Source organism: Staphylococcus sp. ACRSN (assembly GCF_022346615.1).
Classification (GTDB): domain Bacteria; phylum Bacillota; class Bacilli; order Staphylococcales; family Staphylococcaceae; genus Staphylococcus.
The window spans coordinates 1-115,343 of the sequence record NZ_JAKRNS010000008.1 but is presented as its reverse complement, the minus strand read 5'-3'; the positions used below and the strand labels follow the sequence as shown (position 1 = coordinate 115,343).

The window sequence follows — 115,343 nt, the reverse complement described above, 5'->3', positions numbered from 1 at the left end:
TGATGAAGGGATTATTGATTCGTTTCAAACTGTTGGATTGTTATTAGAAATACAAAATAAATTGGATATAGAAGTATCAATCATGGATTTTGATAGGGATGAATGGGCAACACCTAATAAGATTGTAACGGTACTAGAAACATTAAGATGAAATTAAAAGCATTTATACCTATTATAGTAAGTGTCATTATATTTGGTGTTTTCTTATTGTTACCTGCAAGTTGGTTTGAGGGTTTAATAAATAATAAAACACTAGAAGAACAACGTATTAATATATCAGATCAAGTATTAAAAGGCACAGAAATACAAGATAAAATGTTTGAATCTGATAAATATTATCCAATTTATGGTTCAAGTGAACTTGGTAAAGATGACCCATTTAATCCTGGTTTATTATTAAATAATAAACAAAGAGCACCTAAAGCACCTTTCTTAATTGGTACAGGTGGCTCTACGGATTTAGTGAACGCTGTAGAGGCTGCATCACAATATCATAATTTAAAAGGAAAGAAAATGGCGTTTATTATTTCGCCACAATGGTTTACAAATAACGGTTTAACCAATGTGAATTTTAAAGCACGTGTTTCAGATGCACAAATAAATCAATTATTTATGCAATCTGGTATGAGTAATGAATTAAAACAAAGATACGCTACGCGATTATCACAATTTAAAGATGTAAAAGATAGATATTATTTAAAAGAAATGAAGAAACATCCTAATAAAGTAAAAGGAAGTTATTTATCCTCATTTAAAGCACAACAGTTGAAAAAAATTGAAGCGATCAAATCTATTTTGCCTGTTAAGCCTTCACCTTTAGCACAAGTAGATCCAATTAATGATAAAGGTAAATCATGGAAAGGTTTAACGGATTTAGCTGAAAAACACGGTCAATCCCAAACGAAATCTAACAACTATGGAATTCGAGATGAATATTGGAAATTGATTAATAGTCACAAAAGAAAAATAAATCGAGATTATGAATTTAATGTTAATTCACCAGAATTTCAAGATTTAGCATTGTTTATTGATACTATGAATGAGGCGGGTGCGGATGTGGAATATATTATTTTACCGTCTAATGGAAAATGGTATGACCACATAGGTATTAAACAAGAACGACGTCAAAAAGTTTATAACAAGATAAATCACACAATCACACAACGTGGTGGAAAAGTATATAATATGACGGATAAAGATTATGAACCATATGTGATTAGTGATGCTGTACATGTTGGTTGGAAAGGTTGGGTCTATATTAGTGAAAATATAGCACATCATATGAACGGTAATGACAATCACAAAAATCATAAACCTTCCAAATTAGAAAAGCATACTCAACAAAAATAAAAAGAGAACTGTATAGTAATTAAACAATTGCTTTGTAAAGCAGTAATTATGTAAAGTTGCTAGGTTGTCATTCTAAAGAGTCTCTTGAATATTACGTATGAATCAATTCAATATACAAATAAAAACGGTAAATGCTATCTTCAATAAGATAGCATTTACCGTTTTTCTTAAGTTAGAATATACTATATTCTAATAACACTTGTTTATTGTGTCTATAATTGATGGTGTGTGATTATCATGAATTGTAATTGCAACAATTTGCTGTTTATTAGAATACTTGTTCTACTTCAATGACACCAGGTACTTCTTCATGTAAAGCACGTTCAATCCCTGCTTTTAACGTGATTGTTGAGCTAGGGCATGTACCACAAGCACCATGTAATTGTAATTTAACAATACCATCTTCTACATCTACAAGTGAACAGTCACCACCATCACGTAGTAAGAATGGACGCAATCTTTCAATAACCTCAGCTACTTGATCAAACATCGTTGCGTTTTCAGTTGGCATGGAAATGCCTCCCTTCCAAGTAAATAATTTCATGTTATACTTATCTTTTTATTATAATAGATATATGTTGAAAAATCTATAAATGAAAACAAAAGGGGATAGATAAACGATGAATAAAGCGAGTGTTGTTGTTTATGGTGCAGATATTGTATGTGCGAGTTGTGTTAATGCTCCAACTTCACAGAATACGTTTGAATGGTTACAGCCGTTATTAAAGAGAAAATATCCAGATACTTCATTTGAATTTACTTATATTGACATTGAAAAAGATACTGAAAACCTGACAGATCACGATCAGCAATTTATTGAACGTATTCAACAAGATGAATTGTTTTATCCATTAATTACAATCAACGATGAATATGTAGCTGACGGATACATTCAATTAAATCAATTAACGAAATTTATGGAACAAAGATAGCTATTCAAATATTTTATCAGCGGGTTAATTAAATAGTAGAAATAAAAAACAGTGAAGTATTCTAGTCATAACTAGTACGCCTCACTGTTTTGATTTATTGATATTTTCATTTGTAAAATATAGATTAAGCTACTTTATCCGTTATGGTATTTGTACAACCATAGTACACCAGATTTTAAGATTGAAGCTAAACGGCCAGTTACAGTTCTATCCATAATGTAAGCAAAACCTTTTTTATCTCCTAAAGAACCTAAGAAACCTTGGATTTTGATTTCTGGCATTTTTTCAGGTAGAGGTTTGTCTTGCCATTGTAACTTCATAACATCAGCGATTTGATCACCTTGTGCTTCTGCTAATTGTGCACTTGGTGCGTGAGGTAATTCTGCACAGTCACCAACAACATAAACATTTGGATAAGTTGGAACTTGGTGATATTGATTTAAAATTACTCGACCACTCTTACTAATGTCAATTGGTAAGTTTCTTACTAATTCTACTGGTTGAATACCTGCAGTCCAAACAATTAAATCTAATTCTTCAGGAACATCATTATTGTAAATACGCCCTGGTTCTACACGATTGATGTCAGAATTAGGTATAACTTTAACATTGTTTTTTCTAAACCATTTTTCTATATAAGTACTTAATTTTTCAGGGAAGCGACTTAAAATACGCTCTCCTCTATCATAAAGATAAATATCCAAATCTTCACGACTTTCTCTTAATTCACTTGCAAGTTCAATCCCACTTAATCCAGCACCTACGATACCTACTTTTGCACCATTAGGCAATTCACTTATATGGTGGAAAGTTTCACGTGATTTAGATAATGTTTGGATACTGTGTGTGTATTCTTCAGCACCCGGGACGTTATGGTATTTATCTTCACAACCAAGACCGATAACTAATTCATCATAATCTACTTTAGTATTTCCCACTGAAACAATTTGATCATCCAAATTAATATCGTTAATTTCTCCATAAACATTATTTAATCGATCAGAATTAGGGAAACTCATACGAATATCTTTATCAGATTTCGTACCTGCAGCTAATTCATAGAATTCTGGCTTTAGCCCATGATAAGGCATGCGATCGATAAGTGTAATGTTATAATTTTCTGGAAGCGCATTTGGTAAAATATGTGACATTATACGCATATTTCCGTAACCGCCACCTAAAAGAACTAAATTTTTCATTATTAATATACCCCTCTAGTAAAAATTGTATTGAACATTTGATAAAAGCATTGCGAGTTGAGCTGTGAAAAGCATAGTGTCTTATCAATTATGCATCAATGTAAGTTATTAAATATAATGTGGTTAAATCATATTTGTCTTATATTGATATACCAATTTTTTATAAACAGCTTACTTAAATACATTATATGCTTTTTTGTATGGTTCTACAAATAAGTTATAGTAATAAAGGGCTATCATGAAAACGATTTAACTAGTATATGAAGTAGTGAGTAAACCTAACTATTGGCGATATAGCGCGTATTACATAATTAGTTGTATATGATGTCATATTACACAAAAAAATATTGTTAAAAAATGATATTATTTATAAAAATAGTTATAGCTTACAAGCAAGCATGTGTCGTAAATTGAATGAATTTGTTATAATTGTATAACTGATAATTAATGAGAGGGTGTATTATGAATCCAATAGTAGAGTTCTGCATTTCGAACTTAGCGAAAGGTGGAGACTATGTATACAATCAACTGGAAAATGATCCAGGTGTAGATGTTTTAGAATATGGTTGCTTACAAAATTGTGGCATATGTTCTAGTAGCTTGTATGCATTAGTGAATGGTGATATGGTTGAGGGTGAATCGCCAGATGACTTATTACAAAATATTTATGCGCATATAGAAGAAACATGGATTTTTTAGGGAGGTAATAATTATGGCAGTAATTGACGTAACAGAAGCTGCAGCATATGAAGTTAAAGATATGTTAGAACAAAATGAGATGGCAGACGGTTACTTAAAGGTTAAAGTAAATGGTGGTGGATGTACGGGCCTTACTTATGGCATGTCTGCTGAACCAGAGCCAGGTGAAAATGATGAAGTATATGAATTTCATGGCTTAAAAGTATTGATAGACAAAATGGATGCACCAGTCTTACAAGGTACAACTATAGATTTCAAACAGTCATTGATGGGTGGCGGTTTCCAAATTGATAACCCAAATGCAATTGCTTCTTGCGGTTGTGGAAGCTCATTTAGAACTGCTAAAGTTGCAGGAACACCTGAAGACTGTTAATTAATTAACAGGTTATCGTTTCGTTAAGTAACGTTAACCTGTATCTTTTAATTGTTTATGTGAAAAAATAAACAATATATGCGTTAGCGCTTGAAAATCAAGTATAAAAACTATAAAATTAGTATTGGATGAAAAATGTCTTTTTTGTGACTTACATAAATACAATTAGGGTATAGAAAAAGACTTATGCAACAAATAATATATGAAAGCTTAGGTGAATGAAATGGCTCAAGATCGTAAAAAAGTTTTAGTTTTAGGCGCTGGTTATGCAGGTTTACAAACTATCACAAAATTACAAAAGCAAATTTCAGCAGATGAAGCTGAAATTACGTTAATTAATAAAAATGATTACCACTACGAAGCAACATGGTTACATGAAGCTTCTGCAGGTACAATTAGCTATGAAGATTTACTATATCCAGTTGAAAGTGTTTTAAATAAAGACAAAGTTAACTTTGTTAAAGCTGAAGTTACTAAAATTGACCGTAACGCTAAAAAAGTTGAAACAGATGCTGGTATCTTTGATTTTGATATTTTAGTTGTAGCATTAGGATTTGAAAGTGAAACATTTGGTATTAAAGGAATGAAAGAACATGCATTCCAAATTGAAAATGTTTTAACTGCTCGTAAATTATCTCGTCACATCGAAGACAAATTTGCTAATTATGCATCTTCAAAAGAAAAAGATGATAATGACTTAGCTATTTTAGTTGGTGGCGCTGGTTTCACTGGTGTTGAATTCTTGGGTGAATTAGCTGATCGTATCCCAGAATTATGTAACAAATATGGTGTAGAACAAAGTAAAGTTAAAGTAACTTGTGTTGAAGCTGCTCCAAAAATGTTACCTCAATTCTCTGATGAATTAGTTAACCATGCTGTAAGTTACTTAGAAAGTAAAGGCGTTGAATTCAAAATTGCTACACCAATCGTTGCGGCTAACGAAAAAGGATTTGTAGTTAAAGTTAACGATGAAGAACAACAATTAGAAGCAAACACTGCTGTTTGGGCAGCTGGTGTGCGCGGTAGCCAATTAATGGAAGCTTCATTCGAAGGCGTTAAACGTGGCCGTATCGTAACTAAACAAGATTTAACTATCGAAGGTTACGATAACATTTTTGTAATCGGTGATGTATCAGCATTTATTCCTGCAGGTGAAGAGCGCCCATTACCAACAACTGCTCAAATCGCTATGCAAGAAGGTGAACACACAGCTAAAAATATTAAAAATATCTTAGAAGGTCAACCAACTCAAGAGTTCACATATGTTGACCGTGGTACTGTATGTTCATTAGGTTCTGGAGACGGTGTTGGTGTTGTTTACGGTAAAGATATCCAAGGTAAAAAAGCTGCCTTCATGAAGAAAGTAATCGATACGCGTGCCGTGTTTAAACTTGGCGGTATTGGTTTAGCATTCAAAAAAGGTAAATTTTAATATCTGAATTTAATAAGTCACATAGGCTTAAAGTATGTGAGTCATTAGTAAAAAGACCTGTCTTTCAATAAGATGGGTCTTTTTGTTAAATTGAAAAATAAAAACTTTTAAAAACATGAAAAGTGAGGGAATATGATGAAATCAACTATTCAAACTAATGCAAAAACACATCATTCAACGTTAATCATCGGAGTACCTGAACATATTAATCAACTAGAAGACATAAAGTTAAATGATGAAATTATAAACGATAAAATAGAACAATTAAAACGTACGCATATTGTAAGTAGTAATATCGGCAAGGTTAGCTCAACACATTTTAATTTAAGTGGTAATGATTATAAAGTGATTGCTGTAGGTTTAGGAAATTTAAAAGAGGCAACAAGTAATCAATATTTAAATATATTTGGCGAGTTATTTCAATTTTTAAAAAGTGAGCGAATTACTGAAGCTGACATTTTATTTGATACTTTTAGATCAAAAATATTTGAAGATGTACAATTAGCTGCTTTGTTAGGGCAACAAAGTGAAGCTGCTATTTATCAATTTGACGGTTATAAAACAAATAAATCTGCACCTTATGAACTTGAATTGGATATTCATAGCAGTACTGCTTCAACTGAAGCACTGCAAATAGCACTTGATAGAGGTTCTATATTGGCAAATGCAATAAATCTTTCTAGAGACTATAGTAATATACCACCCAATATATTGACGCCATCTTATTATGCACAGTTAATAGAGAATCATTTTAAAGATAGCGATGTAACAGTTGATGTCAAAGATGGCGATACATTACAACGTGAGGGCTTTGGATTGATTCATGCAGTTGGTAAAGGCTCAAAACATAGTCCGAGACTGATTACATTAACATATAATGGAACTTCAGAGGATCAATCACCTGTAGCACTCGTTGGAAAGGGTATTACTTATGATTCGGGTGGTTATTCAATCAAATCTAAAACAGGTATGCAAACAATGAAGTTTGATATGTGTGGTTCAGCAAATGTTGTAGCAATGATTGATGCAGTAAGTAAACTTAATCTGAAGATTAACATTGTTGGTGTTATTGCGGCAGCTGAAAATATGATTAATGAGATTGCGATGAAACCAGATGATGTTTATACAGCTTTAAGTGGAGAAACGGTAGAGGTACTAAACACAGATGCAGAAGGAAGACTTGTCTTAGGTGATGCAGTTTTTTATGCAACTCAATTTCAACCTGAAGTTATTTTAGACTTTGCAACATTGACTGGAGCAGCTATTGTAGCATTAGGAGAAGATAAAGCGGCAGTGTTTAATAACAATGCTAGTTCTGAGTTGTCGGAGATATTATCACTGGCCTCACAACGTGATGAATATGTATTTGAATTACCAATGACAGATACAGAAAGAAAATTAATTAAAAAGAGTGATGTCGCAGATTTAGTAAACCATACCAATGGACAGGGAAAAGCATTATTTGCAGCTACATTTATTAATCATTTTGCTGGAAATGTACCACACATGCATTTTGATATTGCAGGGCCCGCGACGACGAATAAAAATAGCTATAAAGGACCAAAAGGACCTACAGCATTCCTTGTAACAACGATTGTGGATTGGTTATCAAATCAAAGATAAAATAAACTATTGGCTATAATGGGGTGAGGTATTCAACGCAATAAATAGTAATATTTGGTTATACCGATATTCTTCTAGTGGTATAAATGATGTGTACACTATAATAGATTAAAACATAGGATTGACAATTTTAATTGAAATTGGTACTATTATCTTCGTGATACTTTAGTTCGATAACGTGATAAAGGAGTTATGTTTTGTGATCAATGCAGTTGTTATAGCAGTTGTACTGATGATTATACTTTGCTTATGTAGGCTTAACGTGGTAATCAGTTTATTTGTCAGTGCATTAGTAGGTGGATTAGTTGCAGGTATGAGTGTATCTGACATCGTTTCCGTATTTGGTAAAAATATCGTTGATGGTGCCGAAGTTGCATTAAGTTACGCTTTATTAGGTGGCTTTGCGGCACTGATTTCATATAGTGGTATTACTGATTATTTAGTAAATAAAATTATTAATAGTATACACGCTGAAAATAGTAAAATGTCTCGAGTAAAAGTAAAGGTTATCATTATTATTGCCTTATTGGTACTTAGTATAATGAGTCAAAACTTAATTCCAGTACATATTGCATTTATTCCTATCGTTATACCGCCGTTAATCAGCTTGTTTAACGATTTGAAAATTGATCGAAGACAAATCGGTATTATTATAGGATTTGGTTTATGTTGGCCATATGTACTTTTACCATTTGGATTTGGTCAAATATTCCATCAAATTATAGACAATGGTTTTACAAAAGCACATCATCCAATTGAAATGAGCATGATTTGGAAGGCGATGATTATACCTTCATTAGGGTATATTGTCGGTTTGATTTTAGGTGTGTTTTATTATAGAAAACCAAGAGAATATAATGATCGTAATGAAGAAAGAAACAATGATGATATTGTTATTAGACCTTATGTGCTTGTCGTTACTATCGTTTCTATCATTGCAACTTTTGTTGTCCAAACTTTAACAGATTCTATGATATTTGGCGCATTAGCCGGTGTTTTAATATTCTTTATATCACGTGCATTTAAATGGACAGAATTGGACAAAAATTTTGTTGAAGGTATAAAGATTATGTCATTTATTGGTGTTGTTATTTTATCTGCGAATGGTTTTGCAGGTGTAATGAATGAAACGGGTGATATTACGAAACTTGTGCATAGTTTAAGTGGTATAACTGGTGATAATAAATTGATTAGCATTATTGTGATGTATATAATTGGTTTAATTGTTACGCTTGGTATCGGCTCATCATTTGCGACAATTCCAATTATAGCTACTTTATTTATTCCATTGGGAGAATCATTAGGATTAGATACAATGGCGTTGATTGCATTGATTGGTACAGCAAGTGCATTAGGGGATTCAGGTTCACCTGCCAGTGATTCAACTTTAGGACCAACAGCAGGACTTGATGTTGATGGTCAACATGATCACATTCGAGATACATGTATACCGAACTTTATATTTTATAATATACCGTTAATAATTTTTGGTACTATTGCTGCTATGGTATTATAGGTAGTATTAAGTATTGAATGAGGTGTCAATTATGACAAATATGATAGATACGTTAGAAATGAAAGTTGTAAAAGAAGGTCATGGTGAAATTATAATGTCTATGCCAGTAACTGATAAAGTGAAACAACCTTTTGGTTACTTACACGGTGGTGCGAATTTAGCATTAGGCGAAACGGCTTGTTCAATTGGAGCTGCACATATTATTGATACTGAAAAATTTATACCTTTAGGTTTAGAAATGAATGCCAACCATATTAGCTCAACTATGGAAGGTACCGTTTTTGCAACTGCAACAATCTTACACGAAGGCAAAACAACACAAGTATGGAATATTGAAATTAAAGATGATTTTGACAGGCTAATTAGTGTTATGAGAGGCACAATTGCCATCAAGCCACGGAAGTAAACTATATAAAATACGCTTAATACTTAAAATGTGTGATTCGAGACACTTATAATAAGTATTAAGCGTATTTTTAATTTTATTAATATAAAATTTGTAAAAGAGTCTATGATACAGTCGTTTTATGAGTTTTATCTATAAATGCACGGGTAATTCTTATTGCTGATTCTCTACCACCCATTATATTTCTGGCAAAAGGACCTAACTCTAAATCAGCTAATCCACCAGAAACATATAAATTTGGTAGCCACTCAAGTTGAGAAGAGATATTTGGTAAACCGCAACTCCGAAGCGGTGCTTTGTGTATTTTAATTAATTGTTGAATGATCGGTTGTTGCATAATTGTCTCTTCAAAGCCTGTAGCAAAAATTATATAATCGTATAATAATTGTTGATGTTCAGTAATGATTTTATGATTTTTTATTTTTTTTAGTTCATTCACGTGTATGACAAGACGCCCTTGCATCACATATTTCTTTAGCCTCAATTCTAATTCTTTAGGCATTGAGCCTTTGTGCCTTTCAGCTAAAATTACGCTTTTCTTTTCAGTTGAATTTTCAAGTTGACTAAATTTTTTCATATTTCTTGGACCAAGCCATCCAGAATCAGCATCGAAATCGTGTACTGCTAATGGCTTGTTTGTCCATAAATGAATTTGACTTTGATTTTGTTTTAATAATTTTAAAGTTAAATGTGCTGCAGTAATCCCACTACCAATCACATGAGAGGTATGAGCATAATCTTTATATGTATTATCAAAAATATGAGAAACATCTGACGCGTCTTTATAACTCTGCGGTGTTTTTATTTGATGATTACAACCAAAAGCAATAATAACATTTTCCGAAATGATGCATTGTTTATTGTCACAATGTAAATGCCAAAATTCTGCATCCTTATCTACAGCAGTAACAGTAGTTTGTTTGTGGCTTTTATTTAAATCAAATTTATGGATTAAATCATGTGTATGATACATAAACATTTCTCTGTTAGGTCTTTGATATTTCCCATAAGATGGATTAGTAAATTGTTTGATTTTAGCAAATTGCTTTAAATGAAAAGGGTTCGGATGTACATGATGAACACAAGGTGAACGCAAATAAGGCATCTCAATTCTTGATGTGAATGTATTAAATTGTTCACAGAGGTTGGAATGTGGATCTATAATACATAAATCTTTTGTATCTAAACCTTGTTCTCTAAGTTTCAGTGCAATTGTTACAGCTTGTATGCCACCACCTATAATAGTCCATTTAAACATAAAATATAACCTCCTTGTAAAACGTAACTATTACGATTTAATATATCATTATATATATTTGAAGGCAAACTATAAATAAAAAGGTTATTTTGTGAAAGTTTAAGAAAAAAACCCATCAAAGTTGATGGGTTTTTTTATATTCCAAGTATATTATAATTTTGTATCTTTTAAATCTTGTTTGATTTCATCTAATTTAGTTCTTTTAGAAGGAGGGGTATTTAAATTATAAGCTGCTTTGATAATTAAATGGCTGGCAAGTGGACCTGTTATTAAAATGAACAATATACCTATGATAAGTTGCATGTTTACATATCCATCTCTACCAATAAAGAATAGGAATACACCACTTATAAGTAGCATTGCACCAAGTGTAGCTGCCTTACCAGCTGCATGTGAACGAGAATATACATCGTCTAAACGAATCAATCCAATCGCTGCGAGTGCGCTTATGATAGATCCTAACACAACGAGTATTAATGCAATACTAATGATTATCGTCCCTGTCATGGTCAATCACCTTACCTTTATCCATATATTTTGCAAAGACTGCAGTACCTAAAAAAGCTAATATACCAATCATTAAAATGGCTACAATTAAGTATTTTGTACCTAAAAAGATACTAAATAGTGCGATGATAGCCATTAATTGAATCCCCATTGCATCTAAAGCAACGACACGATCAGCTAATGAAGGTCCGATTATTACTCTAACCAACATTGCTAGCATAGATAAAGCTACGATAATCAATGCGATAATAAGAATAATATTATAGTTAAACATTATTCGCCCACCTCTCTTACTACTTTTTCTAGAGATGACTTAATACCTTCTGTTTCTTCTTCTTTCGTACTGAAATCTATCGCATGTATGTAGATTTTAGTACGATCGTCACTAATACCAAGTACAATAGTTCCAGGTGTTAAAGTGATCAGGTTAGATAATAGTACAATTTGCCAATCTTTTTTTAAATCTGTTTGATAAGTGAAAAAAGCGGGTTCATTTTTAATTGTCGGTTTAATAATAATACGAATTACATCAATATTTGCTTTGATGAGTTCTATGATAAATACAATGAATAATTTAATGATTTTATAGACTGTAATAATATAAAATCTACCTGGCAATACGCCGCGCATTAAATAAACTAATAGTAATGCAAATAAATAGCCGAGTATAAAATTATTAAATGTATAATTTCCTGTGATAAACAACCAAAATACAGAAAGCATTAGGTTCACAAGTATTTGAACTGCCATATTATTGTCCCCCCAATACACTTTCGATATAAACATTAGGATTATAGAAAGGTTCTGCAGCATCTTTGATAATAGGGTGTAATACATCAGCTGATAATCCAAAAATGACCGAAAGTAATACAGCAATAATTGCTACAGCTAACAGGCCTTTATATCTAAGTTGATGATTTACAACATAACCTTTAGGTTTTCCGAAAAATCCAAGTAAAAAGATTTTTATTACTGAATAAAGTACGACCAAACTAGATAGTAATACGACTATGCCACTAATATAGAAACCTTTTTCAAATGTAGCTTGAACGATATAAAATTTACCGTAGAAACCACTGAGTGGTGGAATGCCAGCAAGACTAAGTGCAGCGATAAAAAAAGTCCATCCTAATACAGGATAATCTTTTATTAATCCACCATAATTTCGTAAATCATGCGTTTTCGTTATCTTATACATCACACCAATTAAGAAGAATAAAGCGGCCTTAATTAACATGTCATGTAATGTGTAATAAATTGCCCCCATCATACCACTCTGATTCATCATTGAAACGCCAACTAAAATAACACCAATAGCAATCATTATGTTATAAATGATAATTTTTTTCGTATCATAATAACTAACTGCACCAACACATCCAAATATAATCGTCATTAATGCTAAAAATAAGATTGTATAATATGAAAAATTGGATGTATCTCTGAAGAATAGACTGGCTGTTCTCGCAATTGCATAAACACCTACTTTAGTTAATAGTGCCCCGAAAAATGCAATAATGGCAACTGGAGGTGCATAATATGCGCCGGGTAACCATATATACATAGGGAATACGCCAGCTTTTGTCGCAAAAACAAAGATAAACATTATAAATACAATACTAACTATACCTTTGTCTTGCGCAGAAATTTCGCTTAATTTCTGACTGATATCTGCTAAATTAAGTGTGCCAACTACTGAATACAACATTGCGACCGCAATTACAAAAAATGCAGATGAAGTTACATTAACTAATACATATTTTATTGTTTCACTCAGTTGTACTTTTGTACCACCAATTACTAAAAGGATATAAGATGACATCAAGAATACTTCAAAAAATACGAATAAGTTAAAGATATCACCAGTTATAAACGAACCGATTACACCAGTTAACATGAACATAATAGAGAAATAGTAGTAATACGTTTCACGTTCTAAACCTACAGATTGATAGGAGTATAGAATAACCAACATTGTAACAATTAAAGTCGTTATGACTAGAAGTGCACTGAATATATCAAGTACAAAAACGATACTATATGGTGCTGACCAGGAACCAAGTTCAAGTTTAATCGGTCCGTCTTTCAAGACATTATTTAAATTGATAAATGCAAATATCAATGTGATTGCAGTACCACCTAAAGCCACATAACGTTTTATAGTAGGGCGCTTACCTATAAATATTAATAGGATTACTGTAATCATAGGAATGATTAGTAAAGAAACGATAAGATTACTCTCTATCATCTTCGATCACTCCTTTCATACTTTCTACGTTGTCAGTTCCCAATTCTTTATAACTTCTAAATGCAAGTACAAGAAAGAAGGCAGTAACTGAAAATGATATTACGATTGCAGTTAATATTAATGCTTGTGGTATAGGGTCTACATATGAGGAAATACCCTTTTCATAAATTGGCACTTCTCCTTTTTTGAGTCCACCCATTGTAATTAAAAATAAATTTGCTGTATGTGTTTGTAGTGTTGTTCCAATAATGATGCGTATCAGACTCTTTGAAAGAATGAGATAGACGCTCATTGCAGTGAGAATACCACAAACAAAAATCATCACTATTTCCATTACTCATTCTCTCCAATCGATAAGATTATAGTCATTACAGTACCAACTACGGCAAATAATACACCTAAATCAAAAAATGTCGCTGTGTGTAATTCCATAGGTTTTAAAAAGAATAATGGTATTTCGAAAGGTTTATGTGTAAAGAAATTTTTATCATAAAACCAACTGGCCATCGGTGTCGCTAAACAAAATGTTAATCCAATACCGATTAACATTTTAAAATCCCAAGGGAAAATTTTACGCATTGTTTTAATATCAAAAGCAACGGCGATAATTACAAGTGCACTAGACAGTAGAAGACCACCTACGAACCCACCACCAGGTGTATAATGTCCTGCTAAAAATAGTGATAAGCCAAACATCACGATAAGAAAGAAAATGACGACAGCTGAATATTGAAAGATTAAGTTATTTTTCTGTCTCTTCAATATCATGACCTCCCTTATCTTTAGCTTTATTGTTATAGCGTAATTTAATCATTGTATATACGCCAAGACCTGCAATACCTAATACGGAAGATTCAAATAACGTATCTGTACCACGGAAATCAACGAGTATAACATTAACCATATTCGTGCCGTGAGCTAAGTCATAAACATGTTCTTTGTAAAATGATCCAATAGATGAAAAATGCCTATTACCATAAGCAATCAAACCAAGAACAGTAACTACAGCACCTGCGCCGACAGAAACAAGAACATTTATCCATTTGAAAGGCTGTGTTTCTTGGTGTCTGTTTAAATTAGGTAAATGATAGAAACAAAGTAAAAATAACGCTGTTGAAATAGATTCAACTACAAATTGTGTTAGCGCTAAATCTGGTGCACCAAAGAATATAAAGAATATGGCAACACAATAGCCAACGGCACTTGCCATGATAATACTGAATAATCTAGAATGTGCAAAAATTATCATAGATGCAGCTGTGATAATAAGTACAACGATGATTAATTCAAATGGTCTGATTTCACTTACATTTTTTAAATTAATACTAAATGGTGTCACGATAAGGGTCACAATAGTAATAATGATTAATGAAATAAAAATTATTACCAAGTTATTACGAGTAAAACCAGTAACATATGAGTTTGTAATCTGTTTAGATATGTTTGGTGTTACAGAACCGAATTTATCGTACCAATAGTTAATAGTTAGTTTTGTAGGTTGTGATTTAAGCAATTTTATCCAATAACTAAAAGTTAAAATCAAAAGACAACCAATAATATAAATCAATAAAGTAGATAAAAATGCTTGTGTGAAACCATGGAACATATGAAACTCAACAGGTGATGTCTGTTTCATACTTATTGCGTTAGTTGCTGGTGCTATTATGGATTCTGAAAGTATAGAAGGGAATAACCCAAATGTAATTACTAAAATAGCCAATGTAATAGGTGCAATTAGCATTAATATAGGTGCTTCATGCGGTTTGTTTGGTAAATCTTTTGGTTTATAAGTACCTAAAAAGACTTGTCCAATCAAACGTACTGCATAAACAAATGTAAAGATGCTACCTAAAATAGCAATAATCGGAATGAGTATACCAATTGAGTTCAAGCTAAATAAGTTAGCATGAGTTACTTCAATCATACTTTCTAAGAACTTTTCTTTTGATAAGAAACCATTAAATGGTGGGATACCTGCCATACTTAATGAACTAATGATTGTAATTGTAAATGAAATTGGCATAATAGTTAATAAACCACCTAATTTATTTACATTACGTGTACCTGTAGCATGATCAACCGCACCTGTAATCATAAAGAGAGCGGCTTTAAATGTTGCGTGATTGATTAAGTGAAAGACTGCAGCAGTATATGCAGCGATATAGAGTTGGCTATCAGAACCTTCAAAATGATAGCTTACTGCACCAATACCGAGCATCGCCATAATCATTCCTAGTTGAGAGACTGTAGAAAATGCGAGAATACCTTTCAAATCTTGTTGCTTTGTAGCATTTAATGATGCCCAAAACAAAGTGATTAATCCAATTCCAGTAACAGTCCATATCCATCCTTCAGAAATAGCAAAAATTGGTGTCATACGAGCGACTAAATAAAGACCAGCTTTTACCATAGTTGCCGAATGAAGATAAGCACTAACAGGCGTTGGTGCTTCCATTGCATCTGGTAGCCAAACATAAAATGGAAACTGTGCAGATTTAGTCATTGCGCCAATAAGTACAAGTATCATAGCAAATATGAAGAATGGACTTGCTTGTATATCTGCAATATGTTTAATCAATTGTTGAATGCTTGTTGATCCTCCAGCCAAAATCAATAAGATTAAACCACCGAGTAACGACAATCCACCGAACACAGTGACTAACATTGATTTTTGAGCACCATACAGGGAAGCTGGTTTTTCTCTCCAAAATGATATAAGTAAGAAACTTGAAAACGAAGTTAACTCCCAAAATAAATACAAGATAATAACGTTATCTGATAATACAACCCCTAACATTGCACCCATAAAGAGCAGTAAATAACAATAAAAATTTCCCAACTGCTCCTGTCGACTTAAGTAACTTATAGAATACAGTACTATTAGACTTCCAATTCCAGTTATCAGTATGCTAAATAGAAGGCCTAAGCCATCAAGATATAAATTGAAATTCATACCGAAATGCGGCATCCATTTCAACGATTGCATTACAGATTCACCTGACATGGTTGTCGGTATATATGATAAAAAATATATAAATAAGACGACGGGGATGGGTAATACAAACCATCCTATATGTATACGTTTATGAATACGGTATACAAATGGAATAATGAGTGCAAATATTAACGGTAGGAGTACCGCTAAATGTAACCAGCTCATTATCTTATCCTCCTTTTACATTTAAGTATAAGATTATTATACATGAATTAAACTATTCTGAAAAACGTCCCAGACCTTGAAATTGCTATGTTGAATGCGCTTATTAAATAAGAAGAAACAAGGTATTTTTATTCAAAATTTTGTTTATATTGAAGTCTATAATCTTCTTTTAAACGTTGTAGATTATCTAGAGATTTGTGAGCATGAGGTGTATTTTGTTCCTTTAACTTTTCTTCTAATGATGTTATTGCCTGTTGGAGTGAAGTAGTATAATCAAGTTGTTCAACATTAAATGTTCTGAGTTGAGATTTTGCTGCATAACGCTTTTCAAATTGACTTAATGCTTTTCTTTCATGAAAAAATACATTTTCAGTTGAAGTGGGATTATGTAAATCGCCTTGTTTTGGATGTTTTATCACTTGTTCAATTTGTACTAAGACTTGATTCTCATCTTCCTCAACTACTGATACACCATAACTTCCAGTTTTATGTGCAAATCGATATAACATAATTCATTTCATCCTTTCATATATGTTAGAATACATATATCATCTTAACATGAAATGGAGAATTTAAATGACGAACTATCCTCAATTAAACACAGAAATCAATGGTAATGAGATTAAATTAGTTATGCACACAAACAAAGGTGATATGACTTTCAAACTATTTCCAGACATCGCACCAAAAACAGTAGAAAATTTTGTTACACATGCTAAAAATGGTTACTATAATGGTGTCACTTTCCATCGTGTCATCAATGACTTTATGGTACAAGGTGGCGATCCTACTGCAAGTGGTATGGGTGGCGAAAGTATTTATGGAGGACCATTTGAAGATGAATTTTCATTAGAAGCATTTAATTTATATGGTGCACTTTCAATGGCGAATTCAGGTCCAAATACAAACGGTTCACAATTCTTTGTGGTTCAAATGAAAGAAATTCCAGAATCTATGCTAGGTCAACTTGCCGATGGTGGATGGCCAGAACCAATTGTAAAAGCATATGGTGAAAAAGGTGGTACACCTTGGTTAGACCAAAAACATACCGTATTTGGTCAATTAATCGAAGGTGAAAGTACATTAGAAGATATTGCAGCGACAAAAGTTGGCGCGCAAGATAAGCCTGTACATGATATCACAATTGATTCTATTGATATTGAAGAAAAATAATCAAATAATAGACTAGATAATTTGTAATAATAATTTAAGTATTCAGTTATGCAAAGTGTGTTTTACTTGAGAAACTGCGCTATATAAAGATGCAACAATTAATAGGTCAGTATGTCTAACAAGTGTAAATGATGAAGTATAACTGAAAATTGATCGTAAATTATAACGAGACAATAATAGGGTGGTGTAGCATGTTAAATCATTGCTACATCACTTTTTTATTTAATGAATTGAATTTTAATAATAGATAATAATAAATAAATCCAAATTCAATCTATTAAATGGACTTTTATACACTAAAATTAACAAATCGTGAAATTTTTCTATATTAATGTTAGTGCCTGCTTCTAATTTATGCTATTATAATAGTGTTAAGTAAAACGAAATAAGGGGTTATCACGTTGAATAATCACTATAAAGTAGGTCAACATGTAAAAGTTCGTGTGACTGGTATTCAACCGTATGGCGCTTTTGTAGAAACCCCTGACAATACTGAAGGTTTAATCCACATTTCTGAAATCATGGATGATTACGTCCATAATTTAAAGAAATTTTTATCAGAAGGTCAAATTGTAAGAGCGAAAGTTATTTCAATTGACGAAGAGGGTAAGATTAACTTTTCTTTAAAAGATAATGATTATTTTAAAAATTATGAACGTAAAAAGGAAAAACAATCAGTATTAGATGAAATTAAAGAAACCGAAAAATATGGGTTTCAAACAATTAAAGAACGCTTACCGGTTTGGATTAAGCAGTCCAAAAACGCGATTAAAGATGAATAATCATCTTCAAAACGCTAAGCATTTCTCGAAATTTTATACTTTTGAGAAGTGCTTAGCGTTTTTAATTCTAATTCAGTAGTCTCCTTATTTTTCCGTAAAATTAATCAGGATTGGTTTTGTATAAAATAGAAAATATACATGCGTAAGCATATTGTTTTTGTTTATAGTTAAAAGTGGTTAGAATTAAGAAGTATTAAATTTGATTTATAAGTATGTATTTAAATTAGGAGGATTTTTTATAATGGAACAAAAATTTCAACCTTTATTTGAAAAATTAACATTACCAAATAAAGTAGAATTAAAAAATAGATTTGTATTAGCACCATTAACACATGTTTCTTCAAATGATGATGGTACAATTTCTGAAGAAGAATTAAAATATATGGAACAACGTTCTAAAGATGTAGGTTTAGCGATTTCTGCAGCTAGTAACGTAACTGATATAGGTAAAGCATTTCCTGGACAACCATCTGTTGCACATGATACAGATTTAGATGGTTTGAAACGTCTTGCAAAAGTTATGAAAAAAAATGGTGCGCAAGCAGTTGTACAAATTCACCATGGTGGTGCACAAGCATTACCTAACTTAACACCAAATGGTGATGTTGCAGCGCCAAGTCCTATTTCAATGAAAAGTTTTGGAGAACAAGAAGCTCATGACGCGAGAGAAATAACAGTCGAAGAAATTCATGAGACAATTAAAGCATTTGGAGAAGCAACACGAAGAGTGATTGAAGCAGGATTTGATGGTGTTGAAATTCACGGTGCAAATCACTATTTGATTCATCAATTCGTTTCACCTTATTATAATCGTCGTGATGATGAATGGGGAGAAAATCGTCTTAAATTTGCATTAGATGTAGTAGACGAAGTTACAAATACAGTTAAGGCTCATGCTGATGAATCGTTTATTGTTGGTTATCGTTTTTCACCTGAAGAAGCGGAAACACCAGGAATAAGTATGGAAATTACAGAATCACTAATTAAGGCATTAGTTGAAAAACCGTTAGATTATTTACATGTATCATTAATGGATATTTATTCAACAACACGTGAAGGTAAGTATAAAGATCAACAACGCGTTAAGTTATTACATGAATGGATTGGTGGACGTATGCCACTAATTGGTATCGGTTCAATTTTCACTGCACAACAAGCGTTAGATGCAATAGAGAATACAGATGCTGATTTGATAGCATTAGGTAGAGAAATTTTATTAGACCATAACTTTGTTAGTAAAATTGAAGATGGCAAAGAGGATGAAATTATCTCTGAATTTGACGCTTCAAGATTAGATAAACATGAATTACCTAGTAAGTTATGGACGCAGTTTAAAAATGCATTCTATCCTTTACCTAGAAATGATGGTAAATAATTAAATAGATGAGATGAGTTAAAAGTCAGATATGTCATCGATAACATCATGTCTTTTCTTTATATGCGATATAGCATTTAATAGGACATGATTTATTGTGGGACATATCTGTTTTTTTAATTTTTAGGGCAAAATGATGTAGAGGATAATCAATCTATAGTTTGATGACATGCAAAATTAAATCTTTATAATCAAATTATGATATTAAAATGATTAGGATGATTTAACATGAATAAGTTAATGTATAGCAATCGACAATTGATAAACAGAATGAGTAGTAAAAGTAAGCCGTTATATCAATACATAAAAATTGATAATGTATATCAGAAACTTTTACAAGAATGGAAACCTATTTTTGACTAAAAGTAAGCTTTACTATAAAGAAAAATACAAATTTAAAATGATTAATAATGCATTATTTTGTAGAAAATATTAATATGAAATTTATTTAAAAAAATAATATTATAGGCTTGTATATAGCAAGGAAGTTATGTCATTATATATGTAAGGGCTTACATAATGTTGGACAAAATTAAACAGTACTTTTCAAGGCTTTTCCTAAATATTCATCTAGTAAATCTTGAATTCATAACTCTTTTTGAAAATAGTTTCAGTTTACGTTTAAATACGTTATGCTAGGAGTAAGTATTGTTAAAGAGTCTAAATGGCTCTTAAATTTAAACTAAGGGGAGATATCATGTCAAGATCAGAAGAAATCATTGAGTTAACAAACCATTATGGAGCATCAAACTATGTGCCACTTCCAATCGTTATATCGGAAGCTGATGGCGTATGGGTTAAAGATCCTGAAGGTAACAAGTATATGGATATGTTATCAGCATATTCAGCTGTAAACCAAGGTCATAGACACCCAAAGATTATTCAAGCATTAAAAGATCAAGCGGATAAAGTTACTTTAGTTTCTCGTGCATTTCATAGTGAAAATTTAGGTGAATGGTACGAAAAAATTTGTAAGCTTTCTGGTAAAGAAAAAGCTTTACCAATGAACACGGGTGCTGAAGCAGTTGAAACTGCATTGAAAGCAGCACGACGTTGGGCTTACGATGTAAAAAACATTGAACCTAATAAGGCAGAAATCATTGCATTCAATGGTAACTTCCATGGTCGAACTATGGCGCCGGTTTCATTGTCATCTGAAGCTGAATATCAACGTGGTTATGGTCCATTATTAGATGGATTTAGAAAAGTTGATTTCGGAGATATCGATGCAATCAAAGGTGCTATTACCGAAAATACTGCTGCTATTTTAATAGAACCAATACAAGGGGAAGCAGGTATTAATGTACCACCTGAAGGATACTTAAAAGCAATTAGAGCATTATGTGATGAACATAATATTTTATTTATAGCAGACGAAATTCAAGCAGGATTAGGTCGTTCAGGAAAATTATTTGCAACTGACTGGGATAACGTAAAACCAGATGTATATATCTTAGGTAAAGCCTTAGGTGGTGGCGTGTTGCCAATTTCAGTTGTCTTAGCAGATGAAGAAGTGTTAGGTGTGTTTACACCTGGGTCACATGGATCAACGTTCGGTGGTAATCCATTAGCGTGTGCTGTTTCTAATGCTGCATTAGATGTCATTGTAGACGAAGATTTACCTGGTCGTTCATTAGAATTAGGTGAATACTTTAAATCAGAATTACAAAAGATTAATCATCCTTCTATAAAAGAAGTTAGAGGTAAAGGATTATTTATCGGTATTGAATTAACTGAAAACGCAAGACCTTATTGTGAAGCATTAAAAGAAAAAGGTTTATTGTGTAAAGAAACGCATGATACAGTAATCCGATTTGCACCACCACTTATTATTTCTAAAGAAGAATTAGACTTTGCATTAGAAAAAGTTAGAAGTGTTTTTGAATAATTTTTAGTTAAGTAATATAAGTATTTAAAAGACTTTAAAAAGAAAAATCTTATGTTACAATTATCATGAAAGCGAAATCATTAGTAACGAAAAAGAGGCGAAATGGATCATGACTGAGAATAATAATTTAGTTACTTCTACGCAACAAATTATTAAAGAAGCATTGCATAAATTGGGTTTTGACGATGGCATGTATGATTTAGTAAAAGAACCATTAAGATTTTTACAAGTTAGAATTCCTGTACGTATGGATGATGGTACAGTTAAAACATTTACTGGTTATCGTGCGCAACACAACGATGCTGTAGGACCAACAAAAGGTGGCGTTAGATTCCATCCTGATGTTGATGAAGAGGAAGTTAAAGCATTATCAATGTGGATGACATTGAAATGTGGCATTGTGGACTTACCATATGGTGGTGGTAAAGGTGGTATTATTTGTGACCCACGACAAATGAGTATTCACGAAGTAGAACGTCTTTCTAGAGGTTACGTTCGTGCTATTTCACAATTTGTTGGACCAACAAAAGATATTCCTGCACCTGATGTTTTCACAAACTCTCAAATTATGGCATGGATGATGGACGAATATAGTTCATTAGATAAATTTAACTCACCAGGTTTCATCACTGGTAAACCAATTGTATTAGGTGGCTCACAAGGGCGTGACCGTTCTACTGCATTAGGTGTTGTTATCGCTATAGAGCAAGCTGCTAAAAGAAGAGGCTTACAAATCGAAGGTGCACGTATCGTTATCCAAGGTTTCGGTAATGCTGGAAGTTTCTTAGCCAAATTCTTATACGATATGGGTGCAAAAATTGTAGGTATTTCAGATGCTTATGGTGCATTGCACGATCCAGAAGGTTTAGATATCGATTACTTGTTAGATAGAAGAGATAGCTTTGGTACTGTAACGAATTTATTTGAAGAGACAATATCTAATAAAGAGTTATTCGAAATTGATTGTGATGTACTTGTACCGGCTGCAATTGCAAATCAAATTACTGCGGATAATGCACATGATATTAAGGCAGATGTAGTAGTGGAAGCAGCTAATGGACCAACTACGCCAGAAGGTACTCGTATTTTAACAGAACGCGGCATTTTGTTAGTACCTGATGTTCTAGCAAGTGCTGGTGGTGTAACTGTATCTTACTTCGAATGGGTACAAAATAACCAAGGTTATTATTGGACAGAAGAAGAAGTAAATACAAAACTTCGTGAAAAGTTAATTACTGCTTTTAACACAATATATGAATTATCTCAAAATCGTAAAATTGACATGCGTCTTGCAGCATATATTGTTGGTATCAAACGTACTGCAGAAGCTGCGCGCTATCGTGGTTGGGCTTAATCATCATCTCGGTATGATTAGAGCTTAATTATATAAATTAAATCGGTTAGAGCATACAACTTTCTAACCAAATTTAAAAGGCAATTTCTATTGAAGTAAAATAGAAATTGCCTTTTTTTATTTATGAAAGTTCAAAATAAATATATACATATAGAATGACTTATGACAAAGGTGACGAAAGGTAATATGAAGATCCAAAGAAATGGTAATAAATATATAAAATAGCAAACAGAGACATTATTAATGTCTCTGTTTGCATACTTGTTTGAGCGTTTTTAAGTGATTATGATTTATTTTCTTCTATAACTTGTTTATACACGTCTGAATAATTAGTAAATACACCATCGACACCATAACTATTTAATCGTTCCATGTCTGCTTTTTTATTTACTGTAAAAGGATGGACTAAGAAGCCCATTGATTTTAAATGCTGTACATTGTCTTTAGTTAAATCAGTGTATTCAGGACCTACACCAATTGCAACATTTTTAATAGATTCTAAATCTTTATCGGTAAGATTTGGTAGTTCACCTTTATCTAATAATCTAACGAGCGGTACATCTGAGTTAAGATTGTGCACCTTTTCTAGACTTGCTTGTGAGAATGATTGAATCATAACATGGCCATTTTTTAATGATTGATTTGTTAACATATGGTGTTTATCTAAAGTATCAAGTAATTTTTCCTCCATACCAGGATAAACATTTGGCGATTTAGTTTCAATGTAATAATTTGCATCGGTACCATAGCGTTCTAATATTTCATCTAAAGTAGGCACTTCGGCACCTTTGTATTGATCATCAGCATATTCAGGGTGTTGTGAATTAAATTTACTTCCTGCATCTAATTTTTTTAATTCATCTAAATTATATGAATCAACACGACCTGTACCGTTTGTAGTTCTATCTACTGTTTCATCATGCATTGCAACAAGATGCCCATCTTTAGTCATTTGAAGGTCAATTTCGATATATGATGCTCCAATATCATTGTGACTTTTGTCATACGAATACAATGTGTGTTCAGGGGCATATCCACTTGCACCTCTATGTGCAATCGTTGCATATTTTTCTCCAGTTAAATTATGTATCTCCTTGTTTTTAGCACTTTTTTCTGTAGCTTCAGAAAGTGGTCTTGCAGAAGATGCACTATTTTCGTTTTTATTTATTATGTTTGTATTTTGATTTGGATTTTTTTCAGTTTCTGATTGATTTGTAGTATCTTGTTCTTTTGTACTCACTTTTGATTGTTCTTGGGAAGTTTGTTGTTGAGGGGATTGTGTCTGATTTTGTTTTTGTTGTGTGTTAGTAGTTTGATTTGTTGATTCGTTGGTAGCACTTTGTGATTGTTCTTGAGTGTTGTTTTGCTTTTGTTGGTTAGTATCATTTTGTGTCTGCTCTGGTGTGTTAGTTGTTGAGGTTGACGCATTGTTTTCATCTGCTTTAGCCATTGATGTTGAAGCTAATAATGTTAATGATAAAGCGGTCATACTTGATACCATAATTCTTTTCGCATTTTTCATAAGTGCTTCACTCCTTAAAATGAACTGTACACTGTCATTACCTTTGAATTTAATTGTTTAAACACAATTTACGTTTTCTTTATTTTAACTTCAAAAAATTAATTATTTTTTAACGCATTAAAAATTTATTTATAAAAGTAATATACAAGGTCATTATTAAGTTGATTAGTAAAGCATTGAACCGATTTATATATTGAATTATGGTAGCCTAGTATAAAATTAGACAAAAAAAGATACCTCGTTTAATTTAATAAGTATTACAATACTAAATTAACAAGGTATCATCTGAATACAAGCCATAACATGTCTTGTAAAATTTACCAATAGAACTTTCTATTCTTATACTCTATTTATATAAGTAAAAAAGTTAATTATTTTTAATCACATTGAGTTGTTCTTTTACGGAAGTTTGTCCAGTTGAACCATAACTAATACGACGACTGACACAATTCTCAGGTTTTAGATAATCATAAATATCTGATTCAATACTTTCATGGGCTTTTTGGTATTCGGCTAACGGTACATCTAATAAATAGACATTGTTTTGAATTGACCAAAGTACAATTTTACCAACAATTTCATGCGCATTTCTAAACGGAACACCTTTATTAACTAAATAATCTGCAAGTTCAGTAGCATTAGAAAAATCATTATAAACAGTAGAGTGTAATTGTTCTACGTTAATCGTCATTGTATCAACCATGCCTTCAAAAATTCTTAAAGAACCTTTAAGTGTATGAACTGCATCAAATAACCCTTCTTTATCTTCTTGCATATCTTTATTGTAAGCTAATGGTAATCCTTTTAAAGTCATGAGCATACTCATTAAATGACCAGTCGTTCTGCCAACTTTACCTCTAATCAGTTCTGCCATATCTGGGTTTTTCTTTTGTGGCATTATAGATGATCCAGTTGAAAATGCATCAGATAAAGTGATGAAATTTGCTTCTGCAGAGGACCAGAAAATAATTTCTTCTGCAAAACGTGATAAGTGAACCATTGTTAATGAAATATTATGCAATGTTTCAACGATATAGTCTCTATCGCTTACAGCATCCATACTATTTTCATATAATGAGCCAAAGTTTAATAAAGATTGTGTTTCGTGACGGTCGATAGGATATGTTGTACCACTTAATGCGGCTGCACCAAGGGGAGAAATATCGATTCTTTTCAAGCTATCTTGGAAACGAGATTTGTCACGTTCTAACATCCAATAATAAGTCAATATGTGATGCGCAAATGATATAGGTTGAGCTCTTTGTAAATGTGTATAACCTGGCATAATCGTATCTATATTTGCTTCAGCAACAGAAACGATAGTCTCTTGAAATGATATTATCAATTCAATCAGTTCTGTTACTTCAGCTTTTGTATATAGATGCATATCAGTTGCTACTTGATCATTTCTACTACGACCTGTATGCAGTCTGCCTCCTGCATCACCAATTCTCTTAATTAATTCATGTTCAATATTCAAATGAATATCTTCTAAAGATACATCTAAATCTAGCTTTCCTTGTTTAAAATCAGCGAGTATATCATTTAATCCTTGTTTTATTTGCTCACAATCTGAATCAGATATAATACCTTGATTTGCTAACATAGTAGCGTGAGCAATACTTCCTTGCACATCGTATTCGATTAAGGTTTTATCGAAGTGAATGGAAGCATTGAATTCATCAACCCATGCTTCCGGTTGTTCACTAAATCTACCACCCCAAGCTTTAGTGCTCATCGTGGTAACCACCATGTAACATTGAATTTACTTGTGTAGGTAGACCAAAGATATCAATGAAACCTACTGCTGATTCTTGATTAAATGCATCTTCCTTAGTATACGTCGCTAATTTTTCATTGTATAAAGTATGTGGTGACTTTCTACCATTCACAATTGCATTACCTTTGTATAATTTGACACGCACTTCACCAGAAACAAATTTTTGAGTACTATCTACAAATAGTTTTAAACTATCAGTTAAAGGTGAGAACCATAAACCGTTGTATATTTGCTCAGAAAATTGTTTTTCAATAATTGGTTTGAAATGAGCCACATCTTTAGTTAATGTAATAGTTTCTAATGATTTATGTGCATTAACTATAACTTCTGCAGCTGGTGTTTCATATACTTCTCTTGATTTAATACCTACTAATCTATTTTCAACATGGTCAATTCTTCCAATACCATGTTTTCCAGCTAATTTATTTAAGTATAAAATTAATTCACTTAATTTATAAGGTTTACCGTCTAATGCAGTAGGGATACCTTGTTCAAATGTTAGTACAATTTCTTCTGCTTCATCTGGCGCATCTTCTAATTCTTGTGTTAAATCATACGCATCTTTAGGTGGTGCAGCATATGGATCTTCTAAAATGCCACATTCGTTACTTCTACCCCATAAGTTTTGGTCAATTGAATATGGTGAGTCATGTTGAATAGGTACTGGGATATTATGTTTGATTGCATAATCAATTTCTTCTTCACGGCTCCATGCCCATTCTCTAACTGGAGCAAATACCTTTAATTCAGGGTCTAATGCTTTGATTGCTACTTCAAAACGAACTTGGTCATTACCTTTACCAGTACAACCATGTGCAATACCGACAGCATTTGTTTCATCTGCTATTTCAACTAATTTTTTTGAAATTAAGGGTCTTGATAATGCTGATACAAGAGGGTAAGTGCCTTCATACATTAAGTTACCTTTGATTGCATATGAAACGAAATCTTCACTAAATTCTTCAGTTGCATCAATGATGTGACATTCAATAGCACCCATGTCTAATGCTTTTTGATGTACAAGCTCTAAATCTTTGCCTTCACCTACATCTAAACAACATGCTACAACATCATAGCCTTTATCGAGTAACCATTTTACTGCAACACTTGTATCTAATCCACCTGAATATGCTAATACTATTTTTTCCTTCATTGTTTTCCACCTCGGTTTAAATTTTCATTTATTGATTTTATTTGTTTATTTGATATAAATCAGTATAACAGAAAGATTATGAAAATAAAACCATTTTTATACATAAATATACATTTTTAAGAAAATTAGAAATGGCTATATTTATATAACAGTACTGTATTGCTAGATTTTAAGGCTGTTCGGGATATGAAAGTAAATGTATATAAATATGAATATAATCACATAGAATTAATTTTATTTGGGTGGTAATTGTCACAATTATCACAATAAATAGGCTAGTTGTTTGAATAGTAAAAATAAACTTAGTAAAATGATTTTGAAATCAAAAACACTGGAGGCAAAATAAATGACTCATATTCAATTAGATTATGGCAAGACTTTAGAATTTTTTGGCGAACATGAATTAGAACAACAAAAAGATATTGTTAAAACAATTCATAAAACAATACATGAAGGTACAGGTGCTGGCAGTGATTTCTTAGGTTGGATTGACCTACCTGTCAATTATGATAAAGAAGAATTTTCACGTATTTTAGAAGCTTCAAAACGTGTTAAAGCAAACTCTGATGTGTTAGTAGTAATTGGTATCGGTGGTTCATATTTAGGTGCTCGTGCTGCAATTGAAATGCTAACATCTTCATTTAGAAATAATAATGATTATCCTGAAATTGTTTTTGTAGGTAACCACTTATCATCATCTTATACACAAGAATTAATTAATTATTTAGATGGTAAAGATTACTCTGTTAACGTAATATCTAAGTCTGGTACTACTACTGAACCAGCAGTAGCATTTAGATTGTTTAAACAGTTGTTAGAAGATAAATATGGTAAAGAAGAAGCTAAAGAGCGTATCTTTGCAACTACAGATAAAGAAAAAGGTGCACTTAAACAGCTTGCTACAAACGAAGGTTATGAAACTTTTGTAGTGCCAGATGATGTAGGTGGACGTTATTCTGTATTAACTGCAGTAGGCTTATTACCAATTGCAGCAGCTGGTATTGATATTGAAGCAATGATGAATGGTGCGGCAAAAGCTAGAGAAGAATTATCTTCAGATAAATTAGAAGATAATATTGCTTATCAATATGCAACAATCAGAAATATTTTATATGCAAAAGGTTATGATACTGAGATGTTGATTAACTATGAACCATCAATGCAATATTTCAATGAGTGGTGGAAACAATTATTCGGCGAATCTGAAGGTAAAGATTTTAAAGGTATTTATCCATCAAGTGCAAATTATACAACGGACTTACACTCATTAGGTCAGTATGTTCAAGAAGGGCGCCGTTTCTTATTTGAAACTGTTGTGAAGGTTAATAATCCTAAACACAATATTACTATTGATACAGATCCAGATGATTTAGACGGTTTAAACTACTTAGCTGGTAAAACAATCGATGAAGTAAATACAAAAGCGTTTGAAGGTACTCTATTAGCACATACTGATGGTGGTGTTCCAAACGTGGTCGTTAATATTCCACGTTTAGATGAAGAAACATTTGGTTATGTTGTTTACTTCTTTGAATTAGCTTGTGCTATGAGTGGTTATCAACTAGGTGTGAACCCATTTAATCAACCAGGTGTAGAAGCATATAAACAAAACATGTTTGCATTGTTAGGTAAACCTGGATTTGAAGATAAGAAAAAAGAATTAGAAGCACGTTTATAATAGTTACGTATAATTTTGATTGGTATAAAAGTTAACACTCATTTATGAATCATTTAAGTGTTTGTACAATCACACTATGATTAGAAAAAAGTCGAAACTGAGACACCAAGATTTCTTTATAGTAAAAGGGCAATTTCTATTGAATATATAGAAATTGTCTTTTTCTATTTGTAGAACTTTAAAGAAATAGTGCGTGTATACGTAATTATTAGATAAATCTAATAAAGTAAAAGATAAAGATGAAGGATACTAAATTGAAGTTGTAAGTTAGTGAAACAAAATACTATAAGGTGACATAAATAGAATGAGAGTTTAAATCAATTGAATTAGATGCTTTATCGTACTTGAGACTGATTTATGGATATACCTATACATAATTGTTTTAAATTAGCTAAGATAAATTTATAATTGAAAAGTACAGTAAACTATAGGGAATGATTTCATGACGCAAGAACAAGTCCAACATTGGTTCGATTTATTCGGCGATTTAGGATATATTGTCGGATTTTTATTACCATTTATTGAGGCCTTTTTACCTATTTTACCAATTATTGTATTTGTTATAGTAAATGTTAATGCATATGGTTTATGGATAGGAACACTTTTAGCTTGGTTAGGTACTGTTTTGGGTAGCTATATTGTATTTTTAATATTTAGAAGGTTAACTCATACGAAATATATGCAACGTATTCAACATCAGAAATCTGTACAACGATTAATTCATTTTATAGATAGACACGGTGTGATTCCGATATTTATATTGTTATGTTTTCCTTTTACACCTAGCGCACTTGTAAATATTGTTGCAAGTCTATCCCATATTAAAGCACATGTATATCTATATGTATTATTAGCATCTAAGTTGATTATGATTGGATTGATAGGATGGTTAGGTAGTGATATTACCACTTTATTTACGAATCCATTGAGACTAATTATTGTTTTTATTGTAATTGTATTGATGTGGTTTGTTGGACATCGAATAGAAAAACATTTAATGCATTCGTCAGAGGAGTGACAACATGCAACGTATACTAAAACATTTGATTTTAATTATTATTGCGATTATGATTGTACTATTGATTCAAGCGTTGCTCATTACAGGTGTTGTTGTTAAAAATAATCAGATGGCACCGAACTTGGATAAGAATGATAGAGTTATTGTAAATAAAATTAAAGGAACTTTTAATTTATTAGATAATAATGATATTATTATGTATCGTAATGGAAAAAATATAGAAATAAGTCGGATTATTGGTAAGCCTGGTCAATCCATAAACTATAAAAATGGAACTTTATATAGAGATGATAGAAAAGTAAATGAATCTTACATTAATAAAAATCATATTCAATCTTTATCGTTAAGAAATATTAAAAAATCAGAAGGGGACATTGTTCCTCCAAATGCATATTTTGTATTAAATGACCAAAGATCGAATAAAAAAGATTCACGCACATATGGATTCATACAGAATAAGGACATTATTGGAAATGTGAGTTTAAGATTTTATCCTTTCAATAAATTCGCTGTTGATTTTAACTAAATGGATGAGGTGTAAAAATTGAGAAAAGAGATAATGGAGTGGTTCGTATCAATCGTCGTTGCAGTAGCATTGGTGTTATTGATAGTGAACTTTGTAGCGAAACCCTATACGGTTAAAGGGGATTCTATGGATCCAACACTGAAAGACGGTGAACGTGTAGTTGTTAATTTATTTGGTTACAAATTTGGAGATATTAAAAAAGGTAATGTTGTTGTCTTCCATGCTACCAAAGAAAGTGACTATGTGAAGCGTGTCATTGGTACAGAAGGAGATAATGTAGAATACAAAAAGGATAAACTGTATGTTAATGGTAAAAAAGTTGACGAACCTTATCTAGATTATAACGAGAAGCATAAACAATATAATTATATTACTGGCTCATTTAAGACGAAAGATTTGAATCAAGTTAATCAGAAAAATACGATACCAAAAGATAAATTGCTTGTTTTAGGTGATAATCGAGAAGTGAGTAAAGATAGTCGTTCATTTGGTTTAATCGATAAAGATCAAGTTGTAGGAAAGGTATCATTTAGTTTTTGGCCATTGAATGAAATGAAATTTGGTTTTGATCCAGATACAAACTATGATAAGTAATCGATTTATATATTCGAATGAGGTAGAATGAATTTAAAAAACAGATGTATTTCAATTAATTATTGAAATACATCTGTTTTTTTGCGATAAAATATCATGTGATTATTCAGCTATTATTTCATCAGTATTTATAGAGGGATTAACCCTTAATAATTAACAAAAAGATAACCGATACGCAATTTAATATATGTTAAAATATGAACAAAGGAGTGGGATATGTTATGGAATTAAATGCCTATATAGGTAGAGCTGGGACAGGTAAATCATTTGAAATGTTAGCTGAAATTCGAAAAGAAATGAAAGCACGTCCACTAGGAGATCCAATTGTTCTAATTGCTCCTACACAAAATACCTTTCAATTTGAACAAGCATTTGTGAATGATCCAGATTTAAATGGTAGTTTGAGAACTGAAGTATTACACTTCGAAAGATTGAGTTATCGTGTGTTCCAAGAAGTTGGGGGACTAATGGAACAACAACTATCGAAAACGGCAACTGAAATGATGATATATGATATTATTCAACAACATCAGGCCGAATTAAAGTTATATCAATCTCAAGTGAAGTATTATGGTTTTAGCGAAAAATTGTATGAACAAATACAAGATTTTAAAAAATATGAAGTGTCACCAGTGCATTTGGAAAACTATATTGCTGAAAACACATTACAAACAAGAACAAAACATAAATTAGAAGATATCGCATTAATTTATAAACATTTAGAAGAAAGAATTAATGGCGAGTTTGTATCTACAGAGGATTGTTTAAATCGTTTTATTACTGTAATGGATCAATCTGAAAGATTAAAGCGCACAGAAATTTACATAGATGGATTCCATAACTTTTCAACATTAGAATATCAAATGATAAAAGGTTTAGTTAAAAATGCAAAAAAAGTTACCGTATTGTTAACAACGGATGGCGATAAAGATCCGTTTAGTTTATTTAGAAAACCTTCTGAATCATTAACACATATTGAAACTATAGCAAATGAATTAAGCATTCCTTTAAATGTGAAACGTTTTACGAAACAACATCGTTTTCAGAATGAAGATTTGAGTCACTTGGAACATAATTTTAATGCATTTCAATTAGAGCCTAAAAATGTAAAAGATAATGTTGAAATACTTGAAGCTTCTGTTATGAGAGAAGAAGTTAATGAAATTGCGCGACGTATATTAAAGGAAACTAGAGAAGAAGGTAGACGTTTTCAAGATATTGCAATACTTTATAGAGATGAAAGTTACGCTTATTTATTGGAATCGATTTTACCTCAATTTGATATACCATTTAACATTGATATAAAGCCATCAATGACACATCATCCTATTATGGAAATGGTAAGATCATTAATTGAAGTCATTCAAACCAATTGGAATTTTGAACCAATTATGCGTTTGTTAAAAACAAATGTTTTAACTAAACAGTTTAAAGATAGTAATTATTTAATTGATATATTGGAAAATTTCGTACTTGAGCGTGGAATTTATGGTAAACGCTGGCTAGATGAAAGTTACTTCCATGTTGATCAATTTAGGAAAATGGGATTGAAGCGACAACCATTGACAGATGAAGAAAAGGAAACATTCGAACGTGTTATCCATTTAAAATCGTATGTAATGGATAAAATTATGTTATTTGAACAACGTATGAGCAATGCAGATACAGCTATAGAGTTTGCGACAGCCTTTTATGAAGCGATGGAAGCATTTGATTTACCAAGTGATTTGATGACTGAGCGAGATCAGTATGATGCTGATGGTGAACATAAAAAAGCTGAAGAAATTGATCAGTTATGGAATGGTTTAATTCAAACATTAGATGATTTAGTAACGGTCTTTGGTGACCGAAGTTTGACACAATCTCGATTTTTAGAGTTATTAGATGTCGGTTTAGACCAATTGGAATTTATAATGATACCTCAAACAATTGACCAAGTTAGTATAGGAACGATGGATTTAGCAAAAGTAGATAATAAAGCACATGTTTATTTGGTTGGCGTAAATGATGGTGTGATGCCACAGACGGTTTCATCATCAGGTTTAATTACAGATGATGAGAAAAAGTATTTTCAAGCGCAATCCAATTTAGAATTAAGTCCTACTGCAGATATATTACAAATGGATGAAGCATTTGTTTGCTACATAGCAATGACTAGAAGTAGTGAAAAAGTGACATTTTCTTATGCTTTAATGGGAACAAGTGGAGATCAAAAAGAGCGTAGTCCTTTTATAGATCAAATACAACAATTATATAGTAATTTGGAAATTACAAATGTACATCATCAACATCAAGCGAACCCTTTAACATTAATGGAACATCCACATCAGACTAAAATTGCATTATTCGAATCACTTAAAGCTTGGTTAGATGAAGAGATAGTTGCAGATACATGGTTAGATACGTATCAAGTTATGAGAGATGATACGCGATTAAATGAAGGATTGGATTATCTTGTTTCGGCACTAACTTTTGATAACGAAACTGTGCAATTAAATCGACAGCAAGCAAAGGCATTGTATGGTAAGCAAATTAATGCGAGTGTATCTAGGTTTGAAGGTTACCAAGCATGCCCGTTTAAACATTTTACATCACACGGTTTAAGATTAAATGAGCGAACGAAATATAAACTAGAAAACTTTGATCTCGGTGATATTTTCCATCAAGTGCTTAAACTTATATCTGAAAAAATTAATGGAGATTTTAAAAATTTAAATGTAAATCAAATTAGAACGCTAACACACGATGCGCTTTCAGAAATTTTACCAGAAGTTCAATTTAATTTATTAAATTCGACAGCTTACTATCGTTATTTATCACAACGTATTGGTGCAATCGTTGAAACAACATTAACTGCATTAAAATATCAAGGCAGCTACAGTCAATTTAAACCACAACGTTTTGAGGCAAGTTTTAGAAAGAAACCGCTCAAACCTGAAGATTTAAAAGCAGAACCATTAATCACACAACAAGGAATACCTATTAATATTAGAGGACAAATAGATCGTATAGATACGTATAATCAGGGTGATGAAAGTTATGTGAATATCATTGACTATAAATCATCTAAATATAGCGGTACCTTAGATTTAACAAAGGTTTATTATGGCATGCAAATGCAGATGATGACATATATGGATATTGTATTACAAAACAAACAACGTTTAGGATTGAATCAAACGACGCAGCCAGGTGGTCTTTTATACTTTCATGTACACGAGCCAAGATTACAACTTGCGTGGAACGAATTAGATGAGGAAAAGAGAAACGAAAAATTTATTAATTCATTTAAATTGAGTGGTTTAGTTAATAATGATACTTCTGTAATAGAGGCTTTTGATAATAGAATAGAACCAAACTATACTTCAGATATTATACCAGTGGCTATGAAAAAAGATGGTGGTTTTAAAAGTAATAGTAAAGTTGCAGATTCGGAAACTATTTATAAATTAATTAAGCATAATAAAGAGAATTTTATAAAGACTGCAACTGATATTATGGATGGTCACACAGAAGTTGCACCATTAAAATATAATCAAACATTGCCTTGTGAATTTTGTAATTATAAGTCTGTTTGTCATGTTGATGGCATGATTGACAGTAAACGTTATAGAACAGTTGATGAAACGATTAATCCACTAGAAGCAGTGCAAAATGTTGAAATAGAAGAAGGTGAGTTTGAATGAATTCAATACCAATAAAACCAGACGGTACGCGTTGGACTGATAATCAATGGAAAAGTATATATGCTAAAGGTCAAGATATACTAGTTGCTGCAGCTGCTGGTTCGGGAAAGACAGCAGTATTAGTAGAACGGATCATTCAACGTATTTTGAATGATGAAATTGACGTTGATAAACTACTTGTAGTGACATTTACAAATGCCAGTGCTAGAGAAATGAAACAACGTGTAGATCAACGTATTCAAGAGGCATCAACAGACGACCCGAACAATGCGCATTTAAAAAATCAAAGAATTAAAATACATCAAGCTCAAATTTCAACTTTACATAGTTTTTGTCTAAAGTTAATACAAAATCATTATGATGTGTTAGATATTGATCCGAATTTTAGAACGAGTAATGAAGCGGAAAATATTTTATTGCTTGAACAAACTATTGATGAAGTATTAGAACAACATTATGACATTTTGAATCCTCATTTTGTTGATTTAACTGAACAACTATCTTCAGATAGAAATGATGATCAACTTCGTTCAACGATTAAAGATATGTATTTTTTCAGTGTGGCAAATCCAAATCCATTTGAATGGTTACAAAATATATCTATACCATATGATAATGAATCAGAACAAAAAGGATTGTTAGAACTGTTAAACGACATAGCTATGATTTTTATGAAATCAGCATTAGAGGCCTTAAATAAAAGCTATGATTTATTTGCAATGTTAGATGAAGTGGAGAAGCAAATAGATATTATTGAAAGAGAACGTAAGTTCATGGCTACAGCAATGGAAGGCGGAGTGTTAAACACAGAAGTAATCAGTAATCATCAATTTGAAGCACGCTTTCCTGCAAAAAACAAAAAAATTAAAGAAGCTAATGAAATGATGATTGAAGCTTATGATGACGGTAAAAGACATTATGATCAATATAAGTCATTAGTTTCAAAAGTGAAATTGGACTATTTTACAAGAACAGCAGATGATTTAATGCATGATATGCAACAATTAGCACCGAGAGTAGCATATTTGGCTGAAATTACGGCAGATGTGATAGAACAATTTAATGCTAAAAAGCGAAGTAGAAATTTACTTGATTTTTCAGATTATGAACATTTCGCACTAAAAATACTAACAAATGAGGATGGAGAGCCATCAGAAATTGCACTTATGTATCGTGAGCAGTTTGAAGAAATTCTTGTGGACGAATATCAAGATACTAACAGGGTACAGGAAAAAATTATTTCTTGTATTAAACGTGGCAGCGAATCAGACGGAAATTTATTTATGGTTGGAGATGTTAAACAATCAATATATAAATTTAGACAGGCGGATCCTAGTCTATTTATTAGTAAATATAATCGATTTACAGTAGACGGATCAGAATTGGGATTACGTATTGATTTATCTCAAAATTTTCGTTCACGAAAAGAAATATTATCGACGACGAATTATTTATTTAAACATATGATGGATGAAGAAGTTGGGGAAATTATTTATGATGAGGCAGCACAACTATACTATGGTGCGCCGTATGATGAAACATTGAAACAAATTCAATTAAATATGTTAGTAGAAGATAAAAATTCAGAATTAAATAGTTCAGAACAAGAAGCAGAATATATTGTACAACAAGTACAACATATTATGGAAAAAGAAGAAATATATGATATGAAAACGGAACGTTATAGAAAACCAAACTATAAAGATATAGTGATATTAGAGCGTTCTTATGGTCAAGCACGAAAGATACAACAAGCTTTTAAAGATCATAATATACCATTTCATGTGAATAGCAAGGAAGGTTATTTCGAACAATCAGAAGTACAGCTTATATTATCTTTTTTAAGAACTGTAGATAATCCTTTGCAAGATATTTACTTAGTTGGATTAATGCGATCAGTAATTTATCAATTTACAGAAGATGAGTTAGCACAAATTCGAATTGAACGTCCAAATGACGATTACTTTTATCAATCAATTCAACATTATTTATTAAGTGATAACGTGGATGATATATTAGCTAGTAAATTAAATACATTTTTAAACGATTTAAAAATGTATCAAGTATATAGTCAGCATCAACCTGTATATCAACTTATTGATAAATTTTATAATGACCATTACGTTATCCAATATTTTAGTGGCATGATAGGCGGTAAAGGTCGAAGAGCAAACCTACATGGCTTATTCAATAAAGCGGTAGAATTTGAAAATTCAAGTTTCCGTGGTTTGTATCAATTTATACGATTTATTGATGAACTTATAGACAGAGGCAAAGATTTTGGTGAGGAAAATGTAATAGGACCAAATGATGATGTAGTAAGAATGATGACAATTCACAGTAGTAAAGGTTTGGAGTTTCCATTTGTTATATATTCTGGTCTTTCACGAAGGTTTACACGTAAAGACTTACAAAAATCTACAATATTAAACCAATCCTATGGTTTGGGAATGAATTACTATGATGTAAAAGAACATATTGCTTATCCATCACTATCATCTGTAACATTTAAAGCGATTGCTGAAAAGGAAATGATTTCAGAAGAAATGCGTTTAATATATGTCGCTCTAACTCGTGCAAAAGAACAATTATATTTAATCGGGCGAGTGAAAGATGAAAAAGAAATCAAACAGTTTGAGCAAGTATCTGTTTCTGGTTCACATTTACCGGTGAGTTATCGTATTACGGCACAACGACCAATCGATCTCATTTATCCGATATTGTCAAAATATCAATCATCTTCTTTGCCTAAAGATTTACGTTTTGAAGCAAATATTGATGAAGTAGATGAAGCAATGAAGCCTCATGTGCAATTGAATATAGCATTTTACGAAGATGTAGCATCTGAAACTATAAAAGATGAAAGTGAAGAAAGAACTGTAACTGATATATATCAAATGCAAGCGGATTTTACTGGTCTACAAAACCAAATTAAAAAACAATTAACGCATGAATATGCTCATCCAAACGCGATTCATAAACCATCAAAGCAGTCTGTATCAGAATTAAAGCGTCAGTTAGAAACAGAACAAACTGATACAAATTATGATAGGGTCAGACAGTATAAAATAGGCTCATTATCATACGAAAGGCCAGCATTTTTAAGTCAAAAGAAAAACAGAAAAGCTAATGAGATTGGTACATTGATGCATACTGTTATGCAACATCTACCTTTTAAACAAAATCGCTTAGATGAAACAGAATTAAATGACTATATTGATCGTTTAATTGAAAAAAATATTATTCAAGAAGATGCGAAACAAGATATTAGAATTGATGATATCATGCAATTTATAAATAGTGATTTATATGAAATGATTACTAACAGTGATGTTATTTATAGAGAATTGCCATTTGTTGTTAATCAACGTGAAGTAGACCACGAGCAAAAAACGGATGAAGACGCGTCAATTATTCAAGGTATGATTGATTTGATTTTTGAAAAAGATGGTCAGTATTATTTTGTTGACTATAAGACGGATGCTTTTAACAGACGTCGTAATATGTCTGATGAAGAAATTGGAGAACAATTAAAAACACGGTATAAAATACAAATGGCGTATTATCGAAATACATTAGAAACAATTTTGAATACTAACGTAAAAGGCTATTTATATTTCTTTAAATTTGGTCAACTTTCAATTGATTAATGATAATAAATCAAAGGAGCATCAGTCATTGACACCAAGTAAAAGATTGTTTGAATTAGACGCATTAAGAGGATTTAGTTTATTTGGAATTATATTGATGAATATATTAAGTTTCAGTATGCCATATGATCAAGCTTTTTTACCAGATATTATTCATAACAGTATTGATGAATGGATTTTACGTTTCGTTACACTTTTGATTATTAGTTCATTTTACCCTATATTTACTTTTTTATTTGGATATGGATTAGCGATAATGTATGAAAATAGCCAAATAAAAGGAATGAATTACTATTCATTTATTTACCGAAGATTAGTATTTCTCATGTTTTTGGGATTGATACATGGAATATTTATATTTTCAGGGGATATCTTGTTTGGTTATGCATTTACTGGCATGCTTGCTGTATTATTTATAAAATGGCAGCCAAGAAAATTAGTTACATTTGCGATTATAATGTTCGTTTTAAAACTCATTTTAATAGTAATTCCTTTTTCGTTATTAGCTTGGTTTACTCATAGGTATGGGGGTAATAATTTTACAGGTTTACCTTTGGATAAGTTGATTAGAATTAATCAAGAGGGAGACTATGCTTCCTTTTTAAATATAAATTTAATTGATGAAACATATCGTATCTTAGATGTGGTTACTACTTCTGCTTATTTTGAATTTTTACCATATGTCTTACTTGGCATAGCGGCACAAAAAATTGATTTAATAAGATTTGTTCAACGAAATAAACAACGTGCAATTAAATTTTCAGTACTATTCATGGGATTCGGCTATATCGTGAAACTACCACATGTCATTGATTATGGTAATAATGCTTATAGTAATGTAAGTTCGATGGTTGGTGGACCACTAGTTGCTACTGGCTATATCATATTGTTTATTGTCTTATGTCAATATCGAAAAATCAGTAGATTGTTAAAAATATTTAAATATCCAGGTAGAGTGAGTCTATCAGTGTATTTAGGTCAAAGTATCATATTTACGTTGATATACATGGGTTTTGGTCTCGGTTTATATTATAAATTATATCTATATCAGTCCTATATTCTTGTTATAGTTGTATATGCTATACAGTTAATTATTTCTTATATATATTTAAAACGCTTTAACCAGGGACCAATAGAATGGCTATGGAGAAAGGTGACATACTTAAATTAAAAATAATTAAGTGTTACTTTGTGGATTTTTTTTATTAATACTGGGTATTTATTTGTTATTAAGACGTAAATATAGTTATAATATGTAATAAGATAAAGATGAGGAGCTGATATTGAATGAAATTCCTATCATTCAGACATGAAGAACAGACATCTTATGGTGTGAAAGTAAAGCGTGAAGAGGCGGCATGGGATTTAAAGAAAGTCTTTGCTGATTTTGCTGAAGGAGAGTTTCATCCCAAAACATTATTAAACGGCTTACAACAAAATCAAGTCGTAGATTTCCAAGAACAAGTACGTAAAGCCGTAGTGGCAGCGGAAGATAGTGGAAATGCTGATTCATATAAAGTTAAATTTTCTGATATAGAATTTTTACCTCCAGTTACACCAACAAATAATGTTATTGCATTTGGACGTAATTATCAGGAACATGCAAATGAGTTAAATCATGAAGTTCAACGCTTGTATGTGTTTACTAAAGCGGCGTCTTCATTAACTGGTGATAATAGTACAATACCAAATCATCAAGATATTACAGATCAATTAGATTATGAAGGCGAACTAGGTATAGTAATTGGTAAATCTGGTGAGAAAATACCTAAAGGTTTAGCATTAGATTATGTATATGGCTATACAATTATCAATGATATTACAGACCGTAAAGCACAAAATGCTCAAGACCAAGCGTTTTTATCTAAGAGTTTAACAGGTGGATGCCCGATTGGTCCATACATCGTAACGAAAGATGAGTTACCAACTCCAGAAGATGTAAACATCGTGACTAAAGTTAACAATGAAATACGTCAAGACGGTAACACTGGACAAATGATTTTAAAAATTGATGAATTAATTGAAGAGATTTCTAAATTTGTAGCGCTACATCCTGGTGATATCATTGCTACAGGTACGCCAGCTGGTGTTGGTGCAGGTTTGAATCCACCGAAGTTTTTACAACCAGGTGATGAAATCAAAGTGACAATTGATAATATTGGTACACTGACAAACTTTATATCAAAATAAATATATTAGCCGGACTGTTAATTTATCAGTCCGGTTTAGTTATGTTGCTTGTGGTCTTTAGTGGATAGTTACTAAAATAAAAATGGTAAAAATAACTTTTGAAATATAAAAGCGTATTGCGTATTATATAGATAGTATATTTTTAAATATACTGCACATTTTATGCAATATGTTAAATACAAAAAATTCATTATTGAATTATATGAATTAATTTAAATCACAAGTGGGGGGATTTTTATGTTACATATTCATATTACGTCGTGGGTACTTGCAATCATTTTATTTCTTGCGGCATATTTTAATTTTTCTGAGAAGCAAGGACCAACGCCTTATTTTAAATCTATTCATATGTTTTTAAGATTAATAATGATTTTCGTCTTAATTTCAGGATTTTGGATTTGGATACAAGCATTTGGTTCAAATAATGCAGGTGGGCATATGCTACTTACATTGAAAATGCTATGTGGCGTAGCTGTTGTAGCTTTAATGGAAGTAACGATTGCTAAACGAAAAAAAGGGCAACCAAGTCATGGTATGATGTGGACGACAATTGTGTTAATTATCATAACAATGGTTATCGGTGTTATATTACCACAAGGTCCAATTACTAAAATGTTTGGATTGTAAGTTTGAAAGTGTTAATTATGCATTGTAATAGCATAATTAATTAAAACAATAAAATTAAAAAAGTACGCATTCGTTTAAATTTCAGTCGAACGAATGCGTACTTTTTTATTATTTACGGTATATTTTTAAAATTAGCATAAGATATCAAATTTTGTTTCTTCAAGCAATGGTATAAGTCTATATTTACAAGTACTTTTATATCAATAGAATTAATGCCAATTTTTAATTATTTTTTCTTCGAGCTTTATCAATCATAAATGTTTTACAAATAACTGTTATATTATTGATTACTGTATAACGGCAAATATAAAGATTATAGATTACGTGCTTTATATCCAATCATATTGATTATATCTTTGGGTCTACTATATGGTGGGGCATATGCAACTTCAAAATCAGTAAGATCATCAATTGTTGAGTGATGCATCATTGCCATTGATAAAATATCTATACGTTTATCAACACCGCTTTTTCCTACAGCTGCAGCTCTAATTATACGTCTATTACTTACATCGAAATAAACACGTAAATGTATTTTGTTTTTATTAGGATAATAACCGGCATGGTCATATTGATTGAGTTCAACCGATTTATAATCAAAATGTTCTAATTCTTTAGGAGAAACACCGACACTAGCAAATGTATAATCAAAAAATTTAACAATATTTGAACCTAAATACCCTTTAAATCGAATATTAGGATTCCCAGCAATTTGTTCTGCAATGATACTAGCACCTCTATGTGCACCCCAAGCTAAAGGTACGTGTGCAGGTAAATCGACATGACGGTAGTGAGAAGTAATAATATCTCCTAAGGCATAAATATTAGGAATATTTGTTTCAAACTTATCATTAACTGGAATATAACCATGTTCATCTAAGTTTAGTTGTGATGATTTCATGAATGATGAATTTGGTTTTACGCCAACACCTTCAATGATTAAATCGAATTGTTCTATTCTTCCGGATTTAAAATATACTTCATTGCCAATTACTTTTGTAACTGATTCATTTAAATGATAAGTAATATTGCGTTTATCCATTTCATCTAGTATAGGTTGATTCATATCGGCATCCATTAATTTATTGATGTGTTCAGAACGATGTATAAGTGTCGTATCAATATTACGTTCATATAGATTATCTACTACTTCTAAACTGATATAACCAGCGCCTATAACTAAAGCTTTTTGAACATGATTTTGTTCAATAAATTGATAAATAGCATCTGTGTCTTCCATATTTCTTAGAGTAAACGAAATTGGACTGTTTAAATTAAGATTGTTAGCACTGCAACCAGGACTTAATATAAGTTTGTCATAATCAACAGTGTATGATTGTTCAGCTTTTTTGTCATAGACAATCACTTTACTATTAGCATCATCTATAGCCGTTACTTCATGATAGGTTTTAACTGTTATATGTTTCTTGCTGTAAAATTGCTCTGGTGTTGCTTCTAATACATGGTCTCTTGAATTAACAACATTGCCGATATAATATGGTAATGCACAATTTGCAAAACTCATATCTCGATCCTTTTCAAATACAACAATTTCACTATCTTGATCTAATCTTCTAATTTGGCTAGCGACAGTCGCTCCACCTGCTACAGCACCTACGACTACTATTTTAGTCACATTAATCTACCTCCTATTAAAGCTTATAATGTTTATATTTTAGATTTAATAGACGTTTCATAAGGTATGTTTAATTCGAAAAATTGGTTTAGATATCTACCGATACCATCTTCGTTATTAGAATATGTGATGTCATTGGCCACATGTTTTAATTCATCTAAGCCATTTTCCATTGCAATACCATGTTTGGCATATTTTATCATTTCTAAATCATTGTCTTCATCACCAAAAGCAATAATTTGATTACGTTCAATACCTAAGTGAGTCTTAACGTAATCGATACCTCTAGCTTTACTAATACCTTGCTTAACAATTTCGATGACTGGGAATGGCGATCCCCAACGACGATGTTCAATATTTTCAGCATAAAAGCGTGTTAGCATTTGTTTTACACGTGGTATCATCACTTCTTCTGCTTCTACAAGGATTGAAGTAGGAGACTCAGTTAATGATGCTAACAAGTCACCAGTTTCCACTTTAGGCGTCCCCATAGAAAATCCATCAAATAATTTTTGATCAAAATTATTTATAAAAACATAGTCTTTAATTTCAGCTATTATATTTGAAACGCCATAATCATTAAGTGACTTGATTATATTTTTTGATAATTCTAAATCTAATACCTCATGAATCGTTTTAAATTGGTTGTCTTTTGGATGATGTACAAATGCACCATTAAAATTAACAACAGGTGTATCCAGATTAAGTTCGTGGTAGTAAATTTGACTAGCTCTATATGGACGACCAGTTGCAATCATAAGTTTGTGACCTTGAGCTTGTAATGTATTTAAAACTTCTTTTGTATAGGATGATATTTCTTTATCATCGTTTAACAGTGTGCCGTCTAAGTCTAAACATATTAAAAAAGGTTTCATTAAAATCTCCTTAAGTTATAATTATTAGTGTATGAATATCATAGCATTTTATTGGCGTTTTGTAAGATATTTGATATATTGTTAATATCATTATTAATGAAGAGGTGAGTCGAATGGATGAAGGATTAAAAGATAGCATATTAAATGCACTAGAAATGGTAATTGACCCTGAGTTAGGAATTGATATTGTAAACTTAGGTTTAGTATATAATGTAGACGTTGATGACGAAGGTTTATGTACAGTTGAAATGACTTTAACCTCAATGGGTTGTCCGCTTGGACCGCAAATTATGAACCAAGTAAAAATGGTATTAGCAGAAATACCTGAGATTTCAGATACTGAAGTTAATATCGTTTGGAGTCCACCATGGGATAAAGATATGATGTCTCGTTATGCCAAGATTGCTTTAGGAATTGGCTAAATCGAATATGAATAAATGAAGACTAGTTAACACACCTTAGACTTTTTAAAGTTGTGTTAACTAGTCTTTTTTAATATAAATTGGTAATGCTTCTATGAATAATCTTCTTTATTTAAAATCATTAAAAGGTAATTTTAAGGGAAAATATGTGGAATGAATTGTTAATTTAGGTAATAAAATACAAATCATAGCTACAATAATATTTATTATTATTATCGTGCAAAATTATTAAAATAATTGCAGTTGTATTACAAAAGTATTACAATAACTTAGTAAAATGGATGAAATATGCATGAATAACTTTAAAATTTAGTATGAAGGTTTGATTTAAAATGAATAGAGATTCAAATTTGGAAACGACAAAGTACCGTCATACACGCTATATGCCAGGTCTAGATGGTTTGAGGGCAATTGCGGTAATAGCAATAATTATTTATCACTTAAATAAACAATGGCTAACTGGTGGTTTTTTAGGTGTTGATACTTTCTTTGTTATATCTGGTTATTTAATAACAAGTCTTTTATTAAAAGAGTTTGAAGAAACTGGACGTATTGATTTAAAGCAGTTTTGGTTACGTAGATTGAAAAGGTTAGTGCCTGCTATGCTTGTTCTTGTTGGTGTTGTATCAATGATGACACTCATATTAAAACCTGATCAGATTGTTAATATAAAACACGATGCATTTGCGGCTATCTTTTACGTGTCAAATTGGTGGTATATCATCACAGATGTTAACTATTTTGAACAGTTTGCCTTTATGCCTTTAAAACATCTTTGGTCTTTAGCAATAGAAGAACAGTTTTACATAGTGTTTCCAGTTATATTATCAATCTTATTATTCACTGTAAAAAAATATAGAAATGTGTCGCTTATCTTTTTAGTTGTTTCATTAATTTCATTATTATGTATGGTTCTTATTTCACAACCACATATGGAACATTCAAGAGTGTATTTTGGAACAGATACAAGGCTCCAAACATTATTATTAGGTGTGTTGTTAGCATTTATATGGCCACCTTTTAAATTGAAAGTAAATCCACCTAAACCATTAAAACATACGATTGACTGTGTAGGTATTGTAGCTTCTTTAGGAATAATCGCTTTATTCATATTTGTAGATGACACGAGTGATTGGATTTATAATGGTGGATTTTATTTGATATCAGTACTAACACTTTTTGTGATATTGAGTGTAGTACATCCAACAGCATATTTTGCAAAAATGGTTGGTAACCCTGTACTAGTATTTATTGGCAAACGTTCGTATAGTTTATATTTATGGCATTTTCCTGTAATAAGTTTTATTCATTCTTATTATGTGGCTGGTCAAATACCAGCATTTGTTTATCTGATAGACATTGTGATTACATGTATTTTTGCAGAATTATCTTATAGATATATTGAAACACCATTTAGAAAATATAGTTTTAAAGCATTTTCACTCAATCGCTTTAAAAAAGTTTCGTTTGTAAGAACGGTAGCGTTATTTGTAATTTTAATTCCAACTATTTTTATTTTTGCAGGTGCATTTGATCAATTAGGAAAAAATACTAATCAACACAAACAAACATCGTTTACTTCTCATAAAGCAAATGACAAGACGCAAGATAGTAACAAAAATAATCATAAACAACAGAAGAAAGATTCAGAAACTAAAAACACAAATAAAATTGACAAATCAATTAAACCATTAATGATTGGTGATTCTGTAATGGTAGATATTGGTGAACAATTTACCAAAAAAATACCTAATGCTGAAATTGATGGCAAGGTAGGTAGGAATTTATATGAAGCGGTTCCGTTAATAGAACAAAAGTATGAAAAGTTCAATAAACCAGGAAATAAAGTTGTTTTAGAATTAGGTACAAATGGTGATTTTTCAAAAGCGCAATTAGATGAATTGATTAATCATTTTAATAAAGCGGAAGTATATCTTGTTAATACTAGAGTACCAAGAGGTTATGAAAAACATGTGAATAATCTTATTTCAGAAGCCAGTAAAAAGCATAAAAATGTAAATGTTGTAGATTGGTATAAACGTTCCAAAGGACATACAGAATACTTTGCGCCTGATGGAATTCATTTACAACCTTCTGGTGTTAATGCTCTGACGGATGAAATCATTAAACAAATAACAAAGTAATTGAAACAAAATCGAATAGACTGAGCCTTGGTGACTACTTATCATATTTGTATGTTAAGTAGTCACCATTTTTGTATTTTGTAAAAATAAATTTTCTAATCTGTAGTTATACTTTGCTATTTTAATAGAATTTGATATATAAAAATGGTTGAGTTGTGAAAAAAGACATTATTTAATTGAACAATGGTTTAACTATTATAAGGTTGGAAATATAAATAAAAGAATCGCCACTAGGTTTTTAGGATATAACTTCAGTTACAAAACTAGATAGAATCTCATATGTAGCATGACATGTATTAAATTTTATTATGGTTAAAAAACACGATAAATTTAAGTGTTAACGCTTGAAAATGGTTTGAAGAGGGACTATAATTAAATTAAGGTCAAAGAAAGTCAAAGTCAAATTTACTTTGCTTGATCAAACTCTGAATGATGAGGTGAATTATATTGGATATAAATCAAATGACCTATAAATTACAATCAACTATACAAAATGCTATGGAATTAGCTAAATCAAATGAGCAACAAAATATTGAAATTGAAGCTGTATTATCTGCCGCATTAAGCGAAGATGAAAGTTTATTTAATAGCGTTTTTGAACGTGCAAATATAGATACAAAAGCGCTCCAAGACGCTTTTCAAAAAAAATTAAAGCAATATCCCACAGTCCAAGGTGACAACATACAATATGGGCAATATTTAAGTGCAAAAACTAATGAATTATTTAACAAAGCTGAATCTTATATGAAATTATACGAAGATGAATATATATCAATGGAACATTTGATATTGGCAGCAATTGAAATAGATACAACTACTCAACAATTTGTAGACAATAAAAAAGAAGTTATTACTGAAATAATAAAGAAAATAAGAGGAGGAAATCATGTGACATCGCAAAATCCTGAAGTGAATTATGAAGCATTAGAAAAGTATGGACGTGACTTAGTAGAGGAAGTACGTCAAGGTAACATGGACCCTGTTATAGGTCGAGATGAAGAAATTCGAAATGCTATTCGTATTTTAAGTAGAAAAACAAAGAATAATCCTGTTTTAATTGGGGAACCTGGTGTAGGGAAAACTGCAATTGTAGAAGGACTAGCACAGAGAATTGTGAAAAAAGATGTTCCTGAATCACTGCTTGATAAAACAATTTTTGAACTTGACCTCAGCGCATTAGTTGCAGGGGCAAAGTATCGCGGTGAATTCGAAGAACGTTTGAAAGCAGTATTAAAAGAAGTTAAAGACTCAGATGGTAAAATTATATTATTTATCGATGAAATTCATATGTTGGTAGGTGCAGGTAAGACAGAAGGTGCAATGGATGCAGGAAATATGTTGAAACCAATGTTAGCACGTGGTGAGTTACATTGTATTGGGGCAACTACTCTAAACGAATATAGAGAATATATTGAAAAAGATTCTGCATTAGAAAGACGTTTCCAAAAAGTAAATGTTTCCGAACCAGATGTAGAGGATACGATTTCTATATTACGTGGTTTAAAAGAGCGATATGAAGTTTATCATGGAGTTAGAATTCAAGATAGAGCACTTGTAGCAGCGGCAGAATTATCAAATCGCTATATTACAGACAGATTTTTACCCGATAAAGCGATTGATTTAGTAGACCAAGCTTGTGCCACTATAAGAACAGAAATGGGATCAAATCCAACTGAATTGGATCAAGTAAATAGAAGAGTAATGCAATTGGAAATTGAAGAATCTGCTTTAAAAAATGAATCTGACAATGCGAGTAAACAAAGACTTCAAGAGTTACAAGAAGAACTTTCAAATGAAAAAGAAAAACAAAATGCTATACAATCTCGTGTGGAGGAAGAAAAAGGTAAAATCGCAAAATTACAGGAAAAGCGTACTGAATTAGATGAAAGTCGAAAAGCTTTAGAAGACGCAGAAAATAATTACAACTTAGAAAAAGCGGCAGAATTACAACATGGTAAAATACCTGAACTTGAAAAAGAACTTGAAGAGATGGAAGCTGCGTTTCAATATGAACAAAATAGTGACTCTGATCGCATAATTAGAGAAATTGTAACAGATGAAGAAATTGGAGATATCGTTAGTTCATGGACTGGAATACCTGTTTCAAAATTAGTTGAGACAGAACGAGAAAAGCTTTTAAACTTGGCAGATATTTTACATGAACGTGTCGTGGGTCAAGATAAAGCAGTAGATTTAGTTGCTGATGCTGTTGTAAGAGCTAGAGCTGGAATTAAAGATCCAAATAGACCAATTGGAAGCTTTTTATTCTTAGGACCTACCGGTGTTGGTAAAACAGAACTAGCTAAGTCATTAGCTTCTACTTTATTTGACTCAGAGAAACATATGATTCGAATTGATATGAGTGAATATATGGAGAAACATTCGGTTTCTAGATTAATTGGGGCTCCTCCAGGTTATGTTGGACATGATGAAGGTGGTCAATTGACGGAAGCAGTTAGACGTAATCCATATTCAGTCATTTTATTAGATGAAATTGAAAAAGCACATAGTGATGTATTTAATGTATTGTTACAAATTTTAGAAGAAGGACGTTTAACAGATTCTAAAGGTAGAGAAGTAGACTTTAAAAATACAATTATTATTATGACAAGTAATATTGGCTCACAAATTTTACTTGAAAATGTAAAAGATGCAGGTGTGATTACTGAAAACACAGAGAAAGCGGTAATGAATAATTTAAATCAATACTTTAAACCTGAAATTATCAATCGTATGGATGATATTGTATTGTTTAAACCATTAACAATTAACGATATGAGTTTAATTGTAGATAAAATACTGACGCACTTAAATATTCGTTTGATGGAACAACGCATTTCTATAGAAGTATCAGATGCAGCAAAACAATGGTTAGGTGAAGAAGCATATGAACCACAATTTGGCGCTAGACCATTGAAACGATTCGTTCAGCGTCAAATTGAAACACCATTGGCACGAAAAATGATTAGAGAAAATTTCCCTGAAGGCACAACAATTTCAATAGATCTATCTGATGATGGTTTAACATTTGAAGAACATAAACCACAAACACTTGAATAACCATCAATATTAAAGTGAAGTCATCCTATATTGTTTAACTATTGAAATGATAATATAAAAGGATAAAAAATAATTTAAATATAAAAGCCCTTAAATAAATCCGGTCGGATTTATTTAAGGGCTTTATTAATGCATAGATTTAATCAATTAATATGACGTTAGAATTTAAAAATGCGCATTAAAAAGACAAGCCATCAACTGACTTGTCAAAAAAAGATTTACGATTCTTTAGATTGATTTGATTTAGGTTTGATTACTAAATCAAAAAGTACAACAACAATTGTAAATACTACTGCTGCGATTAATGGTGTAATAAGGTTCAATGAACCGCCACCGTCTAAACTATTTAATACAAAATTAACCATTTCTAATAAGAGAATAGCCCAAAATAACACTGCGAGGTATTTCATTATGTAATGCCTCCAATTTAATATATATAGTTACATTATAAATAAGAAAGCGCTATTTGTATAGTATTATTAAGTAGAATATATTTGTTTGCATTGTACAAAGAAAATCTTTAATTTATAATAAAATAGGTATTTCACCTACATATTAGTCATAGTTCTTGTATTTGAAATGTGTATTATGTTAAATTAATACCTGGTATTAAATTTAAAATTAAGAAGGTGTTCACTATGAACGTGGGTATTAAAGGTTTCGGTGCATATGCTCCAGAAAATGTAGTAGATAATGCCTATTTTGAAACATTTTTAGAAACATCCGATGAATGGATTTCAAAAATGACAGGAATTAAAGAGAGAAGATGGGCTAGCGAAGAAGAAGAAACTTCAGATTTAGCTTATCAAGCGAGTTTAAAAGCAATAGAAGATGCTGGAATTGAAGCAACTGATATTGATATGATTTTAGTTGCAACATCAACTGGGGATTACCCATTCCCAACAGTAGCTAATATGTTACAAGAAAAATTAGGTACTGGAAAAGTTGCTTCAATGGATCAATTAGCTGCTTGTAGTGGATTTATGTATTCAATGATTAATGCAAAACAATTTGTTCAATCTGGTGATTATAAGAATATATTAGTTGTCGGAGTCGATAAATTATCAAAAATAACTGATTTAACAGATCGTTCGACAGCAATTTTATTTGGTGATGGTGCTGGTGCTGCTGTAATCGGTGAAGTATCTGAAGGCCGAGGTATTTTAAGTTATGAACTTGGTTCAGATGGTTCAGGTGGTAAATATTTATATTTAAATCCAGAAAATGGCAAAATCTTTATGAACGGTCGTGAAGTATTTAAATTTGCTGTTAGAATTATGGGCGAAGCTTCAACGAATGCCGTTGCAAAGGCAAACTTGCAACCAGAAGATGTAGATATGTTTGTTCCGCATCAAGCGAATATTCGTATTATGGAATCTGCGCGTGAACGTTTAGGAATCCCTAAAGAAAAAATGAGTGTATCAGTAGATAAGTTTGGTAATACATCTGCTGCTTCAATTCCTTTGAGTATTGCTCAAGAATTAGAAAATGGAAAAATCAAAGACGATGATGTCTTAGTGTTGGTTGGATTTGGTGGCGGCCTTACTTGGGGTGCTGTAACGCTAAGATGGGGAAAATAGGAGGATAAAATATGAGCAAAGAACAACGTGTAGTAATTACAGGAGTCGGCGCATTATCACCTCTAGGCAACGATGCAAAATCTAGTTGGGAAAATGCGTTAAACGGAGTAAATGGTATCGATACAATTACTAGAATTGATACTAAAGATTACAATGTTCATTTAGCTGGAGAATTAAAAGATTTTAATATAGAAGACCATATGGATAAAAAAGAAGCACGTCGTATGGACAGATTTACACAATATGCTGTTGTTGCAGCTCGTGAAGCTGTCAAAGATGCCAAATTAGATATCAATGAAGATAATGCTAATCAAATTGGTGTTTGGATTGGATCTGGCATAGGTGGAATGGAAACTTTTGAAATTGCACATTCACAATTATTAGAGCGTGGACCAAGACGTGTTAGTCCTTTCTTTGTTCCAATGTTGATTGCTGATATGGCTACAGGACAAGTATCTATAGACTTAGGTGCTAAAGGTCCAAATGGTGCAACGGTTACAGCATGTGCAACTGGTACAAATTCTATTGGAGATGCTTATAAAATTATTCAGCGTGGAGATGCAGATGCTATGATTACTGGCGGTTCTGAAGCTCCGATTGCACATATGGCAGTCGCTGGATTTAGCGCAAGTCGTGCTTTGTCAACAAATGATGACAAAGAAACTGCATGTCGTCCATTTCAAACTGGTAGAGATGGTTTTGTAATGGGAGAAGGTGCAGGTATCGTAGTACTTGAATCACTCGAGTCAGCACAAGCTCGTGGCGCGGAAATTTATGCAGAAGTAGTAGGATATGGTTCTTCAGGAGATGCTTATCATATTACAGCACCAGCGCCAGAAGGTGAAGGTGGCGGACGTGCGATGCAAGCCGCATTAGATGATGCAGGTATTGAACCAAGTGAAGTACAATACATCAATGTACATGGTACAAGTACACCTGTAGGAGATTTAACTGAAATTCAAGCGATTAAAAATACATTCGGTGAATCTGCTAAATCTCTTAAGTTGAGCTCAACTAAATCTATGACTGGTCATTTACTTGGTGCAACTGGTGGATTAGAAGCTATTTTCTCAGCGTTATCTATTAGAGATAGTAAAGTAGCACCAACGATTCACGCTGATAATACAGACCCTGAATGTGATCTTGATATCGTTCCAAACAAAGCAATTGATTTAGAAATTAATTATGCTATGAGTAATAGTTTAGGCTTTGGTGGTCATAATGCTGTATTAATTTTCAAAAAATTTAATGATTAACATATAAATATAAAAAGAGGATGTATCCATTAGGGAATACATCCTCTTTTTATATTGTAAAAGCGAGTATAATACTAATTATTAAATATATTAAATTAATGATAAAACCATTGATAACCCATGAAGTAACAAAATATTGTTCTCTTTTTATACGATTTGGTTTAAAAAATTCATCTTCATTCATGGTTTGTTGCTTCTTTTTATTGGAAAGTTGATACTTTAATCTTCGAAATCCATAACTTGTTGGATCTAATATACCTTCTTGAACAACAATAATCGCAAATAACATAATTGTTAAAATGATAGAGATATAAAATAGTATATTGATAAAATGAATTAAATTATGTATGCCGACAAGCCAAATAATGCAAGTTAAGATAGGTGTTAATAGTAACCATGTGAGAAATATTTGCTTACTTTTCATTTTTATACCTCCGTTATATATTAATTTTATTGTAACTTAATAGTACTGAAAAATGAATGTTTATATTTATAAATGCATTTATATCAAACTATGTATTAGTTAATAAATTATTTTGTTTAAAATTTCTTTATTAATGTAAAGCAAAACAATATTGCTTAAAAGATGAAGTAAATATATAATAGTTATTAAATATTTCTGAAAATTTAGAAAGAAATGTTTATTTAGTTATTAAAGGGGGATAAGTTATGCTTAAATATGTATTAAAACGATTAGGATATATGATTTTATCGTTATTTATTATTATATCGATAACATTTTTCTTAATGAAATTAATGCCAGGTTCACCATTTAATGATGAAAAATTAAGTGAGCAACAAAAGCATATTTTGAATGAAAAATACGGCTTGAATGATCCGGTACCTGTACAATATGTACATTATTTAAAAAATGTCGTTACAGGTGACTTTGGGAATTCGTTCCAATATGATAATCAACCAGTATGGGAATTGATAAAACCAAGGCTAATTCCATCACTTGAAATGGGACTAACAGCGATGGTTATTGGCGTTATTCTAGGTCTTATATTGGGCGTAATAGCTGCGGTGCGGCAAAATAGTTGGGTTGATTATACTGCCACTGTAATTTCAGTAATTGCAGTATCTGTACCATCATTTGTACTAGCTGTATTGTTACAATATGTATTTTCCGTAAGATTACAATGGTTCCCAGTAGCAGGTTGGGAAGGCATAGATACTGCAGTATTACCGTCATTAGCACTTTCGGCAGCTGTTCTAGCAACAGTTACAAGATACATAAGAGCGGAAATGATAGAAGTGTTAAGTTCAGATTATATCTTGTTAGCAAGAGCCAAAGGGAATTCAACGATGCGTGTATTATTTGGTCATGCCTTACGTAACGCATTAATACCAGTAATCACGATTATCGTACCAATGTTGGCAAGTATCTTAACAGGGACATTAACGATTGAGAATATTTTTGGTGTACCAGGACTAGGAGACCAATTTGTAAGGTCGATCACTACAAATGATTTTCCAGTAATAATGGCAACTACTATATTATTCAGTACACTATTCATTATTTCTATATTCCTTGTTGATATATTATACGGTGTTATTGATCCACGTATTCGTGTGCAAGGAGGGAAGAAATAATGACTGATAAAAGAGATGAAAAATTAAATGGTGATTATTCGAATGCCGTAATGACTCATACATCAGATGCAGTTGCTTCTTCAGACTTTGTTGCAGCTAAACAAGATATTGAAAAAGAACCGGAGTTACAAAGAGAGAGTAAAAACTTTTGGCAAGATGCATGGACACAATTAAAACGAAACAAACTTGCAGTAGTAGGAATGATTGGATTAATAATTATCGTTATGCTTGCTTTGGTGGGTCCTTTGATTACTAAACATGATTATGCAGAACAAAACGTTGAAGAACGTAATTTGCCTGCAAAAATACCGGTATTAGATAAAATCTCATTCTTACCATTTGACGGAGAAGGTGTCGATGGTAAAAATGCTTATAAAGAGGCAGGAGCTAAGGATAATTACTGGTTTGGGACAGACCAATTAGGGCGTGACTTGTGGTCTAGAACTTGGCAGGGTGCACAAGTTTCGTTATTTATAGGTGTTGTAGCGGCATTGCTAGATATCTTTATCGGAGTTGTCTATGGTGCGATATCTGGTTTCTTCGGCGGTAGAGTTGATAATGTCATGCAACGGATAATTGAAATTGTTGCCTCTATCCCTAACTTAATCGTTGTTATTTTATTTGTATTAATATTTGAACCATCTATATGGACAATTATTTTGGCGATGGCTATTACCGGTTGGATAGGTATGAGTCGTGTGGTACGTGGTGAATTCTTGAAAATAAAAAATCAGGAATTTGTATTAGCATCAAGAACGTTAGGTGCTTCAAAATTTAAATTGATATTCAAACATATTTTGCCGAATACATTAGGACCTATCGTAGTTACATCAATGTTTACTGTGCCGAATGCAATATTCTTCGAAGCATTCTTAAGTTTCATTGGAATTGGTGTACCAGCACCAAAAACTTCCTTAGGATCTTTAGTAAATGATGGCCGTGCGATGTTATTAATCCACCCACATGAATTATTTATTCCTGCAATTGTATTAAGTTTATTAATATTATTCTTCTACCTATTTAGTGATGGATTACGTGATGCATTTGATCCAAAAATGCGTAGATAAAAAGGGGGCAACATTATGTCAGAAAGAGTATTAGAAGTTAATGATTTGCATGTTTCCTTTGATATTGACGCAGGGGAAGTACAAGCAGTCAGAGGTGTAGATTTTTACCTTAATAAAGGAGAAACATTGGCAATTGTTGGTGAGTCAGGATCAGGGAAATCCGTGACAACTAAGGCAATTACAAAGTTATTCCAGGGTGAGTCAGGACGCATCAAACATGGTGAAATAAATTTTTTGGGAGAAGATTTATCTAAAAAATCTGAAAAAGAATTAATTAAATTAAGAGGTCGAGATATCTCTATGATATTCCAAGATCCAATGACATCTTTAAATCCGACGATGAAAATTGGCAAGCAAGTGATGGAACCTTTAATGAAGCACAAAAATTATAGTAAATCTAAGGCGAAAGAAAGAGCACTCGAAATTTTAAATCTAGTTGGTTTACCCAATGCTGAAAAACGTTTTAGTGCATACCCGCATCAATTTTCAGGTGGACAAAGACAAAGAATCGTAATCGCTACTGCATTGGCTTGTGAACCAAAAGTATTGATTGCTGATGAACCTACAACGGCGCTTGATGTGACAATGCAAGCTCAAATATTAGATTTAATGAAGCGGTTACAAGATAAAATTAGCACATCTATTATTTTTATTACACATGATTTAGGCGTAGTGGCAAATGTAGCTGATAGAGTGGCTGTGATGTATGGGGGCCAAATGGTTGAAACTGGTGATGTAGATGAAATATTCTATGATCCAAAACATCCGTATACATGGGGGTTATTATCATCAATGCCAGATTTAACGACTGGTGCTGATACAGAGTTATTGGCAATTCCAGGGACACCACCTGATTTATTACACCCACCAAAAGGTGATGCATTTGCTGAACGTAGTAAATATGCATTGGAGATTGATTTTAAATCGCCTCCACCATGGTATCAAGTGTCACCTACACATTTTGTTAAATCTTGGTTATTAGATGACCGTGCGCCTAATGTTAAACCACCTGAAATGGTTAGGAAACGATTGCGTAATATGCCTAATAATTTCGACAAACCTCAACAAGTAGAAAGGGTGTCGTTTAATGAAGCCAAATAATGAAGTCCTATTACAAGTTAAAAATTTAAAGCAATACTTTAATGAAGGTAAACATAATGAAGTAAGAGCAATAGAAAATATTTCCTTTGATGTTTTTAAAGGTGAAACATTTGGTTTAGTTGGTGAATCCGGTTGTGGTAAATCAACAACTGGAAAAGCGATTATCAAATTAAATGATATTACAGACGGTGAAATTTTGTATGAAGGTATTGATATACAAAAGATTAAGAATCGTAAGGATTCATTGAAGTTTAATAAAAAAATGCAAATGATTTTTCAAGATCCATATGCTTCATTAAACCCTAGGATAAAAGTTATGGATATCGTTGCAGAAGGCATAGATATACATAAACTTGCAACCAGTACGAGAGATCGTAAAAAACGTGTATATGATTTATTAGAAACAGTAGGTTTAAGTAAAGAACATGCTAATAGATATCCACATGAATTCTCAGGTGGACAACGTCAACGTATTGGTATTGCTAGAGCGCTTGCTGTAGAACCGGAATTTATTATTGCTGATGAACCTATATCAGCACTAGATGTATCAATTCAAGCACAAGTAGTTAATTTATTGCTGAAATTACAAAAGGAAAAAGGTATAACTTTTCTTTTTATTGCCCATGATTTATCTATGGTTAAGTATATTTCAGATCGCATTGCGGTGATGCATTTTGGGAAAATTGTAGAATTAGGTTCTGCTGACGAAATATATAATCATCCTATGCATCCCTATACGAAGTCTCTACTTTCAGCTGTACCACAACCAGATCCTGAAAGTGAACGTGTACGACAAAGAACAGTTTATAATGAAGACGCTGATAATAATAAACACAGAACATTACATGAAATTACAAATCAACATTATGTATTTACGACTGAAGAAGAAGCTGAAAATCTAAAAGAACAATATAATCAGACAATAGTTTAAAGGGGAAGGGGGATTTTGATGAAGAGGATAAAATTATTTATAGTGTTATTAGCTTTAACAGTTGTTACTGCTGGTTGTAGTAGTGCGAATGGCGTTTATTCCGATAAAGGACAAGTATTTAGAAAAGTCTTACCGCAAGATATTTCATCACTTGATACTGCCTTAGCAACTGATACCGTTTCTTTTGATTTATACAATCAAATTTATGAAGGTTTATACACATTAAATAAAGATGATAAAGCTGTACCAGGTGTTGCCAAGGCTATGCCTAAGAAAAGTGATGGTGGAAAAACATTAACGATTAAGTTACGTAAAAATGCAAAATGGTCAAATGGTGACTCGGTCACTGCACATGATTTTGTATATGCATGGAGACGTGTATTAGACCCTAAAACAGCATCAGAATATGCTTATATTATGTATGATATTAAAAATGCTGAAGCAATAAATATGGGTAAGAAAAAGATTAATCAACTAGGTGTTAAAGCAATCGACGATTATACATTACAAGTAAAATTAACAAAACCTATACCTTATATTAATGAAATGCTAGCCTTCGCGACCTTTATGCCACAAAATGAAAAAGTAGTGAAGCAGTATGGTGAGCAATATGGTACGACAGCGCAAAAATCTGTTTATAATGGTCCATTTAAATTAAATGATTGGAAGGTTGAAGATAAACTTCAATTATCTAAGAATAAAGATTATTGGGATAAAAAAGCAGTACACTTAGATCATATAAACTATAAAGTTTTAAAAGACCAACAAGCGGGGGCATCGCTATTTGATACAAATTCTGTAGATGACACAATAATTACTGCTGATCAAGTTAATAAATATAAAAACAACCCTGGATTAAAAAAACGTTTGTTGGCAAGTACATTCTATATTAAATTGAATCAAAACAATGTACCTGCATTTAAAAACAAAAATTTACGTTTAGCAGTATCACAATCAATCGATAAAAATGGTTTTGTAAACACTGTGAAAAATGATGGTTCTACTGGTATGGATGGTTTCACATCTAAAATGACGGCTAAAACACCTGATGGAAAAGACTTCACAGAATCAATAGATTCACCACTAACATATAATCCTAAGGCAGCAAAAGCACACTTAGAAAAGGCTAAAAAAGAATTAGGTGTTAAAAACATAACTTTTACTATGAACACCGATGATGGCGCAGATAAAAAAGTTGCAGCAGAATTTATTAAATCTCAGGTAGAGAAAAATTTACCAGGCGTAACTTTAAAAATTAAACAACTACCTTTTAAACAAAGAGTAGACCAAGAACATTCAGAAACGTTTGAAGCATCGCTTTCTGGTTGGGGTCCAGATTATCCGGATCCATTAACTTACTTAAGTATCATGACTACTGGTAACGCATCTAATAATACTGGATGGGGAAGCAAGGAATATGATAAGTTGGTGAAAGATGCTAATGGTAAGCTATTGACTAAACCAGAAGAACGAAACGCTGCAATGAAAAAAGCAGAAGAACTTATGTTAAATGATGCACCAGTTGCACCAGTATATCAAAAAGGGGAAGCACATTTAACGAATCCACAAGTTAAAGGTTTGATATATCACCAAATTGGTGGAGATACATCATTGAAACATGTGAAGATAGACAAAACCATTGATAGAGAAAATGGACAGAAGAAAGATAAATAATTTGTCTCAAATGACCTAACCTTTGATAGATGGGTTAGGTCATTTTTATAATAAAAAAACTGTCAGCAAACATAATTGTTTGTTGACAGTTTTTGTAAATAGGTTTTATCTCTTACGACCGAGTCCCATTGCTTTTTCCATTTTTTTCAATGTTTTGAATGAAACTTTTTGAGCTTTGTCGCGACCGTTATCAAGAATATCGTCTAATTCATCTGAATTGAAGTAATAATTGTATTGCTCTTGGAAATTAGTTAAAAATACTTTAACAATTTCTGCTAAATCCGTTTTAAATACACCATAATTTGATTCTTTGTATTTTTCTACAAGAGAATCAATGGATTCATCAGTTAAACTTGAGTAAATTGATAATAGATTCGAAATACCTGGTTTGTTGTCTCTATCGAATTTGATAATACCTTCAGAGTCAGTTACAGCACTTTTGATTTTCTTAGCTGCTACATTTGGCTCATCTAATAATGAAATAAAGTTTTTTTGATTATCATCACTTTTGCTCATTTTCTTAGTAGGATCTTGCAAACTCATAACACGACCGCCTACTTTAGGCATTCTAATTTCGGGTTTAATTAAAATATCATTATATCGTGAATTAAAACGATCGACTAAATTACGTGTTAATTCTAGATGTTGCTTTTGATCATCACCTACAGGAACAATATTCGTATTATAGATAACAATATCAGCAGCCATGAGTGGTGGGTATGTTAATAATCCTGCAGGAACACCTTCGGATTGTTTTGCTGATTTATCTTTAAATTGAGTCATTCGTTCTAACTCGCCAATAGAAGAAATTGTTGTTAACATCCAACTAGCCTGAACATGTGCAGGAACTTCGGACTGAATAAATAATGTGGATTTTTCGGGATCTATTCCTGCCGCTAAGTATATTGCTGCAAGTTGTCTAGTTTGTTTACGTAATTTCAAACGATCTTGTGGCATTGTAATCGCATGTTGATCGACGATGCAAAAGAAACAATTGTAATCATCTTGGACTTCGCGAAATTGTTTCAATGCACCAATGTAATTACCAAGAGTTGGAATTCCGCTTGGTTGGATGCCTGAAAATAATGTTTCCATTTTATGATGCCTACTTTCTAAAATTTAATTTTATGCATATTACGTATAGTATAACAGTATTTCCATCATTTGTAAGTTATGTTAGACTAATCATATATCAATATTTTTAGCATTAATTTATCTTGAATTGCTTATTTTTGAAAAAAATTTTAAATAATTAAGAAATTCTCATTTAATTTTAATGTTGGAAGGGTATAATATGTATTGTAAGGTTAGGAAGAGGAAGATACTTAGTATTTCTTAATCATATAAATAATGAAATCAAATGAATTTTATTCATGAAAAATAGGAGAGTGAGATGTATGGTAACATTATTTACTTCACCAAGTTGCACATCTTGCCGTAAAGCGAAAGCATGGTTACAAGAACATGACATTCCGTATACGGAGCGTAACATTTTTTCAGAACACTTAACAATTGACGAAATCAAACAAATTTTAAAAATGACTGAAGATGGAACAGATGAAATCATTTCAACACGTTCTAAAACATATCAAAAGTTAAACGTAGATATTGATGCATTACCTCTTCAAGACTTATATTCAATTATACAAGACAATCCTGGCTTATTACGTCGTCCAATCATTTTAGACGACAAACGTTTACAAGTCGGATATAACGAAGATGAAATCAGACGTTTTTTACCTAGAAAAGTGCGTACGTTCCAATTGCAAGAAGCGCAACGTATGGTTGACTAATTAATCCATATAAATTAACAGACTAAACCATAAAGTAGCATTTATACGTGTTACTTTATGGTTTCTTTTTGTACCATAACAAATTGACCTGTGGGTGAGTCAATTAAATTGATTTAGTCGATATTTATAAAGAGATAATTGATAAATGAGGTAAGAAAAATTGCTTTGAAAGATGTGCAGTTTTTTTGGTTTATGACAGGGTATATGTTAATATAAGTAACCGGATAGAAAAAGGTTAAATTTAATCAAACAAAAGAATTGTAATTTTTAATATATTCTAATACAATAATGAGTACTATTCATCGACTGTAAGGAGTGAGATGATATGAGAATAGAGCGAGTTGACGATACTACTGTTAAATTATTTATAACATATAGTGATATTGAAGCCAGAGGATTTAAACGTGAAGATTTATGGACGAATCGTAAGCGTGGGGAAGAATTTTTCTGGAATATGATGGAAGAAATCAACGAAGAAGAAGATTTTGTTGTTGAAGGCCCTTTGTGGATTCAAGTACATGCTTTTGAAAAAGGTGTAGAGGTCACAATTTCTAAATCTAAAAATGAAGATTTAGTAAATATGTCTGAAGATGACGATGAAAATGATCAACTTGATTATCAGGTTAATGATTTATTATCACAAAGCTTCGATCAAGATGACAGTTTAGAAGACTTATTTGAACAAAGACAACAACAAAAAACAAATGAACAAGGTCAAAGTCATAAAGAGCATAAACAACAAGATGTTCGCACAGTTATAGTTAAATTCAATGATTTAGAAGAAGTAATTGATTTTGCTTATCACAATGATCCAAAGACCGATGAATTCGAAGATTTATTATACAGTCTTAACAATGTTTATTATTATGCCATTCATTTTGATGCAACAGTGGATCAAGAAACAATTAATGATAGTTATAGTCAATTACTTGAATTCGCATATCCTACGGATAAAACAGAATTTTACCTAAATGACTATGCAAAAATTATCATGAGTCATAATGTTGCTACACAAGTTCGCCGTTATTTTCCAAGTTCAACAGAATAAACTTTTAAATTAATATCTGATAATAGATAGAACCTATCAAGCCTTTGCTTTGATAGGTTTTTTTGTTGAAACAGATGAAATTTTTACGATTTTAAAAGTAATTATGTCTCATTAAACGTGTAACATTATGAGGTGAGAAAATGATATATGCGCTTGATCAATCTCATAATTTGATTGATGCTCGATTTGCCATTAAAGAGGGGAAATACTTTTGTCCTCACTGTAAAAAATGCGTTATTTTAAAGCAAGGCACTAAAAAAATCACTCATTTTTCACATGCTCGTATAGCTCAGACATATTGCAATAAAACCGAGAGTGAATCTCATCATTTCTTAAAATTATATATAGCCTCTCATTTTAGGGATAGAAATTTTAAAGTAGATGTTGAATGTTTTATAAAAAAAGCCTATCAATATCCTGATATAGTAATAAATGATAGTGATGTAATAGAAATTCAATTTTCTCAAATTACTATAGCAACTGTTTTAAAAAGAACAAATGGTTTGTTGGAAAGTAATTTTAAAGTGAATTGGATTATTTTAAATCCTAAATATAATATAAAGACAAAATATTTAATACTTACTCATTATCAACGTGCATTTATCAATCATCATGATCGAACGCTTTATACTTGGGATAATGCGAAATTGAAATTATATTGCTATTTTAATATTTATTACCTTGGGGGAAAGTTATTTTTGGCAGATGTAAGAGAAATTTCAGTAAGTGATTTATTGAATCATTGCCAAGGAACTTTTAGTAGAAAACGATTTAAATTGAATAATAAAAAGATAAATCGTTATATTAAGCAATGTCAGCTTAAACGTTCTGTATTAGAGCCTACATTAAACGTGATTTATAATATGCGATTGCAGTTAAGTGATATTTGTAAATACTTTGGAATTATTTTCCCAGAACAACTTTATATAAAATCACATCCCATATATTGGCAATTACAACTTTATTATTTAATGGAAACAGGTAGATATTCTTTAGAAAGATTCATTACAAAAATTGAGTTCAACGTATTTTATATAAATGATTTTAATAAGAAAGAAATTGCGCAATTAATTGTTGATAAATTCAAATCATTTTATAATGAATTCAAATATAATAACGTGCAAAAAAAGTCATGAAATGAGAAAATTAAATATAAGGAATTATATAGGAGGTTTACAAAATATTATGAGTCAACAATTAACAAGAGAAGAACAAGAACGTAAATATCCAGAATATACATGGGATTTATCAACTATATTTGAAAATGATGAAGCATTTGAAGTAGCTTTTAAAGAAGTAGAAGGAGAGTTAGGTAAGGAAGAACAATTTAAAGGTCATTTAGGTGATAGCTCTGAAAAGTTATACCATGCATTAGCTTTAGAAGATGAATTAGGTTCTAAACTAGAAAAAATATATGTATATGCACATTTAAAACAAGATCAAGATACAACTAATGATACTTATAAAGGTCTTGAGTCTCGTGCTTATCAATTGATAATTAAGTTTAGCTCTAGTTGGAGCTTTTTAGTACCAGAAATTTTACAAATTGATGAAGCTAAAATTCAAGAATTTGTGGATACAAATGAAGCGCTGAAACGTTATGCATTTGATCTTAAGTTAATAAATGAAAAACGTCCACATGTCTTGAGTGCCGATAAAGAAAAGTTATTAACAGAAGCACAAGATGCCTTATCTACAGCTGATAATGTATATGGCATGTTTAGCAATGCTGATTTAGAATTTGAAGATGCCAAAGATAAAGATGGTAATGCACATTCATTAACACAAGGTACATTCATTAAATGTTTAGAATCAGATGATCGTGTGTTACGTAAGTCAGCATTCGAAAATTTATATAAAGCATACGGTGCGTTTAATAATACGTTAGGTTCGACATTAGCAGGAGAAGTGAAGAAAAATGTCTTTAATGCAAAATCTCACAATTATAAAACTGCTAGAGAAGCTGCTTTAAGTTCAAATCATATACCTGAAGCAGTATACGACAACTTAATTAAAACAGTTCATGATTATTTACCACTACTACATCGTTACACTGAATTACGTAAATCACTATTAGAATTAGATGATATGAAAATGTATGATTTATATACACCGTTAGTTAAGGATGTAAAATTTGAAATGCCTTATGAAGAAGCAAAAGATTGGATGATTAAGGCGTTACAACCAATGGGCGAAGAATATATGAAGGTTGTTGAAGAAGGTTTAAATAACCGTTGGGTAGATGTATTTGAGAATAAAGGAAAACGTTCTGGCGGCTATTCATCTGGTGCACATTTAACAAATCCATTTATCTTATTAAATTGGTCTGATACTGTATCTGATTTATACACTTTAGTACATGAATTTGGTCATTCAGCACACAGTTATTTCAGTAGAAAACATCAACCGTCAAATTTAAGTGACTATACAATTTTTGTGGCAGAAGTTGCATCTACATGTAATGAAGCATTATTAAGTCATTATATGGATCAACATTTAGATGATGAAAGACGTCTATTATTATTGAACCAAGAATTAGAACGCTTTAGAGCAACATTATTCAGACAAACGATGTTTGCTGAGTTCGAACATAAGATTCACCAAATTGAAGAAGCAGGTGAACCATTAACAGCCAATAGAATGAACGAAGAATATGCTCAGTTAAACAAGCAATATTTTGGTGATTCTGTTGAAACTGATGAAAATATTAGTAAAGAATGGTCACGAATTCCACATTTCTATATGAATTATTATGTTTATCAATATGCAACAGGTTACAGCGCTGCTCAAAGTTTAAGTCATCAAATTTTAACTGAAGGACAGCCAGCTGTAGATCGTTATATTAATGAATTCCTGAAAAAAGGTAGTTCAAATTATCCAATAGAAATTTTGAAAAATGCTGGTGTAGATATGACATCACCCGAACCAATCGAACAAGCATGTAAGGTGTTTGAAGAGAAATTAGATGCTTTTGAAAAGCTTATGAAAGCTTAGCACTAATGAATTCGTTTTCAATATGACAAGTTTGTGACAAAGTGAATTTATTTAATTGAAATGCTTGAAAGGGTCATTTGGGCGTGTTATATTATAAACATGAAATTAATCACATAACAAACATACCCCTTTGTTTGAAGTGAAAAAATTTCTCCCATCCCCTTTGTTTAGCGCCGTGTAATCAGACACGGCGTTTTTTTTTATGCCATTTTTTATATAAAAGTTGTTATTTACTAAATGATTATCATATTTATTTGACAATACATGCATGAATCATTATAATTAACTTGTATCTAAAATAAATACACGTAGGAGTTGTTTTTATGAAAATAGCAGTTATAGCAGCGAATGGAAAAGCGGGTAAATTAATTACAAATGAAGCGGTTAATAGAGGACTTGACGTTACAGCGATTGTAAGAAGTGAAAATAAAACAAAAGCAGATAAAGTTATTCAGAAGGATTTGTTTGATCTAACAAAAGCAGATTTAGCTAGTTTTGATGTTATTATTGATGCATTTGGACAACCAGATCAAGAGAAATTAGATCAACATAGTAAGTCACTTACATTTTTAAGTGATTTAGTGAGTAATACAGAGCAACGCTTATTAATCATTGGTGGCGCAGGTAGTTTGTTTGTAGATGAAACTCATACAATGAAATTGGTAGAAGCGCCTGATTTTCCTGAAATATATAAAAATACAGCACTTGCGCAAAGTAAAACGTTAGAGGAAATTAAGCAACGTGATGATGTCTTATGGACATTTATTAGTCCAGCACCTGATTTTCAATTTGAAGGTGAAAGAACTGGAACATATAAAACAAGTGATGATGAAGTGATTGGAACGAGTGTTAGTTATGCTGATTATGCAATTGCTATGGTTGATGAAGCAGTAGAAGGTAATCATATACAAAAAAGATTCGCTGTATTTAGTAAATAATAATAAAGAGTTAGATCAACATAAGAGTAAAAGATAGGCTAATTATGTTTATAAAAAATAAATCTTTGTTTTAGTTAGTCAAAGTATCTCGAAATGTTATTATTTTAACGGATGGTAATTATTAAATTTTAAATTTATCGAAAAAATATTAGTAAAAGAAAAGAGAGTCGATTGAAATGTAATCATTTCAATCGACTCTCTTTTTATCAGGAATAAAATTCCAGTTTCAAACTTTAGATTTCCAAAATTTTCCTTCTGGAGATTGCAGTTTTTCAATTTTTTGTTGCAATGCTAATTTTTTAAGTTCTTTATTCATTAGTTTTTCAGGCCACTCATAAATGGTTAATAATTCCTCTTTAGTGACTAATTGTTGCTGTTTAATATAATCTTCTAAACTTGGAGGTAATTCTTTTTCAATTGTAGAGCCAATCAGTTCATTTATGATGTACGTATAAATATGATACGGATACAAGCCTTCAACCTTTAACCCTTCTTCATGTACATCTTCATTAAAGAATACAAGAGTAGGTGCTTCTTCGATATCCATTTCTCTTGCAATATGCAAATCGACTTGTAAGCTTTCCTTTAGACAACTATTGTGTAAATCTTCCTTGAAAACTTCATAATCTAGACCTGCATTAGTAATACAATTATTGACCATTGCTTCTGTGATGATATCTCGTTTTGGTATGATTTCATTCTGAACAAGATGAATAAAACGTTCAGCTCGCAATCGTCCTTGTAATTCAGCAGCTTTATATGATAATGCAATATTATCTAAGTCTGATGTACTTTGTGCTTGGCATTTGGTCAAAACGCGTAATGAAGGATTTAATATATGTCTAATACTTACATACTGCTTATATTCAATTCTTAACTTTGAGAGTATAGCAGATAATTTAAAACAATCTTTACTAAACGGATCGAAAAATGAATAAATTTCTATTTTACTCACAGGTGAAAGATTTGCATCTTCACGACTATTAGCATGTATCAATTTTAATTCTTCAGTCATGTTTTTTTCACCTACAATTAAATTTCGGAATTTACCATATGGTTTGCTGTTAAACGTAATCTTTCAAATAAATAGTCACCGACGCCAGCAGGTAATTGTGCATATTGAATTGCTGTATACATATTTTCTAACCAAGCGTCTCGTTCAAAATTTGAAATTTTAAAATCTAAATGACGTCTTTTTAACATAGGATGTCCATGTTCTTCGGAATATAAAGGTGGCCCTCCTAAAAACTGTGTCAAAAACTGTTTTTGTTTTCGACTAGTTTCATTAAAATCACCAGGAAAAAGGTGATTAATTCTATCGTCTTTTTCAACGAGTGAATAAAAATGATCTATCAATTTATATAAGGCATCTTGTCCAATGATTTCATAAGGTGTTTGCGTCATATTATCACCATGTTCTCTTAATATATTACTAATATAACATGAATATTTACATTTGGAAGTAATTCGACTTTTGGACAATTTAGTTGACTATTTTTCGTTCAATTCTGCTTTCCTATTGAAAAATCTTTGAACTTTATTGTCTGGAGTTTGGTGTTCGATATCAAATTGTTTTAACAAGGATTTAAAATGTGCTAATCCTTGATGATAGTCTGTAACTTCATATTCTAATTCAAAGTCTTCGTAATCTAAATAAGTGCTTTTATCTAATACAAGTAAGTTGCCATTAATTTCTTTTTCAACTCGTTCTGTAGTGAGTGATCCCAAGATAGCTAATGCATTTGTGTTAACATTCATTTTATCAAGCTGTTCTGTAATTTCACTTGGAAGTTCTTCAGGCAAAATTACTTTGTCGATTTCTGGTTCGATAAATGTTTCAAAGTTATATTCCATCAATCCAACTTTGGCTGGGATTTTTAATGTCATTTCATTAAAAGATGATTTAACGCGAATTCTTAACGCTGATTTATGTGCTTTTAAATCAAAATTTGGGGTATCAATATAATAATTCGTTTGTCTAAAATGTTCCACTTCTTTAAAATAAGTATCATCAATTTTGTGATATTGTGTTTGGGATAAAAGTTGCTTAAATTCAATTTCATTATTAGTAGACAATATATACACTCCTATAGGCAATTTAATGTATTAATTTTAAACTACAAAACAGATATTTTAAATTGAAGTGCATTATTTTGAATAATAAATAAATGGAAGTCATTAGTTGATGATATTTCACTAGTCATGTAACGTGTTAAGTGACTTCAAATTATGTTAAAATAGTGGGGAATAAGGAGGAACAAGCATGCGTATTTATGTAAATGAGATTAAAGTAACAGAGGAAAGTATAAATTGTTATACAGAAGCGTCAACAGAAGGTTTACTGGAAGCAGGACAAATGCTTGTTGACAGTGATAACTATAGTTTCGCGTATATATTAGATGATGGTCAATCATATTCATATTTAATATTTGTACAAGAAACATGGTCGATGTTACACGAGAATAAAGGTAAAAAGATAATTGTAAACGATAATTTAGAATTAGAAAATTTCGAAAGGGAATTCAATTACATATTGGATAATATCGAAGGTAATTCAAATTATGGTAAGGAGTTTGTTTCCGTTGTTGAAGATACTTTCGAATTAGAGTGAAGCGGAGTGAGGCACAATGAATCAATGGGATCAATTTTTGTCGCCCTATAAACAAGCAGTTGATGAGTTGAAAGTTAAATTAAAGGGGCTTAGAAAACAATACGAGGTTGATGATAATGCATCGCCAATTGAATTTGTCACAGGTAGAGTCAAACCAATGACAAGTATCATTGATAAAGCAAATAAACGTGGAATACCATTTGATCGGTTACATGAAGAAATGTATGATATTGCTGGTTTGCGCTTAATGTGCCAATTTGTCGATGACATTGATGTCGTGGTCAATTTGTTAAGACAACGTCAAGATTTTAAAGTTGTAGAAGAACGTGACTATATTAGTAATACAAAGCAAAGTGGATATCGTTCATTTCATGTGATTATTGAATATCCAATTGAAACGTTGCAAGGGGAAAAGAAAATATTAGCTGAAATTCAAATTAGAACATTGGCAATGAATTTTTGGGCAACGATAGAACATACATTGCGCTATAAATATGATGGTGACTATCCACCAGAAATACAACATCGATTGGAAAGAGCAGCAGAGGCAGCCTTTTTATTAGATGAGGAAATGTCAGAAATCAAAGAAGAAATTCAAGAGGCACAAAAATATTATTCAAAAAAACGTGCTAAAAAGCAAAATGATAACTAAGGAGGTGCAATCTTGCGATATACAATTTTATCTAAAGGTGATTCGAAATCAAATGCATTAAAGCATAAAATGATAAATCATATGAAAGATTTCCAAATGGTTGAAGATCCAGATAACCCAGAAATTGTTATCTCAGTAGGCGGAGATGGAACGTTACTCCAAGCTTTCCATCAATATAGCCATATGTTATCACGTTGTGCATTCGTAGGGGTGCACACTGGTCATTTAGGGTTCTATGCTGACTGGCTTCCTCATGAAGTTGAAAAGTTAATCATAGAGATTAATAATTCAGAGTTTCAAGTTATAGAATATCCATTATTAGAAATTATAGTTCGTTATAATGATAATGGTTATGAAACACGATACTTAGCATTGAATGAAGCAACTATGAAGACCGAGAACGGTTCTACATTAGTGGTAGATGTCAATATAAGAGGTAATCAGTTTGAGCGTTTCAGAGGTGATGGTTTATGTGTATCTACACCATCAGGTTCAACTGCATATAACAAGGCCTTAGGTGGTGCTTTGATACATCCATCATTAGAAGCAATGCAAATTGCTGAGATTGCATCTATAAATAATAGGGTGTTTAGAACAGTAGGTTCGCCACTTGTATTGCCGAAACACCACACTTGTTTAATCACACCTGTTAATCATGATACGATTCTAACTTCAATTGATCATGTAAGTATAAAGCATAAAAATGTGAATGCAATACAATTTCGAGTTGCTAATGAAAAAGTAAGATTCGCAAGATTTAGACCATTCCCGTTTTGGAAAAGAGTTCACGACTCGTTTATCTCAAGTGGAGAAGACGAGTAATGGAATTTGAATATCAAATTCAGTATCAAGCAACAGTTAAAATATTTTTACAAAATAATGATTTTTCAAAGAAAAGTATAAGCGCCATTAAACGTAATGGCGCTTTATTAGTGAATGGGAAAAATGTAACTGTTAGAGCACAAATGTCAGTAGGAGATACTTTGTGCGTAAAATTACCTAACGAACAGCCAAGTGAAAATTTGATGCCTTTTAACAAACCTCTTAATATTTTATTTGAAGATGATTACTTACTTATTGTTTCGAAAACGATACAACAAAATTGCGCGCCTTCACGTGATCACAAACATTTTAGCCTAGTAGAGCAGGTGTTGGGCTATTTTCAGCAGAATAATTATGAATTGACCCCACACATTATCACGCGTTTGGATCGCAATACCTCAGGCATTGTCATTATTGCTAAACACGGCTACATCCATCATTTAATGTCACAAACGATGATAGATAAACGTTACCTATGTATTTGTCATGGAGAAGTTGATGAACAGGGAATAGTAGATGCGCCAATTGGTAGACATCCAGATAGTATAATTCAACGACAGGTAAATCAATCTGGTAAGGAAGCAAAGACAGTATTTCGTTGTATAAAAGTAAAACCTAAGTATAGTCTTTGTGAAGTGAGGTTAATAACTGGTAGAACACATCAAATACGTGTGCATTTTCAATATATAGGACATTCATTAGTAGGGGATGATTTATATGGTGGTAAACAGGATATATATAATCATCAAATGTTGGGATGCAAAAAAGTTTCATTTATACATCCAATAAATAAAAAAAATATTGAAGTTTTAGATAAATATGACACGATAGAAAAGAAATTTAATATGCTATAATTTAATTATTCATGGAGGTGGGGAATTTGGCAAATGAAAAAGATTCAATCACTTTAGAAGATGAACAAGTGTATGATAAAAATTTGCTTGATCATTTATTACAAGATAATCAAATTGATGAATTTAGAGATGAATTCTTATCAATGCATAACTATGAACAAAGCGAGTACTTCGAGGATAGTGATGATGACATTCGTCAGAGAATCTATGAAGTATTGTCACCAGAAGAAGTTGCCGACTTCTTTGAACAATTAGAAATTGATGAAGAAGATTATGAAGCACTATTCGACACTATTGATGCTACATATGCGAGTAAGGTTTTAGAAGAAATGTCTTATGATAATGCTGTTGATATAATGAATCAATTGTCCAAGCAAAAAGTGGTTAGTTTGTTGACGTTGATGAATCGAGAAGATGCAAAAGAAATCAAAGCATTGTTACATTATGAAGAAGATACTGCCGGTGGTATTATGACTACCGAATATATTTCGTTAAAGGCAACGATGCCAGTTAAAGAAGCATTAATGCATGTTAAGGAACAGGCGCCTGATGCAGAAACAATTTACGTTATATTTACTGTTAATGATGATAAACAATTAGCTGGCGTATTATCATTAAGAGATTTAATCGTTGCAGAGAATGACGCTTATATTGAAGATATTATGAGTGAACGTGTCATAAGTGCTAATGCAGCAGACGACCAAGAAGATGTTGCACAAAAAATGAGAGACTATGATTTTATTGCCATGCCCGTAGTCGATTATCAAGATCATCTATTAGGTATTATTACAATTGATGATATCTTGGATGTAATGGACGAAGAAGCAAGTGAAGACTACTCTCGTTTGGCCGGTGTGTCAGATGTCGATGCAACCAATGATTCCATTTTAAAAACGGCTACAAAACGTTTGCCTTGGCTAATTATATTAACATTTTTAGGAATGATTACTGCCACGATTTTAGGATCTTTTGAAGATACTTTGGCAAAAGTTGCGCTTTTAGCAGCATTTATCCCAATCATCAGTGGCATGTCTGGAAATTCAGGAACACAATCATTAGCCGTATCAGTACGTAATATATCAACAGGTGAAATTGATGAAGAAAGTAAATTTAAAGTAGCTTTAAGAGAAGCAGGAAGCGGCTTTTTAAGTGGTTTGGTTTGTGCAATATTACTTTGTATTATCATTGTGATTATCTATGGACAACCAATTTTAGCATTAATTGTCGGATCAAGCTTGACAATTGCAATGACAGTAGGTACATTAGTTGGTTCAATGATTCCTTTAGTAATGAATAAATTGAAGATAGATCCAGCAGTTGCTAGTGGACCATTTATAACAACAATTAATGATATTGTTAGTATGTTAATCTATTTTGGATTAGCAACATCATTTATGTCTTATTTAACATAGGGGGGTTATATGGAATTCGTATCACTTGTTGTAGTAGTTTTAGCAGCATTTTTAACACCTATTTTAGTAAATCGACTTAGAATTACATTTATACCCGTCGTCGTTGCAGAAATATTAATGGGGATTTTAATTGGTCACTCATTTTTAAATTTAGTAGAACGTGATGAAATGCTAAATATTTTGTCTACGTTAGGGTTTATATTTTTAATGTTTTTAAGTGGATTGGAAATAGATTTTAAAGCTTTTAAAAAAGATAAAAGCCCAGCACCACAGAATGAAGATGGAACACGTAAAAAGAAAGAACCGGGACATTTACAGTTAGCGCTTGTTGTATTTATGTTTATCATGATTATTTCAATTGTTTTTGCATACATGTTTAAATGGTTCGGATTGATTGATGATGTCTTACTTATGGTCATTATTATTTCAACGATATCTCTTGGCGTAGTCGTTCCAACACTTAAAGAAATGAATATCATGAGAACAACAATCGGCCAATTTATATTACTTGTTGCAGTTTTAGCAGATTTAGTAACAATGATATTATTGACAGCCTATGGAACCTTACATGCTTCTGGGAGCACTTCACTTTGGTTAATAGGTAGCTTAGTTGTCTTTACAATTGTCTTTTATTTATTGGGTGGTATATTTAAAAAAGCTCAATTCTTGCAAAAATTGATGGATGGTACAACTCAAATTGGTATACGAGCAGTATTTGCATTAATTATTATGCTTGTTGCACTGGCAGAAGGTGTCGGAGCTGAAAATATACTTGGCGCATTTCTTGCCGGGGTTGTTGTATCATTATTAGGACCTGATGAGGATATGGTAGAAAAATTAGATTCTTTTGGTTATGGTTTCTTTATACCCATTTTCTTCATCATGGTAGGAGTAGATTTAAATATTCCAACATTAATTAAAGAACCATCTTTATTATTAATTATTCCATTTTTAATTATTGCGTTCTTAATTTCTAAGCTAGTTCCTATACTTTATATACGTAGATGGTTTGATATGAAGACAACGATTTCTTCGGCGTTTCTATTAACGTCTACGTTATCATTAGTTATTGCATCTGCTAAAATTGCAGAGCAACTTGGGACAATTTCACCAGAAATATCAGGTATTTTAATACTAAGTGCAGTAATTACATGTGTGTTTGTACCAATTGTATTCAAAAAAATGTTCCCAATTCCTGATGAAGCGACTAGACAAATAGAAGTCAGTTTAATTGGTAAGAACCAATTAACGATTCCTATTGCACAAAATTTATCATCACAGTTATATCAAGTTTCGCTTTATTATAGAAATGACCTTAGCGATAAACGTAAGCTATCTGATGCGATTTCAATGATAGAAATTGCTGATTATGAAGAAGAATTATTAGAGAGACTTGGTTTATTTTCTCGTAATATTGTCGTTTGTTCGACAAACGATGATGCGATTAATCGTAAAGTTGCTTTGATGGCTAAAGCAAAAGGTGTTAAACGTGTAATTTGTCGTCTAGAATCGAGTTCTGAAGATGAGATTTTACAAAAGCAAGGGATTGAGGTATTTAGTAGTTATATGAGTAATAAAATTTTACTAAAAGGCTTAATCGAAACACCTAACATGTTGAATCTCTTAAGTAACGTTGAGACATCATTGTATGAAATAGCTATGTTAAATCACCAATACGATCAAATACAATTACGTAACTTCCCATTCGATGGAGATATTATATTTGTGCGTATTATACGAAACAATGAGTCTATTGTACCTCATGGAGATACACAGCTTCGCTATAGAGATAGATTGATTGTTACAGGATCTAAAGAATATGTAGATGAATTAAAACGAGAATTAGAATTATATTACTAATATTATAAAACAATGGTTTAAGGCATACGCTTTAGCCATTGTTTTTTATTACAAACCGAAATGATTTAGGGTTTCTTAGCACAATAGTAGTAAAATAAATTGTCCAAATATTGTTAGCAATGTTAGAATAAAGAGTATTGAAATTGGCATAGAGTGGTGTTGTTATACTTAAACTCGAGCTAATTTAAAAATGAATTATTTCAAAAGGAGTTAAATCATGTTTAATTTAGAAAATAAAACATATGTTATTATGGGTATTGCTAATAAGCGTAGTATTGGTTTCGGTGTAGCAAAAGTTTTAGATGAACTTGGTGCAAAATTAGTTTTTACATATCGTAAAGAACGTAGCAAAAAAGAGTTAGAAAAACTTGTTGATCAATTAAACCAAAAAGAACATCATATCTTCCAAATTGATGTTCAAAGTGATGAAGATGTAGTAAATGGCTTCTCTAAAATTGGAGACGAAGTAGGTAAAATTGACGGCGTATATCATTCAATCGCATTTGCAAATATGGAAGACTTACGTGGTCGCTTTACAGATACTTCTCGCGATGGTTTCTTATTGGCGCAAGACATTAGTTCATATTCATTAACTATTGTTGCCCGTGAAGCTAAGAAATTAATGACTGAGGGCGGTAGTATCGTTGCTACAACATACTTAGGTGGCGAATTTGCAGTCCAAAATTATAACGTAATGGGCGTAGCTAAAGCAAGCTTAGAAGCAAACGTACGCTATCTAGCATTAGATTTAGGTGAAGATAATATTCGTGTAAATGCGATTTCAGCTGGTCCAATTCGTACCTTAAGTGCTAAAGGTGTCGGCGGATTTAATACTATCTTAAAAGAAATTGAAGAACGTGCGCCATTAAAACGTAATGTAGATCAAGAAGAAGTTGGTAAAACAGCAGCTTATCTATTAAGTGATTTTTCTAGTGGTGTAACTGGTGAAAATATTCATGTTGATAGTGGTTTCCACTGTATTAAATAATATGATAAAAGCTACCAATAAAGTTTATACTTTATTGGTAGCTTTTTTAGGAATAAGTCAGATATAAACTCTGGTCTTTCAGTAATATATTCAAACTTAAAAGCAGATGGGGACATTAATATTGTCTCCATCTGCTTTTAATTAAAATTAATCTTTTACATCACTATTAGCTTTATCCATGATTTGTTGTCTATAGTTATAAACATTTCTTACTATGGTTTTAATCACTGCGTAAAGCGGTACGGCTACAAGAATTAATGTAAAGCCACCTAAATTACCTGCGGCTAAGATTACTACAATGATTGTTAATGGGTGAATATTTAATGATTTCCCCATAACATTTGGAGTAATAACATTTCCTTCTAATTGTTGAGCAATTAAAGTAATAATACAAACCCATATAAATGTTGCTGGACTTTGGATGATAGCAATAATTGCAGCAGGTGCAAATGCCATCCAAGGACCTAAGAATGGAATCATATTAGCAATACAAGCAAACATAACTAACAGTAATGTGTAATTTAAACCAACAATAGTGTAGCCGATGTATAAAATAATTCCTAAAATAATACTAACGGTAACTTGACCTTGAATATAAGATTTAAGTGTATTATTTAAATCTTTTAATAATTCAACTACAAAAATCTTTCTGTTTGATTTAAATAATTTTGCGATAAATGGAATAAATTTTTCGTGATCTTTTAGCATATAGATTAAGAAAAATGGCACCATAATTAATAAGAATAGTGTTGAAATAAATGATGTAATATAAGTGAATGAGTTTGAAAGAATACTTGCTACACTGTCACTCATATTTTGTACCATTTTATTAATTCTGTCGGTTACATCAGAGGGTAATCTTTCCATTTGATCAAGTGAGAAATTAATAATATGTTGAACTTCATGTTGTAATGTTGGTATTTGATTCACTAAATTTTCGATTTGTTCCATTAAAAGTGGACCAACAATACCCACAATTATACTAATTATAATGATCAGTCCAATAAATATAATTAAAATACTTCCCCAACGAGGGACTTTGTACTTCTCTAGTATTTTTTGAAATGGCAAACAAACATAAAATAAGAAGCCACTAAGTAAGAAAGGTATTAATACGGATTGGATAATTACAATGAAAGGTATAAATACACTATGTACTTCCATTGCGAGTTTTATAAGTAGAAACAGGATTAACAAGGCAATACCTGTTCTAAACCATACCTTGTTTAGCATGGGGCAGTTCCTCCTAAATAGTTACTTTAATTGAAGTACTTTTCAGTATATATCATATATTGTGAGAACAAAAGACAAAAATGAAGCATCTAGTTAAATGGCTAAGTAATTATTAAAAAAATAAATATGCCAAGATTAAAAAGTACAATGTCTTTAAAACTGTATTACATTAATACTATAATACGATAAAATGTTTATAAATTAAGTATCCCAATTTTTATAAATATTCAAAAAATAACTTTAGAAATTTATTGCGAGTTACTTTTTGTATGTGTATAATGAGTGAAAATATATCATTTTACATAATTGTACAATAAGGGGGATACATTATGTTCGAAAGTTTTCTTACTTGGTTTTATGATATTGTTTGGAGTAAGCCACTAGTTTATGGACTGTTATTAACGGGGATTATTTTTTCATTTATGATGCGATTTTTTCAGGTACGCCATTTTAAAGAGATGATAAGACTAATGTTTCATGGGGAAAAATCTCCGACTGGTATTTCAAGTTTTCAAGCAATTGCTTTATCACTAGCAGGTCGTGTTGGAACTGGGAATATTGTAGGAGTTTCGACAGCAATATTTATTGGTGGTCCTGGTGCAGTATTTTGGATGTGGGCGACAGCATTTTTAGGTGCAAGTAGCGCATTTATAGAATCGACATTAGGGCAAATTTATAAAAGAGAAGAAAAGGGTCAATACAGAGGGGGACCTGCTTTTTATATAGAATCTGGGATTAAAGGAAATGTTGGTAAGATATATGGTTTAATATTTGCCATCGTAACAGTAATTTCAGTAGGTCTATTATTACCAGGCGTACAATCTAATGCAATTGCTAGTTCTATGAAAAATGCATTTAACATTCAACCGTGGATTATTGCGATAGTACTTGCATTTATATTAGCCTTAATTATCTTTGGTGGAATCAAGTGGATTGCAAATGCAGCTACTGCGATTGTACCATTTATGGCTATTGCTTATATTTTAATGGCAGTAATTATCATAATTTTAAATATTGAACAGGTACCAGCATTATTTGCATTAATTTTTAAATCAGCATTTGGTTTACAAGCAGCATTTGGTGGGATATTTGGTGCCATGATTGAAATTGGTGTTAAGAGAGGGCTTTATTCAAATGAGGCTGGTCAAGGTACTGGTCCACATGCAGCAGCCGCCGCAGAAGTATCACATCCAGCGAAACAAGGATTGGTACAAGCTTTCTCAGTGTATGTAGATACACTATTTGTCTGTACAGCAACAGCGTTAATCATTTTATTATCAGGCACATATAATGTGACGAATGATGACTCTGCAACTACAAGTAAATCAAATCTTATTAAGGATAATGGCGTGTTCGTAGAAATGTCTAATGGTGACAAAGATTATTCAGGAACTGCAATGTATGCACAAGCTGGAATAGACAAAGCATTTCAAGGTAGTGGATATCATTTTGATCCAGCATTTTCAGGTCTCGGTTCATATTTCATTGCATTTGCACTATTCTTCTTTGCATTTACAACTATTTTAGCTTATTACTATATTGCAGAAACTAATATATCTTATTTAACTAGAAAGCGATCAAAAAATTTCAGTACTTTTTGGATAAATGTCACAAGAATTGTCTTAATTGCAGCAACAATATACGGTGCAGTGAAAACTGCAGATATTGCTTGGATGATGGGCGATTTAGGTGTAGGTATGATGGCATGGTTAAATATTATAGCTATATGGATACTTCACAAACCAGCACTGAATGCACTGAAAGATTATGAGCAACAGAAGAAAAAGCTTGGATCAGGAAAAAATGCTATATACAAACCGGATTCTAAAAAATTACCACAAGCTACATTTTGGTTAAAGGATTATCCAAAGCGTTTGAAAGAACATAAGGATAGATAGTAAAAGTTATAAATAACAAATTATAAAGCGTATTATTTTAAAATATTGCGTCACTTGGTACAATGTCATTAAGACAACTAGGGGGCGCTATATTTATGTATGATTTTCAACCTGGAAATATAAATAAAATTGAATTTCCGAGTGAAATATTAGAAAGAGATGTAACATTATCTATTTATTTACCAAAAGATTTTACTGAGCTATTTAAATATAAAGTCGTATTTTGTTTTGATGGTCTAGACTTTTTCAGTTTTGGTAGAATTCATAGAAGTTATGAAAAATTAAGGTCAGAAAATAAAGTAGAACGAGCAATTTTTGTTGGATTTCATTATGAAGATGTAGAAAAAAGACGCGCTGAATTTCATCCTCAAGGTGCGAGAACACCATTAACAGTTAAGGCTGTAGCAAATGAAATATTGCCATTTATAGATCGAACATTCCCAACATTTAAAGTTGGAAATAGTAGAGTATTATTAGGTGATAGCTTGGCCGGAAGTGTAGCATTAATGACTGCATTGTCTTATCCGAGGGTATTTAGTCAAGTAGGTATGCTTAGTCCACAACATGATGAAGTAATCCAAAGAATGTTTGAACGCTGTCAATTTCAAGATCAACTGTCAATTTGGCATATTGTTGGTTTAGAAGAAGACGACTTTGAATTGCCAACCAATGGTAAGCGTGCTGATTTTCTGACTCCAAATAGAGAATTAAATCAATTAATTACAACATCTGGAGCCACATATCATTATTTTGAATTTGAAGGTGGTCATAGATGGAAGTCATGGAAGCACTACCTTGACGATTTACTAATTTATTTTTTATCAGATAATATTTCTTTTTAATTATCTGAAGTAAATTTAGTTTAAAGTAACGAATTTTTAGAAAATTTGATATAATGAAAGTATGTTAAACAAAGGAGGAATTTAAATGATTTTAGGATTGGCATTAATTCCGTCGAAAGCATTTCAAGATGAGGTAAATGCATATCGTAAACGTTATGATAACCATTATGCGACTATTATGCCGCATATTACTATTAAGGGGCAATTTGAAATAGAAGACAGTGAATTAGAGTCTGTAAAGGACAACATTAAATCAAGAATTGAAGGTATTCCATCTGTAGAAGTACATGCTACAAAAGCATCTAGTTTTGCTCCTACTACGAATGTCATTTATTTTAAAGTACAAAAAACGGAAGCGCTTGAAAAACTATTCAATCAATTTAATGAAGGTGATTTTTACGGAGTAGCAGATCATCCTTTTGTACCGCATTTTACGATTGCACAAGGACTAACAAGCCAAGAGTTTGAAGATATTTATGGTCAGTTAAAACTTGCGGGAATTGATTATAAGGAAACAATAGATGCGCTTTCTTTAGTTTATTACGATGCAGAAGAAGAAAAATGGAAGTTGCTTGATAGCTTTAATTTAGCGTAATTTAAATAAGTGCCCATTAATGAATCATCGTTTACGTTATTACAATTATGGAATTAATCAAGTATCGAGGTATTAATATCTTTGATATTTAATTTCAAAAAGTATTTGGAGACTATGTGTCCATGCTTAAAAAAGAGTGCTAATTTGTAATTATAAATTAGCACTCTTTTATTTGAATTTTAATGTTATAGAATAAGACCCTTCAGTTAAAGTAAATTTTAACTGAAGGGTCTTTTTTGTAGATATAATTAAGGATTTTATTTTAATAATCAATTGGTCATCCAAGTTTTTTCTAATTATTAAAGTTGTTATTTTATGTTATATATCTAACCTTATCGCACTAATTGTTTTTCTTAGGAATGATGTGCATTTCTATTTTTGAGAAAATAGATACCATAGAATATTGCTAAGAATAAAAAGACTAAGGCAGAGAAATAAAATGTATTGTTAACCGATTTAGTAAATTCAGTGATCAACCCGCCAACAATTGGTCCAATCATTGAACCAAAACCTTGGATACTATTAAATACACCCCAAGTTTCTTCTTGTTCTTCTTGATGAATATGGCTTGCCATAAACGTATTCCAAGCAGGTAATAATAGACCATACATTAAGCCAATAAATACAGCTAAAATCCAAACAATGTATATATTGGTAATTAAGGATAAGGCAAAAATCATCAATGTATAAAGTAAGAAACCACCGAAAATCATGCTATACATAAATTTAATTCCATTCTTATCAATAATTTTTGATAAGAAAAGCATTGAAAATGCACAACCAATACCCCCGAATACTATAGCTAATGTATATTCAACTGTTGAAACACCAACGACTTTCGTTGCATATGTAGGTAAAATTGGAACAAGTGCAGTAATCGATGCACCTTGAAGTAATATACCTGGAAACAATAATAAATGTCTTTTTGTGACATTTACAATTTGACCGAGTTGTTGTTTGACAGGACGTGTATTGTAATTGGTTAATCGTATTTTTACAAAGTAATAAAGTATCCATGCAATAAGTACCACAAAGGACATTAAAAATGCAAATTGTGTTGGATGGAATTTAAAGATAATATTCATACCAACCATGCCGACAAGTAAACCTAATAGCCATGAAAAGTATACATAACCCATTTGTTTGCCACGATGCTTTTCATCAACACTTGCTAGCATAATTACCCATATTGGACTTACTGCAATTCCTAATAATACTGCGCTTAAAATTAAGACAATAGGTGATGTAGGGAACCAAATAACTAAGAATAAGCTGACAAACGCCAGTAAAAAACCTAAAGTCAAAACTAATTTAGTACCTAAGCGCTTTAAAAGAAACCCAATAACAAAGTTTGTTGCAGCATCGGCAATAAAATGAATAGAAATAGCAGTAGATGTAATACCTACCGCTATTGAAGTTGCTGTTGGTAATAATGACAAGTAACTTAAAACATACATACCTCTTGCAAATTCCATTAAAAATAGAATGATTAACATAATTATGAAGTTTTTAGAAATAGCATTTTTATTTAACGAAGAGCTTTGCATATAAAGGAACCTTTCCGTAGACGTCCTCATAACGTGATGAATGATTTAAAATATCTAGTAAATCTTTGCATAATTTATAAGTTGAATAAGGGATGCGTGAGTCACTCATTGATTGCGTCATAGCTGCTAACTCTGTTGGCGTATTTGTTAAAGCGGCCACTTGCTGAATTGCATCTTCTGGTGTATTAGCAATACGTCCATATCCTTTTTGTTCAAAGTACATTGCATTCTCAAGTTCTTGTCCAGGAGCTGGGTTTAAGAATATCATAGGAATTTGGCGTGTTAATGCTTCAGAAATAGTAATTCCACCAGGTTTCGTTAACATGAGTTGACTAGATGCCATCCACTCATTCATATGTTTAGTATAACCAAGTATCAATACATTATCATAATTATTAAATGTTGCAGACAATGAACGTTTGAGGTCTTTATTCTTACCACAAATCATCACTACTTGGGATTGAGGGCTACTATCAAGTATTTCTTGTATCATTTGATCAAATCCTTTAGATACACCAAAAGCGCCAGCCGACATTAAGATTGTAGGCTTTTCTGGGTCTAAATGATTTTGACTTAACCATGATTTTTTATCAATATTTTGTTCGAATTTATCTGAAATAGGTATACCTGTTACTTTTATTAACTCTTTTGGTACACCGATGTCCATAAATTCATCTTTCAATTCATTCGTAGCAACATAGTACCTTTGTGAATGAGGTGTAATCCAATTTTTTTGTAATCGATAATCAGTCATAACTGTTGCAATCGGTATATTCATATCGAATTGTTCGGTAAGCACTGACATTACAGGCGTTGGGAAAGTTAATAAAATTAAATCAGGCTTTTCTTTTAATAGTAGATTTATCAATTTATTTAGTCCGTAATACTTATAGAAACATTTATCTAATTGGTCTGGGCGACTATAGTAAAATGCTTTGTACATATTTCTAAAATATTTAAAGCTATTAATGTACCATTTTTTACATATAGAAGTCAGAATTGGGTGAGCTTCTAAAAATAAATCGTGTTCAATAACAGTTAAATTGTCTAGATTCATTTCATTAAATTGATTTACGACACTTTGCGTCACCTGTAAATGACCATTACCAAAGGAGCCAGTAATAATCAATATTTTTTTATTTTGAGTAACCATTAATAGCCACCCTCCAATAGTATAATTTTGCTCATGCTAAGTTTAACGCATTTTTTTATCATGCGAAAGAAAAAACACAATAATTAAAGATTATATCATTTTACATTACGATATGAAATAATTCATACTGAATCATGAAATTATATAGCACAGAAATTATATTGTTATATACATTTACATTACCACCAAAGTAGAAGTATATGCTTAATATACAAAAATTAAGCAATATTATAAGAAATATTAACATGAACATCATATGTAGTTAATATTGTTACAAAACTATAGTCATTCTATTTATGAAATTATAGAGTGTTTGTCAAAAATTATATTTATAAATGTATAAACTAGAAATTACTGATTATTAGATTCTATAAAATGAACCGAAAATGTGTATAATAGTATTATTGGAAATAAAGGAGCGATATATGTTGGACGCGAATGTGTTATTTGAAAAAATTAAAGTAAAACAGGTCATTGGAACATTGAATAGATCAATAGATGATATTACTACTGATTCTAGAACTGCAAAGTTAGGAAGTATTTTTGTAGCTTCTAAAGGCTATACAGTAGACAGTCATAAATTTTGCCAAGATGTTGTGGATAATGGGTGCCAAATCATTGTTGTAAATAGAGCTTTAGATTTAACTGGTGAAGTAACACAAGTTATAGTTCCAGATACATTGAGAGTGGCTAGTTTATTGGCTAATTCACTTTATCAATATCCGAGTAAACAGTTAATTACTTACGGTGTAACGGGTACTAATGGTAAGACATCTATTGCAACGATGATACATCATATATATAGGAAGTTAGATAAAAATAGTGCTTATTTAGGTACAAATGGTTTTCAAATAAATGAAGATAAATCTAAAGGTGCGAATACGACACCTGAAACAGTTGCTTTAACGAAAAAAATTAATGAAGCGGTTGAAAAAAAAGCGGAAGCAATGACATTGGAAGTTTCTAGTCATGGTTTATCATTAGGCCGTTTAAGTGGTGTGGATTTTGATGTCGCTATTTTTTCAAATTTAACACAAGACCATTTAGATTTTCATGGCACTATGGAAGCTTATGGGCATGCAAAATCACTTTTATTTAGCCAATTAGGGCAGGATTTATCAAGAGAAAAGTATGCAATTATCAATAATGATGATGCATTTTCAGAATATTTAAGAACAGTAACACCATTTGAAACATTCACTTATGCTATAGAACAGGAAGCACAATTTAAAGCAGAAAATATTAACGAATCTTTACAAGGGGTATCGTTTGATTTTGTGACACCTGATGAAACTTTAACTGTAAAATCTCCATATGTTGGTCGTTTTAATGTATCTAACATAATGGCAGCGATGATTGCAGTGTGGAGTAAAGGGATTGATATGCCAACAATCATTAATGCAGTAGAAAATTTAGAACCTGTAGAAGGTCGACTTGAAGTTTTAGACCCTGATCTACCGATTGATTTAATTATTGATTATGCACATACTGCAGATGGCATGGATAAATTAATAGATGCTGTAAAACCATTTGCAAAACAAAGATTGATATTTTTATGTGGTATGGCAGGAGAAAGAGATATGACTAAGACGCCAGAAATGGGACGCGTTGCATGTCGAGCAGATTATGTCATTTTCACTCCAGATAATCCTGCGAATGATGAGCCAAAAAAACTCACAGCAGAACTTGCAAAAGGTGCAACTCATGAAAATTATATAGAATTTGAAGACCGTGCAGAAGGTATTCGTCATGCAATTGATATTGCACGACCTGGGGATACAGTAGTATTAGCTTCAAAAGGACGTGAACCTTATCAAATCATGCCTGGACATGTGAAAGTACCACATCGTGATGATTTAATTGGTTTAGAAGCAGCTTACAAAAAATTTGGTGGTGGACCTGTTGAAGGTTAAAAATATACAATATAATGATATAAAATCTCATGTCTATATATATGATAATAAAGTTGGGCAATGCTATATGATTGCATTGCCTGATTTAAATTGGTCTTTAGAGATTGATATGTCTTTAAATGATGATGAATTAAAAGAAGAAATTGTGATACACTTATTTACGTTATTAGATGAGGAGACGGCGAGTCGTATTGCTGATGACCTTATTCAATGGATAATTGAGAATTAAAGGAGATTATAAATGAGTATAAAGAAAGAAGTTGAATCAAGAAAAACCTTTGCAATCATTTCTCATCCAGATGCTGGTAAAACAACATTGACTGAGAAATTATTGTTATTCGGTGGCGCGATTAGAGAAGCTGGAACAGTTAAAGGTAAAAAGAGCGGTAAATTTGCGACAAGTGATTGGATGAAAGTAGAACAAGAGCGTGGTATCTCTGTTACCAGTTCGGTTATGCAATTTGACTATGATCATTATAAAATTAATATCTTAGATACACCTGGTCACGAAGATTTTTCGGAAGACACATATAGAACACTTATGGCAGTAGATAGTGCGGTTATGGTGATTGACTGTGCGAAAGGTATCGAGCCTCAAACGTTAAAACTATTTAAAGTTTGTAAAATGCGAGGCATTCCTATTTTCACATTTATTAACAAATTAGACCGTGTTGGTAAAGAACCATTTGAGTTATTAGATGAAATAGAATCTACTTTAGATATCGAAACATATCCTATGAATTGGCCTGTGGGCATGGGACAAAACTTCTTTGGTATTATTGATCGTGATTCACGTACAATTGAACCATTTAGAGATGAAGAAAATATCTTACATTTAAACGATGACTATGAGCTTGAAGAAGAACATGCAATCACTAATGATAATGCTTTTGAGCAAGCGATTGAAGAACTGATGTTAGTCGAAGAGGCAGGGGAAACTTTCGATAACGAAGCGTTATTAAGTGGTGATTTAACTCCTGTATTCTTTGGTTCAGCGTTAGCTAATTTTGGCGTGCAAAATTTCTTGAATGCATATGTAGATCATGCGCCTATGCCAAACGCACGTCAAACGAACGAAGATGTTGAAGTAAGTCCATTTGATCAAGATTTCTCAGGATTTATCTTTAAAATTCAAGCCAATATGGATCCTAAACACCGAGATAGAATTGCATTTATGCGTGTAGTTAGCGGTGCTTTTGAACGTGGTATGGATGTCACTTTACAGAGAACTAAGAAAAAGCAAAAAATAACAAGATCTACTTCATTTATGGCAGATGATAAAGAAACTGTAAACCACGCTGTTGCAGGTGATATTATTGGATTATATGATACAGGTAATTACCAAATTGGTGATACTATCGTGGGTGCCAATCAAAAATTCAGCTTCCAAGACTTACCTCAATTTACACCTGAATTATTTATGAAAGTTTCAGCGAAAAATGTTATGAAACAAAAGCATTTCCATAAAGGAATTGAACAATTAGTACAAGAAGGTGCAATTCAATATTATAAAGCTTTGCATACAAATCAAATAATTATCGGTGCAGTAGGTCAATTACAATTTGAAGTTTTCGAACATCGTTTAAAAAACGAATATAATGTTGATGTTGTAATGGAACCAGTTGGTCAAAAAATTGCTCGCTGGATTGAAAATGAAGATGTAATTAAAGATAATATGAGCACTTCACGTTCAATATTAGTTAAAGATATTTATGATAATTTTGTATTTTTATTTGAAAATGAATTTGCAACTAGATGGTTTGAAGAAAAGTTCCCAGATGTAAAATTATATAGTTTGTTATAAATCTAAAATTTGTGTATAATACTTTTATTAATAGAATACCTATGACTTTGTGGTCAGAGGGGAGTAACTCAACTATTATTATAAACATAAACAATATGATTACATGTAAGTAATAGCTAATTTATATTTTTATGCTAACTAATAGAGCATCTTATCGTCATTACGAAAATTGAGAAATAAATAACAAGGTATTAAATTTTTATGATTTATACTAAAAATGTTTATAAATTTCTTTATTTTCCGGTAAGGTGGACAACTTAAGTTGTCGAGTGAGACCTTTGCTATAAGTGTGAATCGTTTTATTTGTTGTACTATTTTTAATATAAAATAAACAATCGATATTGAATGATTTGCGCATGCTTAGCTTAGGTCTCTATTTTTATGCTTAAAATTAAAAGGGAGTTGTAAAAAGATGGATGCAAGTTTAATTTTGCAATATTCATGGGTATTATTAGTTCTTGTCTTTTTAGAAGGTTTACTTGCTGCTGATAATGCCGTCGTTATGGCTGTAATGGTTAAACATTTACCGCCTGAACAAAGAAAGAAAGCATTATTCTATGGTTTATTAGGTGCTTTGGTGTTCCGTTTTATTTCATTATTCTTAATCAGTATCATCGCTCATTTTTGGTGGATACAAGCTCTAGGTGCTCTTTACTTAATTTACATGTCAATTAAGAATTTAGTCGATTTCTTTAAATCTAAAGACAGCCACGAACAAGAAAGTGGCGACGATCATCATTATGATGATGACGGAACAGAGAAGAAAGCCAGTCCTAAAGAGTTCTGGGGTACAGTGTTAAAAGTAGAATTTGCCGATATCGCATTTGCTATAGATTCTATGTTAGCTGCGCTTGCAATTGCAGTAACCTTACCAAAGGTTGGCATTCATTTTGGTGGCCTTGATTTAGGACAATTTATCGTAATGTTCTTAGGTGGTATGATTGGTGTTGTAATTATGAGATTTGCAGCATCATGGTTTGTTAATTTATTAAATAAATATCCAGGTTTAGAAGGTGCAGCATTTGCAATCGTCGGTTGGGTAGGTATTAAATTAGTAATCATGGTATTAGCACATCCAGATATTAAGATATTACCTGAATCATTTCCGCATACAGCTTTATGGCAATCTATATTCTGGAGTGTCATGATATTATTAGTGATTATCGGATGGTTAACTTCATTGAGAAAAAACAAAAAAAATAATCAATAGTGATTTGAACTGGAACACATAACTTATTGTGTTCCAGTTTTTTTGTGAAATTTTTACATTAAAATCTATGTAAGGTGGTAACGCTATATATGAAGAATTTTTGTATTGGTTAAAAATTTCTGCAAATTCGTTAGAAATTTATCATGAAAGTGATTATAATCAAAATATATCTACTTTTATAAAACAAAATAAAGAAGAAATATTAATTTTAATATGGCATAATAGTAAGATAAGGTATATGTAGTATTAGGGGGAATTATGATGACGCATAATAAAAAACAAGTCATCCCAAAAGCCAAGTATGGTAGAAAGAGAAGGGAATACTTTCATAATGAAGAACGAGAAAATCGTATTCAACTAGAGCAACAACAAAAAGAAGTACAGGCCGCCAAGGAAGAGAAACTGGCAAAAAATAATGAAGAGCGTGTAAAGGATAACCTGAGGAAAGCACGTATCGAAAAATTAACACAAGAAGAAATTCAACAGCAACAAGCACAAGCGGCTGATAGACAAAATGAAGGCCTCAAGACTGAACAGACATCTACACAACAGTTAAATGAAGCTCAATATCAAGATACTACTGAAGATGCTAACAGTAATGATTATTTTGATTTAAATCTACAGTCACAAACAGATACTAATAAAGAGTTAGATACAAAAAATAAGACTGAAGTTAATACAGATACAAAGCATTCAAAAAATACTATTTCACTCGAGGATGAAAAATTAGACAACGAGACTTCGACTGAAGATAATAAAGTGAATGATTCAGTTGAAAGTGAGACAACAAGTAACGATAAGAAGAATAAACAAAAGTTACAAAAAACAAAAACAGAAGAAAAACAACAAGACTATTTCTACTCTGAAGAAGCACAAAAAAATAGAGTAGATAAATATGTTGATGATGATAAAGATTATCGTTATAAAACGACAAAAGATGATTATAAACAAAAAGATAAATCAAATCATGAAAGTACTTGGACTAAAATCAAATCATTTTTCCGTGAGTATTGGGCACAGGTATTAATAGTTCTTGCAGTAATTTTAGTTTTAACATTAATAAATGCAATATTTTATAATGTAGACCAAAGTGGCAATACAAAAGATAGTATTTTCCAAACTAATAAAGACAATAATAAAACGTATACAGACACGATGAAAAATGCAAACAATGCAGTACATTCAGTAGTAACGGTAGATAACGATACATCCAATGGTAACTCATCTGCAGCAAAAGAAACGCAAGAAGCAGATAAACAAAATGAACTCGGTTCTGGTGTCGTCTACAAAAAAGTGGACGACTCTATTTTTATTTTAACTAACGCACATGTTGTAGGAGATAAAAAACAACAAAAGATTACATATGGTAATGATAAATATACAATTGGTAAAGTGATAGGATCGGATAAATTTTCTGATGTTGCAATTGTTAAAGCAAAAATAAAAGATGGTCAAGGTATTAAACCTATTAAATTAGGAGATTCAAGCACACTTGTATTAGGAGAACCTATCATTGTTGTTGGTAATCCATTGGGAAATGATTTTAAAGGTAGTGTATCAGAAGGCATTATTTCAGGTTTAAATCGACATGTACCTGTAGATATAGATAAAGATAATCAATATGACGTTTTGATGAAGGCATTTCAAATGGATGCACCTGTTAACCCGGGGAACTCTGGAGGTGCCGTAATCGATAGAGATGGAAAACTGATAGGTATTGCTTCATTAAAAATAGATATGGATAATGTTGAAGGTATGGCATTTGCAATTCCAATAAATGATGCACAATCTATTGCGAAAGAGTTAGAAGATAAAGGAGAAGTAAAATATCCAAATTCTGGTGCTAAATTAGTAAATGTTGCAGAACTTGATGATTCTGCGCGCACTACCATTCGTTTGCCTGATGATGTGAATGAAGGTGTAGTAGTTGCAGATGTTAAAAAAGATTCATTAGCTAATAAATCTGGCTTGCAAAAAAATGATGTCATAGTAGAATTAGATGGTAAAGATGTTGAAGATAATCTAAGATACAGACAAATCATTTTTAGTCATAAGGATGATTTAAAAACATTACCAGCTAAGGTATATAGAAATGGTAAGCTCAAAGATATCAACATTAAATTGAAATAACGTTGGGGTGAATATAGATTGTCCATTTTCAATCAATTATTAAAGAAGTCTAGCCCACAACAAGGGATAGTTTTGTACTATCTTGTTGCGATTATTGTAGCTTTTTTACTATTGAATTTGCCATTTGTTCATAAACCAGGTGTACATGTAGACCCGGTTGATTCTTTGTTTGTGGCAGTCTCGGGAGTGAGTGTAACGGGGCTAACACCTGTCAATATTGCTGATACTTATAGTACTTTTGGTCAGATTATTATTATGATCATTTTAAATATTGGTGGTATTGGAGTTATGGCAATTGGTACAATGCTATGGGTTGTATTGGGTAAACACATTGGTATGCGTGAACGAAGATTAATTATGTTAGATAATAATAAAGATACAATGAGTGGTACCGTAAAGTTGATATTGGAAATTGTAAAGACAATTTTAGTGATTGAGCTTATAGGTGCAGCATTATTAACATTTTATTTCTATCGTGATACACCTGATTTACAATATGCAATTATGCAGGGCTTCTTTGTTGCTGTTTCGTCAACTACGAACGGTGGTTTAGATATCACTGGACAGTCTTTGATTCCGTATGCAAATGATTATTTTGTACAAACAATTGTCATGTTTTTAATTGTATTAGGATCAATTGGTTTTCCAGTATTATTGGAAGTTAAAGCATATATCAAAAATAGAATACCAAACTTTAGATTTTCATTATTTGCAAAAATTACTACGGTAACCTATTTAGCGTTATTTGTTTTTGGTACACTATTTATCTTATTGTTAGAACATAATCATTCTTTTCAAAATATGTCGTGGCATAAATCGTTATTTTATGCCTTGTTCCAATCCGCTTCAACGCGAAGTGCTGGATTACAGACAATTGATGTTAGTCAATTTGGCGAAGGCACTAATGTAATTATGAGCATCTTGATGTTTATTGGTTCATCACCGAGTTCTGTAGGTGGAGGAATAAGAACAACAACATTTGCAATATTAATCCTGTTCTTACTTAACTTTAGTAATACAGCTGAACGGACTTCCATTAAAGCATTTAATCGAGAAATACATGCGACAGATGTTCAAAGGTCATTTGCAGTATTTACCATGGCATCTATATTAACATTTGCTAGTATGATTACGATTCTTGTAGTTGAAAATAATAAGCTGACCTTTTTACAAACATTTTTTGAAGTGATGTCAGCTTTTGGTACATGTGGTTTGTCACTAGGCATTACTGATGATGTTAGTAGTACAACAAAGCTTATACTTATGTTACTTATGTTTATAGGCCGTGTTGGACTAATTAGTTTCATCATTATGATTGGCGGACGTAGAGAACCGGATAAATTCCATTATACAAAAGAGCGTGTGCAAATCGGCTAGATTTAGTAATAATGGTAAAAAGATATATTTGAGATAGATATAACTGGTTAGAATTAATTCTAATCAATCGTTGTATCTATCTTTTTTATTGCTTAAAATAGTAGATAAAGTTAGATATAGTTTTAGTTGTTGTAATTAGTGTCAACAAAAAATATAAAATGTTAAACTGTTGATAATAAGGAGAGAGGCTTATGAAACAAAGTGAAAAAATTGCTATTGATGTCATCACAACTTCAGATATGCACAGCCATTTCCTTAATGGTGATAATGGCTCCAATATATATCGAGCAGGTACGTATGTAGACAAAGTTAGAAATGAAAATAAACATGTGATTTTATTAGATAGTGGAGGCAGTTTGGCAGGTTCTTTAGGTGCATTCTATTACGCATTAGTAGCCCCGTATAAAAGGCATCCAATGATAAAATTGATGAATGCGATGCAATATGATGCGAGTGGTATTAGCCCTAATGAATTTAAATTTGGCTTATCCTTTTTCTCAAGGTCAATCGCGTTATCAAGATTTCCATGGCTATCTGCGAATATTGAATATCAGCAGACACGTGAACCATATTTTTCAACGCCTTATACAATTAAGCAGATTGAGGGTGTTAAAATAGCAATTGTTGGTCTTACTTCGGATGGGTTGATGGAACGTGAACATTTTGAAATGGAAAAGGATGTTCAAATTGAAAAGACATTACTATCATCTAAACGATGGATTCGATATATACATGAAACAGAAATGCCTGATTTTCTTATCGTTATTTATCATGGTGGTTTAAATCAATTAAATAAGTCAGGAAAAGAACGTGAAGAAAAAGTAAATGAAGCAGAAAAAATAATGCAAACTTTAGGTGTTATTGACTTACTTATTACTGGTCATCAACATCAGACTTTTATAGGTAGAGACGATCAAACGCTGTATGTTCAAGCAGGTCAAAATGCAGAACAACTCATTCATGTTAATATAAACTTTAAAAAACGTACGAGTTCTTATGAATTAGAAAATGTAGATTCACATATCGTTGATTTAAATGAATATGAAGAACATGAAAATTTACTGCACTTAACGCATTATGATCGTAAGGCTGTAGAATATTGGTCTAAAGAAATACTGTCGCAAGGTGATATTGGTGCCACAGTAAATGGATTAACTGATGTTATTTGTAAACCTCATAACTTCACGCAATTACTTCATGATAGTATTAGATTGAAATACGATTATGATATATCATGTGTGCATTTACCAACAAATGGAGAGATGGGTCTCTCTGAAACGGTTACGAATGGAACTTTATACCAAGCGTATCCACATCCTGACGTACCTGTAGATTTAACGTTAAAAGGGCAACACATCAAAGATATATTAGAGTATGGTTATTCTCATATTGAATTCAGTAATGGAAACCTTAGTTTAACAATTATTGACGAAACTTTATGTACGTTTTGGCAAGGGGTAGATTACACGATTGATATGAATGCACAACCCTTTGATAGAGTGACACTTAATAATATTAAACTAGAACATGTTTATCGTGTGAGTATGACAGATTATTGTTATAGAAACTATAGACAATATCTAGAAAATGCAGTTATTCACGATACAGGGGATATCACGATGTTTGAATTAATTTCAAGAAATTTAAAGGATGACACATATAAGATTCGTCAAAAACAAAGTTTCAATGTACTTACACAGTAAAACTTTGAAATATTAACAATAAAACGAAATATTGCGTTTTAATACAAAAAAACAGGTTGCCGGAGTATATAACCTAACCGGTAACCTGTTTTTAGAATGCTTAAAAAGATTAAGCATGAAATATTAGAAGAATTACAACTGCAACAATTTGAGCTACTACAGATGTAGCAATTCTTCGTGTATAAAGATAACTTAGTGAAAGCACGATTTGTACTAAGAAAATGAAAAACACAATCCACTTATTGTCTAGATAGAAAAATAATGAAGCGGAACATAGCGCTGAAATTATAATGCCTATCCAACTAGGAATATTAAGTTTTAATAATTCTTTTTGCAAAACGGTTCTCATATAAAGTTCATGACACGGTATAACAAAAACTAATGTTACTAACATTTGCCATTTAAAATATACACCAGTTCTTGTCAATTCTTTAATTAATTCTGAGTATTTTAAATCAGAAACAATTGCTGAAGTAATAAGCTGTATTAGTATGAGAACGACACCAACGAGTATGCCAATACCGAGTGAGGTAAGTAAACGTTTGGATTCGATATCACGTTGGTAAAATACATAGCTTATGCCTGCAATCAACATAATACCTGTATATAAATACCAATAGACTTGTTTTTCACCCCACATGATGTATAAGATAATGTGAAAGGCAATAAAGCTTACTACAAACCATATTAAAGCTTTTGACATTTTATTCATTGAGCTTAACCTTCTTGTTCAATGATTTTGTATCGTTTATGATTAATGACAGTCTTCTCTGGCAAGTCTAGATCATTGAAGTTCTCCATAATTGTTAAATCTACAATTACTGAATTATCATTAATTTTTTCTACGCGGCCTTTTAAACCGTCATAAAATTCTACTATATTTCCAACTTCTGCAACAGTCATCTTTAGTCCTCCCTAGAAATGCTAACTAGATAGTATTATACAAAAAAATTAGACACAAATAAACAAAAAACCATTAAAATGCTTGTTGTAAAAGTGATTTTAAATTTATTTGAAATTTTGGAGTGAATGATTGGCATTTTAAGTGAAAATGTAGCATAAATATTAGTAAGGGCGTATTTATGGGAAAAGGAGTGGAACAAATGAAATTTATTAGTAATAACAACATCACAGATCCAACACTTAATCTAGCAATGGAAGAATATGTTTTGAAACATATGCCTAATGATGATAGCTATTTTTTATTTTATGTTAATAGACCATCTATAATAATTGGTAAAAATCAAAACACAATTGAGGAAGTAAACCAACCATATATTGACGAACATGGTATCGACGTAGTGAGACGTATTTCAGGTGGGGGTGCAGTTTATCATGATACGGGTAATCTGAATTTTAGCTTTATTACAGATGATGATGGTAATAGTTTTCACAATTTCAAAAAATTTACAGAACCAATTGTAGAAGCACTAAAAAATTTGGGCGTTGATGCTGAATTAAGTGGAAGAAATGATATACAAGTTGGGAATGCAAAAATTTCAGGAAATGCTATGGTTAAGGTTAAAGAACGTATGTTTAGTCATGGAACATTAATTTTAAATAGTGAGTTAGATGAAGTTCAAAATGCCTTGAGAGTAAACCCTGCTAAAATTAAATCTAAAGGAATTAAATCAGTAAGAAGTAGAGTAGCGAATATTGTAGAATTCTTAGATGAACCTATAGATATTAATACATTTAAAGATATTATTTTAAAAACTATTTTTGGAGAAACAAGTCAAGTTGAAGAATATAAATTAACAGAAGAAGATTGGAATAATATTGAACAATTGAGTAATGAAAAGTATCGAACTTGGGAATGGAATTATGGTAAAAATCCAAAATATAATTTTGAACGTGAAGAGAAATTTGAAAAAGGGTTTGTACAAATTAAATTAGATGTTAAAAAAGGTAGAATTGAGCATGCACGTATATTTGGAGATTTCTTTGGTGAAGGTGACATTACCGATTTAGAAAGTGCACTTGAAGGTACATTACATGACTTTAATAGTATTGAAGAGGCTTTAGCAGACTACGATATTCATCACTATTTTGGTGCGATTGATCGTAACGAGTTAATCCGTTTAATGTCTTAATAAGTAATTACTAGAAATTCAAAAAGAATATAAACATACGAAAAGGTCTATCCACCGACAATATCAACTGATAAGTAGGGATAGACCTTATTTTAAATGGCAATCTATTAAATTATCCAACGAGAAATTCCTCCAAATTTTTGTATTCTTCAGTATAGCGTTTGAAATCATTCTCGTTTTTATTTTTTAGAGCATTGTCAATCAAGTTTTCTAATTCATGCTTACGTACATTTCTAAGTGATTCGTCGATAATTAATTCGATGCCTAAATCATTAATAGTAGATACAAAAGACTCTAATGTATTATATTTAACGTGTGTGTTATGTTTCATCTTAACCACTGCCTTTCTATATATTTACATGTAGTATACAGTCTTTTTATATTGAAATCAACAAATAGTCTGATTATTCCGAAAAAATAAGTGTAAAATGCAACTTTTTCAAAAAATGAGAAATAGTAAAAGTATTTTCATTAAATTTAAATAAATTAAAATATGTTAAATAATACAATATATTGTATTGATTTTAAAATCTGCATGTTATATTATTTGCTTATCACCACAGTATAAGGAGGCTTCAAGAATGAATATACATTATGTTATTAAAAAAGGTGATATGGCATTACAACCGTGTAATTTATCGTTTGGATTGTTAGAAGGTACACAAATCTATAAATATAAAGGCGAATCTTCAGTTGTTAAGGATCGAATACATAAAATAATTGATAGATCCTGTCGATTTTATGGTAGCAGCTATACATTTAAAAAAGAAGATACCATAAGAATTACCGGTATTAGTAGTAAACCGCCAATACTTTTTACTCCGCTTTTCCCCACTTATTTCTTCCCAACGCATTCTGATAGAAAAGATGAAAACACTTGGATTAATATTCACTATGTACAACAGATAAAAGCTTTAAAAGAAAAGAAATGTAAAGTTATTTTTGTAGATGATCAAACTATTACGGTAAATATATCTGCACACAGCATGCATCATCAGTATCTTAATGGCATCTATTATTACTATATGATGGATAGAGCTGCTAGAGTAGCTACGTTTGATCCTGATTCTCCAATTGATTATACGAAACCACAATTAAATATTTATGAAGCATTAGCGAAATACTCATTATTTGATAAAAAATAGTGACGTAACTTAAGAAATAATTGTAAAAGGAAAGTATGTGGAATATTATATTAAATTAGTGTAAATGTTCTGCATACTTTTTTAACATTTATACTTGAAAAATCTGCTGATGTTGATATAATTATATTTGTGCTTGATAAGAGAACACATTAATCCACAGTAGCTCAGTGGTAGAGCTATCGGCTGTTAACCGATCGGTCGTAGGTTCGAGTCCTACCTGTGGAGCCATGGAAACGTACTCAAGTTGGCTGAAGAGGCGCCCCTGCTAAGGGTGTAGGTCGCGAGAGCGGCGCGAGGGTTCGAATCCCTCCGTTTCCGTACATAGTTATAAATAATGAATTTCTGTTAAGCAGAATACACGAAGAACGTTGTTATTACAACGTTCTTTTTATTTTTGCCAAAAATACATAAAACTCTGTTTTTAAATTTTTGGTCAATGAACGGACAACATGACCGTTTATATTTTGATATGATCCCTTCAAAGATTTCATTAACAATTACCAATTTGCGATTTTTTTAAATTGATAATAGAGTTTTATTGTTTTTTACTTACAACTGATATAAGCTAACGAGATTACGTTTTGTTGAGAAAAGTAAGGGTAAATATTTAATGTAATTTGAGAGGAGTTTTATTAAGTATGGCTAATCAAAAAAATATACTTGTAACAGGTGCTACTAGAGGAATGGGGAAGGAAATATCAAAAGTATTAGCCGCGCAAGGTTATCATATTTTCTTAGGAGCAAGAAATATTAATGATGGGAAAACAATTGCAGAAGAATTAGAATCTAAAGGCTTTTCTGTTACAGCAGTTCAATTAGATGTAACAGATATGAATTCCGTAAAGTATGCAACTCGAGAAATACCTTCTTTAGATATCTTAATTAATAATGCTGGTATAGCTTTAGAGACATCTAGCCCATCGAAACTTGATGTTAATAAAGTGAAGAAAGAGTTCGACGTTAATGTTTTTGGTGTAATGAACGTGAGTTCGGTAATGTTACCATTACTAAAAAAAGCTGAACAAGCAAAAATAATTAATATTTCCAGTATGATGGGTTCTCTTAACTCTGCCTTGGATGAAAATTCTATTGTTTATGGAGCTGCAGTGGCTGGTTATCAATCATCAAAAGCGGCACTAAATATGTATACTATACAACTAGCAAAAGAATTAGAAAAAGAAGGTTGTAATATCAGTGTAGATTTAGTTGATCCCGGTATGGTTGCCACAGAATTTGGTGGATTAAAACCAGATACTGCTAAACAAATGGGTGCAAAATCGGTTGACGAAGGAATTAGAAGGGTTATTGAATTAGTAGTAAATGAAAATGGGAATGAAACTATTACTTTTACTAATAATGAAGGAATTGTGCCTTGGTAATGTGAACAATCTATCTAAATGAACAAATGGGTTGTTTTACCTCAACTATACGTCATTGAACTTTCTACAATCACTGATACTAAAAGGATGTAGAGTGAATTTTGAATTTCCGTATTTAAGATTAAACCCGTTAAATTGATGTTTTAATAACATAATTTAACGGGTTTTTTTGTTATCTTTTTATGAAAAGTATTTAAATGTTGATATTGCATAAATGATAATGATAAATAAATATAATTATCTCTTTTAACACAAAGTTAAGGTAACACTTTTAGCATTAATAACTTTTTTCGTCTAAAAATTCTTTATCTATGACTTTTTTCGTTGTATTTTGTAGTTGTTGTTTCGTCATTTTGGCTTCTTTTTGATATTGAATGCCATGTTTTGCCGCTAAGTCATTGTTATATTTATCTAGCATATAAACTTTAAAATTTTTACGTGTATTTTCATTATACGGATCCGACATTTCATAATGGTTAACGATAGAACGCCATTTGACATCATCAATTTTAGTATCACTATGATTATTAGATATCTTAAATTGAATACTACCGCCTAAATGGTTTTTTTCAGTACCTGTTTCCTGTCCATTTAAAAAGTTTCCAAGTGAATAGACGATTAATGTTTTATGTTGATTTACTCCTTTTAGCCATTTAACCGGTTGTATCACATGAGGGTGTGATCCAATTACAACATCAACATTTTGTTTTGCCAAAAAATTGGCGTATTCTTTTTGTTTAGCACTTGGTTTATGACTTCCTTCCTTTCCCCAATGCATGGAAACTACTACAAAATCACTCTTTTTCTTAGCTTTTTTAATATCACTTTTCATTTTTGCTTTGTTAAAATAATTAATTTGATAATCTTGAGATGGTTTTAACTTATTAGTTCCAAATGTATAGCTTAACATGGATATATTTGTCCCTTTGACATTTAATATCTGTGGTGTATCTCTTGTTTCTTTATTATTGAACATGCCTGTGAAAAGCGATTTGTCTTGGTACTTTTGCCAAGTATGTATACTATTGTTAACTCCGCTTGTACCTTGATCTAATGAATGATTATTTGATCCGTTAATTAAATTGAAGCCTGTAGCAACAACATCTCTTGCTATTGAGGAAGGTGTATTAAATCGTTTGAAACCAGAATAAGGTCGTGTATCTCCACCTATAGGTGATTCTTGGTTAATATATGCGATATCTTTATTTTTTATATAAGGTAGAAGGGGTTCATACATTTTTTGGAAATTATAAGATTGTCCGTGTGTATGGGCATCCTGATAAACAACTGGATGAATGAGATTATCACCAACTGCAATAAAATCTAACTGCTTTTTTTGATGATTGACAATTAAACCGATAAAACCGCTTAAAAATATTAAGCATATGATTACATATATTAAAATATTTTTCATTGCTTCACTCCTGCTTGGTAAATGGTTTGATTAAATTTATAAAATATCAAATTGATAGAAATTGAAAATTTATTTAGGCAAAGTAATTTTGGATATAAAAATATATTTAAAAATCGTTAAAATACTTTACCCTTTAACTTGCCATTATATAAGTTATTTACAGTTTTTTAATGATTAATTGTTTGATTAATGCAAAATATAATCAATACAATGCATAATAATATAGACGTTTGACTATATAGATGTTAATCTATATACATTGACTTGGAGGTAGATTGGTTTGATATATAAAGATATTGCTCAAATTCTTAAAGTCTTAGCAGATCCGAGTAGGTTGGAAATACTAGATTTGTTATCGTGCGAAGAACTTTGTGGTCATGACTTATTAGGTCATTTTGAATTTTCACAACCTACGTTAAGTCATCATATGAAAGCGTTGCTAGATTCTCATTTAATAACAATGAGAAAAGAAGGTAATAAACGAATATATCGATTAAACCATGGTTTGATGTCAGATATAAATCAACATTTGAAAGATATAAATACTGCGAGTACACATTGTATATGTCATGACATTGATAAAGGTGAGTGTGATTCATGACATTATTTGCTGTGATTTTATTTTTAGCAACGTTGACTTTTGTAATATGGCAGCCTAAAGGTTTAGATATAGGTATTACCGCAATGATTGGTGCAACTATAGCTATACTTACGGGCGTTGTTAGTATTTCGGATATCTTTGAAGTCACTGGTATTGTTTGGAATGCAACATTAACGTTTGTTGCAGTGATTCTAATTTCTCTAATACTTGATGAAATTGGATTTTTTGAGTGGGCAGCATTACATATGGTGAAAGCTTCACAAGGAAATGGTTTGAAAATGTTTGTTTATATTATGATATTAGGTGCGGTTGTTGCTGCATTTTTTGCAAATGATGGGGCAGCACTTATATTGACACCAATAGTTCTGGCAATGGTGCGTACATTAGGGTTTAATAAAAAAGTGATTTTTCCGTTTGTTATCGCGAGTGGTTTTATAGCAGATACGACATCTTTACCAATGGTTGTTAGTAATTTAGTAAATATTGTATCGGCAGATTATTTTGGTATTGGGTTTGTAGCGTATATGGCTAGGATGATTATCCCTAACATCTTTGCTTTGATTGCTAGTATCCTAGTACTTTGGGTTTATTTTAAAAAATCTATACCTAACTCGTTTGATATCCAAAATATTGCAGACCCAAAAACTGCAATTAAAGATCCGAGATTATTTCGATTTTCATGGATCGTTTTATTATTGTTACTAATAGGTTACTTGATAAGTGAATGGGTTAACGTTCCTGTATCAATAATAGCTGGCATTATTGCTATTATATTTATCATATTAGCTAAACATTCAACAAAGGTAAATACGAGACATGTGATTAAAGGTGCACCTTGGAATATTGTCATATTTTCAATTGGCATGTACCTTGTAGTCTTTGGTCTGAAAAATGTTGGTATTACTACATTATTAAGTACTTTATTAACGACAATTTCGCAATTTGGTTTGTTTAGTAGTGTGATGGGAATGGGATTTATTGCTGCCGTACTCTCATCAATTATGAATAATTTGCCTACGGTATTGATTGATGCAATTGCGATTGGTCAATCAGATGTGACAGGTATATTGAAAGAAGGCATGATTTATGCAAATGTTATTGGATCCGATTTAGGACCGAAAATTACGCCGATTGGTTCACTAGCTACACTGCTTTGGTTGCATGTTTTAACTCAAAAAGGTGTCAAAATTGCATGGGGTACTTATTTTAAGACAGGTATTGTCATTACGATACCGGTGTTATTTGCTACACTTTTAGGATTATATATAACATTAATTTTATTTTAGAGGAGACATAAAATGAAAAAGAAAACCATTTATTTTATATGTACAGGTAATGCTTGTAGAAGTCAAATGGCTGAAGGATGGGGACGTAAGTATTTAGGAGATACTTGGCATGTATATTCAGCGGGGATAGAGACACATGGTGTGAATCCTAACGCGATTAGAGCAATGAAGGAAATCGGTATCGATATTTCGAATCATACTTCCGATTTGATTAATGAAGATATTTTAAATCAGTCAGATATAGTGGTTACTTTGTGTAGTGATGCGGATAATAATTGTCCGATATTACCTTCTCATGTAACAAAAACACATTGGAGATTTGATGATCCAGCTGGTAAGGATTGGACTGAGTTTCAACGTGTGCGTGATGAAATAGGTCAAAAAATTAAAGCATTTAGTATTCAGAATAAATAAAAAAACATGTGATTCTCGTCATTTTATGATAAGAATCACATGTTTTTTATTTTTTATAATATATAGTTAATATGCTTATTTTTTGTTTATTAAATTTTTAATTGCTTTCACAATGTAGCCAACAGCTAGTGCTCTAAATACACGTTTGATTATATTTCCCATAGGTAGTACCCCCTTAACAATTATACAATTTATTCAAAATGCTATATAAAAATACATACCCGTTTTTGTATATTTTAAGTAGTAAATTAAAATATTATTTTTCAAAACTAATTAATCCATCTTCATCAGCTTTCTTAAAAAATATTGTAACGATTCCACTGATAATTGCAATAATATATGGAATGCCAGTCCAGAAAAAGACTAAATGTAATACGCCTTGTAATAATTGATTAGAGTAAAATTTATGAACGCCTATCCAACCTAGGAAAAAACATAGTACTACGTAAATCACTTTGTTAATTTTCATTTATACGTGTCCTTTCTTTAAATAATTATATATTAATTATCTAATATATTGGTTAAGACAACAATTAAAAACATTTGGAGTTTAACTGAGAATTAAAATAAGTAAGAATTTCGAATTTTAAAATGATTTCATATATAATAAAGATGATAAATCCATTTAATAAGGAGCGTTATGATGATAAGGAAAGCAGAGGCTAAAGACAAAAATGAATTAGCACAATTGTGTTATATAATTTGGGAAGAATTAGAAATTCCATTAGTTGAAAATATAAATAAAACACGTTTATTAAAAGTGATTGAACGCAGTATGGTAGATGTTCCATATAGGGGGCATATTGATAATATTTGGGTTTATGAAATTGACGGTGCAGTTGCTGGATGTTTAATTGCTTATCCGGGCAATAAAGAATTGCAATTTGAAAATGCTTGGTTAGAGCTAGAATTAGATGAAGATATACTTAAGTTCGGCACACCAATGCCAACAAAAGAAGCAAAAGACGATGAATGGTATATAGAGACTGTCGCAACTTTTCCTAAATATAGGAGGAGAGGCGTAGCTACACAATTAATTGAATATGTTATATCAACTTCTCCTAACCAAAAATGGAGCTTAAATTGTGATATCAATAATGAAGTAGCTTTACGTGTATATAAAAAGTTAGGATTTGAATCCATCAATCAAATAGATTTATATGGACATATGCATCATCATATGATCTATACAAAAAAATAACAGTCGACTTATCAATAAAGTTCGACTGTTAGATTTATAAAATCAAATTAATAAAGCGTGTTAAGTTATAATCAAAATGGGGTACTAAAAAATTAAATACCACCTAACAAAGCACTAATATAAATACCTAGCGCATATAAAACACCAAAGAAAGTATTTGTCTTTCCTGTAGCTGCCATTGCAGGCATCATTGTTTCTGGCGTGTCATATTTTTTAAATCTTCGAACAGCCTTTATAGGTAAAGGGAATGATAGCAATGCTAACAAGAAGAAAATTGATCCACCAGGTTTGAAGAATACAATGTATACGACTAATACATAAGCTACAATATACATAAAAGCTAAAAAGTAAACAGAGAACCGTTTACCTAATAATATTGGTAAAGTTTTTCGTCCACTTTCTTTATCTTTTATGCGGTCGCGAATGTTATTTGCCATATTGATTAAACCAATTGTAATTACTATAGGTATGCTAATCCAGATAGCTAAACTTTGGATGTTATTGGTTTGTATAAAGAATGAAATTAAAATAATAATCATTCCCATAAATATCCCTGAAAATAGTTCACCAAATGGTGTCCAAGAAATTGGGAAAGGTCCGCCTGTGTATAAATAACCTACAGCCATACACACGAGGCCGATAGGTAATAACCAAAACGAACTATTAACTGCAATAAAAATCCCTAATAAAGCAGCAATAATATAGAATGCTATTGCTAAATTCATTACTCGTTTAGGCGTCATACCATTTCTAACGATTGCACCACCGATCCCAACGGAAGTGTGATCGTCTAAGCCTTTTTTGAAATCATAGTATTCATTGAACATATTTGTTGCTGCTTGTATTAGTAAGCATGCAATTAACATTGCCAAGAATAAACTCAGGCTGAGATGGTCTTCGCTACCTAGTAAAAATATCTTTGCAGTAGCAGTACCTACAAGCACTGGAACAACAGCAGCTGTAAGTGTATGTGGTCTCATCAATTGCCAATATTTTTTGACAGTTGAATATTGTTGATATTGAGATGCCATATTGTATATACCTCTTATCCTTTTAATTTATAATATTTTATCAAATCAATTTTAATAGAAGATGTTATTTAGGTCAAATAACGTAAAATTAGTACAAATGAATTAAGCTCATATCCGTACACACATTGTGAAAAGTGGTACAATATTATAATGAGTGAAAACTGATAAATGAAAGAAGTGAAATAGATGACTTTGGACGTCAAGGAAAGTGAAATTGTCGAAGCGGTATATGAGAGTAAGCATACTTGGGTTTCAGTTGAAGCAACATTAGATTATGAGTTGAACCCAACTGAATTATTTCATATAACAGAAGATAGTGCAGGTGACCGTTTTTATTTTAGGAAAAATGACAACGAAACTTCATTCTTTGGCTATCATGCTATTAAAAGGTTTAAAAATGATTTTGAAAATAAACAATCTATTTTCAGAGAATGGGAAAAATATAAAAATGACATTGCTTTAATCCATCCAAGCTCAGATAAACATCATCTTAAAATTTGTGGCGGATTTCAATTTTCATCACATAAATCAGGAGATGAATGGCGTGAATTTGGTATTAACCATTTTATATTACCTGAAGTATTGGTAACAATGGAAAAAGGAAAAACATATATAACTTATACTGTTGAGACAGATAAATTTGAGATAGCATCATTTTTAGAAATTATTGAAAAATTGACTCAACCTGATGTTTCGCCAGATTTTGAACGTGGTGAAATTAAACGCATCGAAGATATTTATAAAGATGAGTGGCGTGATTTAGTTAAAGAAACAATTGATATTTTAGATGAAAACAAAAAAATTGTACTTGCTCGCAAGCGAATGATTCAATTTGATAAAAATATAAATATTCCATATATTTTGAAACAAGCAATACAAGGTGAACGTAATAGTTATTTATTTGTATTAGAATCACAGGGAAGTGTTTTCTTTTCACAAACACCTGAACAGCTTATGGAAGTTAATGATGATGTTCTATCAACCAAAGCGGTTGCTGGAACAATCAAACGAACACATGAAACAGCAATTGATAAGGCGAATATTAATGCATTTTTAAATGATGAAAAAAATTTAAACGAACACCGATTTGTAGTTGAAAGTATTTTAAATGATATTGAACCATATGTAGAACAGATAGAATTTAATCAAGAACCGCAAATATTAACAAATGATCATTTATATCACCTTTATACTAAGATTAAAGGTCAACTGACAAATACTTCTTATATTGGCTTATTAGATAGTTTACATCCAACGCCAGCTCTAGGTGGCTTTCCGAAAAAAGAAGCGATAGAATATATCGAACAAAATGAATTTGGTACACGCGGATTATACGGAGCACCAGTTGGATATATTGATATGTATGATAACTGTGAATTTATTGTGGCAATTAGATCAATGTTAATCAAAAATAATCAAGCAACTTTATTTGCTGGTTGTGGTATTGTATTCGATTCGGATGCGGATAGTGAAGTTGAAGAAACTGCAGTCAAATTTAACCCAATGATGAAAGCACTAGGAGTCGATGATTATGAGTAAGCATATAGAAGCTTTAACAAATCAAGTATTTAAATTTGTCTCAGAATTATATGCATATGGTATAAGAGAAGTTGTAATAAGTCCTGGTTCTCGCTCGACGCCATTAGCTATTGCTATTGAAGCACATCCGCTTATGAAATCTTGGATACATCCTGATGAACGTAGCGCGGCATTTTTCGCTTTAGGGTTGATTAAAGGGAGTGAAAAACCTGTTGCTATTTTATGTACTTCAGGAAGTGCAGCTGCAAACTACACTGCAGCTATTTCGGAAAGCCAATTGAGTCATTTACCACTGGTTGTTCTAACTAGTGACCGTCCTCATGAATTAAGAGGCATTGGCGCACCACAAGCAATTAATCAAACGAGTATGTTTGAGAACTTCGTAAATTATCAATTTGATTTACCAGTTGCAGATACTGGTGATACACGCGAATATATGCAAAGTACAATCGAATTTCAAATGCAAAAGGCGAGTCAATACTTATATGGGCCACATCGAGGACCGATTCATTTTAACTTACCTTTCAGAGAACCTTTAACACCTGATTTAGAAAAAAGTTATTTGCTTTCGTCCGAAACTAAAAATTTACCACATTATCAAAAAACAACAAATCTAACAGAAATTCTTAATATTATTCAAAAGAGAAAAGGTTTGATTATTGTAGGCGACACACAACATCAAGATATAACACAAGTATTAACATATTCAACCATTCATGACGTGCCAATCTTAGCAGATCCATTAAGTCAACTAAGGAAAGTACATCATCCAAATGTTGTGTCTACATATGATTTATTATATAGAGCCGGGTTAGATGTTGAACCTGATTTTATAATTCGTGTGGGCAAACCGGTCATATCAAAGAAATTGAACCAGTGGTTAAAAGAAACGAAGGCATTTCAAATTTTAGTACAAAATAATGATGCACCTGATGCTTTCCCAGTTCCACCAAATGTTTCTTATGAAATGTCGATAAATGATTTCTTTAGGCAGTTATCTGAAACAAATACGATGGAACGCAAGCGTTGGCTAGAAAAATGGCAAACATTAGAAAAACAAGCACAGGTAGAAGTGAAGGATTATATTAAATCAGCTACAGATGAAGCTGCATTTGTAGGTAGTTTATTAGATAAGCTAACAAGTGAAGATACGCTATTTGTAAGTAATAGTATGCCTATTAGAGATATTGATAACCTATTTATAAATTGTGATGCAAGTATATATGCAAATAGAGGTGCTAACGGTATTGATGGCGTTGTGTCTACAGCATTAGGTATGGCTGTACATAAAAAAACAACATTGTTAATAGGTGATTTGGCTTTTTATCATGATATGAATGGTTTATTAATGTCAAAATTAAATGATATTAGTTTAAACATCGTGTTACTTAACAATGATGGTGGCGGTATATTTTCATATTTACCTCAAAAAGAGGCAGCAGACATGTATTTTGAAAGGTTGTTTGGCACACCTACAGGTTTGAACTTTGAACATACTGCATTACTCTATGATTTTACCTTTGAACGATTTGAAACAATAGAAGCATTTAAATATGTTTCGCTTTCGAATTTTGGAGCACATATTTATGAAATTATAACGGACAGACAAGATAATTTGAAACAACATCAAAATTTATATAAAAAGTTGAGTGATATTATCCATGTTACATTATAAATTTCATCAATCACAAAATGATTCAAATCAGTTATTAGTCTTATTACATGGTTTCATTAGTGACCAAAGTACCTTTGATAATCATATAGAAAAATTAAATGAATCAACTAATATATTGACAATCGATTTACCTGGTCATGGTAATGATATTTCAGATGAAAATAAAGTATGGAATTTCGAATTTATTTGTTCTGCCTTAAATGATACACTGAGTCAATTTTCTGATTATCAAATCTACCTGCATGGTTATTCCATGGGAGGACGTATAGCGTTATTTTATGCTTTAAATGGCACTGTAAATATCGATGGTTTGATATTAGAAAGCACATCACCAGGTATAAAAGAAGAAGTTGATAGAGCAGAACGTCAGCAAGTTGATTTAGCGAGAGCAAAAGTTTTAGATATTGCTGGTCTAGAGATATTTGTAAATGATTGGGAAAAATTACCTTTATTTTACACACAATATGATTTAGATAAAGATGTAAAAAAAGGAATTCGTGAAATGCGTTTAAGACAAAATCCAAACCGATTAGCAAAAGCATTACGAGACTATGGTACAGGTTTTATGCCAAATTTATGGTCTGAGATTTCAGGAATAGAATTACCTACTTGTATCATTGTAGGTACGTTAGACAAAAAGTTTTGTAAAATTGCTGAAACAATGAAACAATTGATTCCACAGAGTGAAGTGAATGAAATTTCTAAAAGTGGTCATACGGTTCACGTGGAACAACAGCAAGAATTTGATAAAATAGTATTAGGTTTTATTCATAAGGAGGAGCAAAAATGACTAGACAGTGGGAAACATTAAAAGAATATAAAGAGATTAAATATGAAATTTTTGAAGGTATAGCTAAAGTTACAATTAATCGTCCTGAAAGAAGAAATGCATTTACACCGAATACAGTTCAAGAAATGATGGATGCATTTTCAAGAGCACGTGATGATCAACGTATTTCAGTTATTATTTTAACTGGTGAAGGGGACAAAGCATTTTGTTCTGGTGGAGATCAAAAAGTACGTGGCCATGGCGGTTATGTTGGCGATGACCAAATACCTCGTTTGAATGTTTTAGATTTACAACGTTTAATCCGTGTAATACCTAAGCCTGTAATAGCTATGGTAAGGGGCTATGCAATTGGTGGAGGAAATGTATTAAATGTAGTATGTGATTTAACTATTGCTGCAGACAATGCAATTTTCGGTCAAACTGGTCCTAAAGTAGGCTCATTTGATGCTGGCTATGGTTCAGGTTACTTGGCAAGAATAGTAGGACACAAAAAGGCACGTGAAATTTGGTACTTATGTCGTCAATACAATGCTCAAGAAGCATTAGATATGGGATTAGTTAATACAGTAGTACCATTAGAAGATGTAGAAGACGAAACGGTTAAATGGTGTCAAGACATTATGAAACATTCACCTACTGCATTGCGATTCCTTAAAGCAGCTATGAATGCAGATACTGATGGATTAGCTGGTTTACAACAAATGGCTGGAGATGCTACGTTATTGTACTATACTACAGATGAAGCAAAAGAAGGTAGAGATGCGTTTAAAGAAAAACGCGATCCAGATTTCGATCAGTTCCCTAAATTCCCATAATAATAGCGAAAGATTAGTCCATATAATGGATTAATCTTTTTTTGTTTTTGTTAAAAATTATATTAATTAATGCTATGAATTAGAATGTGGATAATTGAATTTATAATAAGGGATTAGTTCGAGAAAATTCTTATGATTTTTATTATTATATTTGACTAAATTTAAACTATATAATAATATTATAATAAAAGGATTGAGGAGAGAGCAATGACATCAAGTATCAATAATGAAATGAGAAAAGAAATGTGCTACTTGTTTTACATTACTAGTAAAGAAGTTGTTAACAGATTTAATCGATATTTAAAACGATATGATATCAGTTTTCCGAATTACATTGTTTTATTGTATATTGAAAATGATAAATCAGTTTATATTAAAACATTATGTGATGAATTATATTTAGACTCAGGAACGATTAGTCCTATAATAAAACGATTAGAAAAGAAATCGCTTATCACTCGAATGAGAAATGAGGATGATGAACGTAGAGTTAAAGTACAATTGACGGATAAGGGCATTGAATTAAAAGAACATTTTAATCAAATAAGTGAAGATGTTATAAGTCAATTTGATATGGAAAAAGAAGATTCTATTGCATATCACCACATTTTAAAGCAATTTGCAGAGCGTAATATTTATAATAATAATTAAACATAAACATATGATACTAACACGTCAATTAAAAATTTAATATATACATAATAAAAACACTAGCTCATACATGTGATATGGCTAGTGTTTTTTAGATGTTGTTTTTTATTTTAACTTATAATTTTCGCTTAAATAGAGTTCTAATCTACGCATGCCTTCTTTTAAGGCATCTAATTCATAAGCATATGAAATACGAACATATCCTTTACCTATATCGGTAAAGGAAGAACCAGGAACCATTGCAACATGTGCTTTTTCTAATACATCGACACAAAATGCAAAGTCATCGTCTGTAAATCTTTTTATACTTGGGAAAATGTAGAAAGCACCTTCCGGCTTTGCTTCAAGTTCAAAACCTAGTGATTCCAATTTATCAATTAAAAAATCACGGCGTTCAATATATGCTTCATTCATATATTGAGGCGCTTCTAGTCCTTCATTTAATGCGGCGATACATGCAATCTGGGCTGGAACATTGGCACATATACAATTATAGGCATGCATAAATGTTAACTTTTCAATTAAATATTCTGGACCAATTAGAAAACCAATTCGAATACCGGTTGCAGAGTGAGATTTACTCAAACCACCAATTATTAATAATTGGTCTCTTAGTTCATCAAATTGACCAAATGAAGTATGTTGTCCTGAGAAAGTATTTTCAGCATAAATCTCATCACTAATGATAAAGATTTCTTTATCTTTCAATGCATTTGAGAGTGCTTTAACTTCATTATAATTTAATGTAACACCGGTTGGATTTGTTGGATAATTTAATAATATTGCTTTTGTTTTAGAATTTATATGAGATTCTATTGCAGCAGGGGTCAATTTGAAATCAGTTTCTGTAGTATCGATAAAAATTGGGATACCGCCTAGTGTTTGAATAAGTGGTATATAACCAGCATATACGGGTCCAGGAATTATAATTTCATCTCCAGGGTTGATGATACTTCTTAATGCAGTGTCTAATGCTTCACTAGCACCATTAGTAATAATAATTTCCTCAGGATCATAGCTAAAGCTATATTTATGTTTAAAGTAATTACTAACACTTGTTCTAGTTTCTAATAATCCCTTATTGTGAGAATAGGTTGTTTTATTTTCTTTGATTGCATTAATATATGCTTCTTTTACAACATCTGGCATAGGAAAGTCTGGTTGGCCAATTGTTAAATTGATGCAATCTTTAATGTCTTTCATACGATTGGAAAATTGACGTATGCTTGGTGCTTTTAAAAATTTAGAATTATTGTTTAAAGATAATTTCATTTATTATTCCACCTCAAGAAAAAATACCGAATTGTAATCATATGTATGATTGTTTATACGATTTAAAGTATATCTATCATAACATATTTAAAATAATTACAATTCAGTATTCTGAAAATTAACCCTTAAAATTAGAAGGGGATTGTAGATTTATAATTGGATTTGTCCATTTTGCTATAAACCTTGTTGACAATACAAAGACAATAATACATGTAACTAAGATTAAATAAATATACGTATATATAGAAATATCATCTTTGAATGGATAAATTTTATATCCTCGTAAAATGCCAATTACTAAGCCGTGAAGTAAATAGATATACATGGTTCTTTTCCCTATGTATGTGAAAAATCTCTTAGTTTTAGGTACTAATATTAAAAATGAAAACATTGAAACTAAGATGACAATGTATAGCAATAATCGTTTAATTGGACTATATAAATCTTGTTTACCTTCTAGTGATATATAAGGTGAATCACCAAGTAACCAATCAGAATTAATAGGATGGAGATAATAAATAGTAAAGAAACCAATGAGTACGAGTAATGCTATAGGTATATATTTTTTATTTCTAAATAATTTAGTATGTTCAAATTTAAATAAATAGCCTAAATAAAAAATAGGGAAGAACATGATTGTTCTTGAAAAACTTAAATAAGTATCTATATCGTCTGAGTATCCAGCAAATAAAGATACAATAATTGCTATAGGTAATACAATGTAAGATTTATATTCTCTTACAATCACTAAAATAACATGGAAGAAGAAAAGTGTGAGTAAAAACCAAAGTGCGAATACTGGATCAAATGGATCCATACTTACGCTGTCTTCTTTACCAGTTAAAAAGTAATAAAGTGAAAAGAATGCAAAGAATATAAAATAAGGAATTAATAATTTTTTAGATACTTTTTCAATATATCTATTTTCTCCAGCTTTTTTTGCGAAATAACCCGATATAAATAAGAAGCCAGGCATATGAAAACTATATATTGTTAAATATAACGAAGATAAAAAACGGTTTTCACCAGAATAGGGTTGTAATAAATGACCTAATACAACGAGGAAAATCAATAACGCTCTTGCATTGTCAAAGAAGTAGTCCCTGTTTTTTAATTGATTCATTATGATTCTCCTTTTGTTTATTCTGTAGAAATTAAATACTACTGTTACTAATTTATTATAAATTGGTTGGGTTATGCAACGAAATAGGTCATATTGTAGATTTTTATTGTATATATTCACGAATAACATTATAATATTATAGAATAAAATAATTAAAATCTTATATAGATTACAATTAAATAGTGGAGATGAAACAACATGTATAAACAACTAGAGCAACTAATAACATTAACGAGCAACGACTTAAATTTAGTGAGCAGAAGATTTGGTCAACGTACTGATTTAACTTCGGAACAACTTGAAATGCTCAGAATACTATATAGTTATGATGTATTGTCGCAATATGATTTGACGATGAAAATCAATAAAGAACAATCTATTGTCTCCCGATGGATAAAGAAGTTATGTCACATGGGATACATTACCAGTAAACAATCTAGTCGTGATTTAAGATGTAAAGATTTGATGCTGACAGAAGATGCCAAGGCATTGGTACGTCAAATAAACGAGGTGCGAGTCGCTTTAATTGAAGCGCGTTGTCAAAATTTAACTGCATTAGATATTGAAAATTTAAATCAATTGTTAAATAAACTGAATGCCCATCATTCTTATATTTAGTTGATTTGATTTTTGCTAAACGATTATCTACCTATATAAATTTATCAAAAATGAAAGAGTACATGTTACCTTATTAAGGCGACATGTACTCTTTATTTAGTTTATTCTATTCAATAACTTACAATTAAATATTTACTTATATGTGTTTACATCAAAGTATTTGCCTAATTTATCCATAGAATCATAGAACGATTTAATTCTTGTTGCATTGTGTTTTGCCCATGCTACATCTGTTGCATATTGATGTACACCAGGATTATCAGGATTCCAGCGCATTTTATATAATGTATTTTGCCCTTGGTTGATATATGAGCTTGCTATAAATTGAGCTCCACCAACAATGGCTTTTTTAACTGAATCCCAACCATTATTTTTAGCTGTGATAAATCCTTGTTTAACAGCATCGTGATCAACTGCACCTATACCAAACATATTGTAATATTTAGTAGGTTGGTTTGTCACAACTTTGTTGTTTATGACATCTCCGCCATTAGCTAGGGTTGAAGAACCATTACCAGTTTCTAATAAGGCATGAGAAATTAAATATACTTCATTGATATTATTTTCTTTAGCTGCTTGGCTAAAGGCTTCGCCTTGACCTTCTAAGATACCTTTGCCAACAAGCAATTTATTCAAATCTGTAGCATTAATATTTTGAGACTTATCTAAACGTAAGAATTGGTATTTTTGTGTAGGGTCTTTAACTAACTTATTAGCATCCATTGCTGATTTTACCTCATCTGCAGTAGCATCTTCCCATTTACCTGGTACACGTTGAATTTGTGGTTTAGTGCTTAAACCTTTTTGTAATGCAACAGCTTGATCCAGTGTTAGACCTGTTGAGTAATATTTCACTAGTTCTTTACGTAAATCAGACTCTTTAATCCATACGGTCTTACCATTAGACAGTTTACCATGATACCATGTCACGCCATTTATTGTTTGTTTTTCAAACACATTAAAGATGCCTTCGTAAAAATCTCTTAATGATCCTGCACCTTTAGTAGCAGTAGGGTCTAAATAATATTGCCCATTTTCATTATAGATAATGTAATCATATTTTTGTGGTATTGGATTACTTTGTGTTGTCACTTTATTTAAATCTTTAGCTGCAATCCAGCCAGTTTTGTTGTTTACATTACCATAAACATATTCATCTTTATCTACAAATAAAGATTTAGATGCATTAAATTTATTATTCACATTATCACTTAATTTATCGATTTGTTGTGCTTTTGTACCCCATGGAATTGCGTATAATCCATTGTTTGTAGGTTTTATTGTATATTGGCCTTTTTTAGCTTCGGCTTTCGATAAATTACGTGTATTTATATCTTTTGTGTTTATCCAACCAATAGGTGTTTTTTGATTTGTATTCTGAATTAATACATATGTGTTATTACCTTGTGTGCGTTGCTTCGTAATTGTATATGTTTTACCGGCGAATTTGGAAGCGTCTTTGCCTTGTTCATCAAAAACAGTTGTTTTAAGACCAGAGTTTTGAGTGCTTAATTGGCCAATTTTACTTACATTTGTTGTTTTATTAATAGTATTACTAGCTTTTGCAGCCTCTTTGACTTGGATATCTTTAGTAAGCATCCAACCCATATTTGTATTGGTTTTATTATCAGTAATTAAGTAAAATTGTTTGCTTCCAAGTGCAGCTTTTTTACTTAATTTAAATGTTTTACCGTTAACATATGATTTTTGTACACCTTGTTTATCATAAACAGACGTATAAACACCACTGTTTGTTTTATTCACTGAACCTTGTTGATTTGTTAAATTAGTTACTACTAATTTATTTGTATCAGTAGAAGGGGAAGTAGTACTATTAGATGTTAATTTGCTTAAACTAACCCAACCAGATACTTTGTTTACAGTTCCATAAATATAATTCGTTTTCCCAATATGTTGTTGTTTTGTAGCTTTAAATGTTTGATTTGATTTTCCTGAAACAGTACCAACTTTTTGTGAACTTGTTCCCCAAGGTACGTTATAAAGTACTTCACCAGGTTTGATCTTATAACTCTTATTAATTTTTGCTACTGATTTTGCAGCATTGTAATTAACATCATTTTGTTTAACCCAGCCAATTAAATTACCTTTATTGTAATCTGACACTAGATAGTATTTTTCTTGACCTAATGTAGCTGTCTTAGTAACTTTTAATGTTTGGTTTGTACGGTTAGTTGCTTTTCCATTTTTATCATAAACAGTAGTATAGACGCCATTATTTTTGCTATTAATACGTCCAACACCACTATTAGATTTTACTGTTAATTGACCTGTTTTAGGTGTGTCGTCTGTGTTAGTGCTACCACCATTATTAGATGAAGTCGTACCCCAATCAGCAACTTGACCGGTTTGAATTAGATATTTTTCATAAATTAAATCATATAATTCATCATAACTATAGTTATGTGACGCTAAGTATCCGTGTGGGTCACTGTGATCAGAACCACCTAAATACTTACTTACAGCTTGGTGAGTCCACACTGTTCCAGCACCATCATATTCAGCACTATCTGGTTTTAAACCATAATAGCGTAAATTAGTTGCTGCATAGTCAGCATAGTTATTTATAGAGCGTGCAAATGAATCATAATCATGTGTGTGTACTAATTCAACGTGAATGAATCGTTCATTTGCTGGTGCTCCTGCACCCCAAGCTAAATAGTCTGTATCTGCTGTTTCAATTATTCTATTACCATCCACATAAGCATGAACAAATGCACTGTTATAGTTATTCTTCATATAATTAACTTCACCAGTAATTGTAGAATTATCATTTGCAGTATCGTGCATAACAATACCTTCAGGTTTGCCATAACGATAATTATACTTCGGTAAATAACTTGCAATATCTTGTTCATAATTTGGTGCAGTATAGTTATTTTTACGGATATAATTATTGATTGAAGAATTCACTTTTGGTGTATATTTTGGCAATGTTGTGTTAGTAGCGGCCTTAGTAACTGTTTTAGTTGCCACTTCATTAGTTAAAGCACGTGTTTGAGTTGCTTGACTTGAAGTAGACTGTAGATTAGCTGCTTTTAACATAGGTTTAACTTGATTCTTTGTTGTATCAGAAACGTTATTAGACGATGTAGTTGCTTTTCTAGCGACAGGTACAGATACGTTAGATTGTAATCTATCATTCTTATTTGAACTACTCACTTTAGATGAGAAGGCAACTAATTCAGCGTTATCTACTGATTGCGAGTCATCTAAATCTTGTTCATTTTGAGTTGTCTTTTCTGATGTATCATCAATTTGATTTGATTGTTCTGATTTATTCTCAGTATCTGCATCTTTTGTTTGTACTGAAGAATCATCATTATCCAATTTGTTATGATTAACATCATCTTGATTAAATCTAGATACATTAGCATCATTAGCCTTGCTTGCAGATTTATCTTCAGAATTTGAATCATCTTGTTTCACATCTTCAGAATCAGTATTATCTTGATTTGAACTGCTAGCATCTGAATTCACGTTTTCATTATTTGAAATATCCGTATTAGAAGCACTATCAGTGTTATCTTCGGATTTAACAGAATCAGAAGAAGATACTTGTTGGTTTGATGACACATCAGAATTTGAATCATCTTGTTTCACATCTTCAGAATCAGTATTATCTTGATTTGAACTGCTAGTATCTGAATTCACATTTACCTTATTTGAAACATCCGTATTAGAAGCACTATCAGTGTTATCTTCAGGTTTAACAGTATCAGAAGAAGATACTTGTTGGTTTGATGACACATCAGAATTTGAATCATCTTGCTTCACATCTTCAGAATCAGTATTATCTTGATTTGAACTGCTAGCATCTGAATTCACGTTTTCATTATTTGAAACATCCGTATTAGAAG

Annotated in this window: 102 protein-coding genes and 2 tRNA genes (1 of these 104 running past the window's edge); 70 read left to right on the top strand and 34 right to left on the bottom strand. The window is 31.5% G+C overall.

Annotated elements, in window-relative coordinates; translation table 11 throughout:
• Positions 1-151: the 3' portion of a D-alanine--poly(phosphoribitol) ligase subunit 2 gene (gene dltC / locus MHZ36_RS09105; RefSeq protein WP_239231174.1), read on the top strand. The gene continues 86 nt to the left of window position 1, outside the view; only the last 151 of its 237 coding nucleotides appear in the window; the start codon falls outside the window, past its left edge; the stop codon is at positions 149-151.
• Complete coding sequence (gene dltD, locus MHZ36_RS09100) at positions 148-1,350, top strand: D-alanyl-lipoteichoic acid biosynthesis protein DltD (protein ID WP_239231173.1); 1,203 nt, start codon at positions 148-150, stop codon at positions 1,348-1,350. The genes dltC and dltD overlap by 4 nt, the downstream gene beginning before the upstream one ends.
• Before the next feature lie 268 nt (positions 1,351-1,618).
• Here the strand turns inward: dltD and MHZ36_RS09095 are convergent, their stop codons facing one another.
• A complete protein-coding gene (locus MHZ36_RS09095) occupies positions 1,619-1,861 on the bottom strand; it encodes a NifU family protein (protein ID WP_042739763.1) in 243 nt (80 codons plus the stop codon).
• Between the two features lie 109 nt (positions 1,862-1,970).
• On the opposite strand from MHZ36_RS09095, the gene MHZ36_RS09090 reads away from it, so the two are divergent.
• On the top strand, positions 1,971-2,282 hold the full coding sequence (locus MHZ36_RS09090) for a YuzD family protein (RefSeq protein ID WP_239231172.1): 312 nt from the start codon (positions 1,971-1,973) through the stop codon (positions 2,280-2,282).
• A gap of 134 nt (positions 2,283-2,416) precedes the next feature.
• Here the strand turns inward: MHZ36_RS09090 and MHZ36_RS09085 are convergent, their stop codons facing one another.
• A complete protein-coding gene (locus MHZ36_RS09085; RefSeq protein WP_239231171.1) occupies positions 2,417-3,481 on the bottom strand; it encodes an NAD(P)/FAD-dependent oxidoreductase in 1,065 nt (354 codons plus the stop codon).
• Between the two features lie 462 nt (positions 3,482-3,943).
• Here MHZ36_RS09085 and MHZ36_RS09080 point away from each other — a divergent pair, with 462 nt between their 5' ends.
• The 6 genes from MHZ36_RS09080 (at position 3,944) to MHZ36_RS09055 (ending at position 9,530) form a co-directional block, all read left to right on the top strand.
• A complete protein-coding gene (locus tag MHZ36_RS09080; protein WP_239231170.1) occupies positions 3,944-4,180 on the top strand; it encodes a YuzB family protein in 237 nt (78 codons plus the stop codon).
• Positions 4,181-4,193: 13 nt separating this feature from the next.
• On the top strand, positions 4,194-4,553 hold the full coding sequence (locus tag MHZ36_RS09075) for a HesB/IscA family protein (RefSeq protein WP_239231169.1): 360 nt from the start codon (positions 4,194-4,196) through the stop codon (positions 4,551-4,553).
• Positions 4,554-4,776: 223 nt separating this feature from the next.
• On the top strand, positions 4,777-5,985 hold the full coding sequence (locus MHZ36_RS09070; protein ID WP_042739768.1) for an NAD(P)/FAD-dependent oxidoreductase: 1,209 nt from the start codon (positions 4,777-4,779) through the stop codon (positions 5,983-5,985).
• A gap of 135 nt (positions 5,986-6,120) precedes the next feature.
• Entirely contained in the window at positions 6,121-7,608 is a 1,488-nt protein-coding gene (locus MHZ36_RS09065) for a M17 family metallopeptidase (RefSeq protein WP_239231168.1), read from the top strand.
• A gap of 199 nt (positions 7,609-7,807) precedes the next feature.
• Positions 7,808-9,124, top strand: coding sequence for a Na+/H+ antiporter family protein (locus MHZ36_RS09060; RefSeq protein WP_239231167.1), 1,317 nt, complete (start codon positions 7,808-7,810; stop codon positions 9,122-9,124).
• Between the two features lie 31 nt (positions 9,125-9,155).
• Complete coding sequence (locus tag MHZ36_RS09055) at positions 9,156-9,530, top strand: PaaI family thioesterase (RefSeq protein WP_239231166.1); 375 nt, start codon at positions 9,156-9,158, stop codon at positions 9,528-9,530.
• 103 nt (positions 9,531-9,633) lie between these two features.
• On the opposite strand, the gene MHZ36_RS09050 is transcribed toward MHZ36_RS09055, so the two are convergent.
• From MHZ36_RS09050 to kapB, 9 genes are all read right to left on the bottom strand, one after another.
• Entirely contained in the window at positions 9,634-10,788 is a 1,155-nt protein-coding gene (locus tag MHZ36_RS09050; RefSeq protein ID WP_239231165.1) for an NAD(P)-binding domain-containing protein, read from the bottom strand.
• Positions 10,789-10,938: 150 nt separating this feature from the next.
• On the bottom strand, positions 10,939-11,295 hold the full coding sequence (locus tag MHZ36_RS09045) for a Na+/H+ antiporter subunit G1 (protein ID WP_239231164.1): 357 nt from the start codon (positions 11,293-11,295) through the stop codon (positions 10,939-10,941).
• Positions 11,273-11,569, bottom strand: a complete 297-nt coding sequence (mnhF1, locus tag MHZ36_RS09040) for a Na+/H+ antiporter Mnh1 subunit F (RefSeq protein WP_239231163.1) — start codon at positions 11,567-11,569, stop codon at positions 11,273-11,275. The genes MHZ36_RS09045 and mnhF1 overlap by 23 nt, the downstream gene beginning before the upstream one ends.
• Positions 11,569-12,045 carry a Na+/H+ antiporter Mnh1 subunit E gene (gene mnhE1 / locus MHZ36_RS09035; protein ID WP_239231162.1) on the bottom strand — a complete coding sequence of 159 codons (477 nt, stop codon included), beginning with the start codon at positions 12,043-12,045 and terminating at the stop codon, positions 11,569-11,571. The genes mnhF1 and mnhE1 overlap by 1 nt, the downstream gene beginning before the upstream one ends.
• Before the next feature lies 1 nt (position 12,046).
• A complete protein-coding gene (locus MHZ36_RS09030; RefSeq protein ID WP_239231161.1) occupies positions 12,047-13,543 on the bottom strand; it encodes a Na+/H+ antiporter subunit D in 1,497 nt (498 codons plus the stop codon).
• Positions 13,530-13,877, bottom strand: coding sequence for a Na+/H+ antiporter Mnh1 subunit C (gene mnhC1 / locus MHZ36_RS09025; RefSeq protein WP_239231160.1), 348 nt, complete (start codon positions 13,875-13,877; stop codon positions 13,530-13,532). Before mnhC1 ends, MHZ36_RS09030 begins: the two co-directional genes overlap by 14 nt.
• Positions 13,877-14,305 (bottom strand): Na(+)/H(+) antiporter subunit B, encoded by a 429-nt coding sequence (locus tag MHZ36_RS09020; protein ID WP_239231159.1) that lies wholly within the window; start codon positions 14,303-14,305, stop codon positions 13,877-13,879. Before MHZ36_RS09020 ends, mnhC1 begins: the two co-directional genes overlap by 1 nt.
• A complete protein-coding gene (locus tag MHZ36_RS09015) occupies positions 14,286-16,703 on the bottom strand; it encodes a Na+/H+ antiporter subunit A (protein WP_239231158.1) in 2,418 nt (805 codons plus the stop codon). Before MHZ36_RS09015 ends, MHZ36_RS09020 begins: the two co-directional genes overlap by 20 nt.
• A gap of 128 nt (positions 16,704-16,831) precedes the next feature.
• Complete coding sequence (kapB, locus tag MHZ36_RS09010; RefSeq protein WP_239231157.1) at positions 16,832-17,212, bottom strand: sporulation phosphorelay system protein KapB; 381 nt, start codon at positions 17,210-17,212, stop codon at positions 16,832-16,834.
• Between the two features lie 67 nt (positions 17,213-17,279).
• Here kapB and MHZ36_RS09005 point away from each other — a divergent pair, with 67 nt between their 5' ends.
• From MHZ36_RS09005 to MHZ36_RS08985, 5 genes are all read left to right on the top strand, one after another.
• The gene (locus MHZ36_RS09005; protein ID WP_239231156.1) at positions 17,280-17,876 is read left to right on the top strand and encodes a peptidylprolyl isomerase; all 597 of its coding nucleotides are present in this window, start codon (positions 17,280-17,282) and stop codon (positions 17,874-17,876) included.
• Between the two features lie 401 nt (positions 17,877-18,277).
• Positions 18,278-18,658, top strand: coding sequence for a S1 domain-containing post-transcriptional regulator Ygs (gene ygs, locus MHZ36_RS09000; RefSeq protein WP_042739782.1), 381 nt, complete (start codon positions 18,278-18,280; stop codon positions 18,656-18,658).
• Positions 18,659-18,899: 241 nt separating this feature from the next.
• Positions 18,900-20,033: an NADH-dependent flavin oxidoreductase gene (locus MHZ36_RS08995; protein WP_239231155.1), complete on the top strand. Its 1,134-nt coding sequence runs from the start codon at positions 18,900-18,902 to the stop codon at positions 20,031-20,033.
• A gap of 697 nt (positions 20,034-20,730) precedes the next feature.
• Positions 20,731-21,921, top strand: coding sequence for an ornithine--oxo-acid transaminase (locus tag MHZ36_RS08990; protein WP_239231154.1), 1,191 nt, complete (start codon positions 20,731-20,733; stop codon positions 21,919-21,921).
• Between the two features lie 109 nt (positions 21,922-22,030).
• Entirely contained in the window at positions 22,031-23,275 is a 1,245-nt protein-coding gene (locus MHZ36_RS08985) for a Glu/Leu/Phe/Val family dehydrogenase (protein ID WP_239231153.1), read from the top strand.
• Between the two features lie 283 nt (positions 23,276-23,558).
• On the opposite strand, the gene MHZ36_RS08980 is transcribed toward MHZ36_RS08985, so the two are convergent.
• From MHZ36_RS08980 to MHZ36_RS08970, 3 genes are all read right to left on the bottom strand, one after another.
• Entirely contained in the window at positions 23,559-24,515 is a 957-nt protein-coding gene (locus MHZ36_RS08980) for a glycerophosphodiester phosphodiesterase (RefSeq protein ID WP_239231228.1), read from the bottom strand.
• A gap of 649 nt (positions 24,516-25,164) precedes the next feature.
• Positions 25,165-26,535 (bottom strand): argininosuccinate lyase, encoded by a 1,371-nt coding sequence (argH, locus tag MHZ36_RS08975; RefSeq protein ID WP_239231152.1) that lies wholly within the window; start codon positions 26,533-26,535, stop codon positions 25,165-25,167.
• Positions 26,525-27,730, bottom strand: a complete 1,206-nt coding sequence (locus MHZ36_RS08970) for an argininosuccinate synthase (RefSeq protein ID WP_239231151.1) — start codon at positions 27,728-27,730, stop codon at positions 26,525-26,527. Before MHZ36_RS08970 ends, argH begins: the two co-directional genes overlap by 11 nt.
• Before the next feature lie 346 nt (positions 27,731-28,076).
• Between MHZ36_RS08970 and MHZ36_RS08965 the strand changes: the two genes are divergently transcribed.
• The 9 genes from MHZ36_RS08965 (at position 28,077) to MHZ36_RS08925 (ending at position 41,699) form a co-directional block, all read left to right on the top strand.
• On the top strand, positions 28,077-29,408 hold the full coding sequence (locus MHZ36_RS08965; RefSeq protein WP_239231150.1) for a glucose-6-phosphate isomerase: 1,332 nt from the start codon (positions 28,077-28,079) through the stop codon (positions 29,406-29,408).
• A 442-nt stretch (positions 29,409-29,850) separates the two neighbouring features.
• The gene (locus MHZ36_RS08960; RefSeq protein WP_239231149.1) at positions 29,851-30,426 is read left to right on the top strand and encodes a TVP38/TMEM64 family protein; all 576 of its coding nucleotides are present in this window, start codon (positions 29,851-29,853) and stop codon (positions 30,424-30,426) included.
• A gap of 4 nt (positions 30,427-30,430) precedes the next feature.
• Positions 30,431-30,952, top strand: a complete 522-nt coding sequence (gene lepB / locus MHZ36_RS08955; RefSeq protein WP_239231148.1) for a signal peptidase I — start codon at positions 30,431-30,433, stop codon at positions 30,950-30,952.
• An 18-nt stretch (positions 30,953-30,970) separates the two neighbouring features.
• On the top strand, positions 30,971-31,546 hold the full coding sequence (gene lepB / locus MHZ36_RS08950; RefSeq protein ID WP_239231147.1) for a signal peptidase I: 576 nt from the start codon (positions 30,971-30,973) through the stop codon (positions 31,544-31,546).
• Positions 31,547-31,767: 221 nt separating this feature from the next.
• Positions 31,768-35,232, top strand: coding sequence for a helicase-exonuclease AddAB subunit AddB (gene addB, locus MHZ36_RS08945; RefSeq protein WP_239231146.1), 3,465 nt, complete (start codon positions 31,768-31,770; stop codon positions 35,230-35,232).
• The gene (gene addA / locus MHZ36_RS08940; RefSeq protein ID WP_239231145.1) at positions 35,229-38,882 is read left to right on the top strand and encodes a helicase-exonuclease AddAB subunit AddA; all 3,654 of its coding nucleotides are present in this window, start codon (positions 35,229-35,231) and stop codon (positions 38,880-38,882) included. The genes addB and addA overlap by 4 nt, the downstream gene beginning before the upstream one ends.
• Positions 38,883-38,910: 28 nt before the next feature.
• The gene (locus MHZ36_RS08935) at positions 38,911-40,053 is read left to right on the top strand and encodes a DUF418 domain-containing protein (protein WP_239231144.1); all 1,143 of its coding nucleotides are present in this window, start codon (positions 38,911-38,913) and stop codon (positions 40,051-40,053) included.
• Positions 40,054-40,169: 116 nt separating this feature from the next.
• Positions 40,170-41,072, top strand: coding sequence for a fumarylacetoacetate hydrolase family protein (locus tag MHZ36_RS08930; RefSeq protein WP_239231143.1), 903 nt, complete (start codon positions 40,170-40,172; stop codon positions 41,070-41,072).
• A 237-nt stretch (positions 41,073-41,309) separates the two neighbouring features.
• Positions 41,310-41,699, top strand: coding sequence for a YisL family protein (locus MHZ36_RS08925; protein WP_239231142.1), 390 nt, complete (start codon positions 41,310-41,312; stop codon positions 41,697-41,699).
• Between the two features lie 313 nt (positions 41,700-42,012).
• Here MHZ36_RS08925 and MHZ36_RS08920 read toward each other — a convergent pair whose 3' ends face one another.
• Together MHZ36_RS08920 and MHZ36_RS08915 are read right to left on the bottom strand one after the other, a co-directional pair.
• Positions 42,013-43,335, bottom strand: coding sequence for a CoA-disulfide reductase (locus MHZ36_RS08920; protein WP_239231141.1), 1,323 nt, complete (start codon positions 43,333-43,335; stop codon positions 42,013-42,015).
• Between the two features lie 32 nt (positions 43,336-43,367).
• Positions 43,368-44,210, bottom strand: coding sequence for a Cof-type HAD-IIB family hydrolase (locus MHZ36_RS08915; RefSeq protein WP_239231140.1), 843 nt, complete (start codon positions 44,208-44,210; stop codon positions 43,368-43,370).
• A 113-nt stretch (positions 44,211-44,323) separates the two neighbouring features.
• Here MHZ36_RS08915 and MHZ36_RS08910 point away from each other — a divergent pair, with 113 nt between their 5' ends.
• The 3 genes from MHZ36_RS08910 to clpB all read left to right on the top strand — a co-directional run bounded on the left by MHZ36_RS08910 (position 44,324) and on the right by clpB (position 49,836).
• Positions 44,324-44,632 carry a metal-sulfur cluster assembly factor gene (locus tag MHZ36_RS08910; protein ID WP_239231139.1) on the top strand — a complete coding sequence of 103 codons (309 nt, stop codon included), beginning with the start codon at positions 44,324-44,326 and terminating at the stop codon, positions 44,630-44,632.
• Positions 44,633-44,964: 332 nt separating this feature from the next.
• Positions 44,965-46,776: an acyltransferase family protein gene (locus tag MHZ36_RS08905; protein ID WP_239231138.1), complete on the top strand. Its 1,812-nt coding sequence runs from the start codon at positions 44,965-44,967 to the stop codon at positions 46,774-46,776.
• Positions 46,777-47,223: 447 nt separating this feature from the next.
• Complete coding sequence (clpB, locus tag MHZ36_RS08900) at positions 47,224-49,836, top strand: ATP-dependent chaperone ClpB (RefSeq protein ID WP_239231137.1); 2,613 nt, start codon at positions 47,224-47,226, stop codon at positions 49,834-49,836.
• 218 nt (positions 49,837-50,054) lie between these two features.
• Here clpB and MHZ36_RS08895 read toward each other — a convergent pair whose 3' ends face one another.
• Entirely contained in the window at positions 50,055-50,246 is a 192-nt protein-coding gene (locus tag MHZ36_RS08895; protein WP_239231136.1) for a YjzD family protein, read from the bottom strand.
• 228 nt (positions 50,247-50,474) lie between these two features.
• Here MHZ36_RS08895 and MHZ36_RS08890 point away from each other — a divergent pair, with 228 nt between their 5' ends.
• Positions 50,475-51,416, top strand: coding sequence for a beta-ketoacyl-ACP synthase III (locus tag MHZ36_RS08890; RefSeq protein ID WP_239231135.1), 942 nt, complete (start codon positions 50,475-50,477; stop codon positions 51,414-51,416).
• An 11-nt stretch (positions 51,417-51,427) separates the two neighbouring features.
• Positions 51,428-52,672, top strand: coding sequence for a beta-ketoacyl-ACP synthase II (gene fabF / locus MHZ36_RS08885; RefSeq protein ID WP_239231134.1), 1,245 nt, complete (start codon positions 51,428-51,430; stop codon positions 52,670-52,672).
• Between the two features lie 49 nt (positions 52,673-52,721).
• On the opposite strand, the gene MHZ36_RS08880 is transcribed toward fabF, so the two are convergent.
• Entirely contained in the window at positions 52,722-53,081 is a 360-nt protein-coding gene (locus MHZ36_RS08880) for a DUF3899 domain-containing protein (RefSeq protein ID WP_481867132.1), read from the bottom strand.
• A 260-nt stretch (positions 53,082-53,341) separates the two neighbouring features.
• On the opposite strand from MHZ36_RS08880, the gene opp3b reads away from it, so the two are divergent.
• From opp3b to MHZ36_RS08855, 5 genes are read left to right on the top strand one after another with little or no spacing between them, the layout of a single operon-like run.
• Positions 53,342-54,268 (top strand): oligopeptide ABC transporter permease, encoded by a 927-nt coding sequence (gene opp3b / locus MHZ36_RS08875; RefSeq protein WP_239231132.1) that lies wholly within the window; start codon positions 53,342-53,344, stop codon positions 54,266-54,268.
• On the top strand, positions 54,268-55,335 hold the full coding sequence (gene opp3C / locus MHZ36_RS08870) for an oligopeptide ABC transporter permease (RefSeq protein ID WP_275432187.1): 1,068 nt from the start codon (positions 54,268-54,270) through the stop codon (positions 55,333-55,335). The genes opp3b and opp3C overlap by 1 nt, the downstream gene beginning before the upstream one ends.
• A 15-nt stretch (positions 55,336-55,350) precedes the next feature.
• A complete protein-coding gene (locus tag MHZ36_RS08865; protein ID WP_239231131.1) occupies positions 55,351-56,436 on the top strand; it encodes an ABC transporter ATP-binding protein in 1,086 nt (361 codons plus the stop codon).
• Complete coding sequence (locus tag MHZ36_RS08860; RefSeq protein ID WP_239231130.1) at positions 56,423-57,367, top strand: ABC transporter ATP-binding protein; 945 nt, start codon at positions 56,423-56,425, stop codon at positions 57,365-57,367. Before MHZ36_RS08865 ends, MHZ36_RS08860 begins: the two co-directional genes overlap by 14 nt.
• Positions 57,368-57,385: 18 nt before the next feature.
• The gene (locus MHZ36_RS08855) at positions 57,386-59,041 is read left to right on the top strand and encodes a peptide ABC transporter substrate-binding protein (RefSeq protein ID WP_239231129.1); all 1,656 of its coding nucleotides are present in this window, start codon (positions 57,386-57,388) and stop codon (positions 59,039-59,041) included.
• 105 nt (positions 59,042-59,146) lie between these two features.
• Here MHZ36_RS08855 and trpS read toward each other — a convergent pair whose 3' ends face one another.
• Positions 59,147-60,136 carry a tryptophan--tRNA ligase gene (trpS, locus tag MHZ36_RS08850; protein WP_239231128.1) on the bottom strand — a complete coding sequence of 330 codons (990 nt, stop codon included), beginning with the start codon at positions 60,134-60,136 and terminating at the stop codon, positions 59,147-59,149.
• A 302-nt stretch (positions 60,137-60,438) separates the two neighbouring features.
• Here trpS and spxA point away from each other — a divergent pair, with 302 nt between their 5' ends.
• From spxA to MHZ36_RS08825, 5 genes are all read left to right on the top strand, one after another.
• Positions 60,439-60,834 carry a transcriptional regulator SpxA gene (gene spxA / locus MHZ36_RS08845; protein WP_040030144.1) on the top strand — a complete coding sequence of 132 codons (396 nt, stop codon included), beginning with the start codon at positions 60,439-60,441 and terminating at the stop codon, positions 60,832-60,834.
• A 325-nt stretch (positions 60,835-61,159) separates the two neighbouring features.
• On the top strand, positions 61,160-61,882 hold the full coding sequence (mecA, locus tag MHZ36_RS08840) for an adaptor protein MecA (RefSeq protein WP_239231127.1): 723 nt from the start codon (positions 61,160-61,162) through the stop codon (positions 61,880-61,882).
• A gap of 140 nt (positions 61,883-62,022) precedes the next feature.
• The gene (locus MHZ36_RS08835) at positions 62,023-63,018 is read left to right on the top strand and encodes a competence protein CoiA (RefSeq protein WP_239231126.1); all 996 of its coding nucleotides are present in this window, start codon (positions 62,023-62,025) and stop codon (positions 63,016-63,018) included.
• Between the two features lie 49 nt (positions 63,019-63,067).
• A complete protein-coding gene (pepF, locus tag MHZ36_RS08830; protein ID WP_239231125.1) occupies positions 63,068-64,876 on the top strand; it encodes an oligoendopeptidase F in 1,809 nt (602 codons plus the stop codon).
• Between the two features lie 323 nt (positions 64,877-65,199).
• A complete protein-coding gene (locus tag MHZ36_RS08825) occupies positions 65,200-65,814 on the top strand; it encodes an NAD(P)-dependent oxidoreductase (protein WP_239231124.1) in 615 nt (204 codons plus the stop codon).
• 226 nt (positions 65,815-66,040) lie between these two features.
• Here MHZ36_RS08825 and yjbH read toward each other — a convergent pair whose 3' ends face one another.
• The 3 genes from yjbH to MHZ36_RS08810 form a co-directional block, all read right to left on the bottom strand.
• Positions 66,041-66,829 (bottom strand): protease adaptor protein YjbH, encoded by a 789-nt coding sequence (gene yjbH, locus MHZ36_RS08820; RefSeq protein WP_239231123.1) that lies wholly within the window; start codon positions 66,827-66,829, stop codon positions 66,041-66,043.
• 17 nt (positions 66,830-66,846) lie between these two features.
• Positions 66,847-67,218 carry a globin domain-containing protein gene (locus tag MHZ36_RS08815; RefSeq protein WP_239231122.1) on the bottom strand — a complete coding sequence of 124 codons (372 nt, stop codon included), beginning with the start codon at positions 67,216-67,218 and terminating at the stop codon, positions 66,847-66,849.
• 87 nt (positions 67,219-67,305) lie between these two features.
• Positions 67,306-67,890, bottom strand: a complete 585-nt coding sequence (locus tag MHZ36_RS08810; protein WP_239231121.1) for a CYTH domain-containing protein — start codon at positions 67,888-67,890, stop codon at positions 67,306-67,308.
• Between the two features lie 187 nt (positions 67,891-68,077).
• On the opposite strand from MHZ36_RS08810, the gene MHZ36_RS08805 reads away from it, so the two are divergent.
• The 7 genes from MHZ36_RS08805 to fabI all read left to right on the top strand — a co-directional run bounded on the left by MHZ36_RS08805 (position 68,078) and on the right by fabI (position 75,013).
• Positions 68,078-68,425 (top strand): UPF0738 family protein, encoded by a 348-nt coding sequence (locus tag MHZ36_RS08805; RefSeq protein WP_239231120.1) that lies wholly within the window; start codon positions 68,078-68,080, stop codon positions 68,423-68,425.
• A gap of 16 nt (positions 68,426-68,441) precedes the next feature.
• The gene (yjbM, locus tag MHZ36_RS08800; protein ID WP_042739820.1) at positions 68,442-69,077 is read left to right on the top strand and encodes a GTP diphosphokinase; all 636 of its coding nucleotides are present in this window, start codon (positions 68,442-68,444) and stop codon (positions 69,075-69,077) included.
• A gap of 12 nt (positions 69,078-69,089) precedes the next feature.
• A complete protein-coding gene (locus tag MHZ36_RS08795; protein WP_042739821.1) occupies positions 69,090-69,899 on the top strand; it encodes an NAD kinase in 810 nt (269 codons plus the stop codon).
• Entirely contained in the window at positions 69,899-70,753 is an 855-nt protein-coding gene (locus tag MHZ36_RS08790) for an RluA family pseudouridine synthase (RefSeq protein WP_239231119.1), read from the top strand. The genes MHZ36_RS08795 and MHZ36_RS08790 overlap by 1 nt, the downstream gene beginning before the upstream one ends.
• A gap of 26 nt (positions 70,754-70,779) precedes the next feature.
• Positions 70,780-72,165, top strand: coding sequence for a magnesium transporter (gene mgtE, locus MHZ36_RS08785; protein WP_239231118.1), 1,386 nt, complete (start codon positions 70,780-70,782; stop codon positions 72,163-72,165).
• A 9-nt stretch (positions 72,166-72,174) separates the two neighbouring features.
• Entirely contained in the window at positions 72,175-74,025 is a 1,851-nt protein-coding gene (locus MHZ36_RS08780; RefSeq protein ID WP_239231117.1) for a monovalent cation:proton antiporter family protein, read from the top strand.
• A 217-nt stretch (positions 74,026-74,242) separates the two neighbouring features.
• Entirely contained in the window at positions 74,243-75,013 is a 771-nt protein-coding gene (gene fabI / locus MHZ36_RS08775; RefSeq protein ID WP_239231116.1) for an enoyl-ACP reductase FabI, read from the top strand.
• 147 nt (positions 75,014-75,160) lie between these two features.
• Here fabI and cozEa read toward each other — a convergent pair whose 3' ends face one another.
• The gene (gene cozEa / locus MHZ36_RS08770; protein WP_239231115.1) at positions 75,161-76,246 is read right to left on the bottom strand and encodes a lipoteichoic acid biosynthesis protein CozEa; all 1,086 of its coding nucleotides are present in this window, start codon (positions 76,244-76,246) and stop codon (positions 75,161-75,163) included.
• Between the two features lie 329 nt (positions 76,247-76,575).
• Between cozEa and MHZ36_RS08765 the strand changes: the two genes are divergently transcribed.
• The 3 genes from MHZ36_RS08765 to MHZ36_RS08755 all read left to right on the top strand — a co-directional run bounded on the left by MHZ36_RS08765 (position 76,576) and on the right by MHZ36_RS08755 (position 79,581).
• Positions 76,576-78,144 (top strand): alanine/glycine:cation symporter family protein, encoded by a 1,569-nt coding sequence (locus MHZ36_RS08765; RefSeq protein ID WP_239231114.1) that lies wholly within the window; start codon positions 76,576-76,578, stop codon positions 78,142-78,144.
• A gap of 95 nt (positions 78,145-78,239) precedes the next feature.
• Complete coding sequence (locus MHZ36_RS08760; protein WP_239231113.1) at positions 78,240-78,986, top strand: esterase family protein; 747 nt, start codon at positions 78,240-78,242, stop codon at positions 78,984-78,986.
• Between the two features lie 85 nt (positions 78,987-79,071).
• The gene (locus MHZ36_RS08755; RefSeq protein WP_239231112.1) at positions 79,072-79,581 is read left to right on the top strand and encodes a YjcG family protein; all 510 of its coding nucleotides are present in this window, start codon (positions 79,072-79,074) and stop codon (positions 79,579-79,581) included.
• A gap of 353 nt (positions 79,582-79,934) precedes the next feature.
• Here the strand turns inward: MHZ36_RS08755 and ltaA are convergent, their stop codons facing one another.
• A complete protein-coding gene (ltaA, locus tag MHZ36_RS08750; protein WP_239231111.1) occupies positions 79,935-81,128 on the bottom strand; it encodes a lipoteichoic acid biosynthesis MFS flippase LtaA in 1,194 nt (397 codons plus the stop codon).
• Positions 81,106-82,281 (bottom strand): diglucosyl diacylglycerol synthase, encoded by a 1,176-nt coding sequence (locus tag MHZ36_RS08745; protein ID WP_239231110.1) that lies wholly within the window; start codon positions 82,279-82,281, stop codon positions 81,106-81,108. Before MHZ36_RS08745 ends, ltaA begins: the two co-directional genes overlap by 23 nt.
• A gap of 428 nt (positions 82,282-82,709) precedes the next feature.
• Here MHZ36_RS08745 and MHZ36_RS08740 point away from each other — a divergent pair, with 428 nt between their 5' ends.
• From MHZ36_RS08740 to MHZ36_RS08710, 7 genes are all read left to right on the top strand, one after another.
• Positions 82,710-84,194, top strand: coding sequence for a UDP-N-acetylmuramoyl-L-alanyl-D-glutamate--L-lysine ligase (locus MHZ36_RS08740; RefSeq protein ID WP_239231226.1), 1,485 nt, complete (start codon positions 82,710-82,712; stop codon positions 84,192-84,194).
• A complete protein-coding gene (locus MHZ36_RS08735) occupies positions 84,184-84,423 on the top strand; it encodes a YueH family protein (protein ID WP_239231109.1) in 240 nt (79 codons plus the stop codon). Before MHZ36_RS08740 ends, MHZ36_RS08735 begins: the two co-directional genes overlap by 11 nt.
• Positions 84,424-84,435: 12 nt before the next feature.
• Positions 84,436-85,998, top strand: coding sequence for a peptide chain release factor 3 (locus MHZ36_RS08730; protein WP_239231108.1), 1,563 nt, complete (start codon positions 84,436-84,438; stop codon positions 85,996-85,998).
• A 412-nt stretch (positions 85,999-86,410) separates the two neighbouring features.
• Positions 86,411-87,208 carry a TerC family protein gene (locus MHZ36_RS08725; RefSeq protein ID WP_239231107.1) on the top strand — a complete coding sequence of 266 codons (798 nt, stop codon included), beginning with the start codon at positions 86,411-86,413 and terminating at the stop codon, positions 87,206-87,208.
• A 261-nt stretch (positions 87,209-87,469) separates the two neighbouring features.
• Positions 87,470-89,338 carry a trypsin-like peptidase domain-containing protein gene (locus MHZ36_RS08720; protein WP_239231106.1) on the top strand — a complete coding sequence of 623 codons (1,869 nt, stop codon included), beginning with the start codon at positions 87,470-87,472 and terminating at the stop codon, positions 89,336-89,338.
• An 18-nt stretch (positions 89,339-89,356) separates the two neighbouring features.
• Positions 89,357-90,715, top strand: coding sequence for a TrkH family potassium uptake protein (locus tag MHZ36_RS08715; RefSeq protein WP_239231105.1), 1,359 nt, complete (start codon positions 89,357-89,359; stop codon positions 90,713-90,715).
• A gap of 191 nt (positions 90,716-90,906) precedes the next feature.
• Positions 90,907-92,418: a bifunctional metallophosphatase/5'-nucleotidase gene (locus MHZ36_RS08710; RefSeq protein ID WP_239231104.1), complete on the top strand. Its 1,512-nt coding sequence runs from the start codon at positions 90,907-90,909 to the stop codon at positions 92,416-92,418.
• A gap of 109 nt (positions 92,419-92,527) precedes the next feature.
• Here MHZ36_RS08710 and MHZ36_RS08705 read toward each other — a convergent pair whose 3' ends face one another.
• Positions 92,528-93,130, bottom strand: a complete 603-nt coding sequence (locus MHZ36_RS08705) for a CPBP family glutamic-type intramembrane protease (protein ID WP_239231103.1) — start codon at positions 93,128-93,130, stop codon at positions 92,528-92,530.
• 5 nt (positions 93,131-93,135) lie between these two features.
• Positions 93,136-93,321, bottom strand: coding sequence for a YkvS family protein (locus MHZ36_RS08700; RefSeq protein WP_239231102.1), 186 nt, complete (start codon positions 93,319-93,321; stop codon positions 93,136-93,138).
• 200 nt (positions 93,322-93,521) lie between these two features.
• Here MHZ36_RS08700 and lplA point away from each other — a divergent pair, with 200 nt between their 5' ends.
• On the top strand, positions 93,522-94,511 hold the full coding sequence (lplA, locus tag MHZ36_RS08695) for a lipoate--protein ligase (RefSeq protein WP_239231101.1): 990 nt from the start codon (positions 93,522-93,524) through the stop codon (positions 94,509-94,511).
• A gap of 112 nt (positions 94,512-94,623) precedes the next feature.
• Here the strand turns inward: lplA and MHZ36_RS08690 are convergent, their stop codons facing one another.
• Positions 94,624-94,842, bottom strand: coding sequence for an IDEAL domain-containing protein (locus MHZ36_RS08690; protein WP_239231100.1), 219 nt, complete (start codon positions 94,840-94,842; stop codon positions 94,624-94,626).
• Between the two features lie 250 nt (positions 94,843-95,092).
• Here MHZ36_RS08690 and MHZ36_RS08685 point away from each other — a divergent pair, with 250 nt between their 5' ends.
• From MHZ36_RS08685 to MHZ36_RS08670, 4 genes are all read left to right on the top strand, one after another.
• On the top strand, positions 95,093-95,656 hold the full coding sequence (locus MHZ36_RS08685) for a competence protein ComK (protein ID WP_239231099.1): 564 nt from the start codon (positions 95,093-95,095) through the stop codon (positions 95,654-95,656).
• A gap of 153 nt (positions 95,657-95,809) precedes the next feature.
• Positions 95,810-95,884: transfer RNA gene (locus tag MHZ36_RS08680), tRNA-Asn, on the top strand.
• A gap of 1 nt (position 95,885) precedes the next feature.
• A tRNA-Ser gene (locus MHZ36_RS08675) sits at positions 95,886-95,974 on the top strand.
• A gap of 320 nt (positions 95,975-96,294) precedes the next feature.
• Positions 96,295-97,035, top strand: coding sequence for an SDR family NAD(P)-dependent oxidoreductase (locus MHZ36_RS08670; protein ID WP_239231098.1), 741 nt, complete (start codon positions 96,295-96,297; stop codon positions 97,033-97,035).
• Between the two features lie 277 nt (positions 97,036-97,312).
• Here the strand turns inward: MHZ36_RS08670 and MHZ36_RS08665 are convergent, their stop codons facing one another.
• Complete coding sequence (locus MHZ36_RS08665) at positions 97,313-98,449, bottom strand: CapA family protein (RefSeq protein WP_239231097.1); 1,137 nt, start codon at positions 98,447-98,449, stop codon at positions 97,313-97,315.
• 280 nt (positions 98,450-98,729) lie between these two features.
• On the opposite strand from MHZ36_RS08665, the gene MHZ36_RS08660 reads away from it, so the two are divergent.
• Genes MHZ36_RS08660 through arsC form a run of 3 tightly spaced genes read left to right on the top strand, consistent with a single transcriptional unit; the run spans position 98,730 to position 100,750 of the window.
• On the top strand, positions 98,730-99,050 hold the full coding sequence (locus MHZ36_RS08660) for an ArsR/SmtB family transcription factor (protein WP_239231096.1): 321 nt from the start codon (positions 98,730-98,732) through the stop codon (positions 99,048-99,050).
• Positions 99,047-100,336, top strand: coding sequence for an arsenite efflux transporter membrane subunit ArsB (gene arsB / locus MHZ36_RS08655; protein WP_239231095.1), 1,290 nt, complete (start codon positions 99,047-99,049; stop codon positions 100,334-100,336). The genes MHZ36_RS08660 and arsB overlap by 4 nt, the downstream gene beginning before the upstream one ends.
• A gap of 12 nt (positions 100,337-100,348) precedes the next feature.
• Entirely contained in the window at positions 100,349-100,750 is a 402-nt protein-coding gene (arsC, locus tag MHZ36_RS08650) for an arsenate reductase (thioredoxin) (protein WP_239231094.1), read from the top strand.
• A 256-nt stretch (positions 100,751-101,006) separates the two neighbouring features.
• On the opposite strand, the gene MHZ36_RS08645 is transcribed toward arsC, so the two are convergent.
• Positions 101,007-101,219: a TM2 domain-containing protein gene (locus tag MHZ36_RS08645; RefSeq protein ID WP_239231093.1), complete on the bottom strand. Its 213-nt coding sequence runs from the start codon at positions 101,217-101,219 to the stop codon at positions 101,007-101,009.
• Positions 101,220-101,393: 174 nt separating this feature from the next.
• Here MHZ36_RS08645 and MHZ36_RS08640 point away from each other — a divergent pair, with 174 nt between their 5' ends.
• Positions 101,394-101,951, top strand: coding sequence for a GNAT family N-acetyltransferase (locus MHZ36_RS08640; RefSeq protein ID WP_239231092.1), 558 nt, complete (start codon positions 101,394-101,396; stop codon positions 101,949-101,951).
• A gap of 92 nt (positions 101,952-102,043) precedes the next feature.
• Here MHZ36_RS08640 and MHZ36_RS08635 read toward each other — a convergent pair whose 3' ends face one another.
• The gene (locus tag MHZ36_RS08635) at positions 102,044-102,982 is read right to left on the bottom strand and encodes a 1,4-dihydroxy-2-naphthoate polyprenyltransferase (protein WP_239231091.1); all 939 of its coding nucleotides are present in this window, start codon (positions 102,980-102,982) and stop codon (positions 102,044-102,046) included.
• Between the two features lie 186 nt (positions 102,983-103,168).
• Between MHZ36_RS08635 and MHZ36_RS08630 the strand changes: the two genes are divergently transcribed.
• The 5 genes from MHZ36_RS08630 (at position 103,169) to MHZ36_RS08610 (ending at position 108,452) form a co-directional block, all read left to right on the top strand.
• Positions 103,169-104,521 carry an isochorismate synthase gene (locus tag MHZ36_RS08630; RefSeq protein WP_239231090.1) on the top strand — a complete coding sequence of 451 codons (1,353 nt, stop codon included), beginning with the start codon at positions 103,169-103,171 and terminating at the stop codon, positions 104,519-104,521.
• Entirely contained in the window at positions 104,514-106,196 is a 1,683-nt protein-coding gene (gene menD / locus MHZ36_RS08625; RefSeq protein ID WP_239231089.1) for a 2-succinyl-5-enolpyruvyl-6-hydroxy-3-cyclohexene-1-carboxylic-acid synthase, read from the top strand. Before MHZ36_RS08630 ends, menD begins: the two co-directional genes overlap by 8 nt.
• Entirely contained in the window at positions 106,183-106,986 is an 804-nt protein-coding gene (gene menH, locus MHZ36_RS08620) for a 2-succinyl-6-hydroxy-2,4-cyclohexadiene-1-carboxylate synthase (RefSeq protein WP_239231088.1), read from the top strand. Before menD ends, menH begins: the two co-directional genes overlap by 14 nt.
• Positions 106,983-107,801 carry a 1,4-dihydroxy-2-naphthoyl-CoA synthase gene (gene menB / locus MHZ36_RS08615; RefSeq protein ID WP_239231087.1) on the top strand — a complete coding sequence of 273 codons (819 nt, stop codon included), beginning with the start codon at positions 106,983-106,985 and terminating at the stop codon, positions 107,799-107,801. The genes menH and menB overlap by 4 nt, the downstream gene beginning before the upstream one ends.
• Before the next feature lie 207 nt (positions 107,802-108,008).
• Positions 108,009-108,452, top strand: coding sequence for a MarR family winged helix-turn-helix transcriptional regulator (locus MHZ36_RS08610; protein WP_239231086.1), 444 nt, complete (start codon positions 108,009-108,011; stop codon positions 108,450-108,452).
• Positions 108,453-108,557: 105 nt separating this feature from the next.
• Here the strand turns inward: MHZ36_RS08610 and MHZ36_RS08605 are convergent, their stop codons facing one another.
• Entirely contained in the window at positions 108,558-109,724 is a 1,167-nt protein-coding gene (locus tag MHZ36_RS08605) for an aminotransferase class I/II-fold pyridoxal phosphate-dependent enzyme (RefSeq protein WP_239231085.1), read from the bottom strand.
• A gap of 118 nt (positions 109,725-109,842) precedes the next feature.
• Entirely contained in the window at positions 109,843-110,847 is a 1,005-nt protein-coding gene (locus MHZ36_RS08600) for an acyltransferase family protein (protein ID WP_239231084.1), read from the bottom strand.
• Between the two features lie 198 nt (positions 110,848-111,045).
• Here MHZ36_RS08600 and MHZ36_RS08595 point away from each other — a divergent pair, with 198 nt between their 5' ends.
• Positions 111,046-111,465, top strand: a complete 420-nt coding sequence (locus MHZ36_RS08595; protein ID WP_239231083.1) for a MarR family transcriptional regulator — start codon at positions 111,046-111,048, stop codon at positions 111,463-111,465.
• 132 nt (positions 111,466-111,597) lie between these two features.
• Here the strand turns inward: MHZ36_RS08595 and MHZ36_RS08590 are convergent, their stop codons facing one another.
• On the bottom strand, positions 111,598-114,912 hold the full coding sequence (locus MHZ36_RS08590; protein WP_481867131.1) for a GW dipeptide domain-containing protein: 3,315 nt from the start codon (positions 114,910-114,912) through the stop codon (positions 111,598-111,600).
• Between the last annotated feature and the right edge of the window lie 431 nt (positions 114,913-115,343).

Coding starts and splice junctions, on each gene's coding strand:
- dltD (WP_239231173.1), top strand. CDS start 148: ATGAAATTAAAAGCATTTATACCTATTATAGTAAGTGTCATTATATTT.
- MHZ36_RS09095 (WP_042739763.1), bottom strand. CDS start 1,861: ATGCCAACTGAAAACGCAACGATGTTTGATCAAGTAGCTGAGGTTATT.
- MHZ36_RS09090 (WP_239231172.1), top strand. CDS start 1,971: ATGAATAAAGCGAGTGTTGTTGTTTATGGTGCAGATATTGTATGTGCG.
- MHZ36_RS09085 (WP_239231171.1), bottom strand. CDS start 3,481: ATGAAAAATTTAGTTCTTTTAGGTGGCGGTTACGGAAATATGCGTATA.
- MHZ36_RS09080 (WP_239231170.1), top strand. CDS start 3,944: ATGAATCCAATAGTAGAGTTCTGCATTTCGAACTTAGCGAAAGGTGGA.
- MHZ36_RS09075 (WP_239231169.1), top strand. CDS start 4,194: ATGGCAGTAATTGACGTAACAGAAGCTGCAGCATATGAAGTTAAAGAT.
- MHZ36_RS09070 (WP_042739768.1), top strand. CDS start 4,777: ATGGCTCAAGATCGTAAAAAAGTTTTAGTTTTAGGCGCTGGTTATGCA.
- MHZ36_RS09065 (WP_239231168.1), top strand. CDS start 6,121: ATGAAATCAACTATTCAAACTAATGCAAAAACACATCATTCAACGTTA.
- MHZ36_RS09055 (WP_239231166.1), top strand. CDS start 9,156: ATGACAAATATGATAGATACGTTAGAAATGAAAGTTGTAAAAGAAGGT.
- MHZ36_RS09050 (WP_239231165.1), bottom strand. CDS start 10,788: ATGTTTAAATGGACTATTATAGGTGGTGGCATACAAGCTGTAACAATT.
- MHZ36_RS09045 (WP_239231164.1), bottom strand. CDS start 11,295: ATGACAGGGACGATAATCATTAGTATTGCATTAATACTCGTTGTGTTA.
- mnhF1 (WP_239231163.1), bottom strand. CDS start 11,569: ATGTTTAACTATAATATTATTCTTATTATCGCATTGATTATCGTAGCT.
- mnhE1 (WP_239231162.1), bottom strand. CDS start 12,045: ATGGCAGTTCAAATACTTGTGAACCTAATGCTTTCTGTATTTTGGTTG.
- MHZ36_RS09030 (WP_239231161.1), bottom strand. CDS start 13,543: ATGATAGAGAGTAATCTTATCGTTTCTTTACTAATCATTCCTATGATT.
- mnhC1 (WP_239231160.1), bottom strand. CDS start 13,877: ATGGAAATAGTGATGATTTTTGTTTGTGGTATTCTCACTGCAATGAGC.
- MHZ36_RS09015 (WP_239231158.1), bottom strand. CDS start 16,703: ATGAGCTGGTTACATTTAGCGGTACTCCTACCGTTAATATTTGCACTC.
- kapB (WP_239231157.1), bottom strand. CDS start 17,212: ATGTTATATCGATTTGCACATAAAACTGGAAGTTATGGTGTATCAGTA.
- MHZ36_RS09005 (WP_239231156.1), top strand. CDS start 17,280: ATGACGAACTATCCTCAATTAAACACAGAAATCAATGGTAATGAGATT.
- MHZ36_RS08995 (WP_239231155.1), top strand. CDS start 18,900: ATGGAACAAAAATTTCAACCTTTATTTGAAAAATTAACATTACCAAAT.
- MHZ36_RS08990 (WP_239231154.1), top strand. CDS start 20,731: ATGTCAAGATCAGAAGAAATCATTGAGTTAACAAACCATTATGGAGCA.
- MHZ36_RS08985 (WP_239231153.1), top strand. CDS start 22,031: ATGACTGAGAATAATAATTTAGTTACTTCTACGCAACAAATTATTAAA.
- argH (WP_239231152.1), bottom strand. CDS start 26,535: ATGAGCACTAAAGCTTGGGGTGGTAGATTTAGTGAACAACCGGAAGCA.
- MHZ36_RS08970 (WP_239231151.1), bottom strand. CDS start 27,730: ATGAAGGAAAAAATAGTATTAGCATATTCAGGTGGATTAGATACAAGT.
- MHZ36_RS08965 (WP_239231150.1), top strand. CDS start 28,077: ATGACTCATATTCAATTAGATTATGGCAAGACTTTAGAATTTTTTGGC.
- MHZ36_RS08960 (WP_239231149.1), top strand. CDS start 29,851: ATGACGCAAGAACAAGTCCAACATTGGTTCGATTTATTCGGCGATTTA.
- lepB (WP_239231148.1), top strand. CDS start 30,431: ATGCAACGTATACTAAAACATTTGATTTTAATTATTATTGCGATTATG.
- addB (WP_239231146.1), top strand. CDS start 31,768: ATGGAATTAAATGCCTATATAGGTAGAGCTGGGACAGGTAAATCATTT.
- addA (WP_239231145.1), top strand. CDS start 35,229: ATGAATTCAATACCAATAAAACCAGACGGTACGCGTTGGACTGATAAT.
- MHZ36_RS08930 (WP_239231143.1), top strand. CDS start 40,170: ATGAAATTCCTATCATTCAGACATGAAGAACAGACATCTTATGGTGTG.
- MHZ36_RS08925 (WP_239231142.1), top strand. CDS start 41,310: ATGTTACATATTCATATTACGTCGTGGGTACTTGCAATCATTTTATTT.
- MHZ36_RS08915 (WP_239231140.1), bottom strand. CDS start 44,210: ATGAAACCTTTTTTAATATGTTTAGACTTAGACGGCACACTGTTAAAC.
- MHZ36_RS08910 (WP_239231139.1), top strand. CDS start 44,324: ATGGATGAAGGATTAAAAGATAGCATATTAAATGCACTAGAAATGGTA.
- MHZ36_RS08905 (WP_239231138.1), top strand. CDS start 44,965: ATGAATAGAGATTCAAATTTGGAAACGACAAAGTACCGTCATACACGC.
- MHZ36_RS08895 (WP_239231136.1), bottom strand. CDS start 50,246: ATGAAATACCTCGCAGTGTTATTTTGGGCTATTCTCTTATTAGAAATG.
- MHZ36_RS08890 (WP_239231135.1), top strand. CDS start 50,475: ATGAACGTGGGTATTAAAGGTTTCGGTGCATATGCTCCAGAAAATGTA.
- fabF (WP_239231134.1), top strand. CDS start 51,428: ATGAGCAAAGAACAACGTGTAGTAATTACAGGAGTCGGCGCATTATCA.
- opp3b (WP_239231132.1), top strand. CDS start 53,342: ATGCTTAAATATGTATTAAAACGATTAGGATATATGATTTTATCGTTA.
- opp3C (WP_275432187.1), top strand. CDS start 54,268: ATGACTGATAAAAGAGATGAAAAATTAAATGGTGATTATTCGAATGCC.
- MHZ36_RS08865 (WP_239231131.1), top strand. CDS start 55,351: ATGTCAGAAAGAGTATTAGAAGTTAATGATTTGCATGTTTCCTTTGAT.
- MHZ36_RS08860 (WP_239231130.1), top strand. CDS start 56,423: ATGAAGCCAAATAATGAAGTCCTATTACAAGTTAAAAATTTAAAGCAA.
- MHZ36_RS08855 (WP_239231129.1), top strand. CDS start 57,386: ATGAAGAGGATAAAATTATTTATAGTGTTATTAGCTTTAACAGTTGTT.
- trpS (WP_239231128.1), bottom strand. CDS start 60,136: ATGGAAACATTATTTTCAGGCATCCAACCAAGCGGAATTCCAACTCTT.
- spxA (WP_040030144.1), top strand. CDS start 60,439: ATGGTAACATTATTTACTTCACCAAGTTGCACATCTTGCCGTAAAGCG.
- mecA (WP_239231127.1), top strand. CDS start 61,160: ATGAGAATAGAGCGAGTTGACGATACTACTGTTAAATTATTTATAACA.
- MHZ36_RS08835 (WP_239231126.1), top strand. CDS start 62,023: ATGATATATGCGCTTGATCAATCTCATAATTTGATTGATGCTCGATTT.
- pepF (WP_239231125.1), top strand. CDS start 63,068: ATGAGTCAACAATTAACAAGAGAAGAACAAGAACGTAAATATCCAGAA.
- MHZ36_RS08825 (WP_239231124.1), top strand. CDS start 65,200: ATGAAAATAGCAGTTATAGCAGCGAATGGAAAAGCGGGTAAATTAATT.
- yjbH (WP_239231123.1), bottom strand. CDS start 66,829: ATGACTGAAGAATTAAAATTGATACATGCTAATAGTCGTGAAGATGCA.
- MHZ36_RS08815 (WP_239231122.1), bottom strand. CDS start 67,218: ATGACGCAAACACCTTATGAAATCATTGGACAAGATGCCTTATATAAA.
- MHZ36_RS08805 (WP_239231120.1), top strand. CDS start 68,078: ATGCGTATTTATGTAAATGAGATTAAAGTAACAGAGGAAAGTATAAAT.
- yjbM (WP_042739820.1), top strand. CDS start 68,442: ATGAATCAATGGGATCAATTTTTGTCGCCCTATAAACAAGCAGTTGAT.
- MHZ36_RS08790 (WP_239231119.1), top strand. CDS start 69,899: ATGGAATTTGAATATCAAATTCAGTATCAAGCAACAGTTAAAATATTT.
- MHZ36_RS08780 (WP_239231117.1), top strand. CDS start 72,175: ATGGAATTCGTATCACTTGTTGTAGTAGTTTTAGCAGCATTTTTAACA.
- fabI (WP_239231116.1), top strand. CDS start 74,243: ATGTTTAATTTAGAAAATAAAACATATGTTATTATGGGTATTGCTAAT.
- cozEa (WP_239231115.1), bottom strand. CDS start 76,246: ATGCTAAACAAGGTATGGTTTAGAACAGGTATTGCCTTGTTAATCCTG.
- MHZ36_RS08765 (WP_239231114.1), top strand. CDS start 76,576: ATGTTCGAAAGTTTTCTTACTTGGTTTTATGATATTGTTTGGAGTAAG.
- MHZ36_RS08760 (WP_239231113.1), top strand. CDS start 78,240: ATGTATGATTTTCAACCTGGAAATATAAATAAAATTGAATTTCCGAGT.
- MHZ36_RS08755 (WP_239231112.1), top strand. CDS start 79,072: ATGATTTTAGGATTGGCATTAATTCCGTCGAAAGCATTTCAAGATGAG.
- ltaA (WP_239231111.1), bottom strand. CDS start 81,128: ATGCAAAGCTCTTCGTTAAATAAAAATGCTATTTCTAAAAACTTCATA.
- MHZ36_RS08745 (WP_239231110.1), bottom strand. CDS start 82,281: ATGGTTACTCAAAATAAAAAAATATTGATTATTACTGGCTCCTTTGGT.
- MHZ36_RS08730 (WP_239231108.1), top strand. CDS start 84,436: ATGAGTATAAAGAAAGAAGTTGAATCAAGAAAAACCTTTGCAATCATT.
- MHZ36_RS08725 (WP_239231107.1), top strand. CDS start 86,411: ATGGATGCAAGTTTAATTTTGCAATATTCATGGGTATTATTAGTTCTT.
- MHZ36_RS08720 (WP_239231106.1), top strand. CDS start 87,470: ATGACGCATAATAAAAAACAAGTCATCCCAAAAGCCAAGTATGGTAGA.
- MHZ36_RS08710 (WP_239231104.1), top strand. CDS start 90,907: ATGAAACAAAGTGAAAAAATTGCTATTGATGTCATCACAACTTCAGAT.
- MHZ36_RS08705 (WP_239231103.1), bottom strand. CDS start 93,130: ATGAATAAAATGTCAAAAGCTTTAATATGGTTTGTAGTAAGCTTTATT.
- MHZ36_RS08700 (WP_239231102.1), bottom strand. CDS start 93,321: ATGACTGTTGCAGAAGTTGGAAATATAGTAGAATTTTATGACGGTTTA.
- lplA (WP_239231101.1), top strand. CDS start 93,522: ATGAAATTTATTAGTAATAACAACATCACAGATCCAACACTTAATCTA.
- MHZ36_RS08690 (WP_239231100.1), bottom strand. CDS start 94,842: ATGAAACATAACACACACGTTAAATATAATACATTAGAGTCTTTTGTA.
- MHZ36_RS08685 (WP_239231099.1), top strand. CDS start 95,093: ATGAATATACATTATGTTATTAAAAAAGGTGATATGGCATTACAACCG.
- MHZ36_RS08670 (WP_239231098.1), top strand. CDS start 96,295: ATGGCTAATCAAAAAAATATACTTGTAACAGGTGCTACTAGAGGAATG.
- MHZ36_RS08665 (WP_239231097.1), bottom strand. CDS start 98,449: ATGAAAAATATTTTAATATATGTAATCATATGCTTAATATTTTTAAGC.
- arsB (WP_239231095.1), top strand. CDS start 99,047: ATGACATTATTTGCTGTGATTTTATTTTTAGCAACGTTGACTTTTGTA.
- arsC (WP_239231094.1), top strand. CDS start 100,349: ATGAAAAAGAAAACCATTTATTTTATATGTACAGGTAATGCTTGTAGA.
- MHZ36_RS08645 (WP_239231093.1), bottom strand. CDS start 101,219: ATGAAAATTAACAAAGTGATTTACGTAGTACTATGTTTTTTCCTAGGT.
- MHZ36_RS08640 (WP_239231092.1), top strand. CDS start 101,394: ATGATAAGGAAAGCAGAGGCTAAAGACAAAAATGAATTAGCACAATTG.
- MHZ36_RS08635 (WP_239231091.1), bottom strand. CDS start 102,982: ATGGCATCTCAATATCAACAATATTCAACTGTCAAAAAATATTGGCAA.
- MHZ36_RS08630 (WP_239231090.1), top strand. CDS start 103,169: ATGACTTTGGACGTCAAGGAAAGTGAAATTGTCGAAGCGGTATATGAG.
- menD (WP_239231089.1), top strand. CDS start 104,514: ATGAGTAAGCATATAGAAGCTTTAACAAATCAAGTATTTAAATTTGTC.
- menH (WP_239231088.1), top strand. CDS start 106,183: ATGTTACATTATAAATTTCATCAATCACAAAATGATTCAAATCAGTTA.
- menB (WP_239231087.1), top strand. CDS start 106,983: ATGACTAGACAGTGGGAAACATTAAAAGAATATAAAGAGATTAAATAT.
- MHZ36_RS08610 (WP_239231086.1), top strand. CDS start 108,009: ATGACATCAAGTATCAATAATGAAATGAGAAAAGAAATGTGCTACTTG.
- MHZ36_RS08605 (WP_239231085.1), bottom strand. CDS start 109,724: ATGAAATTATCTTTAAACAATAATTCTAAATTTTTAAAAGCACCAAGC.
- MHZ36_RS08600 (WP_239231084.1), bottom strand. CDS start 110,847: ATGAATCAATTAAAAAACAGGGACTACTTCTTTGACAATGCAAGAGCG.
- MHZ36_RS08595 (WP_239231083.1), top strand. CDS start 111,046: ATGTATAAACAACTAGAGCAACTAATAACATTAACGAGCAACGACTTA.